Annotated in this window: 106 protein-coding genes, 2 tRNA genes and 3 pseudogenes (1 of these 111 only partly in view); 72 read left to right on the top strand and 39 right to left on the bottom strand. The window is 70.0% G+C overall.

All coding sequences use genetic code 11. The annotated features are described in order from the left end of the window. Positions 1-119 precede the first annotated feature (119 nt). From ACZ7OO_RS31160 to ACZ7OO_RS31205, 10 genes are all read left to right on the top strand, one after another. Positions 120-569 carry an ATP-binding protein gene (locus ACZ7OO_RS31160; RefSeq protein WP_471509852.1) on the top strand — a complete coding sequence of 150 codons (450 nt, stop codon included), beginning with the start codon at positions 120-122 and terminating at the stop codon, positions 567-569. Between the two features lie 118 nt (positions 570-687). Further along, positions 688-1,578: a hypothetical protein gene (locus tag ACZ7OO_RS31165; RefSeq protein WP_471509854.1), complete on the top strand. Its 891-nt coding sequence runs from the start codon at positions 688-690 to the stop codon at positions 1,576-1,578. A gap of 164 nt (positions 1,579-1,742) precedes the next feature. Further along, positions 1,743-3,134 carry a nitrate/nitrite transporter gene (locus ACZ7OO_RS31170; RefSeq protein WP_471509856.1) on the top strand — a complete coding sequence of 464 codons (1,392 nt, stop codon included), beginning with the start codon at positions 1,743-1,745 and terminating at the stop codon, positions 3,132-3,134. Positions 3,135-3,222: 88 nt separating this feature from the next. Next, a complete protein-coding gene (locus tag ACZ7OO_RS31175; protein ID WP_471509858.1) occupies positions 3,223-4,386 on the top strand; it encodes a uroporphyrinogen-III synthase in 1,164 nt (387 codons plus the stop codon). A gap of 344 nt (positions 4,387-4,730) precedes the next feature. Beyond that, positions 4,731-5,330 carry a CGNR zinc finger domain-containing protein gene (locus tag ACZ7OO_RS31180; protein ID WP_471509860.1) on the top strand — a complete coding sequence of 200 codons (600 nt, stop codon included), beginning with the start codon at positions 4,731-4,733 and terminating at the stop codon, positions 5,328-5,330. Between the two features lie 343 nt (positions 5,331-5,673). Further along, positions 5,674-6,195 (top strand): sigma-70 family RNA polymerase sigma factor, encoded by a 522-nt coding sequence (locus ACZ7OO_RS31185; RefSeq protein WP_010039908.1) that lies wholly within the window; start codon positions 5,674-5,676, stop codon positions 6,193-6,195. Beyond that, the gene (locus ACZ7OO_RS31190) at positions 6,195-7,019 is read left to right on the top strand and encodes an anti-sigma factor family protein (RefSeq protein WP_471509862.1); all 825 of its coding nucleotides are present in this window, start codon (positions 6,195-6,197) and stop codon (positions 7,017-7,019) included. Before ACZ7OO_RS31185 ends, ACZ7OO_RS31190 begins: the two co-directional genes overlap by 1 nt. A 60-nt stretch (positions 7,020-7,079) precedes the next feature. Then, complete coding sequence (locus ACZ7OO_RS31195) at positions 7,080-9,395, top strand: HelD family protein (RefSeq protein WP_471509864.1); 2,316 nt, start codon at positions 7,080-7,082, stop codon at positions 9,393-9,395. 390 nt (positions 9,396-9,785) lie between these two features. After that, a complete protein-coding gene (locus ACZ7OO_RS31200; RefSeq protein WP_471509866.1) occupies positions 9,786-11,189 on the top strand; it encodes an NAD-dependent malic enzyme in 1,404 nt (467 codons plus the stop codon). Between the two features lie 230 nt (positions 11,190-11,419). Continuing rightward, positions 11,420-11,701, top strand: coding sequence for an HU family DNA-binding protein (locus ACZ7OO_RS31205; protein WP_217784782.1), 282 nt, complete (start codon positions 11,420-11,422; stop codon positions 11,699-11,701). Positions 11,702-12,222: 521 nt separating this feature from the next. On the opposite strand, the gene murA is transcribed toward ACZ7OO_RS31205, so the two are convergent. After that, positions 12,223-13,563, bottom strand: a complete 1,341-nt coding sequence (gene murA / locus ACZ7OO_RS31210; RefSeq protein ID WP_352220881.1) for a UDP-N-acetylglucosamine 1-carboxyvinyltransferase — start codon at positions 13,561-13,563, stop codon at positions 12,223-12,225. A gap of 251 nt (positions 13,564-13,814) precedes the next feature. On the opposite strand from murA, the gene ACZ7OO_RS31215 reads away from it, so the two are divergent. The 11 genes from ACZ7OO_RS31215 (at position 13,815) to ACZ7OO_RS31265 (ending at position 26,940) form a co-directional block, all read left to right on the top strand. After that, positions 13,815-14,387 (top strand): YqgE/AlgH family protein, encoded by a 573-nt coding sequence (locus tag ACZ7OO_RS31215; protein ID WP_358922323.1) that lies wholly within the window; start codon positions 13,815-13,817, stop codon positions 14,385-14,387. A gap of 64 nt (positions 14,388-14,451) precedes the next feature. Then, complete coding sequence (locus tag ACZ7OO_RS31220; RefSeq protein WP_351746829.1) at positions 14,452-14,733, top strand: DUF3039 domain-containing protein; 282 nt, start codon at positions 14,452-14,454, stop codon at positions 14,731-14,733. Between the two features lie 245 nt (positions 14,734-14,978). Beyond that, a complete protein-coding gene (locus tag ACZ7OO_RS31225) occupies positions 14,979-16,268 on the top strand; it encodes an extracellular solute-binding protein (RefSeq protein ID WP_471509869.1) in 1,290 nt (429 codons plus the stop codon). A gap of 41 nt (positions 16,269-16,309) precedes the next feature. After that, the gene (locus ACZ7OO_RS31230; RefSeq protein ID WP_471510054.1) at positions 16,310-17,224 is read left to right on the top strand and encodes a carbohydrate ABC transporter permease; all 915 of its coding nucleotides are present in this window, start codon (positions 16,310-16,312) and stop codon (positions 17,222-17,224) included. Positions 17,225-17,229: 5 nt separating this feature from the next. Next, a complete protein-coding gene (locus ACZ7OO_RS31235) occupies positions 17,230-18,075 on the top strand; it encodes a carbohydrate ABC transporter permease (protein WP_471509871.1) in 846 nt (281 codons plus the stop codon). Between the two features lies 1 nt (position 18,076). Then, positions 18,077-19,696 (top strand): beta-N-acetylhexosaminidase, encoded by a 1,620-nt coding sequence (locus ACZ7OO_RS31240; protein ID WP_471509873.1) that lies wholly within the window; start codon positions 18,077-18,079, stop codon positions 19,694-19,696. A gap of 262 nt (positions 19,697-19,958) precedes the next feature. Continuing rightward, positions 19,959-20,852 (top strand): FAD binding domain-containing protein, encoded by an 894-nt coding sequence (locus ACZ7OO_RS31245; RefSeq protein ID WP_352220886.1) that lies wholly within the window; start codon positions 19,959-19,961, stop codon positions 20,850-20,852. Beyond that, positions 20,849-22,747 (top strand): (2Fe-2S)-binding protein, encoded by a 1,899-nt coding sequence (locus ACZ7OO_RS31250; protein ID WP_471509875.1) that lies wholly within the window; start codon positions 20,849-20,851, stop codon positions 22,745-22,747. Before ACZ7OO_RS31245 ends, ACZ7OO_RS31250 begins: the two co-directional genes overlap by 4 nt. Next, positions 22,744-25,056, top strand: a complete 2,313-nt coding sequence (locus ACZ7OO_RS31255; RefSeq protein WP_471509877.1) for a xanthine dehydrogenase family protein molybdopterin-binding subunit — start codon at positions 22,744-22,746, stop codon at positions 25,054-25,056. The genes ACZ7OO_RS31250 and ACZ7OO_RS31255 overlap by 4 nt, the downstream gene beginning before the upstream one ends. Positions 25,057-25,058: 2 nt before the next feature. Further along, a complete protein-coding gene (locus tag ACZ7OO_RS31260; protein WP_471510056.1) occupies positions 25,059-25,589 on the top strand; it encodes an AAA family ATPase in 531 nt (176 codons plus the stop codon). 172 nt (positions 25,590-25,761) lie between these two features. Then, the gene (locus ACZ7OO_RS31265) at positions 25,762-26,940 is read left to right on the top strand and encodes an SUKH-4 family immunity protein (protein ID WP_471509879.1); all 1,179 of its coding nucleotides are present in this window, start codon (positions 25,762-25,764) and stop codon (positions 26,938-26,940) included. Between the two features lie 48 nt (positions 26,941-26,988). Here the strand turns inward: ACZ7OO_RS31265 and ACZ7OO_RS31270 are convergent, their stop codons facing one another. The 4 genes from ACZ7OO_RS31270 to ACZ7OO_RS31285 form a co-directional block, all read right to left on the bottom strand. Beyond that, complete coding sequence (locus ACZ7OO_RS31270) at positions 26,989-27,663, bottom strand: response regulator (RefSeq protein ID WP_471509881.1); 675 nt, start codon at positions 27,661-27,663, stop codon at positions 26,989-26,991. Between the two features lie 23 nt (positions 27,664-27,686). Next, positions 27,687-28,862: a sensor histidine kinase gene (locus ACZ7OO_RS31275; RefSeq protein ID WP_471509883.1), complete on the bottom strand. Its 1,176-nt coding sequence runs from the start codon at positions 28,860-28,862 to the stop codon at positions 27,687-27,689. Further along, complete coding sequence (locus tag ACZ7OO_RS31280; RefSeq protein WP_471509885.1) at positions 28,859-29,695, bottom strand: lysostaphin resistance A-like protein; 837 nt, start codon at positions 29,693-29,695, stop codon at positions 28,859-28,861. Before ACZ7OO_RS31280 ends, ACZ7OO_RS31275 begins: the two co-directional genes overlap by 4 nt. 188 nt (positions 29,696-29,883) lie before the next feature. After that, entirely contained in the window at positions 29,884-31,224 is a 1,341-nt protein-coding gene (locus tag ACZ7OO_RS31285; protein ID WP_471509887.1) for an alpha/beta fold hydrolase, read from the bottom strand. Positions 31,225-31,292: 68 nt separating this feature from the next. Between ACZ7OO_RS31285 and ACZ7OO_RS31290 the strand changes: the two genes are divergently transcribed. Continuing rightward, complete coding sequence (locus ACZ7OO_RS31290) at positions 31,293-31,871, top strand: TetR/AcrR family transcriptional regulator (protein ID WP_471509889.1); 579 nt, start codon at positions 31,293-31,295, stop codon at positions 31,869-31,871. 42 nt (positions 31,872-31,913) lie between these two features. Here ACZ7OO_RS31290 and ACZ7OO_RS31295 read toward each other — a convergent pair. Beyond that, a tRNA-Cys gene (locus ACZ7OO_RS31295) sits at positions 31,914-31,985 on the bottom strand. 183 nt (positions 31,986-32,168) lie between these two features. Between ACZ7OO_RS31295 and ACZ7OO_RS31300 the strand changes: the two genes are divergently transcribed. The 4 genes from ACZ7OO_RS31300 to ACZ7OO_RS31315 all read left to right on the top strand — a co-directional run bounded on the left by ACZ7OO_RS31300 (position 32,169) and on the right by ACZ7OO_RS31315 (position 37,312). Beyond that, complete coding sequence (locus ACZ7OO_RS31300) at positions 32,169-33,602, top strand: MFS transporter (protein ID WP_471509891.1); 1,434 nt, start codon at positions 32,169-32,171, stop codon at positions 33,600-33,602. Positions 33,603-33,721: 119 nt separating this feature from the next. Beyond that, the gene (locus tag ACZ7OO_RS31305; RefSeq protein WP_352220894.1) at positions 33,722-35,524 is read left to right on the top strand and encodes a DEAD/DEAH box helicase; all 1,803 of its coding nucleotides are present in this window, start codon (positions 33,722-33,724) and stop codon (positions 35,522-35,524) included. A 310-nt stretch (positions 35,525-35,834) separates the two neighbouring features. Then, entirely contained in the window at positions 35,835-36,476 is a 642-nt protein-coding gene (locus ACZ7OO_RS31310) for an IclR family transcriptional regulator (RefSeq protein ID WP_471509893.1), read from the top strand. 47 nt (positions 36,477-36,523) lie between these two features. Continuing rightward, positions 36,524-37,312, top strand: coding sequence for a S16 family serine protease (locus tag ACZ7OO_RS31315; protein ID WP_471509895.1), 789 nt, complete (start codon positions 36,524-36,526; stop codon positions 37,310-37,312). A 115-nt stretch (positions 37,313-37,427) separates the two neighbouring features. On the opposite strand, the gene ACZ7OO_RS31320 is transcribed toward ACZ7OO_RS31315, so the two are convergent. From ACZ7OO_RS31320 to ACZ7OO_RS31330, 3 genes are read right to left on the bottom strand one after another with little or no spacing between them, the layout of a single operon-like run. Beyond that, positions 37,428-37,613 carry a hypothetical protein gene (locus ACZ7OO_RS31320; RefSeq protein WP_471509897.1) on the bottom strand — a complete coding sequence of 62 codons (186 nt, stop codon included), beginning with the start codon at positions 37,611-37,613 and terminating at the stop codon, positions 37,428-37,430. Positions 37,614-37,623: 10 nt separating this feature from the next. Continuing rightward, on the bottom strand, positions 37,624-37,968 hold the full coding sequence (locus ACZ7OO_RS31325; RefSeq protein WP_471509899.1) for a hypothetical protein: 345 nt from the start codon (positions 37,966-37,968) through the stop codon (positions 37,624-37,626). Positions 37,969-38,025: 57 nt separating this feature from the next. Further along, on the bottom strand, positions 38,026-38,508 hold the full coding sequence (locus tag ACZ7OO_RS31330) for an Lrp/AsnC family transcriptional regulator (protein ID WP_352220901.1): 483 nt from the start codon (positions 38,506-38,508) through the stop codon (positions 38,026-38,028). 121 nt (positions 38,509-38,629) lie between these two features. Between ACZ7OO_RS31330 and hppD the strand changes: the two genes are divergently transcribed. Further along, on the top strand, positions 38,630-39,778 hold the full coding sequence (gene hppD / locus ACZ7OO_RS31335; protein WP_471509901.1) for a 4-hydroxyphenylpyruvate dioxygenase: 1,149 nt from the start codon (positions 38,630-38,632) through the stop codon (positions 39,776-39,778). A gap of 578 nt (positions 39,779-40,356) precedes the next feature. Here the strand turns inward: hppD and ACZ7OO_RS31340 are convergent. Beyond that, positions 40,357-41,856: a tetratricopeptide repeat protein gene (locus ACZ7OO_RS31340; protein ID WP_471509903.1), complete on the bottom strand. Its 1,500-nt coding sequence runs from the start codon at positions 41,854-41,856 to the stop codon at positions 40,357-40,359. Positions 41,857-41,949: 93 nt separating this feature from the next. On the opposite strand from ACZ7OO_RS31340, the gene ACZ7OO_RS31345 reads away from it, so the two are divergent. Further along, positions 41,950-43,356: an FAD-binding oxidoreductase gene (locus ACZ7OO_RS31345; RefSeq protein ID WP_471510058.1), complete on the top strand. Its 1,407-nt coding sequence runs from the start codon at positions 41,950-41,952 to the stop codon at positions 43,354-43,356. Positions 43,357-43,436: 80 nt separating this feature from the next. On the opposite strand, the gene ACZ7OO_RS31350 is transcribed toward ACZ7OO_RS31345, so the two are convergent. Next, the gene (locus ACZ7OO_RS31350; RefSeq protein ID WP_471509905.1) at positions 43,437-43,850 is read right to left on the bottom strand and encodes an SsgA family sporulation/cell division regulator; all 414 of its coding nucleotides are present in this window, start codon (positions 43,848-43,850) and stop codon (positions 43,437-43,439) included. A 240-nt stretch (positions 43,851-44,090) separates the two neighbouring features. Between ACZ7OO_RS31350 and ACZ7OO_RS31355 the strand changes: the two genes are divergently transcribed. Further along, positions 44,091-45,656: an RDD family protein gene (locus ACZ7OO_RS31355; protein ID WP_471509907.1), complete on the top strand. Its 1,566-nt coding sequence runs from the start codon at positions 44,091-44,093 to the stop codon at positions 45,654-45,656. 89 nt (positions 45,657-45,745) lie between these two features. After that, complete coding sequence (locus tag ACZ7OO_RS31360; protein WP_471509909.1) at positions 45,746-46,456, top strand: RDD family protein; 711 nt, start codon at positions 45,746-45,748, stop codon at positions 46,454-46,456. A gap of 63 nt (positions 46,457-46,519) precedes the next feature. On the opposite strand, the gene ACZ7OO_RS31365 is transcribed toward ACZ7OO_RS31360, so the two are convergent. Beyond that, a complete protein-coding gene (locus ACZ7OO_RS31365) occupies positions 46,520-46,813 on the bottom strand; it encodes a hypothetical protein (protein ID WP_471509911.1) in 294 nt (97 codons plus the stop codon). 279 nt (positions 46,814-47,092) lie between these two features. Between ACZ7OO_RS31365 and ACZ7OO_RS31370 the strand changes: the two genes are divergently transcribed. The 3 genes and pseudogenes from ACZ7OO_RS31370 (at position 47,093) to ACZ7OO_RS31380 (ending at position 48,223) form a co-directional block, all read left to right on the top strand. Beyond that, positions 47,093-47,269 (top strand): immune inhibitor A domain-containing protein, encoded by a 177-nt coding sequence (locus ACZ7OO_RS31370; RefSeq protein WP_471510060.1) that lies wholly within the window; start codon positions 47,093-47,095, stop codon positions 47,267-47,269. Beyond that, positions 47,265-47,826: pseudogene (locus ACZ7OO_RS31375) on the top strand (hypothetical protein); the annotation flags it as partial. The gene ACZ7OO_RS31370 and the pseudogene ACZ7OO_RS31375, both read left to right, overlap by 5 nt. A 52-nt stretch (positions 47,827-47,878) precedes the next feature. Further along, positions 47,879-48,223, top strand: coding sequence for a hypothetical protein (locus tag ACZ7OO_RS31380; RefSeq protein ID WP_471509913.1), 345 nt, complete (start codon positions 47,879-47,881; stop codon positions 48,221-48,223). 113 nt (positions 48,224-48,336) lie between these two features. Here the strand turns inward: ACZ7OO_RS31380 and ACZ7OO_RS31385 are convergent, their stop codons facing one another. Together ACZ7OO_RS31385 and ACZ7OO_RS31390 are read right to left on the bottom strand one after the other, a co-directional pair. Further along, positions 48,337-48,921, bottom strand: coding sequence for an isochorismatase family protein (locus ACZ7OO_RS31385; RefSeq protein ID WP_471509915.1), 585 nt, complete (start codon positions 48,919-48,921; stop codon positions 48,337-48,339). Positions 48,922-49,069: 148 nt separating this feature from the next. Then, a complete protein-coding gene (locus ACZ7OO_RS31390) occupies positions 49,070-50,416 on the bottom strand; it encodes a nicotinate phosphoribosyltransferase (RefSeq protein WP_471509917.1) in 1,347 nt (448 codons plus the stop codon). Between the two features lie 56 nt (positions 50,417-50,472). Here ACZ7OO_RS31390 and clpS point away from each other — a divergent pair, with 56 nt between their 5' ends. The 9 genes from clpS to ACZ7OO_RS31435 all read left to right on the top strand — a co-directional run bounded on the left by clpS (position 50,473) and on the right by ACZ7OO_RS31435 (position 58,251). Continuing rightward, complete coding sequence (clpS, locus tag ACZ7OO_RS31395; protein ID WP_471510062.1) at positions 50,473-50,790, top strand: ATP-dependent Clp protease adapter ClpS; 318 nt, start codon at positions 50,473-50,475, stop codon at positions 50,788-50,790. Positions 50,791-50,883: 93 nt separating this feature from the next. Then, positions 50,884-51,489: a DUF2017 domain-containing protein gene (locus tag ACZ7OO_RS31400; RefSeq protein ID WP_471509919.1), complete on the top strand. Its 606-nt coding sequence runs from the start codon at positions 50,884-50,886 to the stop codon at positions 51,487-51,489. Positions 51,490-51,821: 332 nt separating this feature from the next. Further along, on the top strand, positions 51,822-53,261 hold the full coding sequence (locus tag ACZ7OO_RS31405) for an amino acid permease (protein ID WP_471509921.1): 1,440 nt from the start codon (positions 51,822-51,824) through the stop codon (positions 53,259-53,261). A gap of 134 nt (positions 53,262-53,395) precedes the next feature. Beyond that, the gene (locus tag ACZ7OO_RS31410; protein WP_471509923.1) at positions 53,396-53,818 is read left to right on the top strand and encodes a M67 family metallopeptidase; all 423 of its coding nucleotides are present in this window, start codon (positions 53,396-53,398) and stop codon (positions 53,816-53,818) included. A gap of 102 nt (positions 53,819-53,920) precedes the next feature. Then, positions 53,921-54,016 carry a putative leader peptide gene (locus tag ACZ7OO_RS31415; RefSeq protein ID WP_352220915.1) on the top strand — a complete coding sequence of 32 codons (96 nt, stop codon included), beginning with the start codon at positions 53,921-53,923 and terminating at the stop codon, positions 54,014-54,016. An 84-nt stretch (positions 54,017-54,100) separates the two neighbouring features. Further along, a complete protein-coding gene (locus ACZ7OO_RS31420) occupies positions 54,101-54,379 on the top strand; it encodes a MoaD/ThiS family protein (protein ID WP_352220916.1) in 279 nt (92 codons plus the stop codon). Between the two features lie 7 nt (positions 54,380-54,386). Then, positions 54,387-55,337, top strand: coding sequence for a PLP-dependent cysteine synthase family protein (locus ACZ7OO_RS31425; RefSeq protein WP_471509926.1), 951 nt, complete (start codon positions 54,387-54,389; stop codon positions 55,335-55,337). A 247-nt stretch (positions 55,338-55,584) separates the two neighbouring features. Then, a complete protein-coding gene (locus ACZ7OO_RS31430; protein WP_471509928.1) occupies positions 55,585-57,648 on the top strand; it encodes a putative Ig domain-containing protein in 2,064 nt (687 codons plus the stop codon). Positions 57,649-57,771: 123 nt separating this feature from the next. Further along, positions 57,772-58,251 (top strand): hypothetical protein, encoded by a 480-nt coding sequence (locus tag ACZ7OO_RS31435; RefSeq protein ID WP_471509930.1) that lies wholly within the window; start codon positions 57,772-57,774, stop codon positions 58,249-58,251. Positions 58,252-58,254: 3 nt separating this feature from the next. Here ACZ7OO_RS31435 and ACZ7OO_RS31440 read toward each other — a convergent pair whose 3' ends face one another. Continuing rightward, positions 58,255-58,713, bottom strand: a complete 459-nt coding sequence (locus ACZ7OO_RS31440; protein ID WP_471509932.1) for a type II toxin-antitoxin system PemK/MazF family toxin — start codon at positions 58,711-58,713, stop codon at positions 58,255-58,257. Between the two features lie 239 nt (positions 58,714-58,952). Here ACZ7OO_RS31440 and ACZ7OO_RS31445 point away from each other — a divergent pair, with 239 nt between their 5' ends. Beyond that, positions 58,953-59,705, top strand: coding sequence for an MBL fold metallo-hydrolase (locus ACZ7OO_RS31445; protein ID WP_471509934.1), 753 nt, complete (start codon positions 58,953-58,955; stop codon positions 59,703-59,705). A gap of 86 nt (positions 59,706-59,791) precedes the next feature. Here ACZ7OO_RS31445 and ACZ7OO_RS31450 read toward each other — a convergent pair whose 3' ends face one another. Beyond that, on the bottom strand, positions 59,792-61,099 hold the full coding sequence (locus tag ACZ7OO_RS31450; RefSeq protein WP_471509935.1) for a PTS transporter subunit EIIC: 1,308 nt from the start codon (positions 61,097-61,099) through the stop codon (positions 59,792-59,794). 135 nt (positions 61,100-61,234) lie between these two features. Further along, positions 61,235-62,533, bottom strand: a complete 1,299-nt coding sequence (locus ACZ7OO_RS31455) for a PTS transporter subunit EIIC (RefSeq protein WP_471509936.1) — start codon at positions 62,531-62,533, stop codon at positions 61,235-61,237. A 189-nt stretch (positions 62,534-62,722) separates the two neighbouring features. On the opposite strand from ACZ7OO_RS31455, the gene ACZ7OO_RS31460 reads away from it, so the two are divergent. The 4 genes from ACZ7OO_RS31460 (at position 62,723) to rdgB (ending at position 64,940) form a co-directional block, all read left to right on the top strand. Continuing rightward, positions 62,723-62,956, top strand: coding sequence for a PTS sugar transporter subunit IIB (locus ACZ7OO_RS31460; RefSeq protein ID WP_071372245.1), 234 nt, complete (start codon positions 62,723-62,725; stop codon positions 62,954-62,956). A gap of 76 nt (positions 62,957-63,032) precedes the next feature. After that, a complete protein-coding gene (rph, locus tag ACZ7OO_RS31465) occupies positions 63,033-63,770 on the top strand; it encodes a ribonuclease PH (RefSeq protein WP_471509938.1) in 738 nt (245 codons plus the stop codon). Between the two features lie 128 nt (positions 63,771-63,898). Then, positions 63,899-64,300 carry a prefoldin domain-containing protein gene (locus ACZ7OO_RS31470; RefSeq protein WP_471509939.1) on the top strand — a complete coding sequence of 134 codons (402 nt, stop codon included), beginning with the start codon at positions 63,899-63,901 and terminating at the stop codon, positions 64,298-64,300. A 34-nt stretch (positions 64,301-64,334) separates the two neighbouring features. Further along, positions 64,335-64,940, top strand: a complete 606-nt coding sequence (rdgB, locus tag ACZ7OO_RS31475) for an RdgB/HAM1 family non-canonical purine NTP pyrophosphatase (RefSeq protein WP_471509941.1) — start codon at positions 64,335-64,337, stop codon at positions 64,938-64,940. A gap of 55 nt (positions 64,941-64,995) precedes the next feature. Here the strand turns inward: rdgB and ACZ7OO_RS31480 are convergent. Together ACZ7OO_RS31480 and bcp are read right to left on the bottom strand one after the other, a co-directional pair. Continuing rightward, positions 64,996-65,070 (bottom strand) — tRNA-Leu (locus tag ACZ7OO_RS31480). Between the two features lie 131 nt (positions 65,071-65,201). Further along, positions 65,202-65,669, bottom strand: coding sequence for a thioredoxin-dependent thiol peroxidase (gene bcp / locus ACZ7OO_RS31485; protein WP_471509943.1), 468 nt, complete (start codon positions 65,667-65,669; stop codon positions 65,202-65,204). 96 nt (positions 65,670-65,765) lie between these two features. On the opposite strand from bcp, the gene ACZ7OO_RS31490 reads away from it, so the two are divergent. Both ACZ7OO_RS31490 and ACZ7OO_RS31495 read left to right on the top strand, forming a co-directional pair. Next, positions 65,766-66,095 (top strand): DUF3618 domain-containing protein, encoded by a 330-nt coding sequence (locus tag ACZ7OO_RS31490; protein ID WP_471509945.1) that lies wholly within the window; start codon positions 65,766-65,768, stop codon positions 66,093-66,095. Positions 66,096-66,166: 71 nt separating this feature from the next. Beyond that, the gene (locus ACZ7OO_RS31495) at positions 66,167-66,469 is read left to right on the top strand and encodes a GroES family chaperonin (RefSeq protein ID WP_382536575.1); all 303 of its coding nucleotides are present in this window, start codon (positions 66,167-66,169) and stop codon (positions 66,467-66,469) included. A gap of 86 nt (positions 66,470-66,555) precedes the next feature. On the opposite strand, the gene ACZ7OO_RS31500 is transcribed toward ACZ7OO_RS31495, so the two are convergent. Continuing rightward, positions 66,556-68,982 (bottom strand): transglycosylase domain-containing protein, encoded by a 2,427-nt coding sequence (locus ACZ7OO_RS31500; RefSeq protein WP_471509947.1) that lies wholly within the window; start codon positions 68,980-68,982, stop codon positions 66,556-66,558. 206 nt (positions 68,983-69,188) lie between these two features. Between ACZ7OO_RS31500 and ACZ7OO_RS31505 the strand changes: the two genes are divergently transcribed. The 6 genes from ACZ7OO_RS31505 (at position 69,189) to ACZ7OO_RS31530 (ending at position 75,807) form a co-directional block, all read left to right on the top strand. Continuing rightward, the gene (locus ACZ7OO_RS31505) at positions 69,189-69,989 is read left to right on the top strand and encodes an ABC transporter permease (protein ID WP_471509949.1); all 801 of its coding nucleotides are present in this window, start codon (positions 69,189-69,191) and stop codon (positions 69,987-69,989) included. 70 nt (positions 69,990-70,059) lie between these two features. Continuing rightward, positions 70,060-70,824, top strand: a complete 765-nt coding sequence (locus ACZ7OO_RS31510; RefSeq protein WP_471510064.1) for an ABC transporter permease — start codon at positions 70,060-70,062, stop codon at positions 70,822-70,824. Between the two features lie 15 nt (positions 70,825-70,839). Then, complete coding sequence (locus tag ACZ7OO_RS31515) at positions 70,840-71,907, top strand: ABC transporter ATP-binding protein (protein WP_471509951.1); 1,068 nt, start codon at positions 70,840-70,842, stop codon at positions 71,905-71,907. Between the two features lie 32 nt (positions 71,908-71,939). Then, entirely contained in the window at positions 71,940-72,725 is a 786-nt protein-coding gene (locus ACZ7OO_RS31520; RefSeq protein WP_471509953.1) for a DUF1707 SHOCT-like domain-containing protein, read from the top strand. Positions 72,726-72,965: 240 nt separating this feature from the next. Then, positions 72,966-74,228, top strand: coding sequence for a DUF445 domain-containing protein (locus tag ACZ7OO_RS31525; RefSeq protein WP_471510066.1), 1,263 nt, complete (start codon positions 72,966-72,968; stop codon positions 74,226-74,228). A 70-nt stretch (positions 74,229-74,298) separates the two neighbouring features. Then, a complete protein-coding gene (locus ACZ7OO_RS31530; RefSeq protein ID WP_471509955.1) occupies positions 74,299-75,807 on the top strand; it encodes an MFS transporter in 1,509 nt (502 codons plus the stop codon). Between the two features lie 89 nt (positions 75,808-75,896). On the opposite strand, the gene ACZ7OO_RS31535 is transcribed toward ACZ7OO_RS31530, so the two are convergent. The 4 genes from ACZ7OO_RS31535 to ACZ7OO_RS31550 form a co-directional block, all read right to left on the bottom strand. Next, the gene (locus ACZ7OO_RS31535; RefSeq protein ID WP_471509957.1) at positions 75,897-76,265 is read right to left on the bottom strand and encodes a cytochrome C oxidase subunit I; all 369 of its coding nucleotides are present in this window, start codon (positions 76,263-76,265) and stop codon (positions 75,897-75,899) included. Next, the gene (gene ctaD / locus ACZ7OO_RS31540) at positions 76,262-77,956 is read right to left on the bottom strand and encodes an aa3-type cytochrome oxidase subunit I (protein WP_471509959.1); all 1,695 of its coding nucleotides are present in this window, start codon (positions 77,954-77,956) and stop codon (positions 76,262-76,264) included. Before ctaD ends, ACZ7OO_RS31535 begins: the two co-directional genes overlap by 4 nt. Positions 77,957-78,130: 174 nt before the next feature. After that, positions 78,131-79,579 carry an alginate lyase family protein gene (locus tag ACZ7OO_RS31545; protein WP_471509961.1) on the bottom strand — a complete coding sequence of 483 codons (1,449 nt, stop codon included), beginning with the start codon at positions 79,577-79,579 and terminating at the stop codon, positions 78,131-78,133. Positions 79,580-79,631: 52 nt separating this feature from the next. Next, a complete protein-coding gene (locus ACZ7OO_RS31550; protein ID WP_471509963.1) occupies positions 79,632-80,084 on the bottom strand; it encodes a hypothetical protein in 453 nt (150 codons plus the stop codon). Positions 80,085-80,228: 144 nt separating this feature from the next. Between ACZ7OO_RS31550 and ACZ7OO_RS31555 the strand changes: the two genes are divergently transcribed. Further along, positions 80,229-81,185: a GlxA family transcriptional regulator gene (locus ACZ7OO_RS31555; RefSeq protein ID WP_471509965.1), complete on the top strand. Its 957-nt coding sequence runs from the start codon at positions 80,229-80,231 to the stop codon at positions 81,183-81,185. 42 nt (positions 81,186-81,227) lie between these two features. Here ACZ7OO_RS31555 and ACZ7OO_RS31560 read toward each other — a convergent pair whose 3' ends face one another. The 4 genes from ACZ7OO_RS31560 to ACZ7OO_RS31575 form a co-directional block, all read right to left on the bottom strand. Then, positions 81,228-81,530, bottom strand: coding sequence for a hypothetical protein (locus ACZ7OO_RS31560; RefSeq protein ID WP_471509967.1), 303 nt, complete (start codon positions 81,528-81,530; stop codon positions 81,228-81,230). A 159-nt stretch (positions 81,531-81,689) separates the two neighbouring features. Continuing rightward, the gene (locus ACZ7OO_RS31565) at positions 81,690-82,232 is read right to left on the bottom strand and encodes an MOSC domain-containing protein (protein WP_471509969.1); all 543 of its coding nucleotides are present in this window, start codon (positions 82,230-82,232) and stop codon (positions 81,690-81,692) included. A gap of 48 nt (positions 82,233-82,280) precedes the next feature. Further along, entirely contained in the window at positions 82,281-83,453 is a 1,173-nt protein-coding gene (locus ACZ7OO_RS31570) for a serine hydrolase domain-containing protein (RefSeq protein ID WP_471509971.1), read from the bottom strand. Positions 83,454-83,607: 154 nt separating this feature from the next. After that, a complete protein-coding gene (locus ACZ7OO_RS31575) occupies positions 83,608-84,333 on the bottom strand; it encodes an SDR family oxidoreductase (protein WP_471509973.1) in 726 nt (241 codons plus the stop codon). Between the two features lie 103 nt (positions 84,334-84,436). Here ACZ7OO_RS31575 and ACZ7OO_RS31580 point away from each other — a divergent pair, with 103 nt between their 5' ends. Then, on the top strand, positions 84,437-85,285 hold the full coding sequence (locus ACZ7OO_RS31580) for a LysR family transcriptional regulator (protein WP_471509975.1): 849 nt from the start codon (positions 84,437-84,439) through the stop codon (positions 85,283-85,285). A gap of 141 nt (positions 85,286-85,426) precedes the next feature. Here the strand turns inward: ACZ7OO_RS31580 and ACZ7OO_RS31585 are convergent. After that, positions 85,427-86,287, bottom strand: a pseudogene (locus tag ACZ7OO_RS31585) (N-acetylmuramoyl-L-alanine amidase); the annotation flags it as partial. A 23-nt stretch (positions 86,288-86,310) separates the two neighbouring features. Here ACZ7OO_RS31585 and ACZ7OO_RS31590 point away from each other — a divergent pair. Then, positions 86,311-87,174, top strand: coding sequence for a hypothetical protein (locus tag ACZ7OO_RS31590; protein ID WP_471509977.1), 864 nt, complete (start codon positions 86,311-86,313; stop codon positions 87,172-87,174). Positions 87,175-87,347: 173 nt separating this feature from the next. Here ACZ7OO_RS31590 and ACZ7OO_RS31595 read toward each other — a convergent pair whose 3' ends face one another. Together ACZ7OO_RS31595 and ACZ7OO_RS31600 are read right to left on the bottom strand one after the other, a co-directional pair. After that, positions 87,348-87,551, bottom strand: coding sequence for a DUF397 domain-containing protein (locus ACZ7OO_RS31595; RefSeq protein WP_471509979.1), 204 nt, complete (start codon positions 87,549-87,551; stop codon positions 87,348-87,350). Next, complete coding sequence (locus tag ACZ7OO_RS31600) at positions 87,548-88,396, bottom strand: helix-turn-helix domain-containing protein (protein ID WP_471509981.1); 849 nt, start codon at positions 88,394-88,396, stop codon at positions 87,548-87,550. The genes ACZ7OO_RS31595 and ACZ7OO_RS31600 overlap by 4 nt, the downstream gene beginning before the upstream one ends. 176 nt (positions 88,397-88,572) lie before the next feature. Here ACZ7OO_RS31600 and ACZ7OO_RS31605 point away from each other — a divergent pair, with 176 nt between their 5' ends. After that, the gene (locus tag ACZ7OO_RS31605) at positions 88,573-89,247 is read left to right on the top strand and encodes an ATP-binding protein (RefSeq protein ID WP_471509983.1); all 675 of its coding nucleotides are present in this window, start codon (positions 88,573-88,575) and stop codon (positions 89,245-89,247) included. A gap of 15 nt (positions 89,248-89,262) precedes the next feature. Here the strand turns inward: ACZ7OO_RS31605 and ACZ7OO_RS31610 are convergent, their stop codons facing one another. Both ACZ7OO_RS31610 and ACZ7OO_RS31615 read right to left on the bottom strand, forming a co-directional pair. Further along, positions 89,263-92,346, bottom strand: coding sequence for a DEAD/DEAH box helicase (locus ACZ7OO_RS31610; RefSeq protein ID WP_471510068.1), 3,084 nt, complete (start codon positions 92,344-92,346; stop codon positions 89,263-89,265). Between the two features lie 440 nt (positions 92,347-92,786). Then, entirely contained in the window at positions 92,787-93,797 is a 1,011-nt protein-coding gene (locus ACZ7OO_RS31615) for a hypothetical protein (RefSeq protein ID WP_471509985.1), read from the bottom strand. 77 nt (positions 93,798-93,874) lie between these two features. Between ACZ7OO_RS31615 and ACZ7OO_RS31620 the strand changes: the two genes are divergently transcribed. After that, positions 93,875-94,165: a DUF1905 domain-containing protein gene (locus ACZ7OO_RS31620; protein WP_471509987.1), complete on the top strand. Its 291-nt coding sequence runs from the start codon at positions 93,875-93,877 to the stop codon at positions 94,163-94,165. Positions 94,166-94,214: 49 nt separating this feature from the next. Here the strand turns inward: ACZ7OO_RS31620 and ACZ7OO_RS31625 are convergent, their stop codons facing one another. Next, positions 94,215-95,687, bottom strand: coding sequence for a glycoside hydrolase (locus tag ACZ7OO_RS31625; RefSeq protein ID WP_471509989.1), 1,473 nt, complete (start codon positions 95,685-95,687; stop codon positions 94,215-94,217). 267 nt (positions 95,688-95,954) lie between these two features. Between ACZ7OO_RS31625 and ACZ7OO_RS31630 the strand changes: the two genes are divergently transcribed. Further along, positions 95,955-96,740: a class E sortase gene (locus ACZ7OO_RS31630; protein WP_471509991.1), complete on the top strand. Its 786-nt coding sequence runs from the start codon at positions 95,955-95,957 to the stop codon at positions 96,738-96,740. Between the two features lie 246 nt (positions 96,741-96,986). Here ACZ7OO_RS31630 and ACZ7OO_RS31635 read toward each other — a convergent pair whose 3' ends face one another. Beyond that, positions 96,987-98,402: an MFS transporter gene (locus ACZ7OO_RS31635; protein WP_471509993.1), complete on the bottom strand. Its 1,416-nt coding sequence runs from the start codon at positions 98,400-98,402 to the stop codon at positions 96,987-96,989. Between the two features lie 66 nt (positions 98,403-98,468). On the opposite strand from ACZ7OO_RS31635, the gene ACZ7OO_RS31640 reads away from it, so the two are divergent. From ACZ7OO_RS31640 to ACZ7OO_RS31655, 4 genes are all read left to right on the top strand, one after another. Beyond that, positions 98,469-98,996: a winged helix-turn-helix transcriptional regulator gene (locus ACZ7OO_RS31640; protein WP_471509995.1), complete on the top strand. Its 528-nt coding sequence runs from the start codon at positions 98,469-98,471 to the stop codon at positions 98,994-98,996. A 26-nt stretch (positions 98,997-99,022) separates the two neighbouring features. Next, on the top strand, positions 99,023-99,343 hold the full coding sequence (locus ACZ7OO_RS31645; RefSeq protein WP_471509997.1) for a DUF6412 domain-containing protein: 321 nt from the start codon (positions 99,023-99,025) through the stop codon (positions 99,341-99,343). Positions 99,344-99,441: 98 nt separating this feature from the next. After that, a complete protein-coding gene (locus ACZ7OO_RS31650; protein WP_471509999.1) occupies positions 99,442-100,149 on the top strand; it encodes a YidC/Oxa1 family membrane protein insertase in 708 nt (235 codons plus the stop codon). Between the two features lie 132 nt (positions 100,150-100,281). Then, positions 100,282-101,139, top strand: coding sequence for a fumarylacetoacetate hydrolase family protein (locus tag ACZ7OO_RS31655; RefSeq protein WP_471510001.1), 858 nt, complete (start codon positions 100,282-100,284; stop codon positions 101,137-101,139). A gap of 121 nt (positions 101,140-101,260) precedes the next feature. Here the strand turns inward: ACZ7OO_RS31655 and ACZ7OO_RS31660 are convergent, their stop codons facing one another. Both ACZ7OO_RS31660 and ACZ7OO_RS31665 read right to left on the bottom strand, forming a co-directional pair. Continuing rightward, complete coding sequence (locus ACZ7OO_RS31660; RefSeq protein ID WP_471510003.1) at positions 101,261-101,761, bottom strand: heme-degrading domain-containing protein; 501 nt, start codon at positions 101,759-101,761, stop codon at positions 101,261-101,263. Then, on the bottom strand, positions 101,761-102,831 hold the full coding sequence (locus ACZ7OO_RS31665) for a Gfo/Idh/MocA family protein (protein ID WP_471510005.1): 1,071 nt from the start codon (positions 102,829-102,831) through the stop codon (positions 101,761-101,763). Before ACZ7OO_RS31665 ends, ACZ7OO_RS31660 begins: the two co-directional genes overlap by 1 nt. A 48-nt stretch (positions 102,832-102,879) precedes the next feature. Here ACZ7OO_RS31665 and ACZ7OO_RS31670 point away from each other — a divergent pair, with 48 nt between their 5' ends. The 7 genes and pseudogenes from ACZ7OO_RS31670 to ACZ7OO_RS31700 all read left to right on the top strand — a co-directional run bounded on the left by ACZ7OO_RS31670 (position 102,880) and on the right by ACZ7OO_RS31700 (position 108,861). Continuing rightward, complete coding sequence (locus ACZ7OO_RS31670) at positions 102,880-103,995, top strand: ROK family transcriptional regulator (RefSeq protein WP_471510007.1); 1,116 nt, start codon at positions 102,880-102,882, stop codon at positions 103,993-103,995. A 122-nt stretch (positions 103,996-104,117) separates the two neighbouring features. Next, complete coding sequence (locus tag ACZ7OO_RS31675; RefSeq protein WP_471510009.1) at positions 104,118-105,026, top strand: hypothetical protein; 909 nt, start codon at positions 104,118-104,120, stop codon at positions 105,024-105,026. A 55-nt stretch (positions 105,027-105,081) separates the two neighbouring features. Next, a pseudogene (locus tag ACZ7OO_RS31680) lies at positions 105,082-105,348 on the top strand (GntR family transcriptional regulator); the annotation flags it as partial. A gap of 199 nt (positions 105,349-105,547) precedes the next feature. Continuing rightward, a complete protein-coding gene (locus tag ACZ7OO_RS31685; protein ID WP_352220984.1) occupies positions 105,548-106,327 on the top strand; it encodes an HAD-IIA family hydrolase in 780 nt (259 codons plus the stop codon). A gap of 106 nt (positions 106,328-106,433) precedes the next feature. Continuing rightward, on the top strand, positions 106,434-106,994 hold the full coding sequence (locus tag ACZ7OO_RS31690; RefSeq protein WP_471510011.1) for a hypothetical protein: 561 nt from the start codon (positions 106,434-106,436) through the stop codon (positions 106,992-106,994). Between the two features lie 15 nt (positions 106,995-107,009). Beyond that, positions 107,010-107,678, top strand: coding sequence for a class F sortase (locus ACZ7OO_RS31695; RefSeq protein ID WP_471510013.1), 669 nt, complete (start codon positions 107,010-107,012; stop codon positions 107,676-107,678). A 154-nt stretch (positions 107,679-107,832) separates the two neighbouring features. Beyond that, the gene (locus ACZ7OO_RS31700; protein WP_471510015.1) at positions 107,833-108,861 is read left to right on the top strand and encodes a glycoside hydrolase family 6 protein; all 1,029 of its coding nucleotides are present in this window, start codon (positions 107,833-107,835) and stop codon (positions 108,859-108,861) included. Positions 108,862-108,965: 104 nt separating this feature from the next. Here the strand turns inward: ACZ7OO_RS31700 and glxA are convergent, their stop codons facing one another. Next, positions 108,966-110,903, bottom strand: a complete 1,938-nt coding sequence (glxA, locus tag ACZ7OO_RS31705; protein ID WP_471510017.1) for a radical copper oxidase GlxA — start codon at positions 110,901-110,903, stop codon at positions 108,966-108,968. Beyond that, positions 110,900-111,446 carry the end of a glycosyltransferase family 2 protein gene (locus tag ACZ7OO_RS31710; protein WP_471510019.1) on the bottom strand. 1,415 nt of this gene lie beyond the right edge of the window, so the window shows 547 of its 1,962 coding nt (coding positions 1,416-1,962); its start codon lies beyond the right edge, outside the window; its stop codon occupies positions 110,900-110,902. Before ACZ7OO_RS31710 ends, glxA begins: the two co-directional genes overlap by 4 nt.

The following is a 111,446-nucleotide window of genomic DNA, read 5'->3' on the forward strand; positions in this document are numbered from 1 at the left end:
TAGTGCCTGTACCGCTCAACTCCCCGCGCCCATAAGCCGGAAGCGCACCCCCATGGCAGAGCCACCGCCCGGCGCGGTCGTTGAGCGAACCCGAGTCCCGTCTCTCGTCGGAGGTCCTCGTGGACACCGTATCCCTGCCCGACACCTGGACGTACGCCCTTCGCCTGCCCCATGATCCCCGCGCGGCACGCGTCGCACGCATGACCGTACGGGCGGCACTCAGTGGCCATGGCAGACAAGAAGTCCGCGACACTGTCGAACTGTTGACGCCGGAGATGGTCACCAACGCCTTTCGGCACACGAACGGCCCCGCCTCCCTGCGGCTGACCGCCCTGCCCGGCGGACGGTTGCGGGTCGGTGTCTGGGACAGCCACCCACGCATCCCGGCCCCCTTCGGCGCACCACCCTGGGACCGGGTCCGCCGCACCCCGGCGGATGCCGAAGAGGGACGCGGGCTGCATCTCGTACAGGAGTACGCCGACACCTGGGGCGGCTGGCCGATCGGCGACGGTGGTCCGCTGGACCGTGGTGCCGGGAAGCTGTTGTGGTTCGAGGTCGGCGAATGCTGACGGCAGGTCAAGCTCCGGTCAATCCACCCGGTGGCCGTTCTCTCGGTGCATGCCACATGGAAGACTTCCTGGGTTGCAGAAGTGAAAAGAGTGGCTCGGTCGACGGGGAGCGGATGCGATGAGCGCGCGGCAGACAAGGAAGATGTTCCAGTTGATGGCCAGCGGCGAGCCCGTCGAGCTCTCCAACGCCTGGGCGTCCGTCAAGAAGCTCGCCCGACTCGCCTTCATCGCCCAGCAGTTCGGGTACGAGTACGCCGACGCACGCCACACCGGCTCCCGCAACAACGTCCTCAAGATGCTGATCGTGCCCGACCACAGCCCGCAGGGCCGGGCGCGAGCCGCGCAGAACTGGGCGCAGTATCCGAACGCCGCCGACGGGGTCTCCGTGCCGCCCCTCGTCCCCGACGCCGTCGAACTGCTCAAGGCCCGCATCCAGTTCGACCTCACCGGCAAGAACGCCGAGAAGCGGATGCTGCTCGGGGCCGGCGGCATCACCCTCGGGCTGGTGCTGGCCGCGGCGCGGGCCGGTGGGAGTGCCGGGGCCTTTGTCATCTCCGGTGTCGTATGGGTCATCCTCATGGCGGTCATGGGGCTCGGGTTCTTCGTCACCCGCGGCCGCAACGCCAAGTCCGCGCAGCGCCTCCAGGCCGCCGGGTTCATGCCGGTGACGGGTGAGGGCGGGCGGGTGCGGTATCTGCCGCCGGGCACGCCGGTGCCGGTGCCGGTGCCGATGCAGCCGGCCCCGGTCCAGCAGCCCCAGTGGCAGCAACCCCAACAGCAGCCTCCGTACCAGCAGCCGCAACCCCCGTACCAGCCCCCGCAGCAGGCCGGTCCCTACGGCCCGTACGGCACCCAGCCCCCGTACGGCACCCAGCCCGCCCCCGCCGGTTACGGTCAGCAGCCGCCCGCCCCCCACACCCCCGGTCCCTACGGCCCGCCCCCGCAGCAGCCCCCCGGTCCCTACGGGCCCTACACCCCGCCCCAGCAGTCTCCCTACTCCTCCCGCTGAGACCGGCCGCGCCCTCGACCTCTCACCCGCCCTCCCGTCAGGGTGAGAGCAACGTTCCCTTCCGGTCACCCACAGCCACAGCGTGGAAACGCCGCCTCCCTACCTTCGGGCTCAGTCACTCATCCGGAGTCGGAAGACCGAGCACACGGAGCCGTGGAGGCGTCATGACAGCCCCAGCCCCTGTCCCACCCCCTACCTCACCTCCCACCTCACGCAGCCGCTGGATCCAGCAGTGGGATCCCGAGGACGAGACCTTCTGGAAGGAGACGGGGGAGAAGGTCGCGCGGCGCAATCTGTACTTCTCCGTGTTCTCCGAGCACATCGGGTTCTCGATCTGGACCCTGTGGTCCGTGCTGGTGCTCTTCATGGGCCCGGAGTACGGGCTCACCCCGGCCGACAAGTTCCTGCTGACGTCGATGGTGACGCTGGTCGGCGCCGTCGTCCGCGTCCCCTACACCTTCGCCGTGGCGATCTTCGGTGGCCGTAACTGGACGATCATCTCGGCCGGCCTCCTCCTCATCCCGACCGTCGCCGCGTTCGCGGTGATGAAGCCGGGGACCTCGTTCGACACGTTCCTGTGGATCGGGCTCCTCGCGGGTATCGGCGGCGGCAACTTCGCCTCCTCCATGACCAACATCAACGCCTTCTTCCCGCTGAAGAAGAAGGGGTGGGCCCTCGGGCTGAACGCGGGCGGCGGCAACGTCGGTGTCGCCGCGATCCAGCTCGTCGCCCTCGCCGTCATCGGCGCGAACGGCGGGCCGCGTGTGCTGCTCGGGATCTACATTCCGCTGATCGTCGTCGCCGCCGGCTGCGCCGCGCTGTTCATGGACAACATCGAGAACGTCAAGAACGACACCGGGGCCGCCAAGGACGCCGCGAAGGACGTCCACACCTGGATCATGTCCTTCCTCTACATCGGGACGTTCGGGTCGTTCATCGGCTACAGCTTCGCCTTCGGGCAGGTGCTCACCAACCAGTTCGGCCGTACTCCGCTGCAGGCCACCTACCTCACCTTCATGGGCCCGCTGCTCGGCTCGCTGATCCGTCCCGTGGGCGGCTGGCTCGCCGACAAGTACGGCGGCTCGAAGATCACTCTGTACAACTACGTCGCCATGGCCGCCGCCACCGCCGTCCTGGTCGTGGCCAGCATGCAGAAGTCGCTGCCGCTGTTCGTCACAGCGTTCGTCGTCCTCTTCGCGCTCGCCGGCCTCGGCAACGGCTCCACGTTCAAGATGATCCCCGGCATCTTCCACACCAAGGCCCTCGTCAGGGGGCTGGAGGGCGAGGAAGCCGTCAAGTACGGGCGCCGGCTCTCCGGCGCCTCCATGGGGCTCATCGGCGCGGTCGGCGCGCTCGGCGGCGTGGGTATCAACCTCGCCTTCCGGCAGTCGTTCCTCTCCTACGGCTCCGGCACCGGCGCCTTCGTCGCCTTCCTGGTCTTCTACGGCCTGTGCTTCGCCGTGACCTGGGCCGTATACCTTCGCCGGCCGGCCGCGCAGGGCCGGTCCTCAGCCGCCACAGAGGCAAAGGCACAGCTCAGCTACGCCGAGGTGTGACGTAACACTGGTGACATGAACCCGAACCGAGCCTGTCACGCGCCGTTGACAGGCTCGGTCGGCATGCGGGTCAGCTAGGAGAGCAGCCATGGACGAGGAACAGCAGCAGCGACCGGAAGCCGGTCGGCACGGCCCTCTCGCGGGGTTCACCGTGGGGGTCACGGCCGCGCGCCGCGCCGACGAGCTCGGGGCACTGCTGCAGCGGCGTGGTGCCGCCGTGCTGCACGCCCCCGCCCTGCGCATCGTGCCGCTCGCCGACGACGGCGAACTCCTCGCCGCCACGAAGGAGATCATCGACCAGGCACCGGACGTGGCCGTGGCGACCACCGCGATCGGGTTCCGGGGGTGGATCGAGGCCGCGGACGGCTGGGGCTTCGGCGAGCAGCTGCTGGACCGGCTGCGCAACGTCGAGCTGCTGGCCCGCGGTCCCAAGGTCAAGGGCGCGGTCCGGGCCGCCGGGCTCACCGAGGAGTGGTCGCCGGCCTCCGAGTCCATGGCCGAGGTGCTCGACCGGCTCCTTGAGGAGGGCGTCGACGGCCGCCGGATCGCCGTACAGCTGCACGGGGAGCCGCTGCCGGGGTTCGTGGAGTCGCTGCGGGCCGCGGGTGCGGAGGTGCTGCCGGTGCCGGTGTACCGGTGGATGCCGCCGGAGGACCTCGGGCCGGTGGACCGGCTCCTGGACGCCGTCGTCTCCCGTTCGGTCGACGCGGTCACCTTCACCAGCGCGCCCGCCGCGGCCTCGCTGCTCTCCCGCGCCGAGACGCGGGGGTTGCAGGGCGATCTGCTCGCCGCCCTCCACCACGACGTCGTCCCGGCCTGCGTCGGCCCGGTCACCGCGCTCCCGCTCCAGGCCCTCGGCGTCGACACCATCCAGCCGGAACGTTTCCGGCTCGGCCCCCTCGTACAGTTGCTCTGCCAGGAACTCCCCTCGCGCGCACGTGCGTTGCCCATCGCCGGCCACCGGGTGGAGATCCGGGGCCACGCCGTCCTCGTCGACGACGCGCTGAAGCCGGTGCCGCCGGCCGGCATGGCCCTGCTGCGCGCACTGTCGCGGCGGCCGGGGTGGGTGGTGGCCCGCGCCGAACTCCTCCGGGCGCTTCCCGGCGCGGGGCGCGACGAACACGCGGTGGAGACGGCGATGGCCCGCCTGCGTACGGCCCTGGGTGCGCCGAAGCTGATCCAGACGGTGGTCAAGCGTGGGTACCGACTGGCGCTGGACCCGGCGGCGGACGCCAAGTACGCGGACGCGTGAACCGCCGACAGACCTCACCACGGCCCCGCACCCCCCGGCCACGACGACCCGGGTGCGCATCCTCATGAATGTGTTCCTTTCTGAACCGCCGTCCCTCACGGGTCCCTCTGGGGCGGCTCGCTGTGCGTTCGCAGGACAAAGGGTCACGGCCGGGGGCGGCCGCGGCGAGGCCTGCCGCGGTATCCGGACCGAACGGGGACGGCCCGCGCCGTGTGCGGCGGCGTCCCCGCCGGGTGCGGGTCCTACGGGAACCTCGTGGAACACCGGTACGAGGGGTTACGGCCGCCCGCCGGGCCGGGCACTGTGAGGGGACACGGTTCCCTGTCCTAGGCGGTGGCAGGCACATGGCACTGGGTACGGCGACGGCCCCGTACGAGCTGCGCTTCGACGCCGGGCGGATCTGCCTGGATCTGCTGGCGACCACGCATCCCGGCGAACGGCTCGACGCGCTCGAACCGTTGCGGGCCTGGATCACCGGTTCCGGACTCGTCCCACCGGGCACCCCGCTGACGCACGCCGACACCGGCTGGCTGGTCGCCTTCCGCGAACTAAGGGGACACGTAGGGCAGTTGGTGCGCGGGAACCGGAACCCCGCGATGACCCGCTCGTACGACCTCGCGCTCGCCGGCGTCAACGACCTGGCCCACGCCGCCGCACCCCCGGCCCCCCGTGCCGTACCCGGCGAGGACGGCTTCCTGGTGCGGGAGTTGGCCGGGCCGCCCGAGTGCGCCGCGCTGCTCGCGGCCGTCGCCCGGGATGTCGTGGAGCTGCTCACCGACCCCGTCGCGCGGGCGGCCGTCCGGGAGTGCGAGGGCGACAACTGCCCCATCGTCTACCTGGACACCTCCCGCGGGCGCAGGCGCCGCTGGTGCTCCAGCGAGGTCTGCGGGAACCGCGAGCGAGTGGCCCGGCACCGGCGCCGCGCGGCCCTCGCCCGCGCGTGACTCCCTTCGACAGCCGTCCATTTCACGGCATTTGCCGGACCTTCATCGAAGCTTCCCGGGAAGTGATTTCGACAACATTCAGTTTGTCGGTGGCAACCCCCGGGCAACGCTCGGGCGTTCGACGATGTGTCGGAAATGTAAAGATCACGCGGTGGGAATGTGTGGTCATGTCCCGCTCGTCATGTCACCTCGCAGAAAAATGTGGGGTCTTGTTGAACGCCTCGCGAGTCACTTCCGTACCGGTGGGGGAGCGACCGACTGGGGGAACCCCCGGACACCGGAGGTGGGCGTGCGCAAGGATGCGGCCGTGGCCAATGAACGTGGATCGAGGGCCCGACATCGCATGTCCCAGCCCTCGGAGCCCGATGAGGAGCTGATGCGTGCTCTGTATCGAGAGCACGCCGGACCTCTCCTTGCGTATGTCCTTCGGCTGGTCGCCGGTGATCGGCAACGCGCCGAGGACGTCGTCCAAGAGACACTCATCCGTGCCTGGAAGAACGCCGGTCAGCTCAATCGAGCGACCGGATCGGTACGCCCCTGGCTGGTGACGGTCGCGCGACGCATCGTCATCGACGGTCACCGCAGCCGGCAGGCCCGGCCGCAGGAGGTCGATCCGTCGCCGCTGGAGGTCATCCCCGCGGAGGACGAGATCGACAAGGCGCTGTGGCTGATGACGCTGTCTGACGCGCTCGACGACCTGACCCCGGCCCACCGGGAGGTGCTCGTAGAGACCTATTTCAAGGGACGTACTGTCAACGAGGCGGCCGAAACGCTGGGTATACCCAGCGGCACCGTGCGCTCACGGGTGTTCTACGCCCTGCGGTCGATGAAGCTGGCACTGGAGGAGCGGGGGGTGACGGCGTGATGAGTGTGTATGGGGGGCACGGCGGATTCGGCACAGGTGGGTCGGGTATGTCTGGTGCCATGCAGGAATCTCCGGTGCCCAATGAGCACGAGACTGTCGGCGCGTATGCGCTCGGGATTCTCGACGATGCCGAGGCAACCGCTTTCGAGGCCCATCTGGCCGGGTGCGAATGGTGCGCCCAGCAGCTCGACGAGCTGGCCGGAATGGAGCCCATGCTGGCGGCCCTGGCGGATCTGCCGGGATCCGGAAGCACACCGTCCATCGGCGAGTCGCTGTCGGCCAAACCCAGCCCGCGGATGGTCGAGAAGCTGGTCGTCGAGGTCTCCGAGAAGCGCAAGGTCCGCAGCCGGCGCGCCCTCTTCGCCCTGGCGGCCTCGGCCGCGCTGATCGTCGGCGGCCCGCTGGCCGTCCTCGCGGCGAGCGGCGGCTCGGGCAACGACAACGGCGGCGACATGGCCATGGGGCCCGCCCAGACGGCCTTCCAGACGATGTCCGACAAGAAGACGGCCACGGACCCGACCACCCATGTCACCGCGACCGTCGCAGTCGAGAAGAAGGACTGGGGCACCCACGCGGTCCTCCAGCTCAAGAACGTCAGCGGCCCGAAGAAGTGCTCGCTCATCGCCGTCGGCAAGAACGGCGAGCGCGAGACGGTGACCTCCTGGTCGGTCCCGACCTGGGGATACGGCATCACGGACGCCAAGTCGGAGAAGGCCAAGGAGCCCCTCTACGTACACGGCGGCGCCGCCTTCACCCCCAACCAGATCGACCACTTCGAAGTCATGACGTTCGACGGAAAGAAGCTGGTCTCGGTGAGCGCGTAGCTTCAGCGGGCCCCCTTCGCGTACGGTTGACGGCTGCCCAGCACGTCAGAAGGGGGCCCGGTGGCCGCTCAGGCTCAACAATCCGCGGTCGGCCCTCACGGCTCGGAACAGGACTCCGCTCAGGACTCCGTTCGGGACCGTGAGATCAGCGTCGAACAGGAACACCTCGACCGGGTGTACCAGCGCCTTGAGGAGAAGATCCACGAGGCGGAATTCCTCATGAACGACGCGGCCAAGCGCGGCCAGGTGGGCACGCCCGGCGCCCTCGCCGAGCGGGACGCGCAGGTGTTCCGGGCGGGCGTCCACCTCAACCGGCTCAACAACGAGTTCGAGGACTTCCTCTTCGGCCGGATCGACCTGCTCCTCGGCAAGGACGGGAAGAAGGGGCCCGACGGCGCCTACACCGCCGTGGAGCCCGCCGAGGGCGCGGTCCGCGCGGACAACACCGCCGACATCGCCGAGACCCTGCACATCGGCCGGATCGGCGTCCTCGACCAGGACTACGCCCCGCTGGTGATCGACTGGCGGGCACCGGCCGCCGCGCCGTTCTACAGGTCCACTCCGGTGGATCCCGGGCGTGTCGTACGACGCCGGGTGATCCGCTCCAAGGGCCGCCGGGTCCTCGGGGTCGAGGACGACCTGATGCGCCCGGAGCTGACCGCCTTCCTCGACGGCGGCGCCCTGCCCGTCATCGGCGACGGCGCCCTGATGGCCGCCCTCGGTCAGGCCCGCACCCACTCCATGCGGGACATCGTCGCCTCCATCCAGGCCGAGCAGGACCTGGTCATCCGTGCCCCCGCCGCCTCCGTCACCTATGTCGAGGGCGGCCCGGGGACGGGCAAGACGGCCGTGGCGCTGCACCGCGCCGCCTATCTGCTGTACCAGGACCGGCGCCGGTACGCGGGCGGCATCCTGATCGTCTCCCCGACCCCGCTCCTGGTCGCCTACACCGAGGGCGTGCTGCCCTCGCTCGGCGAGGAGGGCCAGGTCGCCATCCGCGCCATCGGCTCCCTCGTCGACGGCGCCGAGGCGACCCTGTACGACACGCCGGCCACCGCCCGCGCCAAGGGCTCCTCCCGGATGCTCCGGGTGCTGCGCAGGGCCGCCCGCGGAGCCCTGGAAGTCAACGGTTCACCGGCCCGGCTCAGAGTCGTCGCCTTCGGCCGCCGGCTGGAACTGGAAGCCGAGGAACTCGACCGCATCAGACACAACGCGCTCGGCGGCACGGCCCCGGTCAACCTGCTGCGGCCCCGGGCCCGCAAGCTCCTCCTGGACGCCCTGTGGAACCGCTCCGGCGCGGCCGGCCGCCACACCGATCCGGAGCTCGCCGCGGAACTGCGCTCCTCCTTCGACGAGGACATCCTCACCGAGGACCCCTTCATCGAGTTCCTCGACGCCTGGTGGCCCGAGCTGACCCCGCGGGCCGTGCTCACCGCGATGGCCGACGAGCGCCGCCTCGGCCGCTGGGCCCGCCGCATCCTCAACCCCGGCGAGATCCGCAGGGTCGCCCGCTCCCTGCGGCGGGACGGCCACTCCGTGCACGACATCGCCATGCTCGACGAACTCCAGGCCATCCTCGGCAGCCCGGCCCGCCCGCGGAAGAAGCGCGAGGTGGACCCGCTGGACCAGTTCACCGGCCTGGAGGAGCTGATGCCGACGCGCGAGGAGTCCCAGCGCGAGCGCGCCGAACGGCTCGCCCAGGAGCGCGTCGAGTACGCCCACGTCATCGTCGACGAGGCGCAGGACCTCACCCCCATGCAGTGGCGGATGGTCGGGCGCCGTGGTCGGCACGCCACCTGGACGGTGGTCGGCGACCCCGCCCAGTCCTCCTGGTCCGACCCGGACGAGGCGGCCGAGGCGCGGGACGAGGCCCTCGGCAGCCGCCCGCGCCGCCGCTTCGAGCTGACCGTGAACTACCGCAACCCGGCGGAGATCGCCGAGCTCGCGGCCAGGGTGCTGGCCCTCGCCATGCCCGGCTCCAAGTCCCCCTCGGCCGTCCGCTCCACCGGCGTCGAGCCCCGCTTCGCCGTCGTACGCGACTCGCTCGAGAAGACCGTGCGGGCGGAGGCCGAGCGGCTTCTCGACCTGGTCGACGGCACGGTCGGCGTGGTCGTCGCCATGGACCGGCGCGCGGAGGCCGCCCGCTGGCTCGCCGGGCTCGGTGACCGGGTGGTGGCCCTGGGCAGTCTGGAGGCCAAGGGCCTGGAGTACGACGCGACGGTCGTCGTGTCGCCCGCGGAGATCGCCGACGAGTCCCCGGCCGGGCTGCGGGTGCTGTACGTGGCCCTCACCCGGGCGACCCAGCAGCTGACGGTGGTCTCCGGGGAGCGGGACGAGCCGGACGCGGCCGGGGTGCCGGACCTGCTCAGGGAGTGAGCGCGGGGCCGTTCGGCTGGAGGTTTCCTGTGAAGTCCGCGGACGGGAATGGCCTTGGGGGATCTGTTTGTTAGCCTTGTCGTGACACCGGCTCGATCCAAGCCCCCGGGCCCAACCTTCGTCGCTACGAGCGACCACTTGCCGCGAGGCGAGCATGGCGGGTCGGTGTCATGAACGTCGGAGAGGCCCACATCACACTGTGATGTGGGCCTCTTCTGCTGCGCCTTCTACTGGCCGATCAAATCTCGTGTGGTGGAATTTGTTTTCCGAAAAAGTCGGCCGGTCATGAACAAAACGTCCGCAACCCAGGGCGGCTACCAAGTACTCAGGGGTAGGTGCGACGATCGGACGGCACTGACTCGCGACACGGTGAAACGAAGGAAGTCGGCCATGGCAACGGCGCCCAGCGTCTCCTACTCGATGACCATCCGGCTGGAGGTGCCAGCGAGCGGAACCGCCGTCTCGCAGCTCACCACCGCCGTGGAGTCCTCCGGAGGCTCGGTGACCGGCCTCGACGTCACCGCGTCCGGCCACGAGAAGCTGCGGATCGACGTCACCATCGCGGCCACCTCCACCGCGCACGCCGACCAGATCGTCCAGCAGTTGCGCGGCATCGAGGGCGTCACCCTCGGCAAGGTCTCCGACCGTACGTTCCTCATGCACCTCGGCGGCAAGATCGAGATGCAGTCCAAGCATCCCATCCGCAACCGTGACGACCTCTCCATGATCTACACCCCGGGCGTGGCCCGCGTGTGCATGGCGATCGCGGAGAACCCCGAGGACGCGCGCCGCCTCACCATCAAGCGCAACTCCGTTGCGGTCGTGACGGACGGCTCGGCGGTCCTGGGCCTCGGCAACATCGGCCCGAAGGCCGCGCTGCCCGTCATGGAGGGCAAGGCGGCCCTCTTCAAGCGGTTCGCCGGCATCGACGCCTGGCCGCTGTGCCTGGACACCCAGGACACCGACGCGATCGTCGAGATCGTCAAGGCGATCGCCCCCGGGTTCGCCGGCATCAACCTCGAGGACATCTCGGCCCCCCGCTGCTTCGAGATCGAGGCCCGCCTCCGTGAGGCCCTCGACATCCCCGTCTTCCACGACGACCAGCACGGCACCGCGATCGTCGTCCTCGCCGCCCTCACCAACGCACTTCGCTGCACCGGCAAGGCGATCGAGAACATCCGGGTCGTCATGTCCGGCGCCGGCGCGGCCGGTACGGCCATCCTCAAGCTGCTCCTCGCGGCCGGTGTGAAGAACGCCGTCGTCGCCGACATCCGCGGTGTCGTGCACTCGGCCCGCGAGGACCTGGTGGAGGCCCCGGCCGACTCGCCGCTGCGCTGGATCGCCGACAACACCAACCACGAGGGTCTGACGGGAACGCTGAAGGAGGCCGTGCGGGGCGCCGACGTCTTCATCGGCGTGTCGGCTCCGAACCTCCTCGACGGCGACGACGTGGCCGCCATGGCCGACGACGCGATCGTGTTCGCACTCGCGAACCCCGACCCCGAGGTGGACCCGGCGATCGCCCGCCAGACGGCCGCCGTGGTGGCCACCGGCCGCTCCGACTTCCCCAACCAGATCAACAACGTGCTGGTCTTCCCGGGTGTCTTCCGTGGCCTCCTGGACGCCCAGTCCCGTACGGTGAACACGGACATGATGCTCGCGGCCGCGAAGGCCCTCGCCGACGTGGTCACGGAGGACGAGCTGAACCCGAACTACATCATTCCGAGCGTCTTCAACGAGAAGGTCGCCGGAGCGGTGGCAGGCGCGGTACGCGAGGCAGCGAAGGGCGCCTGAGACGCTCCGGTCAAGGCGTGGCGGCCCGCAGCTTCCAGGCAAACAGCTGTGAAACTTGCCACGCCACACAATCGGCGCGTCGTGAAACACCCCCTTCGGCCCGCCCGTAGGGTATGGGCGGCAACGGATTGGCGTTCCCGCCGCAGGTGGGGGCAGGATGCGTCCCGGCCCAACATGCGGCTCAGCCGCGTGGCACGCCTCAATGGCAAGAAGAACACGGGAGTAACAACATGAACCGCAGTGAGCTGGTGGCCGCGCTGGCCGACCGTGCCGAGGTGACTCGCAAGGACGCCGACGCCGTGCTGGCCGCGTTTGCCGACGTCGTCGGCGACATCGTCTCCAAGGGCGACGAGAAGGTCACCATCCCCGGCTTCCTGACCTTCGAGCGCACCCACCGTGCCGCTCGCACCGCGCGCAACCCGCAGACCGGCGAGCCGATCAACATCCCCGCCGGCTTCAGCGTGAAGGTCTCCGCGGGCTCGAAGCTGAAGGAAGCCGCGAAGGGCAAGTGACCTTGCCGTCCGTAGGCCACGGGACGGCGTACGGCATGTAACAAGACGATGGGGCGGCCCCTCCACCAGGGGCCGCCCCATCGTCGTACAGCGAAACTCTCCGAGAACTACCGGACCGTTTCCCCGGCAGCTCCACCTTCGCGCCCAGCTCACTCCACGTGCGTCTCCGCGCTGTGTCTACCCGGGGGCTGGTCCCTGGCTTCCCCGCCGGGGGGCGCTGCCGTCGGCGGGGGTCTGGAGTTCGTGGTCGGCCGAGTGCTTTCCCGGCGGCTCCACTGTTGCGCCGGGTTCCACGGGTGTCTGCATGCGGTGTCTGCCTGGGGGCTGGCCCCTGGTTCCCCCGGCCGGGGGCGCTGTCCTTGGCCGGGGTCGGGGGTTCGTGGTGAGCCGAGCGCTTTTCCCGGCGGCTTCGCTTTTGCGCCCGGTTTCGCGGGCGTCTGCATGCGGTGTCTGCCTGGGGGCTGGCCCCTGGTTCCCCCGGCCGGGGGGTGCTGTCCTTGGCCGGGGTCGGGGGTTCGTGGTCAGCCGAGGGCTTTCCCCGGCAGCTCTACCTTCGCGCCCAGTTCCACGAGCTTCTCCATGAAGTTCTCGTAGCCGCGGTTGATGAGGTCGATGCCGTGGACCCTGGACGTGCCCTGGGCCGCCAGGGCGGCGATCAGGTACGAGAAGCCGCCGCGCAGGTCGGGGATGACCAGGTCGGCGCCCTGGAGCTTGGTCGGCCCGGAGACGACCGCGGAGTGCAGGAAGTTGCGCTGGCCGAAGCGGCAGGCCGAGCCGCCCAGGCACTCGCGGTAGAGCTGGATGTGCGCACCCATCTGGTTCAGCGCGGAGGTGAAGCCGAGCCGCGACTCGTACACCGTCTCGTGCACAATCGACAGACCTGTGGCCTGGGTGAGGGCCACGACGAGCGGCTGCTGCCAGTCGGTCTGGAAGCCGGGGTGCACGTCCGTCTCCAGCGCGATCGACTTCAGCTGGCCGCCCGGGTGCCAGAAGCGGATGCCCTGGTCGTCGATCTCGAAGGCGCCGCCCACCTTGCGGTAGGTGTTCAGGAACGTCATCATCGAGCGCTGCTGGGCGCCCCGGACGTAGATGTCGCCCTCGGTCGCCAGCGCGGCCGACGCCCAGGACGCGGCCTCCAGACGGTCCGGGAGGGCCGCGTGGGTGTAGCCGCCGAGCTGGTCCACGCCGGTGATGCGGATGGTCCGGTCGGTGTCCATCGCGATGATCGCGCCCATCTTCTGCAGCACGCAGATGAGGTCCTCGATCTCCGGCTCGACGGCCGCGTTGGACAACTCCGTGACGCCCTCGGCGAGTACGGCCGTCAGCAGCACCTGCTCGGTCGCGCCGACCGACGGGTACGGCAGCCGGATCTTCGTACCGCGCAGCCCCTTCGGCGCCTCCAGGTACTGGCCGTCCGCGCGCTTCTCGATGCTCGCGCCGAACTGCCGCAGCACGTCGAAGTGGAAGTCGATGGGGCGGCCGCCGATGTCACAGCCGCCCAGGCCCGGGATGAAGGCGTGCCCGAGCCGGTGCAGCAGCGGACCGCAGAACAGGATCGGGATACGGCTGGAGCCCGCGTGGGCATCGATGTCAGCGACGTTCGCGCTCTCCACGTACGTCGGATCCAGCACCAGCTCGCCGGGCTCCTCACCCGGACGGACCGTCACCCCGTGCAGCTGGAGCAGGCCGCGTACGACACGCACGTCACGGATGTCCGGAACGTTGCGCAGCCGACTCGGCGCACTGCCCAGCAGGGCGGCGACCATGGCCTTCGGTACGAGGTTCTTCGCACCGCGGACACGGATCTCGCCCTCCAGCGGGGTGCCGCCGTGGACAAGCAGGACATCGTCGTTGACGGTCATGAATCTCGCGTTCCGTGGAGTGGGGCAGGGCCGGGAAGACAGAGTAATCGCCTATCGGCTCCCCGCCGTAAGCCCAAGTACCGCCCAGCTGTGTCATAGCTGTGTCACAACACGAACGGTTCCTCGTCCGGCACATGGGGTCACCGCCCGTCACCGTGCGCCGGGGTCGCTCCCTTCCGCCCTGAGCTGCATTCACTCACACACCCTGATTGGCTCCCCACGCGAAGGGAAGATGCGGGATCATGTCAGGCATGACCGAGGTGTCCTCGCTCACAGGGCGGCTGCTCGTGGCCACGCCCGCCCTGGCGGACCCGAACTTCGACCGCGCGGTGGTGCTCCTTCTCGACCACGACGAGGAGGGCTCCCTCGGTGTCGTCCTCAACCGTCCCACCCCGGTGGACGTCCGGGACATCCTGGAGGGCTGGGCCTCTCTCGCCGGCGAGCCCGGGGTCGTCTTCCAGGGCGGGCCGGTGTCGCTGGACTCCGCGCTCGGCGTCGCGGTCATCCCGGGCGGTGCCAACGGCGACCGGGCCCCGCTCGGCTGGCGCCGGGTGCACGGCGCGATCGGCCTGGTCGACCTGGAGGCCCCGCCGGAGCTGCTCGCCTCGGCCCTCGGCTCCCTGCGGATCTTCGCCGGTTACGCCGGCTGGGGCCCCGGCCAACTGGAGGACGAACTGGTCGAGGGCGCCTGGTACGTCGTCGAGTCAGAGCCCGGCGACGTCTCCTCACCGTCCCCCGAGAGACTCTGGCGCGAGGTGCTCCGCCGCCAGCGCAACGAGCTGGCCATGGTGGCCACCTACCCGGACGATCCCTCGCTCAACTGACGGTGGCAGCGACGGTGGCCCTTCTCCCCACCGTTGTCCGGGCGCTTCAGTACCCTTGGGCCTTATGAGCACTCTTGAGCCCGAGCGCGGGACTGGTACGGGGACCCTCGTAGAGCCGACGCCACAGGTGTCCCACGGCGACGGCGACCACGAGCGCTTCGCCCACTACGTCCAGAAGGACAAGATCATGGCGAGCGCCCTCGACGGGACCCCCGTCGTGGCGCTGTGCGGCAAGGTGTGGGTGCCGGGCCGTGACCCGAAGAAGTACCCCGTGTGTCCCATGTGCAAGGAGATCTACGAGTCCATGGGCAGCGGCGGCGACGGCGAGGGCGGCAAGGACAAGTAACACCCCCAGGTCTTGCCGGGCCCCGGGCACGCTTTGGCGTGCTCCGGGGCCTTTGTCGTATCCGTGCGTTGCACGGGGTGCGTCCCCCGGTCACAGAGTGGTCGAGACCTCTTGTCGGCATGTTCATGTTTTCCCTACCCTCTGGTGTTGTGCAGAGCGAAACCGCCGTTGCACATGTTGCAACGGATGCGGTGTTTGCAGTGTCTCGAACGCTTACGCTTCAGCGCGCTCCGGAGGGTCACTCCATGAAGCTCCCCGTCCCCGCATTCCTCGTCGTCGCCCTGTTCCTGGCCGCCTGCGCCCCGCAGACCTCCTCCAACTCCGCCTCCGACAAGGACGACAAGAGCGGCACCCTGCGGGTGTGGCTCTTCCAGGAGGTCGGCAACGACCCCAAGCAGAAGGTCGTCGACTCGGTCGTCGCCGACTTCGAGAAGGCGCACACCGGCACCAAGGTCGACGTGGAGTACATCCCGGTCGACACGCGCGCGCAGCGGGTCAAGGCCGCGTTCAACGACCCGGATTCGGCTCCTGACGTGATGGAGTACGGCAACACCGACACCGCCGGTTACGTACGGGACGGCGGGCTGCTCGACGTCACCAGGGACTTCGGCGCGTGGCCCGCGGCCAAGGACACCGACCCGACCGCACGCCAGTCGGTCACCGTCGGCGGCAAGGTCTACGGCGCCCCCTTCTACGTCGGTGTCCGCGCCCTCTACTACCGCACGGACGTCTTCAAGGACCTCGGCCTCAAGCCGCCGGCGACGCTGGCGGAGCTGGCGTCCACGGCCCGCGCCGTCCGCAAGGCCGAGCCCGGCCTGTACGGCCTGGTCGTCGGCGGCGCCTACACCTATGGCGCGATGCCCTTCATCTGGGCCAACGGCGGCGAACTCGCCACCGCCAAGGGCGGCTCGTACACCTCCGCGATCGGCGGCGCGGCCGCCCAGAAGGGCATCAAGGAGTACACGTCACTCTTCGGCGACGACAACTGCCCGGCCGCCAAGTGCGCGGGCTTCGGCGGCAACGACACGGTCACCGCGTTCGCCGCGGGCAAGGCGGGCATGGCGATCGGGGGTGACTTCAGCCATGCGGCGGTGGAGGCGGGCGCGGTCAAGGGCAAGTACGCGGTGGTGCCGCTGCCGGGGGTCACGGCCGGATCCGTCGCGCCGGCCTTCGCCGGCGGGAACAACATCGGGGTGCTGAAGAGCACGACCCATCGCACCCTGGCCGTCGAGCTGATGGAGGAGCTGACCTCCAAGAAGACTCAGGCCGCGATGTTCGACGCGATGGGGTTCCTGCCGACGTTCACGGACGTCCGTGACCAGGCGGCCGCGAAGGAGCCGTTCGTGAAGCCGTTCGTGGCCACCCTGGCGGCCGGGACGAAGTTCGTGCCGGCGTCGGCGGGGTGGTCGCAGATCGACTCGTCGCTGGTGCTGCCGACGATGTTCCAGGAGGTCATCAGCGGTAAGAAGAGCGTGGCGGCGGCTTCGGGGGAGGCGGCGAAGAAGATGGACGCGGCGTTCGGGGCTGCGGGGTGACGCCCGATGGGTCGGGGGTTGCGGTGCGTGCGCGGGGGCGGGTGCGTGGGGGCCGTTCGCGCAGTTCCAGGGGCCCCCTGCGGGGCGCTGGGTGGAGCCCTTGGCTGTATCTCGCGCCTGCTCTTGTGATCCTCGGAGGGTTGCTTCTCTACCCCATCTGGCAACTCGGGCTGATCTCCGTCTTCCGCTACACCCAGGCCCAGGTCAGCGGCGGCGAACCGACCGCCTTCGTGGGCCTTGGGAACTACGCGGATGTGTTCGGCGACAACCAGTTCTGGACCGTCCTCCTCGCCACCGTCCTCTTCGCCGCCGCCTGTGTCGTGTCGACGCTCGCCGTCGGATGTGCGCTCGCCGTGTTGCTCACGCGGGTGCGTGCGGTGCCGCGGACGGCGTTGATGCTGGCCGCGCTCGGGGCCTGGGCGACCCCGGCCGTCACCGGGTCGACCGTCTGGCTGTTCCTCTTCGACCCGGACTTCGGGCCCGTCAACCGTGTCCTGGGGCTCGGTGACCACTCCTGGACGTACGGGCGTTACAGCGCCTTCCTCCTCGTCCTGCTCGAAGTGGTCTGGTGCTCCTTCCCGTTCGTCATGGTCACCGTGTACGCAGGGATCCGCGCCGTACCGTCCGAGGTGCTGGAGGCCGCCGCGCTGGACGGGGCCTCGCAGTGGCGGATCTGGCGGTCCGTGCTGGCGCCGATGCTGCGGCCGGTCCTGACGGTCGTCACCATCCAGTCGGTGATCTGGGACTTCAAGGTCTTCACGCAGATCTACGTGATGACCGGCGGGGGCGGGATCGCCGGACAGAACCTGGTGCTCAACGTGTACGCCTACCAGCAGGCCTTCGCCTCCTCGCAGTACGGGCTCGGCGCCGCCGTCGGTGTCGTCACCCTGCTGATCCTGCTCGCCGTGACCCTCGGCTATCTGCGGCTGCTGCGCCGGCAGGGGGAGGAGCTGTGACCGTCGTGAATCTTGTGCGCAAGTCGGTCCTGCGGCCGGGGCGGCCGACTGCCGAGGCGGCGGCGCTGGCGATCGCCGCCGTGGTCGCCTTTCCGCTGTACTGGATGGTGCTCGGCGCCTTCAAACCGGCCGGTGAGATCGAGTCCGACCGGCCCAGGCCATGGACTCTGTCGCCCTCTACGGACTCCTTCCGACGGGTCTTCGGGCAACAGGAATTCGGCCGTTACTTCGTCAACAGTCTTGTCGTCGCGGGCAGTGTGGTCATCGTCTCGGCGCTGATCGCCTTTCTCGCCGCGACCGCCGTGACACGATTCCGCTTCCGCTTCCGGACCACCCTGTTGATCATGTTTCTGGTGGCTCAGATGGTGCCCGTGGAGGCCCTCACCATCCCCTTGTTCTTCCAGATGCGGGACCTCGGTCTGCTGAACACGCTGGGCTCGCTGATCCTGCCCCACATCGCCTTCTCGCTGCCCTTCGCGATCTGGATGCTTCGGGGGTTCGTGAAAGGGGTGCCGGAGGCGCTGGAGGAGGCCGCCTACATCGACGGGGCGAGCCGCACGCGCTTTCTCTGGCAGATCCTTTTCCCGCTCGTCCTGCCGGGTCTGGTGGCCACGAGCGTGTTTTCCTTCATCTCCGCCTGGAACGACTTCCTCTTCGCCAAGTCCTTCATCATCAGCGACACTTCGCAGTCCACGCTGCCGATGGCGCTCCTGGTGTTCTTCAAGCCGGACGACCCGGACTGGGGCGGGGTCATGGCGGCGTCCACGGTGATGACGATTCCGGTGCTGGTGTTCTTCGTACTCGTACAGCGACGGCTGGTCTCCGGACTGGGCGGAGCGGTTAAGGACTGACGTGACCGAACTGATTCCCGAGCCCCGCAGCGTGGTCGCCGGTTCCGGCGAGGTGCGGCTGACCGCTCACTCCCGGCTCTACTCCGGCCCTGGGACGGAGGGCGTCGGCACCTGGCTGCGCACCGTCCTCCAACAGGCCACCGGGCTGCCGTTGCACGAGGGACGGGAGCCCGACGACACCGACGGCGACGGCGTCGGGCTCTTGCTCGACCCCCACCTGGCGCCCGAGGAGTACCGCCTCGTCAGCGGTCCGACCGGCGTCCTCGTGGAGGGCGGCGGCGCGGCCGGTGTCTTCTGGGGCGCCCAGACACTGCGCCAACTCCTGGGCCCCGACGTGTTCCGCCGGGCCCCGCTCGACCGCGCCTGGGCCGTGCCGCACCTCGTGATCGAGGACGCCCCCCGATTCCGCTGGCGCGGCCTCATGCTCGACGTCGCCCGGCACTTCATGCCCAAGGAAGGCGTCCTGCGCTACCTGGATCTCATGGCGGCGCACAAACTCAACGTCTTCCACTTCCATCTGACGGACGACCAGGGCTGGCGCATCCAGATCGAGCGGTACCCCCGGCTCACCGAGGTCGGCTCCTGGCGGCCCCGCACGAAATTCGGCCACCGGGCCTCACCGCTGTGGGAGGAGAAGCCGCACGGCGGCTACTACACCCAGGACGACATCCGGGAGATCGTCGCCTACGCGGCCGCGCGGCATATCACGGTCGTCCCCGAAATCGACGTGCCCGGCCACTCGCAGGCCGCCATCGCCGCGTATCCGGAACTCGGCAACACCGACGCCATCGACACCACGCTCCTGTCCGTCCGGGACTCCTGGGGGATCTCTCCGAACGTACTCGCCCCCTCTGACAACACCCTGCGCTTCTACGAGGGGGTGTTCGAGGAAGTGCTGGAGCTGTTCCCGTCGGAGTTCATTCACGTCGGCGGCGACGAATGCCCCAAGGACCAGTGGCGGGCCTCGCCGGCCGCGCAGACGCGGATGAGGGAACTCGGGCTCGCCGACGAGGACGCGTTGCAGTCGTGGTTCATCGGCCACTTCGCCAAGTGGCTTTCCGTGCGCGGGCGCAGGCTGATCGGCTGGGACGAGATCCTGGAGGGCGGGCTCGCCGAGGGCGCGGCCGTGTCGTCGTGGCGCGGCTACGGCGGCGGGATCGCGGCCGCGCGGGCCGGGCACGACGTCGTCATGTGCCCCGAGCAGCACGTGTACCTGGACCACCGGCAGTCCGCCGGCGTCGACGAGCCCGTGCCGATCGGGTTCGTCCGCACCCTGGAGGACGTGTACCGGTTCGAGCCCGTTCCAACGGGCCTTGACGCGTCCGCGGCGTCCCATGTGCTGGGCACCCAGGCCAACGTCTGGACCGAGGTGATGGAGGACCACGCGCGCGTGGACTACCAGACCTTCCCCCGGCTCGCCGCCTTCGCGGAGGTCGCCTGGAGCGCTCTGCCGGCCCCGGTGGAACGGGACTTCGCCGACTTCGAGCGCCGTATGGCCGTCCATTACCGGCGACTGGACGCCCTGGGCGTGGCCTACCGGCCGCCTGGCGGCCCGCTGCCGTGGCAGCGGCGCCCGGGGGTGCCGGGCCGCCCGATCGACGGCCCGCCCCCGAACCGCTAGCCCTCCCCGGTATCCCTCTCGCTCCGAACGCAGAATGGAAAAAGACCCCAAGAGTCACCGAAGAGTGTCAATCGGCACGCACTGGTGACGGCGTACGAAAACGGATCAAGTCACCGGTGAGGTGGGCGAATGCCTCCTAGCGGACCCGTGCGTTCGAGGCTTGCGAAGATGTGCCAGAGTTGCCACGTCCGCCCTGTGAGCACGTACCGTACGGGCCACACAGGTGGGACCAGGTGGGGGCAGCGGGAAGGGGCAGCCGGTTTTGACCACGCACGCACCGCAGGCGGCGCAGTCCGTCACGCTGCCCACGACGCTGAACGAAGCCGTGGCGGCACTGACCGCCATGCCCGCCGCGGTCCCCGTGGCGGGCGGTACCGACCTGATGGCCGCCGTCAACTCCGGGCAGCTCCGGCCCGCCGCCCTGGTCGGCCTCGGCCGGATCAGCGAGATCCGCGGCTGGCAGTACCAGGACGGCAACGCACTGCTCGGCGCCGGACTCACGCACGCGCGCATGGGCCGACCCGACTTCGCGGCCCTGATCCCGGCGCTCGCCGCCGCCGCGCGGGCCGCCGGTCCGCCGCACATCCGCAACGCGGGCACCCTGGGCGGCAACATCGCCACGGCCGCGCCCACCGGCGACGCGCTGCCGGTGCTCGCCGCCCTGGAGGCGACGCTGATCATCGCGGGGCCGGGCGGATCCCGCCGGGAGATCCCGGTGTCGCACCTGCTGGCCGGCGTGGAGATGCTGCGCGGGGGCGAGCTGATCGGCTTCGTGCGCGTGCCCCTGCTGCACGCCCCGCAGGTCTTCCTGAAGGCCACGGGCCGCACCGGACCCGGCCGCTCGGTGGCCTCCGTGGCGCTCGTCCTCGACCCCGCCCGGCGCGGAGTCAGGTGCGCCGTCGGAGCCATAGCGCCGATGCCGCTGCGGCCGCTGGAGGCCGAGCAGTGGGTGGCCCGCCTGATCGACTGGGACAACGACCGGGCGCTCGTTCCGGAGGCGCTGCACGCCTTCGGCGAGTACGTCGCGGCCGCCTGCATCCCCGATCCGGCACCCGAGCCGGACGGCTCGGTGCCCCAGCTTCCGCCTGCCGTACTGCACCTGCGGCGCACCGTCGCCGCGCTGGCCCGACGAGCACTGGGGAGGGCGCTGTCATGACCGACGAACAGCACGGAGAGGGCGCGCCCTCGGGTGGCGGCGGCCGCTGGGACCCGCTGCCCCAGGGCGACTACGACGACGGCGCGACCGCCTTCGTGAAACTCCCCGAGGGCGGCATCGACGCCCTGCTGTCCGGCGACAGCCCCCTGGCCGCGCCCGGGCACGGTTATGTGCCGCCGCAGATAGCGGTCGCCCCCGGCACCGAGACCTGGGGCGCGCCGGCCGGCGGCGCCCAGTGGCCCGACCCGAACGCGGTCCCCCAGGAGCGGCCGGTCGACGACCGGTTCACGTACAACCCCGCCACGACCCAGCAGTGGACGTACGAGGAGCCGCCGCCCGCGCCCGGTCACGATGTGACGGGGCAGTGGTCCATCCCGGTCGCGAGCGGTGATGTTCCGGACGAATCGGGCGAGTTCACCACATCCGCGCTCATGGAGCAGTGGGGCGGCACGCCGCCGACGACCCTGCCGGGCGGCGCATCCGCACCCTGGGCGACCCAGGTCCATGCCTGGGAACACCCCACGGAGGCCCCTGGGGCCCCCACAGGCGCCCCGGCGGGCCGTGGCGACACTCCGGCCCCCGGCCTCACCGCCGAGGCCGCCGGCGCGGCACCTGGCGTCGGCGCGATCGCCGCGGGCGAAGCGGGCGAACCGGGCGATGCGGGTGAACTGCGCGCGCTCGGCGAGTCGCCTGACGCCGCCGCACGCCGCGCAGTCGGCGAGTCGCCCGACACCGGCGCATGGCACGCAGTCGGCGAGTCGCCTGAGACTGGCGCACGGCGAGCACTCGGCCGGACGCGCGCGGCCGACCAGCCGTCCGAAACCGACCAGTCGGCGGTCGTCGCCGGTCCGGCCGCCGTCGGGAACGAGGCCGCAGTCGGAAATGCGGCCCTGGCGGGCGACGCCGCCGCGGCCGTCGGCAGCCCGGCTGAAGTCGGCGAAGCCCACGAACCGCATGGCGCGCCCACTCACCACCCCGACGGCCGCTTCGACCCGCACTCCGCCCCTGACCCGCAGGCCGCCGACGGCGATGCGCTCCCGCAGGGGCCGCCCGCACCCGACGACGAAGGCCGCACGGACGGTGCGGGTGCGGACGATGCGGACGATGCGGACGGTGCGGACGGCCAAGAACACGCCGAAGGCGAAGCCGAGGCGATCGACGACCACCCCCTCGCCTCCTACGTCCTCCGCGTCAACGGCACCGACCGCCCCGTCACCGACGCCTGGATCGGCGAGTCCCTCCTCTACGTCCTCCGCGAGCGCCTGGGCCTCGCCGGCGCCAAGGACGGCTGCTCCCAGGGCGAATGCGGCGCCTGCAACGTCCAGGTCGACGGCCGCCTCGTCGCCTCCTGCCTGGTCCCCGCGGTCACCGCGGCCGGCAGCGAGGTCCGCACGGTCGAGGGCCTCGCCCAGGACGGCCGCCCCTCCGACGTCCAACGCGCGCTCGCCCTCAGCGGAGCGGTCCAGTGCGGCTTCTGCGTCCCGGGCATGGCCATGACCGTCCACGACCTGCTGGAAGGCAACCCGGCCCCGACCGAGATGGAGACCCGCCAGGCCCTGTGCGGCAACCTCTGCCGCTGCTCGGGCTACCGGGGCGTCCTGGACGCCGTCCAGGAGGTCGTCGCCGAACGCGAGGCACACGCCGCCGCCGACGCTGAGACGGACAGCGACGAGGCCCGTATTCCGCATCAGGCGGGACCGGGTGCCGGCGGCGTCAACGCGTCGGCGTTCGACTCCCCGGGCACCTTCGCGTCCCCCGCCCAGCGCGAGCAGTCGGCGTACGACGCCCAGCGCGAGCAGTCGTACGACCAGGCGTACGGCGGTGACCAGACGTTCGGCGACCAGACTCAGAGCTACGGCGACCAGCCCTACGGCTCGGACGGAGGCCAGGCGTGACCAACGAGACCGTCACCACGACCACCGCCGCGGAGACCGCCGTTTCCGCCCCCGAGCCGCTGCCGCACGGTCTCGGCGTGTCGCTGCCGGCGGCCGACGCGGGCGCGAAGACCGAGGGCACTTTCCCGTACGCGGCCGACCTGTGGGCCGAAGGCCTCCTCTGGGCGGCCGTACTGCGCTCCCCGCACCCGCACGCGCGCATCGTGTCGATCGACACCAGCCACGCGCGCGAGATGCCCGGCGTACGGGCCGTCGTCACCCACGAGGACGTGCCCGGCACCCCGCGCCACGGCCGGGGCACCCCGGACCGGCCGGTGTTCGCCTCGGAGGTCGTACGGCACCACGGCGAGCCCATCGCCGCCGTAGCCGCCGACCATCCCGACACGGCCCGCATGGCCGCCGCCGCAGTCATCGTCGAGTACGAGGTGCTCGACCCGGTCATCGACCCCGAGCAGGCCTTCGAGGCCGAGCCGCTGCACCCCGACGGCAACCTGATCCGGCACATCCCGCTGCACCACGGCGACCCGGACGCGGCCGGCGAGATCGTCGTCGAGGGCCAGTACCGCATCGGCCGCGCCGACCCGGCCCCCATCGGCGCCGAGGCCGGACTCGCCGTGCCCCGCCCCGACGGCGGGGTCGAGCTGTACCTGGCCTCCACCGACCCGCACACCGACCGCAACACGGCCGCCGCCTGCTACGGCCTGTCGCTCGAACAGGTGAAGATCGTCGTCACCGGCGTGCCGGGCGCGACCGCCGACCGCGAGGACCAGGGCTTCCAGCTGCCGCTCGGCCTGCTCGCCCTGAAGACCGGCTGCCCGGTCAAACTCACCGCCACGCGCGAGGAGTCCTTCCTCGGGCACGCCCACCGCCACCCCACCCTGCTCCGCTACCGGCACCACGCCGACGCCGACGGCAAGCTGGTCAAGGTCGAGGCGCAGGTCCTGCTCGACGCGGGCGCCTACGCCGACACCTCCGCCGAGTCCCTGGCCGCGGCGGTCTCCTTCGCCTGCGGCCCGTACGTCGTCCCGAACGCCTTCATCGAGGGCTGGGCCGTCCGCACCAACAACCCGCCCTCCGGCCATGTGCGCGGCGAGGGCGCCATGCAGGTGTGCGCCGCCTACGAGGCGCAGATGGACAAGCTGGCGAAGAAACTCGGCCTCGACCCCGCCGAGATCCGCCTGCGCAACGCCCTCGCGACCGGCGACGTCCTGCCCATCGGCCAGACGGTGACCTGCCCGGCCCCCGTCGCCGAGCTGCTCCAGGCGGTACGGGACTTCCCGCTTCCCGCGCTCCCCAAGGACACCCCCGAGGAGGAGTGGCTGCTGCCCGGCGGCCCCGAGGGCGCGGGCGAGCCGGGTGCGGTGCGCCGGGGTGTCGGCTACGGCCTCGGCATGGTCCACATGCTCGGCGCCGAGGGCGCCGACGAGGTCTCGACGGCCACCGTCAAGGTCCATGACGGCATCGCCACCGTGCTCTGCGCGGCCGTCGAGACCGGCCAGGGCTTCACCACGCTGGCCCGCCAGATCGTCCAGGACACGCTCGGCATCGACGAGGTCCACGTGGCGCCCGTCGACACCGACCAGCCGCCGGCCGGCCCCGGCTGCCGCGGCCGCCACACCTGGGTCTCCGGCGGAGCCGTCGAACGCGCGGCCAAGATGGTCCGCACGCAGCTCCTCCAGCCCCTCGCCCACAAGTTCGGCATGTCCACCGAGCTGCTCCAGATCACCGACGGCAAGATCACGTCGTACGACGGCGTCCTGTCGACCACCGTCACCGAGGCGATGGACGGCAAGGAGCTGTGGGCCACCGCCCAGTGCCGCCCGCACCCGACCGAGCCGCTGAACGCGGAAGGCCAGGGCGACGCCTTCGTCGGCCTCGCCTTCTGCGCGATCCGCGCGGTGGTGGACGTCGACATCGAACTCGGCTCGGTACGGGTCGTGGAGCTGGCCGTCGCCCAGGACGTGGGCCGGATCCTCAACCCGGCGCAGCTCAACGCGCGTATCGAGGCCGGTGTCACTCAGGGCCTCGGCATCGCGCTCACGGAGAACCTGCGCACCCCGCGCGGGCTGATCCGCCATCCCGACCTCACCGGCTACGCCCTCCCGACCGCCCTCGACGCACCGGACATCCGGATCGTCAAGCTCGTCGAGGAACGGGACGTGGTCGCGCCCTTCGGCGCCAAGTCGGTCAGTGCGGTACCCGTCGTGACGTCCCCGGCGGCCATCGCCTCCGCCGTCCGCGCGGCGACCGGCCGCCCGGTCAACCGGCTCCCGATCCGTCCGCAGGCGGCCGTGGTCACCGGTCAGTGAGCCTGTCCGGGGTCGTCGTGATCGCCGGGGTGATGGCCTCGGGCAAGTCGACGGTCGCCCAGGCGCTCGCCGAGCGGCTGCCGCGGGCGGCGCACGTCCGCGGCGACGTCTTCCGCCGGATGATCGTCTCCGGCCGGGAGGAGTACACCCCCGGGGCCTCCGCCGAGGCGACGGCCCAACTCCACCTCCGCTACCACCTGTCGGCGGCGACGGCGGACGCCTATGCGGCGGCCGGCTTCACGGCGATCGTGCAGGACGTGCTGCTGGGCCCGGAGTTGACGTCGTACGTCCAGCGGATCCGCACCCGCCCGCTCTACGTCGTCGTCCTCGCCCCCGGCCCCGAGGCGGTGGCGGAGCGGGAGGCAGGGCGGTCGAAGACCGGGTACGGACCCGCGTGGACGATCGCCGACCTTGACGCGGAACTACGGCTGCGCACCGAGACGTTGGGTCTGTGGCTGGACACCTCGGCGTTGACCGTGGAACAGACGGTGGCGGCGATTCTCACCGGGACGGAACGGGCGAGGGTCGCCTGACGTCTCTTATCCACGGGGCGTTGTCAGTGGCTCGGCGTAGTGTTCTGGGCAGTGGGGACGGCCGTTTCGGAGGGGAAGCCCGGACGGCAGACCATGCCCTGCTCAGGACGACCTTCGACAGACCACTCCGACCTCCTTGCATTTCCTGAATTCATTGATCGCGGGGGCAGCGATGAGCACGACCAGCACGACCGGCAGCGATGCGGCGGCGATCACGCTGACCGAGGCAGAACTGGACCGTTACATCACGCACGAACCGACCCGCATGTGGCTCAGCGGCCCCGGACTCCCCCACACCGGCGGCCTGTTGACGTTCGAGCCGCTGCGCACGACCGGCCTGCGCACGCTCGCGGACGTCGCGGACATAACGGCCGGCCCGTCCCGGCTCGCGGAGGAGCTCCGGGACCGGCTGGTGATAGGGGAGCTGCTCGCCCCGGCCGGCCTGGACACGGAGTCGATCCTCCTCGACGGCGGCACCGGCGAGGTCACCACGGCCTACCTGGTCGATCCGACCGACCCGCGCCCGTTGGCGCCCTCGCTGGAGACGCTGCTGCGCTTCGCCGCGGTCACCGAGGAACTGACGGGCCTGCGCGGCCGCTTCGCCTCCCTCGCCGGGACCTACGGCACCAAGGCGGCGACCGAGGCCTCCCGCAAGCTCCTGGAGCTCTTCGAGGAGGGCACGGCCGGCCGGGTCCCGCCGTACTGGAAGGCGACGGCGCTGATCCGCCCCCTCAGCCTGATAGCGGGCCCCGGCACGGACTCCGGGCTCGCCGTCGATCTGCCGGCCCGGCTCCTGGACCAGGAGTTCGGACAGGGCCGGGTGGCCCGCTTCGAGGAGGTCGACTTCCCGCCGACGCTCACCCACCAGCCGACCCGCCGCTTCCTGCGCGAGACGGGCCTGCCGGAGGACGCGGTGCTGTTCCACCTCGACCCGGACGCCCCGCTGCCCACCCTCAAGGAGTACTTCACCGACATACAGCCGGGCGGCTTTCCCCTGGACTCCCTCCCGTCCCACGCCGACCACCTGATACGCCTCGGCTACCTGGCCGAGGAGAACAGCCTGGTCGTGGACGGCACCACCGGCGCGATCCTCAACTTCTCCCAGCCCGAGGCGACCCTCTACCCCCTCAACACGGACATCTCCACCCTCGCCTTCACCCTGTGGCTCCTCCACCACGAGCGCACCATCGACGAGCACCTGGGCCACGAACTCACCACGGAGGCCTACGACCAGCTCGCCGCGACCATGCTCCACACCCTCGCGACGATCGACCCCACACCCGCGACCACGGACGCCGACTGGCACTACTGGACGGAACTGTTCCAGGACGAGGCGGGCGGGGTGCTCTGAGCGAGGGGCCCGGGGAAGACGGGGGGAGACAGGGGGAGACAGGGGAGGTCAGGTCACCAGGCCCTGGCGGTAGGCGTAGACGACCGCCTGGACCCGGTCGCGCAGGCCGAGCTTGGTGAGGATGCGGGAGACGAAGGTCTTGACGGTCTCCGGGCTGATCAGAAGGGTCGCGGCGATCTCGCTGTTGGAGAGTCCGTCCGCGATCAGGCGCAGGACCTCCAGTTCGCGCGGGGTCAGCGGGATGTCGTCAGGGGTGCCGCCGTCGGCGGGGCGGATCCGGGCGGCGTACCGGCCGACCAGTTGGCGGGTCACCTCGGGGTCCAGCAGAGCCGCACCCGTGGCCACGGTCCGTATGCCGTGCAGCAGTCGGTCCGGCGGTGCGTCCTTGAGCAGAAAGCCGCTCGCGCCCGCGCGCAGCGCCTCGTAGACGTACTCGTCCAGGTTGAACGTCGTCACCACGAGCACCTTCACCGGATGCGGCACCCCGGCTCCGGCGAGCAGACGGGTGGCCTCGATGCCGTCGAGCACCGGCATCCGGACGTCCATGACGACGACGTCCGGGCGCAGCCGGCCGGCGAGGTCGACCGCGGCCTGCCCGTCCCCGCACTCACCGGCCACCTCCAGATCGGGCTGGGCGTCGATGATCGTCGCCAGGCCGGTGCGGATCAGCACCTGGTCGTCACAGACCAGGACCCGGATCGGCGCCCCGCCCACGGCGCTCACGCCGGATTCCCCGCCAGCCGCGGTCACGACGGGTTCCCCGCGGGTATCCGCGCCCGTACGACGAAGCCGCCGTCGGCCGCGTGCTCCGCGCTGAACTCGCCGCCCAGGACGTCCACACGTTCCCGGAGGCCGACGAGTCCTCGTCCGCTCCCGCCGGGGGACGCGGCGGCGGAGCCGGACCCGTCCGTGCCGACCTCCACGGTGATCTCCTTCTCACCATGGCGCACCCGCACCGAAGTGCGGCTGCCGTGGGCGTACTTGAGGGCGTTCGTCAGGGCTTCCTGCACCACCCGGTAGGCCACCAGGTCGGCGCTGCCGGCCGACTGGGTCGGCGTGCCCTCCTCGGTGAACTCCACCGGCTGCCCGGCCCGGCGCGTCTGCTCCACCAGCGTGAGCAGCCGGCCGGCGGGCGGCGTCCTGACGTCGGTGTCGGTGCCGGTGCCGGTGCCGTGGTCGGGGTTGAGCAGGTCGAGCAGATGGCGCAGGTCGGCGATGGCCCGCCGCCCGGTGTCGCTGACGGCGGTCAGGGTCTGGTCGAGCCGCTCGGGCGCGGCGGTCAGATACCGTGCCGCCTCGGCCTGCACGACCATCGCCGTCACATGGTGGGTCACCACGTCGTGCAACTCGCGGGCGATCCGGGTGCGCTCGCTGGTGCGGGTGTCCTCGGCGACCCGCCGACGGCGTTCGTCCTCCGCGGTCCGGGTGGCGCGCAGCCACGCCCCGGTGCCCCAGGCGAGGGCCAGCGCCAGATAGAACGTCACGAACTCGCTCGCCGTCTCGCCCCCCGACCCCAGCCGGTGCAGCACGACCGCCAGCGGCACATAGGCCGCGGAGAACAGGACCGCGCCGGCCCGCCGATGCCGTGCCAGATGGGCACCGGTGCTCAGCAGCGCGAGGGGCAGTGCGACGCCCGCGACCGAGTGGTAGGCGCGGATCTGGTCGACGGCGAAGCCGAGCGACACCAGGGCGAGAGAGACGGCCGGCCACCGCCGGCGCAGGGCGAGCGGCAGACACTCCAGGCCGAGCGCCACCCCGGCCAGCGCGTCGAAGGGGCGCGTGGGCAGGTCTCCGACCTGGGTCCCGTTGCCGTGCAGCGTCGGCAGGAAGGAGCCGGCCAGGAGCAGCAGCCCGAGCGGCAGGTCCCGGACCGTCACATCGAGCCGGTGCCACCAGCCGGGCACCTGCCGGGGACTGATCACCGGGGCAGTGTAGCGACGGAGCCGGCCGGGGTGCCCCGACGGCGGCGGGGCACCAGGTGACCGCGCCGGTGCGCCAGCCGCAGGAACGCGACCGTCACCAGGACCCCGAGCAGCACCGAGTACACGCTGGCCTCCGGCCCGAACTCGCCGCCGGTGATCAGCTGCGACCCCGAGGTGGTGGCGTCCAGCAGCCCCTGCTGCGCCCCGCTGCCGGAGACCTCGGTGCCGAAGACGGCGGACTCGGCGAAGTTCCAGCCGAAGTGCAGGCCGATCGGCAGCCAGAGGGTGCGGGTGGCGGCGTACGCGGCGCCGAGCATGCCGCCGGCCTCTATCGTGATGGCGAGGGCGCCCCACACCGTCGCGTCCTTGTTGAGCAGATGCATCATCCCGAACAGGGCGCCGGTCGACGTCAGCGCGATCCAGGTCCCGGTGCGTTCCTCGACGATCCGGAACAGAACGCCCCGGAACAGCAGTTCCTCGGTCACCGCGGCGCCGGCCATGGACCCGACCAGCCCCACCGCGACCGTCACCGACCCCAGGCCGTGCACGGTGTAGTCACCGAGAAAGGCGATGTTCGCGATCACACACGCGAACGTCACCACCCCTATCAGCGCACCGCGCACAAACGCCGCCCGGGCACCGTCCCGCCCCACCTCGGTGCTCGGCCGGCGCTCGGTCCGCCGTACCACCCACCCGTAGACGAACAGCGAGGCCACGGCCGTCAGCAGACCGAGAACCAGGGTGAGAAACCAGTTCCCCTCCACCGCGGCGACCGCCTGCCCACCGACGAAGGCGACCACCGCAACCGCCAACAACTGCCAAACCAGCCTCATGACGACTCCTCCACAGAACCCGCAGCCGACCGCCGCGGAACTGGCCCGAACACTACGGATCGCCGCCCCCGGAATCGTCACCACGCAGTGGACACCTGCACGTAGCTCGCACGGGGGACAGGAAGGGGACTTGACGGACGGGGACCGCCGCGGGTCAGCGGCACTTCCGCACAGGCCGCAGGTTCTGGTCACTTGTGGTCGCGGAGAAAGGCGGGGATGTCGCTGCGGGTCGGGTAGTTCGGCAGTGGCGCCGGTTTGTCCTGGAGGAACGCGGTGACGACGGCGACGGCCCGTTGGTTGTTGTCGTCGAGGCCGTTCCACATGTGGTGTCCGACTCCGGGCATCTCCTGCGTGCGTTGGACGGCGGGGTCGCCGGCGAGGACGGCCGTCTCCCACTGCCGGACCTGGGAGGAGCACTCGGCGATCATCAGCATCGCGGGCGTCCGGGAGCGCCTCAACTGCACGGCGATGGGGGGTGAGTCCTTGACCGTCTGCTGGACGCGGAGGCTGGCGGCGGGACTGAAGGAGAAGTTCCGCCCGGTGTCCTCCACGGGAATGCGGTGCGCGTCCCGCGCGCAGTAGTCGGATGCGGTGTCGCTGCCGAGATCGGCGGCGGTGAACGCGTTGTCACCTTCGGCCTGTCCCACCAGGCCGCTGTCGGGGCTGAGGAGCCCGAGCCGCATGAGGCCGAACGCGACGGCATAGCGTGGCACGCGCATCGAGCGCGGTCCGGTCACGGCCGGTGCGATGCCGCGCGCGGACGGCCGGCCCTTGTGTCCGGTGATCCGCGTGGTAGGGCCGTCCATCGGGCCGGGCTCGGCGATGATCGCCCGGTGAACACGTGCGGCGACGCGCGGGGCCGCCAGGGCCCGGGTGAGCACGACCGCGCCCGAGGAGAATCCGAGGACGTCGACCCTGCCCTTGCCCAGCCGGTCCACGAAGGCGCCGAAGTCGCGGACCGACCTGGAGATCGTGTACTGGTCCATGGACAGCAGATCGCTCCGTCCGCCGCCGGCCTGCTCGTAGGCGTAGACGTCGTAACCCTGCCGGGCAAGGAGCTGCAGGAACCGGTGGTCGAGCACCGAGATGCCGCGCACCGGCCCTCCGTTGAGGTACACGAGCGGAACGGGGCGCCGGGTACCGGCGTTCCCGGGCGGGTAGTGGTACACCGCTACCCGGCTGCCCGTGGCCAGGCTCCAGTGCTGCGTGGCCACGAACGGCAGGGCGGATGGATACCGTCGCGCCGTGGGCTCTGTCGGGATGCAGACCGACGCCGTCAACGCGGCCGCGACGATCACGGGCAGGAACGGCACGAGTCGCCCCCGCCAGGCCCGGTGCCGCCCTCGCCCCAGTGCGGCGACGATCGCGATCCCGAGGGTCGCCGCCCACGCGGCGAGCCCCGAACCCGCCCCGTCCGTGAGGACGATCAGCGCCAGAAAGACGACGACCAGTCCCACGACGGCGGCTCCGGCCGAGAGCAGGCGAACGGCGAAGCGGACGACCGGACGTAAGACAACAAGCGATGGCATGGCAGTCTCCCGACAGTTTCAGAACGTCGTTTCAAAACGACGTTATCAGAACCGGTAGGCTGCTCTTCGTGGGTAGGCCGAGAACGAACGACGCCGCCGTCAAAGAGCGGCTTGTGGCATGCGCGACCGAGATGTTCGCCACACATCCGCAGGAGTCGGTCACCGTCCGCGCCCTGGCCGCTGCCGCCGGGACATCCACGGCGGCGGTGTACACGCTGTTCGACGGCAAGGACGCGCTGGTCGGCGAGGTGCGCGACAGAGCGGTCGCCGGCCTGTTCGAGAGTCTGTCGGCGGTTCCGGCCACCGACGACGCCCTCGCAGACCTTTACGCACTGGCCACCGCGTACCGGCGATGGGGGCGCGAACACCGCCACCTCTACACCGTGTTGTTCGGTGGCGTGCAGTCCTTCGACCCGTCGGGCGTGGTCGGCCCCCGCGACCCTGTCCGGCCGCTCCTCGCCGCGATTGAACGCGCCGTCGCGGACTCCGTCCTCGCAGGCGAGGCGACGCTGATCGCCGTCTCGCTGTGGGTGACCCTGCACGGGCTGGTCACCCTCGAACTGGCCGGAGCTCTTGACGCCGCCGCGTCCGAGACCGCGTTCCCTTCGACCATCAACGCCACGCTGCGCGGCTGGACGCCCCACTGACTCCAGCTGACCTACAAAAGTGCAGGTCAGACCTACTGGTAGAGGCCGTGGCGGGAATCGAACCCACGTAACTCGCTTTGCAGGCGAGCCCCTGAACCACTCGGGCACACGGCCGTGTCGGTGAGTCGAAGGTACGGGGGTGCGGGGGAGGGGCTCAAGGGGATCGGCGGGGCTGCAACGGGACTGCCATACGGCGTTCACGAACCGGAGGCAACGGCGGGTCTACGACCAAGGTCCGAGGTGGGGTGGGGCTCGCGACAGGGGCCAAAGTGGGGGTTGGGGCTTACCTTGGTCGGTATGACCGCCCTTGAGCCCAGCGACGCCGTTGTCGCAGATGAGACAGCTGACAGAGCCTACGGCGAGGGTGTGCTGGGGCGGTCCTATCGGGCACTGAGCGTCGGCATCGTGTCCGTCGTGCTGCTGATCGCCTTCGAGGCGACCGCCGTCGGGACGGCGATGCCCGTTGCCGCGCGGGAGCTGGACGGGGTGTCGCTGTACGCGTTCGCCTTCTCCGGGTACTTCACGACCAGTCTCTTCGGCATGGTGCTGGCCGGGCAGTGGTCGGACCGTCGGGGGCCGCTCGGGGCGCTGACCACGGGGATCGGGGCCTTCGCCGTCGGGCTTGTGGTCGCCGGGACCGCTCAGGTCATGTGGGTGTTCATCCTGGGGCGGGCCGTGCAGGGGTTCGGGGGCGGGCTGGTCATCGTCGCGCTGTACGTGGTCGTGGGGCGGGCCTATCCGGAGCGGTTGCGGCCCTCGATCATGGCCGCCTTCGCCGCCGGCTGGGTGGTGCCGTCCATCGTCGGGCCGCTGGCCGCCGGAGCGGTGACCGAGCATCTCGGGTGGCGGTGGGTGTTCCTCGGCATCCCGGCGCTCGTGGTCTTCCCGGTGGCGCTCGCCCTTCCCCAGATACGGCGGCGGGCCGGCGGGCCGGTCGCGGAGCGGGCCGGGGAGGCCTTCGAACGGCGGCGGATCCGGCTCGCGTTCGGTATCTCTCTCGGCGCGGGGCTGCTGCAGTACGCGGCTCAGGACCTGCGGTGGGTGTCCCTGCTGCCGGGGATCGCCGGGGGTGCGTTGCTCGTCCCCGCCGTACTCGGGCTGCTGCCGCGCGGGACCTACCGTGCGACGCGCGGGCTGCCGTCGGTCGTGCTGCTGCGCGGGATCGCGGCCGGCGCGTTCGTCTCCGCCGAGTCCTTCGTGCCGCTGATGCTCGTCACCCAGCGGGGGTTGTCGCCGACGCTCGCCGGGTTCTCGCTGGCGGCGGGCGGGGTGACCTGGGCGGTGGGTTCGTGGGTGCAGGCGCGGCCGCGCGTGGCGCCGTACCGGGAGCGGCTGATGACTCTCGGGATGGTGCTGGTCGCCGCGGCGATCGCCACCGCGCCCAGTGTGCTCGTGCACGGCGTGCCGGTGTGGATCGTCGCCGTCGCCTGGGGCTTCGGCTGCTTCGGGATGGGCCTGGTGATCGCCTCGTCCAGCGTGCTGATGCTCCGGCTCTCCGCCCCGCAGGAGGCCGGCGCCAACTCGGCCGCCCTGCAGATCTCCGACGCCCTGTCGAACGTCGTCCTGCTCGCCGTGACCGGTGCCGCCTTCGCCTCCCTCGGCGGCGGAAGCATGACGGGGGTGAGTGGTTCCGGTTCTCATCCGGCCGCCTTCGCCGTCGTGTTCCTGCCGATGGCGGTCGTGGCGCTCGTCGGGGCCTGGGTGACGACCCGGCTTCGTGATGATCTGTGACGTGGGTCCCACCCCAGGGGAAGGCGGGCTTGTCCGCGCGTTGACAGCGGTGGGACGCCGGTAGGGTGGCCCGGTTGTCATACGCATACGTAGCCGCCCGACCCCTTACTACGGAGACCGTGACTACCACCGCCGCCAGCGCCTCCTCGTCCTCCCACCACCTTTCGCCCGCCTTCCCCGGCCGGGCGCCCTGGGGTACCGCCAGCAAGCTGCGTGCCTGGCAGCAGGGGGCCATGGAGAAGTACGTCCAGGAGCAGCCGCGTGACTTTCTCGCCGTCGCCACACCCGGCGCCGGCAAGACGACGTTCGCGCTGACCCTCGCGTCCTGGCTGCTGCACCACCATGTCGTGCAGCAGGTCACCGTCGTCGCGCCCACCGAGCATCTGAAGAAGCAGTGGGCGGAGGCCGCGGCAAGGATAGGGATCAAGCTCGACCCCGAGTACAGCGCCGGACCGCTCAGCAGGGAGTACGACGGGGTCGCCGTCACCTATGCCGGTGTCGGGGTGCGGCCCATGTTGCACCGCAACCGGGTCGAGCAGCGCAAGACGCTGGTCATCCTCGACGAGATCCATCACGCCGGTGACTCCAAGTCCTGGGGCGAGGCCTGCCTGGAGGCGTTCGAGCCGGCGACCCGGCGGCTGGCGCTGACCGGTACGCCCTTCCGGTCCGACACCAACCCCATCCCCTTCGTGACGTACGAGGAGGGGCAGGACGGGATCCGGCGGTCCGCCGCCGACTACACCTACGGGTACGGCAACGCGCTCGCCGACCACGTCGTCCGCCCGGTCATCTTCCTCTCCTACAGCGGCAACATGCGCTGGCGGACCAAGGCGGGGGACGAAATCGCCGCTCGGCTCGGCGAGCCGATGACCAAGGACGCCGTCAGCCAGGCCTGGCGTACGGCGCTCGATCCGCGCGGTGAGTGGATGCCGGCCGTGCTGCGCGCCGCCGACCAGCGGCTGACCGAGGTGCGCAAGGCCATCCCCGACGCGGGGGCTCTGGTGATCGCCTCCGACCAGGAGTCGGCGCGTGCCTACGCCAAGCTCATCCGCGAGATCACGGGCAACAAGGCGACCCTCGTCCTCTCCGACGACACCGGTGCGTCCAAGCGCATCGACGCCTTCAGCGCGAGCGACGACCGGTGGATGGTCGCGGTGCGGATGGTGTCCGAGGGTGTCGACGTCCCCCGGCTCGCCGTCGGGGTGTACGCCACCACCATTTCGACCCCCCTCTTCTTCGCCCAGGCCGTCGGCCGTTTCGTGCGCTCCCGGCGGCGCGGCGAGACCGCGTCCGTGTTCCTGCCGACCGTCCCCGACCTGCTGACCTTCGCCAACGAGATGGAGGTCGAGCGCGACCACGCCCTCGACAAGCCCAAGAAGGATGGCGAGGAGGACCCGTACGCCGAGTCCGAGAAGGAGATGGAGGAGGCGAACAAGGAGCAGGACGAGGACACCGGCGAGCAGGAGCAGTTCGCCTTCGAGGCGCTGGAGTCCGAGGCCGTCTTCGACCGGGTCCTGTACGACGGCGCCGAGTTCGGTATGCAGGCGCACCCGGGGAGCGAGGAGGAGCAGGACTATCTCGGCATCCCGGGACTGCTGGAGCCCGACCAGGTGCAGCTGCTGCTGCAGAAACGGCAGGCCCGGCAGATCGCGCACAGCCGCAAGAAGCCGGACGACGAGGCCGACCTGCTGGAACTGCCCGCGGAACGGCGGCCCGTCGTCTCCCACAAGGAGATGATGGAGCTGCGGAAGCAGCTGAACACGATGGTGAGCGCGTATGTGCACCAGAGCGGCAAGCCGCACGGGGTGATTCACACCGAGCTGCGCCGGGTGTGCGGGGGGCCGCCCAGTGCGGAGGCCACCGCGGGACAGCTCCGGCAGCGGATCGCCAAGGTGCAGGAGTGGGCCACCCGCATGCGGTGACACCGGGGTGAACCCGGGGTGGTCCCAGGAGTGCGCAGCGTATATACCGCCACATACGGAAGCAGTCCGTACCGGAGCATGACCGGATTCTGGACGGAGGCTTCCGCTCAGCGAACCCCCTTCGCTACTGTCCCGCTACGCACACGCCCCGTGGCAGCGCAGCCGCGGAGCGCAGCCGTGAAGCGACTGGGCCCGGAGCCGCCGGGCCGTCCTGCCGATCGGCGGCCTCTGAAGCGCGTCGCTGACGGGACTCGGCGACGCATCCGCCGCGTCGGAGGCTGCCGGCCTCACCACTTAAGGAGTGGGCGTCGTGACCGCGGAGACCTCTCAGACGCTCGACCGGGGACTGCGGGTCCTCAAACTGCTGGCCGACACGGACCACGGGCTGACCGTCACCGAGCTTTCCAACAAACTGGGCGTGAACCGGACCGTGGTCTATCGGTTGCTCGCCACGCTTGAGCAGCATGCGCTGGTACGGCGTGACCTGGGCGGGCGAGCCCGGGTCGGCCTTGGAGTACTGCGCCTTGGGCGGCAGGTGCACCCGCTGGTACGGGAAGCCGCCCTGCCGGCCCTGCGGTCGCTCGCCGAGGACATCGGGGCGACGGCACATCTGACGCTGGTCGACGGGACCGAGGCGCTCGCCGTCGCGGTCGTCGAACCGAGCTGGACCGAATACCACGTGGCGTACCGGGCCGGGTTCCGCCACCCGCTGGACCGGGGGGCCGCCGGGAAGGCGATCCTGTCCGCGCGGCACTCGCCGAAGGACGACCCCGGGTACACGCTGACCCACGGCGAACTGGAGGCCGGAGCGAGCGGTGCGGCCGCCCCGCTGCTCGGGGTCACCGGGGTCGAGGGGAGCGTCGGGGTCGTGATGCTGGCCGACTCGGTGCCGGAGCGGGTGGGAGCGCGGGTCATGGACGCGGCGCGGGAGGTCGCGGAGGCGTTGCGCTGAGGGGCCGGGGCGATGGCCTGAAGTGGTTGCCACGTTAGATTGACTCCGTGCTCTCACGTCTCACGCGTCTCCAGGCCATCGCCGTCTGTGCGGTTCCCGTCGTGGCTCTGATCGGTACGGCCGTCTTCGCGCCGTTGCCGTTCTCGGTGGCCCAGCCCGGGCTGACGGCGAACGTGCTCGGCGACAACCAGGGCACCCCGGTGATCACCATCTCCGGGGCGCCCACCCGGACGACCAGCGGGCAGCTGCGGATGACGACGATCGAGGCGACCGGGCCGGACGCCCGGGTGTCGCTGGGTGACGTCATCGGCGACTGGTTCCGGACGGACCGGGCGGTGATGCCGCGCGACTCGGTGTATCCGAGCGGTGGCAACGTCAAGGAGATCGAACAGCACAACACCGAGCAGATGGAGCAGTCGCAGGACGCGGCGACCCAGGCCGCGCTGAAGTACCTCGGGCTCAGCGCGAGCAAGGTCAAGGTGACCTTGAAACTGGCGGATGTGGGTGGGCCCAGTGCGGGGTTGCTGTTCTCGCTCGGGATCGTCGACAAGCTGGACGGGAACGGGAGCGGGGGAGACCTCAGCGGGGGGAAGAACATCGCCGGTACGGGGACCATCAGCGCGGACGGGACTGTGGGGGCCGTGGGCGGGGTCGCGCTGAAGACGCAGGCCGCGCGGCGGGACGGGGCGACCGTTTTCCTTGTGCCGAAGGATGAGTGCGCGGACGCCAAGGCGGAGTTGCCGAAGGGCTTGCGGTTGGTGCCGGTGACGACGCTGAAGGGGGCGGTCAGCGATTTGGTGGCGTTGGAGAAGGGGGCGAAGGTCCCTGCCTGTTGAGTTTCGGGTGTGGGTGCGGGTGCGGGTGCGGGTGCGGGTGCGGGTGCGGGTGCGGGTGTGTGGGGGCTGGTCGCGCCCACGCGGCGGAGCCGCATATTGACACGGCCCCGTCCCCTTAAGCAGTCGCCGGGGCCGGAGAAGCCAGGCGCAGGCCTACTTCCACCAAGGTCCAGCCGAGTCGCGTACGGAGTTCGCGCCTCGGAGCCTTGGCCGCTGTCGCCAGGCGACAGGCGTCCGCCTGCGCGTGCAGTTCCGTCGTCCGGTGCTGGGCGAGCTGGGCGAGCTGGGCTTGCGTGTGCATGTCGTGCCTCTCAGTCCGTCTCGATGGGGAACAGGTGCGTGTGGATGCGTACTTGCTCGGCGTCGGGGGTGTCCGCTTCGGGGACGCGGTCCCGGTAGCCGTCGATCACGGCGTGCAGTTCGGAGACGAGTGCGCGGGCCAGGTCCGGGGTGAGCCGGAGCGTCGCGCTGCTCATGTTCCAGGCGGGCTTCCACTCCTCGGGCCAGCTCGCGCGGTTGCCCAGCCAGCTGGACAGGTTCTGGATCTGGGCACCGGCCACTTCGTGGAGGTACATGTCCGCGGCCCCTCGCACGGCCGGATCGGCGTCCGTGAGCAGGGTCTGGTGCCGGTTGCCCAGGTACTCCCAGAAGCTCACGCGCACTCACCCCGAACTCCGACTCCGAACTCCGACTCCGAACTCCGAACGAACCGGTCAGGTCGTCCCTTCGCTGTCCGCCGCGGCCTGTTCCACCAGCGGGATGATCCGCAGCGGAACGGGGTTCTCCATGACGATCGCCGTGGAGGCCCGGACAATGCCATCAAAACCGACGACCCGGTCGATCACCCGCTGGAGATCGGCGTTGGAGCGGGCCACCAGCCGGCACAGCATGTCCCCGGTGCCGGTGGTGGTGTGCAGCTCCAGCACCTCCGGCACGGTCGCCAAGTGCGCCCGCACGTCCGGGCCTTGGCCCTGCCGGATCTGCAGCGTGGCGAACGCGGTGACCGGGTAGCCGAGGGCAGCCGCGTCCACCTGCGGGCCGAATCCCTGGATCACTCCATTCGACTGAAGCCGGTCGAGCCGCGCCTGCACGGTCCCGCGCGCCACCCCCAGCCGACGGGACATCTCCAGCACGCCGATCCGCGGTTCCCGGGCCAGCAGCACCAGGATCCGCCCGTCCAGATGATCGATCGCCATGCCCGCCTCCGGATGGTCATCCTGCACAGAAAGTCTGCCATTGCGGCCGTACCGCTGAACATATTGCCCAACGGAAACGGGAACTATTGCGCACCTTGTGCGCCAGGGCCACGCTTCGACCATGACGCAGACCACACAGCACACTCCCGACGCGACCGCCCGGCAGGACGATCCCTTCCCGGTCAAGGGAATGGACGCGGTCGTCTTCGCCGTCGGCAACGCCAAGCAGGCGGCGCACTACTACTCCAGCGCCTTCGGCATGCGGCTGGTCGCGTACTCCGGACCGGAGAACGGCAGCCGCGAGACCGCGAGCTACGTCCTGGAGAACGGCTCGGCCCGGTTCGTCCTCACCTCCGTCGTCAGGCCGGAGACCGAGTGGGGCACCTTCCTGTGCCGGCATGTTGCCGAGCACGGCGACGGTGTCGTCGACCTGGCCATCGAGGTCCCGGACGCCCGCGCCGCGTACGCGTACGCCGTCGAGCACGGAGCCCGCCCGGTGGCCGAGCCGTACGAGCTGAAGGACGAGCACGGCACGGTGGTCCTCGCCGCGATCGCCACGTACGGCGAGACCCGCCACACCCTCGTCGAGCGCACCGGCTACGACGGCCCGTACCTGCCGGGGTTCGTCGCCGCGTCCCCGATCGTCGAACCCCCTGCCCGCCGCACCTTCCAGGCCGTCGACCACTGCGTCGGCAACGTCGAACTCGGCCGCATGAACGAGTGGGTCGGCTTCTACAACAAGGTCATGGGCTTCACGAACATGAAGGAGTTCGTGGGCGACGACATCGCCACCGAGTACAGCGCGCTGATGTCCAAGGTCGTCGCCGACGGCACCCTCAAGGTCAAGTTCCCGATCAACGAGCCCGCCGTCGCCAAGAAGAAGTCCCAGATCGACGAGTACCTGGAGTTCTACGGCGGTGCGGGCGTCCAGCACATCGCGCTGAACAGCAACGACATCGTGGAGACCGTCCGCACCATGCGCGCGGCCGGCGTCGAGTTCCTCAGCACCCCCGACTCCTACTACGACACCCTCGGCGAGTGGGTCGGTGACACCCGGGTGCCGGTCGACACCCTGCGCGAGCTGAAGATCCTCGCCGACCGGGACGAGGACGGCTACCTTCTGCAGATCTTCACCAAGCCGGTCCAGGACCGCCCGACGGTCTTCTTCGAGATCATCGAACGCCACGGCTCCATGGGCTTCGGCAAGGGCAACTTCAAGGCCCTGTTCGAGGCGATCGAACGGGAGCAGGAGCGCCGCGGCAACCTGTGAGCCGGAATTTCGGCGTCCCGACGACCTCGGGGGCCTGGTAATCCGGTGGGCTCAGATGCGCCCGGTGCGCCCGGCGGCCTCGGTGGCCTCGGTAGGCCCGATGGCCCCGGTAGGCCCGATGCCTCCGATGGCCTCGGTGGCCCCGGCAGGCCCGGTGGGCCCGGTGGCCGTGGGCGCGGGCGCGGGGGCGGTGGGCCAGGTGGCCCCGGGCCCCGGTGGCCCGGTGGCCGTGGGCCCGGTGCGTGCGGTGGCCCTGGGCCCGGGGGGCGGTGGGCCCGGTGAGTCCGGTGAGTCGCTGGGCGAGCCACCATGGCCGAGGTCGGTCCGGCACCCCCGGGTGCCGCTGTCGTGGTCGTGCGCCGTTGCGGCGGAGAGAAACGACGTCGGTCAGTTCTCTCCGCCGCGACGGCGATATCGGCGGTGCCCGGCTGCCGCTGTCGTGGCCGGGCACCGTTGCGACGGAAAGGAATTGACCTCGGTCGTCATCGCTCCCTGCCGCTCCCCGCTGCCCTCTTCCTTCCGCTGCGGCGGCGATCAGCCGCGACGGCGGCGCCCGGCGGCGCCCGGCTGCCGGTGCCTCACTGCGGGGCCTCCTCGTTCGGTGGCTGGTCGCCCAGGGTGGCCAGGGTGGCTCGGGCCACCGGGCCCTGGAGCGGGGAGAAGTACGGGTTGATGCGCAGGGCGTCCTGGAGGTGGCGGCGGGCCTGGGCGTCCAGGTCCAGATCGCGTTCGATCATGCCCCGGTGGAAGGCGTACGGCGCGCTGCGGACCCCCCCGCCCTTCGTCGAGTCCGTCGCGATAGAGGCGTAGTGCAGCGCCTCCGTGTCGTCGCCGGCCCGGTGCAGCGCCCAGCCGAGCGCGTCCGCGACCTCGATGCCCGGCTGCCGCTCCCACTCGTCCGTCAGCCGCTGCACCGCCTCCTCGACATCCCCGTGGTCCGCCTCGTACTGCCCGATCAGCAGCTCGTCGTCGACCCCGGCGTCCAGCTCCCGCCGCACCTGCGTCCGCAGCAGGGCGTACTGCGTTTCCGCCCGCCGCCCCATCCCCAGCGACTCGTACAACTCGGCCAGCTCCAGGGCGACCTGCGGGGTCGGCCGGTGCGCGAGGGCCCCCTGGTACGCGGTCAGCGCCTCCTGCGTGCGGCCCAGCGCGGCGAGCGCCCGCCCCTGTCCGGCCCGCGCCGCCGACTGGTCGGGGTCAAGGCGTACGGCCGCCTTGAAGTGCTGTAGCGCGTCGTCCCGTTCGCCCCGCTCCCAGGCCAGCTGTCCGGCCTGGGTCAGATACGCGGCCTGCTCGGCGGGGGACCCGGCGGCCGCCGCCGCATCCGTCACCTGCGCCACCGCGTCCTCGCGCCAGCCCCGGTCCCGGTACACGGCCGAGGCCCGTGCCTTGACGGCCGGCTTCACGGCCGCCCCGACCTTCAGCGCCATCAGCTTGTCGAGCGCGGACCGGGCCGCCTTGTAGTCGCCGAGCCCGTTGTAGGCGTCGATCAGCGCCGGATACGTCGACCACCGCTTCGGCGCCGCCTTCAGCGCCTCCTCACCGAACCGCTTGGCCGTGGGGAAGTCCCGGCGGGCGTTCGCCAGTGCGGCGAGACCGGCCAGCGCGTCGGTGTTGCCCTTGCCTGCCACCTGGAGGGAGGTCCGCAGGGCACGCTCGGCCCGGGGATAGTCGGCCGTGTCGGCGGTCCGGTGCGCCCGCTCGACGTACGCGGCCCCGAGCACCGCCCAGGCCCGCGCGTCCTTCGGCTGTGCCCGCACCCGGCTCTCGCGTGCGCCGATGAGCGTGGTGAGGTCGGGCAGCGCGGCGGGCAGGCCGTTGACGACGGCCGTCTGCGTCGCCGCCTGTGCCGCGGCCCGGGCCTTCGCCTGGGCCCCGGGCCCGGCCGCCGGGGGCGGTGCGGCGCGGTGCGGCTCCGGCTTGTGCGGCCACAGCATCAGCGCCCCGCCGGCCACCGCCCCGCCCGCCAGCGCGACGACCAGCAGCCGCCGCAGCACCCTGCCCCGACGACGTGGCGGCCCCGGCTCCGTGAGCAACGAGGTGGTAGGCCCTGACTGTCGGTTATCGAGCGCGCACATGCCGCATACTGTGCGTCAATACGACGACAGCGTCCGGGCGGCCCAAGGAGGGCACCTGTGGGGTTCACACCGATGGCCCCGGGGTGCGACGCTGTGATCGTGAGCCGTATCGAAGCGCCTCGGGACGAGACCACCGGCAACCTCACCGACCGGCTCCTCACGGGCCTGCCGGCCGACGCGGTGCTCGTGGATCCCGATGTGACCACCTCCTACGCCAACGACATGGCGAGCTTCTGCCCGGCCGGCGCCCCGGCCGTCGTCGTACTGCCGCGCACGGTCGAACAGGTGCAGCACGTCCTGCGCACCGCCACCGAGCTGCGCGTCCCGGTCGTCCCGCAGGGCGCCCGCACCGGCCTGTCCGGCGCCGCCAACGCCACCGACGGCTGCATCGTGCTGTCCCTGACCAAGATGGACCGCATCCTGGAGATCTCGCCGGTCGACCGCATCGCCGTGGTCGAACCCGGCGTCATCAACGCCACCCTCTCCCGCGCGGTCGAGGAACACGGCCTCTACTACCCGCCGGACCCCTCCAGCTGGGAGATGTGCACGATCGGCGGCAACATCGGCACGGCGTCGGGCGGGCTGTGCTGTGTGAAATACGGGGTGACCGCCGAATACGTCCTGGGTCTGGACGTCGTCCTCGCCGACGGGCGGCTGATGTCCACCGGCCGGCGCACGGCGAAGGGTGTCGCCGGGTACGACCTCACCCGGCTGTTCGTCGGCTCCGAGGGCTCGCTCGGCGTCGTCGTACGGGCCGTCCTGGCCCTGAAGCCCAAGCCGCCGCAGCAGCTGGTGCTGGCCGCCGAGTTCGGCTCCGCCACCGCCGCCTGCGACGCGGTGTGCCGGATCATGGCGGGCGGGCACGCACCGTCCCTCCTCGAACTGATGGACCGTACGACCGTGAAAGCGGTCAACGAACTCACCCACATGGGCCTGCCGGAGACGACCGAGGCGCTGCTCCTGGCTGCCTTCGACACCCCGGCCCCGGCCGTCGACCTCGCCGCCCTCGGCGCGCTGTGCGAGGAAGCGGGCGCCACCCAGGTGGTCCCGGCCGACGACGCCGCCGAGTCCGAACTCCTCCTCCAGGCCCGCCGGACCTCGCTCGTCGCCCTGGAGGCCGTCAAGGGCACCACGATGATCGACGACGTGTGCGTGCCCCGCTCGCGGCTCGGCGACATGATCGAAGGGGTCGAGCGCATCGCGGAGAAGCACCGGCTGACCATCGGGGTCGTCGCCCACGCGGGCGACGGCAACACGCACCCCACGGTCTGCTTCGACGCGCAGGACCCCGACGAGTGCCGCCGCGCCCGCGAGTCCTTCGACGAGATCATGGCCCTCGGACTGGAGCTCGGCGGCACCATCACCGGCGAACACGGCGTCGGCGTACTGAAGAAGGAGTGGCTGGCCCGGGAGATCGGGCCGGTGGGCGTGGAGATGCAGCGGGCCGTGAAGGACGCCTTCGACCCGCTGGGCATCCTCAACCCCGGCAAGCTGTTCTGACCCATGCGGCCCATGCGGCCCATGCGGCCCATGCGGCCCATGCGGCCCATGCGTTCCATACATCCTGTCCGTCCGGGACCTCACTGGGCGAGCAGCTGGTCGAGCGCGTCGTCGATCCCCAGCCGGCCGCCCTCAGTCCCCGGGGGCACCACCCGCAGCGTCCGCTCCAGCCAGGCGGACACCTGGGCGGTCGGCGCCTCCAGGAGGGCGTCTCCGTCGGGTGAACTCAGCGCCATCAGCACGACGCTGCGGCCCTCCACCTTGGTCGGCCACACCCGCACGTCCCCGTGCCCGCACGCCCGGAACACCCCCTCCACCAGGAGGTCGCGGGCGAAGGTCCAGTGGACCGGGGACTCCGAGTTGATGTGGAAGCCGACATGGACGGCGTACGGGTCGTCGGAGCGGTAGGCGAGCCGGGCCGGGACCGGGATGCTCCGCTCGGGGGACAGGATGAGCCGCAACTCCAGTTCGCGCTCCACCACGGTGTGATGCATGACGTTCGTTTCCTCTCGGTCGGTCGTACGGGCGCCTGTGGACGGGCCCGTACGAGTGGAGAGGGGTGGGGGCCGCGAGCATTACGCGGGTTCCGGGAAATCTTTCCCCGGTGCGGTGAAGGGGGTGCACAGGGGTGCCCGGAAAGGGGCGGGTCCTGCGGGACTGGCGGTGGTGGGCACGCGCGTCTGATAGATGTGGAGCCTCCCACACGACCCCCGAGCAGATACGGGATGACGGACATGACCGCCCCTACCCCGGCACCCGGTGACGAACGGCCCCGCGAGGGCTACTACCCGGACCCGTCCATCCCCGGCTACGTCCGTTACTGGAACGGCGCCGCGTGGGTGCCGGGCACCAGCCGCCCGGCCCCGTCCGACGGCGAACCGCTCGCCCCGCCGCCCGGCTCCCGCCCCGCGAGCCCCAGGGTCGAGGAGACCGGCCCGCACTTCTTCGACGAGGACCCGCGACCGGGTGCCTCCGGCTGGACGGCCGAGGGGGGCGCCTGGGGCACCGACCCCCGGGCGGCGGGCTCCCCGCCCCAGCCGGACGGCCGGTCGTCCCGCACGGACGGCACGGCGACGATCCCGCCGGCGGACCAGGGGGACGTCGACTCCGGCGGCACGTTCATCTTCCGCAGGCCGACGGTGGGCCCCGCGGGCACCCCGCCGGCCGCCCGACCGCCCATGGACGACGGCACGATGACCTTCCGCCCGATCCGCGCCGAGGGCACCCCGAACTCGGGTGCCGCGGGGGCCGGTACGGGTCCCGGCGGGGCCGGATCCGGCGGCCCGGGTGCGGGTGGCCAAGGCGCCGGTGCCGGTGGGTTCGGTGGCCGAGGCGCTGGTGCCGGGGCCGGGGCCGGTGGGCAGGGTTCCGGTCCGGCGGGCGCGGGTTCGGGTGGGTTCGGCGCGCCGGGCTCTGGTGGCCCGGGTGCGGCAGGTGCGGCAGGGCCGGGAGGCTACGGCGCTCAGGGCCCCGTCGGCGCGTCCGGTGCGGGCGGTGCGGGCGGGTTCGGCGCGCAGGGGCCGGTCGGTGCCCCCGGTGGCGGCCGCCCCGGCTTCGGCGCCGGAAAGGCCGCCGCGGAACGCGCCGCCGCGCCCCCGGCTCCCGCCGCTCCCCAGGCCGTCGCCCCCGCCGTACCCCCGCAGTCCGCCGGGCCCCTGCCCGCGCCAGCCGTGCCTGCCGCTCCCATGACCTCCGGGCCCGGTGGTGGGCAGTCCTCCTGGGCGCAGCAGGTGCATCAGCTCGCGCGCGATCAGCAGGCCGCGCCCTGGAAGCCGCCGTTGGAGGACGTCTTCCAGGCGGCCGCCCGGCGGCAGGCGTCGGCCCGGCCCGCCGGGCTCGGCAAGCGGTTCGCCGCGCGGCTCGTCGACAGCCTGGTCGTCGGCGCGGTGACCGCCCTGGCCGCCGTACCGTTCGGCAGCCAGGCGGCCGGCCACGTGCAGGACAAGATCGACGCGGCCAAGCTCTCCGGCCGTACCGAGACCGTCTGGCTGCTCGACGGTACGACCGGCCTCTACCTCGGGATCGTGCTCGCCGTCCTGCTCCTCGTCGGCGTCCTCTACGAGGTGCTGCCCACCGCCAAGTGGGGTCGCACGCTCGGCAAGAAGCTGCTCGGCCTGGAGGTACGGGACATCGAGGGCCACGAGCCCCCGGCCTTCGGCGCCTCGCTGCGCCGCTGGCTGGTGTACACCGTGCCCGGACTGCTCGGCATCGGGATCGTCGGCGTCGCCTGGTGCCTGTTCGACCGGCCCTGGCACCAGTGCTGGCACGACAAGGTGGCGCACACCTTCGTCGCCGGCTGACGGGGCGTCGTACCCCGTACGGCCGCTCACCGGCCCCGTACGGCCGCTCACCGGATGCGGACTCGGCCGCTTCGCGGTCCACTCGGGCCATGAGCACCGAACCGCCCCGGGGCTCCGGACAGCCGCCGGAGGACGACCCGTTCAAGAAGCAGCCCCCGTCCGGCCCGCCGGACGAGGGCAAGGGGCCGGGCTCGCCGTACGACACCCCGTACGGCGGCGCACAGCCCCCGCCGCCCTCCTACGGCGGCGGCCCCTACGGAGCGGGCGGCGGTGGCCCCTACGGCGGTGGAGGCGGCCCCTACGGGGAAGGAGACGGAGCCGGTGGCTATCCCGCCGATCCGCTCGCCGGGATGCCGCCGCTCGCCGACAGCGGCAAGCGCACCCTGGCCAGGATCGTCGACATGGTCCTGGTGCTCATCGTGGTCTGGTTGCTCACCTGGGCCTTCGGGGTGCGGGAGTACCAGGTGAACGGCGACAAGATGGAGGTCGGCAAGTCCTTCGCGCAGTCGCTGGTCGCCGCCGTCCTGTTCGTCGCCTACGACACCCTGCTCACCGCCAAGTCCGGGCAGACCCTCGGCAAGAAGTGGCTCGGTCTGCGGGTCGCCAACCTGGACAACGGCTCCACGCCCTCCGCGCAGACCTCGCTGGTGCGCGCCCTGGTGCTGTGGGTGCCGTTCGCCTTCTGCTGTGCCTGTGTGTGGACGATCATCTGCGGCGGCTGGAGCTACTTCGACAAACCGTACAAACAGGGACTGCACGACAAGGCGGCGAAGACGGTCGTGGTCAGCACGAAGAACTGATGGCCAAGCAGTCGGCGGGTCCGTCAGTCCCACGGACCCGCCGACTTCTCGTGTGTGCGTACGTCAGGGCGCGGTGGGCTCCCGGACGGGCTCGGCCGTGGCGGCGGCCACGGTCTCCCGGTGTACGGGGACCCGCGTCCGGGGCGATGCGGTCGGGGCGGGCTCGGAGTACGCGATCGTGCGCGGCCGGGGGAGCGGGACCGTCATGGCGACCAGCAGTCCCAGGCCGAGCGCGGCGAGCGCGATGACCGCGATCCCGATGCCCGAACTCGTCTGTGACAGCAGCAGCATGGCGAGCGTCGAGCAGATCACGGTGCACGAACCGTAGACGAGCTGTGCCGGGGTCGGACGAGGCATGGCAATCGTGTCCTCGGAAGATGTGGGGGTGAGACGGGGGGCCGGCCTTGCTTTTCTCCGGCTTCCGGACGTTCCACCGTTCGACTCTATTCGCGTGCATGCCCGAGCGGAACGGCCGGTAAGCGTGACCTAACCCACGGTACCGGTGCACAGGGGGCGCACGGTCGCATGGCATAGGCAACCGGCGGCATATGCGCGCCGGTTGAGCGAGTCCCGACAGCGGTCCGCTTACAGCGCGGTGTCCGTAAGGCGAACCCGCGCTCCGCACAGTGCAGTTGAATAGTCCAAGTCCGCTACGACCACGACGGCGACGGGAACTTCAACGAGCCCGACGGCTACGTCGACCACACCATGCGGCGGAAGAACGGCGGACTCGGCGTCCACGCCTACGAGTACGGCCACGACCTCTGCCTGCCCGACGAGTACGACACGGTGAACGGCGAGGCCATCCCGTGACGGCAGCGACAAGCCGGCGCTCGCCGGTTCGGTCGACGCGTACACCAAGCTGTCGTACCCGCTGGACGCCTACGCGGCGCGGCCGACGGGGTCACGGTGACGGCCGACGGTTCGGCCTCTTCTCCGCCAACGTCGATTCGGCGGACGCCGCTTGGACCGCGTCCGGCTTCTGCCGCCCCGCGCGTCCTTCGCACCGGCCCGTACAACTTCGGCTTCCCGACGACCCGTCCGGACCGGGTGGAGCACCACCCCTACCAGAACGGCCTGTTGATCTGGACGTGGCTCCCCCGGCCTACGACTCTCCGTTCGGCCTCTCCGCGGGCGACGGGATCACGCTCCACAAGGCGGCCCCGGCGACCAAGATCAGGCAGTCGTCCGCGCCCGGCCGGTGGTGTCAAGATCACTGACACCAACACCAAGATCACGTCGTCGCGGAGGCCCTTGACGGCTCGACGATCTCCCTCCGGATCGGCCCCGCAGGGAAGTGGCTCGCGTTTTCGCAGGTCAGAGACGTATCGGCGGTGACCCCCTGGCGGGTCGCCGCCGATCGTGTTTAGGTGCGTCCTGTGGCTTTCTTATTGACACCTACTCGTACGGGGGTATGACCGCATGGCCGCAGGAGGGTTCTGCAAGCTGCCGAACGGCAGCGTGGTGGTGGCACTGAACCTGCCCAGTCCCGCCCTTGCCGAGGGCTCCGCCGGGGTGCGGGTACTGGTCGTGGCCCAGAACCGCGCCCGCGCCCTGACCAGGCTCCGCAACCTGGGGATGCGAGCGGTCTACCTGCGGGGCAACGCCGCCCCGCCGACCCCGGACGAGATCACGGCCGTCCTCCACCACCCCGACGGCCTGATATGGCGAACGGCACCTGACAACGGTGTCACGGTGACCGAGCTGTGGAGACCGATCAGGTCGCTGCTGCGCAGACCGGCGGTGGTACAGCCGGCCGGCAAGTGACCGGCGCCGGGCCGGGCGGCCGGCCCGGGGCACGGGGCTGTATCGATATGCGGCTCCGAAGGCGCGAGCGACTCTCGGGGCACGAGTGGTCCCCTCGAAGGCGCGTGCGACCCTCAAACCACCGGCTTGCCGGTCAGCTCCACGCCCGCCTCGCGCATCTCCTCCAGGGCCCGTTCCGTCGTCCTCTCCGCCACGCCTGCCGTGAGGTCCAGGAGGACCTGGGTGCGGAAGCCCTCCGTCACGGCGTCCAGGGCGGTGGCCCGCACGCAGTGGTCCGTCGCGATCCCCACCACGTCCACCTCGTCGATCTCGCGGGCGCGCAGCCAGTCCGCCAGCTTGACGCCGTTCTCGTCGACGCCCTCGAAACCGCTGTAGGCAGCCGAGTAGGCACCCTTGCTGAACACCGCGTCCACCGCGCCGGAGGCGACCGCCGGGGCGAAGTTCGGATGGAAGCCGACGCCCTCCGTGCCGGCGACACAGTGCGCCGGCCAGCTGTGCACGTAGTCGGGGTTGTCCGCGAAGTGGCCGCCCGGCGCGATGTGGTGGTCGCGGGTCGCCACCACATGGCGGTAGCCGGCGGGCGCCTGCCCGATCAGCTCCGTGACCGCGGCGGCCACATCGGCACCTCCCGCCACCGCGAGGCTGCCCCCCTCGCAGAAGTCGTTCTGCACATCAACGACGATCAAGGCGCGGCGCATGGTCGGTGTCCTTCGCATTCGGTATCGGGTCTGTCGAGGGGGGAGACGCAGAAAGAAGCGGTGCGGGCCCGGCCTGAACCTCAGAGCGTAGAGACTTACGGGGGCGTAGGGGAGGGGGCCTTACGGGGCGCGTACGCGGGCACCCGCTCTAGCTACCCGAGCGCCCCTGGACGTACTCCGTCGGAATGACCGGTTCCCCACGGGAGAGTTGGGTCGCGGAGAGGGGCAGACCGGCCCTGGCCGCCGCATGGCGTGCGCGGGGCGCGTCCAGGGGCTCGCGGGCCACCACCTCGCCGGACTTGACCAGTTCGATCAGGAGCTGATGGTCGACCAGGTCGGCCGGCACCTCCCCGGTGCCGACGACCTCGGCCTCCGCCACCCCGTTGGCGTCCAGTCGCCGCGCGGCCCACTTGCGGCCGCCGACCGACGTCTTGCCGCTGGACGACTTCTTGGCGACCGGCAGCAGCGGAGCCTTGGGGTCGGCGGACTCGGCCCGGGCGACCAGCTTGTAGACCATGGAGCAGGTGGGGTGCCCTGAGCCGGTGACCAGCTGGGTGCCGACGCCGTACGCGTCCACGGGGGCGGCGGCCAGGGAGGCGATGGCGTACTCGTCGAGGTCGGAGGTCACGATGATCTTCGTGTTGACCGCCCCCAGCTCGTCCAGCTGCTGGCGCACCCGATGGGCCACCAGCAGCAGGTCGCCGGAGTCGATACGGACGGCGCCCAGCTCGGGGCCTGCCACCTCGACGGCCGTACGGACCGCCTCGGCGACGTCGTAGGTGTCGACCAGCAGGGTGGTACCCCGGCCGAGTGAGATGACCTGGGCCTCGAAGGCGTCGCGCTCGTGGTCGTGGAGCAGGGTGAAGGCGTGGGCGGAGGTGCCCACCGTCGGGATGCCGTAGCGGAAGCCGGCCGCCAGGTCGGAGGTGGTCGCGAAACCGCCGACGTAGGCGGCGCGGGCGGCGGCCACGGCGGCCAGCTCGTGGGTGCGGCGGGCGCCCATCTCGATCAGCGGGCGGTCGCCCGCGGCCGAGGACATCCGGGAGGCGGCGGCCGCGATCGCCGAGTCGTGGTTGAGGATGGAGAGGATCACGGTCTCCAGGAGCACGCACTCGGCGAAGGAGCCCTCCACCCGCATGATCGGAGAGCCGGGGAAATAGACCTCGCCCTCGGGGTAGCCCCAGATGTCGCCGCCGAAGCGGTAGCCGGCGAGCCAGCGCAGGGTGGGCTCGTCGACGATCTTCTGCTCCGCCAGGAAGCCGAGGACGTCCGGGTCGAACCGGAAGTTCTCCACCGCGTCCAGGACGCGTCCGGTGCCCGCCACGACACCGTAGCGGCGCCCCTCCGGCAGCCGCCGGGTGAAGACCTCGAAGACACTCCGCCGTTCGGCCGTACCCGCCTTCAGGGCGGCCTGCAGCATCGTCAGTTCGTACTGGTCCGTGAAGAGCGCCGTCGAGGGAACGTCCACCGGCAGCCCAAGGTCCGCTGTGTTCATGGCAAGCATGCTACCCCCATCTCGTCAGTGTGACGATTTGTGGGGTGCGTGGCAGCATGGGCCTTGTGACGTCACCCGCTCCCGTAGAGATCGAACGCACCGAGTCGGCAGAGGAGGCCTTCGCCGTACCCGAGCCCGACGTCCCGTGGGTGACGATCGTGCACAACGACCCCGTCAACCTCATGAGCTATGTGACGTACGTCTTCCAGACGTACTTCGGCTATCCCAAGGACAAGGCCACCAAGCTCATGCTGGACGTGCACCACAAAGGCCGGGCGGTCGTCTCCAGCGGCAGCCGCGAGGAGATGGAGCGCGACGTGCAGGCGATGCACGGCTACGGCCTGTGGGCCACCCTCCAGCAGGACCGGAAATGACCGCCCGCCGGCAGGACCGGAGATGATCCCCCGCCCGCAGGACCGGAAGTAGCCACACTCCTCGACCAGGACCGGAAGCAGCGAACCCCCTCCATGCCAGGAATCTTCGAACCGCTCCCCGGCGGCGGCGCGGCCGTCGCGCTCGACGACGTCGAGATCTCCATCATCCGGACGCTGGCCGTCCAGCTTCTGGAGCTCATCGGCCCCGGTCCCGCGGAGGACGCCCCCGACGACCCGCTCGCCGAGCTGTTCGCCGAGGGGCCGAGTGAGGCGCCCACCGACCCGGTGCTGCGCCGGCTCTTCCCGGACGCCTACAGCGACCCGGAGCGGCTGCCCGACTCCGCGCAGCAGGCAGAGGAGCGGCAGGCCCACTCGGCCGAGTTCCGCCGCTACACCGAGAACGACCTCAGGGCCGGCAAGCGGGAGAGCGCCCTCGCGGTGATCCGCTCCCTGGACGCGCTGGCCCCGGTGGGGGAGGGCGGCGCGGTCCTCAAGCTGGCGCCCGAGGAGTCCCGGCAGTGGCTCGGCGCCCTCAACGACCTGCGCCTCGCCATCGGCTCCCGCCTCGACATCACCGACGAGGACGACACGGACCTGCTCTACCGGCTCCCGGACGAGGACCCGCGCAAGCCGATGGTGATGGCCTATCTGTGGCTCGGTGGCCTCCAGGAGACCCTGGTGGCCACCCTTATGCCGTAACTCGTCCCGATTTCGCGTTCGCTCAGAGGACGCTCAAATCCGGATAACGATCCAGTCACCGTTGCGGCCGGGTATGACCTTTTCGGCCGCACTTTGTCTGCTTCTTCCAGTGGTGTGCGCCACAATCCCTCTCGGCGGAACCCGGTGATCAGTATTGCGGCCGTGATAAATCTTCACGACCGCCCGGCGAACACCACCCATGTGTACGTCCGGGTGCGCCACCGAACCGGCAACCGCCGGGCAGGCACCACTCCAGCAATCCGGGGGGATCGAAACCCGATCCGCGGCCGACCAGAGGCCCGGGTCGGCATGGAGAAAGGCGCACACCACACATGACCTCCGCTCAGGTCGACACGTCGGAGCAGTCCTCCGAAGCCTCGGAAGAGGGGTACGAGCGCGGACTCGGCAGCCGTCAGGTCCAGATGATCGCCATCGGCGGCGCCATCGGCGTCGGCCTCTTCCTGGGTGCCGGGGCGAACATCGCCAAGGCCGGGCCCAGCCTCATCCTCATGTACGCCCTCGCCGGCGGCATCATCTTCTTCATCATGCGGGCGCTCGGCGAGCTGCTCATGTACCGCCCGGTCTCCGGCTCCTTCGCCGAGTACTCCCGGGAGTTCCTCGGCCCGTTCTTCGGCTACTTCACCGGCTGGACGTACTGGCTGATGTGGGTCGTCACCGGCATGGCCGAACTGACGGCCGCCGCGATCTACGTCAACTACTGGTTCCCGTCCGTCCCCCAGTGGGTGACGGCCCTGGTCTTCCTGGTGATCCTCTTCGGGGTCAACCTGATCTCCGTGAAGGTCTTCGGAGAGCTGGAGTTCTGGTTCTCCATGGTCAAGGTCACCGCCCTGATCGGCATGATCGTGATCGGCCTCGGCGTCCTCACCTTCGGCTTCAGCAGTGCCGGTGACACGGCGTCGGTCGCGAACCTCTACCAGTTCGACGGCTTCTTCCCCAAGGGCGTCGGCTCCTCCCTGATGACCCTCCAGGGCGTCATGTTCGCCTACCTCGCCGTCGAGCTGGTCGGCGTCACGGCCGGCGAGTCCGAGAACCCGGAGAAGACCCTCCCCAAGGCGATCAACACGCTTCCCTGGCGGATCGCGCTGTTCTACGTCGGCGCGCTCACCGTCATCCTGTGTGTCGTCAAGTGGACGGAGTTCGCCCCGGGCGTCTCGCCCTTCGTCGCGGCCTTCGCGAAGATCGGCATCCCGGCCGGCGCCGGCATCGTCAACTTCGTCGTCCTCACCGCGGCGCTGTCCTCCTGCAACTCCGGCATGTACTCCACGGGCCGCATGCTGCGCAACCTCGCCGACAGCCGCGAGGCACCGGCCGTCTTCAGCAAGCTGTCGGCTTCGAAGACCCCGGCGCTCGGCATCACCGTCTCGGTGCTCTTCATGGGCATCGGCGTGGTCCTCAACTACATCGTCCCGGAGAAGGCGTTCGGGTACGTCACCTCCGTCGCCACCGCGGCCGGCATCTGGACCTGGCTGATGATCCTGATCAGCCATGTCCTCTACCGCCGCGCGGTCGACGCCGGCCGGCTGCCCGCGTCCTCCTTCCCGGCGCCGGGCGGGGCGGTGTGCAGCTGGATCGCCATCGCGTTCCTGCTCTTCGTGACCTGCCTGATCGCCTACGACGGCGACTCCCGGGTCTGCCTGTACGTGATGGCCGGCTGGGCCGCCGCGCTCGGCGTCGGCTGGCTGTTCCTGAAGTCCCGCAACCCGGAGATCACCGAGCGGCGCGAGCAGTCGCCGCTGGAGAAGGCGAGCTGACCAACCCCCTCCGGACGTCCCGCCGCAGGGAGCACTCGTGGCGCCCCCTGCGGCAGCCGCTCAGGACGTCCGGCATGTGGGCCGTCCCGTACCAGCCTTCGGTACGGGGCGGCCCTCTGCTTATCCTGGCGCACATGCTGACCATCACCCAGGCCCTCGTCGACCAGATCGTCGCCCACGCGCGCAAGGACCATCCCGACGAGGCGTGCGGCGTCATCGCGGGTGCGGCGGGTTCCAACCGCCCCGAGCGGTTCATCCCGATGCTGAACGCGGCGATGTCGCCGACGTTCTACGAGTTCGACTCCGCCGACCTCCTCAGGCTGTACCGCGAGATGGACGACCGCGACGAGGAGCCGGTGGTCGTCTACCACTCCCACACGGCGACGGAGGCGTACCCGTCCCGGACGGACATCAGCTACGCGAACGAGCCCGGCGCCCACTACGTCCTGGTCTCGACAGCCGACACCGACGGCGGCGGCGACTTCCAGTTCCGCTCCTTCCGGATCGTGGAGGGCGAGGTGACGGAGGAGGAGGTCAGGATCGTCGAGGCGTACTGAGTTCCCTGCGGCGCTGGAGGGCGTCTCAACCCTCGGCCGTAAACCGTCCGGGATGTGGGATCACACTCCGGAATCCGCACCGGGAATCGATACGATGACCCCATGGTTTCCTACGACGTGAGCGACAAGGCGGCGGGCAGCATGCTCGTGGCGCGGCTGCACGTCGACCTGTGCAGGCTGAACAGCGCCATCTGTTGACGTCCCCTGCCACCGTACGGCCGTGAGCCGCGGCGTGCCGCTGCGCGCCCACCCACCCAGACTTTCCGACAGGAGCCCTGAGCCATGGCCATCGAGGTCCGCATCCCGACCATCCTCCGCCAGTACACCGACGGTCAGAAGGCGGTGGACGGCAGTGGTGGCACCCTCGCCGAGCTGCTCACCGACCTCGAGACCCGGCACCCGGGCATCCATGCCCGCATCGTGGACGACGGCAAGCTGCGCCGCTTCGTCAACGTGTACCTGAACGACGAGGACGTCCGTTTCGTCGACGGCATCGAGACCAAGCTGACCGACGGCGACACGGTCACGATCCTGCCGGCCGTCGCCGGCGGTATGGCCTGAGATCGGCATGCGCTACGACTCCCCGTTGGCCGCGGTCGGCAACACCCCCCTGGTGCGCCTGCCGCGGCTCTCGCCGTCCGCCGACGTCCGGATCTGGGCCAAGCTGGAGGACCGCAACCCGACCGGCTCGGTCAAGGACCGTCCCGCCCTGCACATGATCGAGCAGGCCGAGAAGGACGGCCGGCTCACCCCGGGCTGCACCATCCTGGAGCCGACCTCCGGCAACACGGGCATCTCCCTCGCCATGGCCGCCAAGCTCAAGGGCTACCGCATGGTGTGCGTGATGCCCGAGAACACCTCACAGGAGCGCCGGGACCTGCTGGGCATGTGGGGCGCCGAGATCATTTCGAGTCCGGCCGCCGGCGGTTCCAACACCGCGGTGCGGGTGGCCAAGGAGATCGCCGCCGAGCATCCGGACTGGGTGATGCTCTACCAGTACGGCAACCCGGACAACGCGGGGGCGCACTACGCGACGACCGGTCCGGAGATCCTCGCCGACCTTCCCTCCGTCACGCACTTCGTCGCCGGGCTCGGGACCACCGGCACCCTCATGGGCGTCGGCCGGTATCTGCGTGAGCAGAAGCCGGACGTCAGGATCGTCGCCGCCGAACCGCGGTACGACGACCTCGTGTACGGGCTCAGGAACCTCGACGAGGGCTTCGTACCCGAGCTGTACGACGCCTCCGTGCTCACCACCCGCTACTCGGTGGGCTCGGCGGACGCCGTGACCCGGACCCGGGAACTCCTCCAGCAGGAGGGCATCTTCGCGGGCATCTCCACCGGCGCCGCGCTGCACGCCGCGATCGGCGTCGGCAAGAAGGCCGTACAGGCCGGCGAGAGCGCCGACATCGTGTTCGTCGTCGCCGACGGCGGCTGGAAGTACCTGTCGACCGGGGTCTACACGGCCGCCACGACCGAGGAAGCCATCGAGACCCTCCAGGGTCAGCTCTGGGCATAGCCTTCATCATGTACGCGCCAACCCCCTCCTATGAGGGGGCTAAGCGCTGTCCATGCCAGAGCAAAGATCTTCTTCCGGGGGACCGGGCTTCACCGAATCCGACTAGCTTCTCCTCCGTCCTGTTAATGCCACGCACCTCGGCATCGCAGGGTGTTCGGAATGTCATGCTCATGACTGCGCGCACTCTGCCGCCGCTACGCGCGTCACGGGCCTGCCTTGTAACCCCACCGATGGAGGCAGTACCCCCATGCGTGATTCACGACGGAGCCTGCGAAGACTCCTGGCCGTCGCCTTCCCTGCCCTGGCCCTCGCCGTCTCCGGATTCATCGCGGCACCCACCGCCGGGGCCGCCCAGCCCACGGCCGTGGCACCCCACGCCACCACCAAGGTCACCCAGAACGCCAAGGCCCTCACCGACCCCGCCCGCCAGGCCGTGCACAGCACCGGCAAGGCCGGCCAGAAGGTGCCCACCGAGCACCTCTGCGCCACCGCCACCAAGGCCGGCCAGGTCTCCTGCTTCGCGCAGCGCCGCACCGACATCAAGCAGCGGCTGTCCGCCGCTCTCGCCGCCGCCCCCTCCGGCCTGAGCCCGGCCAACCTGCACAGCGCCTACAACCTGCCCTCAACGGGCGGCTCAGGCCTGACCGTTGCCGTGGTCGACGCCTACAACGACCCCAACGCCGCCTCGGACCTGGCCACTTACCGCTCCACGTACGGCCTGTCCGCGTGCACCGTCGCCAACGGCTGCTTCAAGCAGGTCAGCCAGACCGGTTCGACGACCTCGCTGCCGACGAACGACACAGGCTGGGCCGGCGAGGAAGCGCTCGACATCGACATGGTCAGCGCGGTCTGCCCGAACTGCAAGATCATCCTCGTCGAGGCCAACTCAGCCACCGACGCCGACCTCGGCACCGCCGAGAACGAGGCCGTCGCGCTCGGCGCCAAGTTCGTCTCCAACAGCTGGGGCGGCTCCGAGTCCTCCTCCCAGACCAGCGAGGACACCTCGTACTTCAAGCACCCGGGCGTCGCGATCACCGTCTCCTCCGGTGACAGCGCCTACGGCGCCGAGTACCCGGCGACCTCCCAGTACGTGACCGCCGTCGGCGGCACCGCGCTGTCCACCTCCTCCAGCACACGCGGCTGGACCGAGTCCGTGTGGAAGACCAGCTCCACCGAGGGCACCGGCTCCGGCTGCTCCTCCTACGACCCGAAGCCGAGCTGGCAGACCGACACCGGCTGCAGCAAGCGCATGGAGGCCGACGTCTCCGCGGTCGCCGACCCGGCCACCGGTGTGGCCGTCTACGACACCTACGGCGGCTCCGGCTGGGCGGTCTACGGCGGCACCAGCGCCTCGTCCCCGATCATCGCCGGCGTCTACGCCCTCGCGGGCACCCCGGGATCGAGTGACTACCCCGCGAAGTACCCGTACTCCCACACCAGCAACCTGTACGACGTGACCAGCGGCAACAACGGCTCCTGCTCGCCGTCGTACTTCTGCACCGCCGGCACCGGCTACGACGGCCCGACCGGCTGGGGCACCCCCAACGGCACCGCTGCCTTCACCTCCGGCACCAGCACGGGCAACACGGTGACCGTCACCAACCCCGGCAGCCAGTCCACCGCCACCGGCAGCTCGGTCAGCCTGCAGATCTCGGCCTCCGACAGCGCGGGCGCGGCCCTCACCTACAGCGCGAGCGGCCTGCCCACCGGCCTGTCCATCTCCAGCTCCACCGGCCTGATCTCCGGTACGGCGTCCACCGCGGGCACCTACAGCGTCACCGTCACCGCGACCGACTCCACCGGCGCCTCCGGCTCGGCCTCCTTCACCTGGACCGTCAGCACCAGCGGCGGCGGCACCTGCACCTCGGCCCAGCTGCTCGGCAACCCGGGCTTCGAGTCGGGCAACACCACCTGGACCGCCAGCAGCGGGGTCATCTCCAACGGCACCGGCGAGGCGGCCCACGCCGGCTCCTACAAGGCCTGGCTCGACGGCTACGGCTCCACCCACACCGACACGCTCTCCCAGTCGGTGACCGTCCCGTCCGGCTGCAAGGCGACCTTCACCTTCTACCTGCACATCGACACCGCCGAGACCACCACCAGCAGCCAGTACGACAAGCTGACGGTCACCGCCGGTTCGACCACCCTGGCGACGTACTCGAACCTCAACGCCGCCACCGGCTACACCCAGAAGTCCTTCGACCTGTCGTCGTACGCGGGCTCGACCGTCACCCTGAAGTTCAGCGGTGTCGAGGACTCCTCCCTCCAGACCAGCTTCGTCGTCGACGACACCGCCGTCACGACCAGCTGACCCCGCCCGTGCAGTGACCGGATCCCGTCCCCGGAAGCCGTCCGGGGGCGGGATCCGTATGTACGGGGGATACGTCACATCGGCACCAAGGGCTCCGTTCCCCGACGGAAAGGCGGACACCCCATGAGCCGTACGACGGTCCACCGCGCAGCGCTCACCGCGGCGACCCTCCTCCTGCTGGCGGGCTGCGGCTCCCAGAGCGGGAGCACCGACAAGGGCAGCGGCACGGTGTCCCCCTCGCCGTCCCCCTCCAGCCCCAGTGCGAGCGGCTCCCCGGGCAGTTGCACACCCCTGACCTCCGAGCTCACCGCCGCCGACAACCGCCGTACGGTCTGCATGGCGGTCGGCGGACAGCTCCGGCTCACCCTCGACGGCACCCGGCAGCGCCCCTGGAAGGCGGTCGAGGCGAGCGGCTCCGCGCTGCGGGCCGCCAACGCCGGCATCGTGCTCAGGCCCGGGGACGCCTCCGCCGTCTACCGGGCGGTCGCCGCCGGCACCGTCACCCTCAGCTCGTCCCGCCCGCTGTGCGCCGAGCCCACCGCGCCCGGCGAGGTCTCCTGCAATGGCATCCAGGAGTGGCAGGTCACCGTAAGGGTGAAGTGACCCTCAGGGGGCCAGGTGCCGCACCTGGTCCCACAGCACCGGGTCGACCACGCCCACCCGGCGCCGGAACTCCCACACCGAGATCTCGCGCAGCTCGTCCGTCTGCAGGAAGCTCGGCCTGCCCTGGGCGTCCCCGACCGAGCCCGGCGGCAGCGGGATCACCCCGGCCCGCTCGTCGTGGTACTTGCTGGTGATCTTGGCGACGGTCGCGTGGTTGCCGCGCACCGCCAGCACCAGACAGGGCCGGTCCTTGGTGCCCGGGGCGTTTTCGTAGGGCACGTTGGCCCACCAGATGTCCCCCGGATGGGGGCGGCCGGTCTGTATGCGTGTGCCGCGCGGATGCCCCGGTGGGCGGGTGAGGTGCCCGCGTTGGCGGTGCCCCCGGCCCCATCCGTCGACGAGCGTGGCGACCAGCGCCAGCAGGACGACTGCCGCGAGCGCGAGCCACCATGACGTGTCCATACGATGACGTTACCGGCGCGAGAGAATCGATGCGCGCCCTTGCGCGATCCTCACACGCCCCCGGTCCAGCCGAACCGGTGACACCACAGGTGAGTTCCCCCACAACGGCCTCTGGCGGAGGAGCGACCCGCCCTTTTGCGCCTTACGCTCGACAAACCGCACGACCCCCGCGCACCTCTATTTCTCCGACTTCAGTTCCCGGTTCTTCCGGGTGTTCCGCCAACGGAGGTTTCTGCTTCATGAAGCTCACCGTCGTCGGCTGCTCGGGGTCGTTTCCGTCCGCGGAATCGGCCTGTTCGAGCTACCTCGTCGAGGCCGACGGCTTCCGGCTGCTCCTGGACATGGGCAACGGCGCCCTTGGCGAGTTGCAGCGCCACTGCGGTCTCTACGACCTCGACGCGATCTTCCTGAGTCATCTGCACGCCGACCACTGCATCGACATGTGCGCCTACTTCGTGGCGCGCTATTACCGTCACGACGGCGGCCCCTGCGACCCCATCCCGGTCTACGGCCCGGAGGGCACCGAGCACCGCCTCACCACGGCCTACGCCGACACCCCCACCGCCTCGTCGATGAGTGAGGTCTTCGACTTCCACACGGTCAAGCCGTCCACGTTCGACCTCGGCCCCTTCACGGTCCACACCGAGCGGGTCCGCCACCCCGTGGAGGCGTACGCCATCCGCATCGAACACGCCGGGACGTCCCTGACGTACTCGGGCGACACCGGCGTCACGCAGGCGCTGGAGGAGCTGGCCCGGGACACCGACCTGTTCCTGTGCGAGGCGGCCTTCACGCACGGCAAGGAGAACATCCCGGACCTGCACCTCAACGGCCGCGAGGCCGGCGAGACCGCCGCCCGCGCCGGCGCCCGCCGGCTGGTCCTCACCCACATCCCGCCGTGGACCGACCCCGCCGTCAACCTCGCCGACGCCCGCGAGGTCTTCGACGGCCCGGTGGACCTCGCGGCGCCCAGGGTGACGTACGTGATCTGACCGTCGTACCACCGGGTTCAGGCCCGTAGTGCGAAGGCCCCGCAGCCGTCTTCGGCTGCGGGGCCTTCGTCACACCGTGGTGGGACTCACGCCTTCGTGAGGTCCTCGACCTCCTCCTCGGGCTCGCGGCCCGGGGTGGGGAGGTTGAACCTGATGATGGCGAAGCGGAAGACGAAGTAGTAGATCGCTCCGAACACCAGGCCGACGGGGAGCAGCAGCCAGGGCTTGGTGGAGATGCCCCAGTTGATGAAGACGTCTGTCAGGCCGGCCGAGAAGCTGAAGCCCATGTGCATGCCCAGGGCCCAGGTCACCGCCATCGACAGAGCGGTGAGCACCGCGTGGATCGCGTACAGCAGGGGGGCGATGAACATGAACGAGAACTCGATGGGCTCGGTCACACCCGTGATGAACGAGGTCAGCGCCAGCGAGATCATCATGCCCATCACGGCCTGGCGGCGCTCGGGCCGGGCGGTGTGCGCGATGGCCAGGGCGGCGGCGGGCAGGCCGAACATCATGATCGGGAAGAAGCCGGTCATGAACATACCGGCGCTCGGGTCACCGGCGAAGAAGCGCGGCAGGTCGCCGTGGAAGACGGTGCCGGCGGAGTTGGTGTAGTCGCCGATCTGGAACCAGGCCACGGAGTTGACGAACTGGTGCATGCCGATCGGGATCAGCGCGCGGTTGATCAGACCGAACAGCGCCGCGCCGAAGGCGCCGAGACCCGTCATCCACTTGCCGAAGTCGGTGATCACATTACCGATGGGCTGCCAGCCGAGGACCACCAGAACGCCGAGGACGACACCGACGCCGGCCGTGATGATCGGCACCAGGCGGCGGCCGTTGAAGAAGCCGAGCCAGGCCACCAGCTGCTTGCGGTGGTAGCGCTGCCACAGCACCGCGGTCAGCAGACCGAGGATGATGCCGCCGAGCACGCCCGGGTTCTGGAAGGTCGCGGCCGTCGCGGCCTCGTGGCCCTTCTGCCAGAAGCCGCCGAAAGGCGCGACGGGCGTATAGGTGGCACCCTCGTGCCCGTCCTTGATCGGGAACTGGTGGACCACCGCGTAGTAGGTCAGGAAGCTGACCACCGCGGCGAGCGCCGTGGAGCCGTCGGCCTTCTTCGCGAAGCCGATGGCCACGCCTATGCAGAACAGCAACGGCAGCCCGAACGAGCTGTCGAACAGAACACCGCCGGCCCCGGCGAAGACCTTCGCCACGTCGTCCGGTAGATGCAGCTTGGCCTGGACATCGGGCTGGCCCAGGCGCATCAGGATCCCCGCCGCCGGCAGCACGGCGATCGGGAGCTGAAGGCTGCGGCCTACCTTCTGCAGGCCTTGGAACAGCCCGGATCCCCGCTTCTTCGCGGGGGCCGCCGCGGGCACGGTGGCGGTGCTCATAGACTTCCTCCATCGGGTGGTGGTCTACACCACTCAGTGGTGTAGACCTGTTGTACACGATGGTGGCGTTATAAGGAACCCGTCAATTCCGCAACCGGAGAACTACGCTTTGTGCGCCCTGCGTGGACCATCCGCTCAAGCCTTGGTGACGTCCTCCACTTCCTCCTCCGGCTCCCTTCCCGGGGTCTTCAGATCGAACCTCGTGATGGCGAACCGGAAGACCACGTAGTAGACGGCCGCGAAGCACAGGCCGATCGGGACGATCGCCCAAGGCCTGGTCGCCAGGTTCCAGTTGATGACGTAGTCGATGAGTCCCGCCGAGAAGCTGAACCCGTCGTGCACACCGAGACCCCACGTCACCGCCATCGACACCCCCGTCAGCACCGCGTGCACCGCGTACAGCAGCGGCGCGATGAAGAGGAACGAGTACTCGATCGGCTCGGTGATCCCCGTGACGAACGACGTCAGCGCCACCGACAGCATCAGACCGCCGATCTCCTTGCGCCGGTGCGGCTTCGCGCAGTGCGTGATGGCGAGCGCGGCCGCCGGCAGCGCGAACATCATGATCGGGAAGAACCCCGAGGTGAACTGACCCGCGCTCGGATCACCCGCCAGGAACATGTTGATGTCGCCGTGCACCGTCTGGCCGTCGGGCGTGGTGTAACTGCCGAACTGGAACCAGATGGGCACGTTCAGGAACTGGTGCAGACCGATGACGAGCAACGCCCGGTTCGCGACCCCGAACACCCCCGCACCCCACGCACCCGCGTCCCGCAGCCAGTGGCTGAAGCTCTCCAGCCCGCCGCCGATCGGCGGCCACACCCACAGGCACAGCACCGCGAAGACGATCGCGACGAACGACTTGATGATCGGCACCAGCCGACGCCCGTTGAAGAAGCCCAGCCAGTCCACCAGTCTCGTGCGGTGGAAACGGGCCCAGAAGTAGGCCGCCAGCAGCCCCATCGCAATCCCGCCGAAGACACCGGGGTTCTGGAACGTGAACGTCGACACCGAGCCGTCGCTCACCTGACAGCCGATCCCCGGCAGAGTCCTGGAGCCGCCCGGGCAGTCCTCCGGGAACTGGTGCAGCACCCCGTAATAGACGAGGAACCCCGCCACCGCCGCCAGCGCCGTCGAACCGTCCGCCTTCCTCGCCATCCCGATCGCCACCCCGACGCAGAACAACAGCGGAAGCCCCACCGACCCGTCGAGCAGCGCGCCGCCCGCGCCCTTCATCACCTTGGAGACATCCGTCCAGCCAAGGCCCTGCTCGCCGAACACATCGGGCTGCCCCAGCCGGTTGAGGATCCCCGCCGCCGGCAGCACCGCGATCGGCAGCTGCAGGCTCCGGCCCATCTTCTGCAACCCCTGGAAAAGAGCGTTCCACCGCTCCCGCGCGGGGCTGACCGTGCTGTCGGCGCTCTCGGCACTCATGGACGCGTCCTCCGGGCCGCTCGGCTCCACGGCAGTGGTTTGGTGACCGCCCATCTGCTGGTGTAGACCAGTTGCCGACGGTTCCGCCGCAGTGCTCGCCATCATTCGGCAAGCGCGGCACGACCGCTCGCAAAGATGGGCCAACTGTGGGTTACTGCGACAAAGCGGTTCGGATCAGGGAGAAGGAACATGGCCAGCAAGGCTGAGAAGATCGTCGCCGGCCTCGGCGGAATCGACAACATCGACGAGATCGAGGGCTGCATCACCCGGCTGCGCACCGAGGTGCACGACGCCTCGAAGGTCGACGACGCCGCCCTGAAGGCCGCCGGCGCCCACGGCGTCGTCAAGATGGGCACTGCCATCCAGGTCGTCATCGGCACCGACGCCGACCCGATCGCCGCGGAGATCGAAGACATGATGTGAGCCTCCGGGCTCACCTCGAAGGGGCTCCTCCCTCCTGGGACGGGCCCCTTCTGCCGCTCCGGATAGGCTCATGGCCATGTCTCGAATCGACGGCCGCACCCCCGAACAACTCCGCCCGGTCACCATCGAACGCGGCTGGAGCAAGCACGCCGAGGGCTCCGTCCTCGTCTCCTTCGGCGACACCAAGGTCTTCTGCACCGCCTCCGTCACCGAAGGCGTCCCCCGCTGGCGCAAGGGCAGCGGCGAGGGCTGGGTCACCGCGGAGTACGCCATGCTGCCCCGCGCCACCAACACCCGCGGCGACCGCGAGTCCGTCAAGGGCAGGATCGGCGGCCGCACCCACGAGATCTCCCGCCTCATCGGCCGCTCCCTGCGCGCGGTCATCGACTACAAGGCCCTCGGCGAGAACACGATCGTCCTCGACTGCGACGTCCTCCAGGCCGACGGCGGCACGCGTACGGCCGCGATCACCGGCGCGTACGTGGCGCTGGCCGACGCCATCGCCTGGGCCCAGGCCCGCAAGCTCATCAGGGCCGGCCGCCAGCCCCTGACGGGCACGGTCTCGGCCGTCTCCGTCGGCATCGTCGGCGGAGTCCCCTTGCTGGACCTCTGCTACGAGGAGGACGTGAAGGCCGAGACCGACATGAACGTGGTCTGCACCGGCGACGGCCGCTTCGTCGAGGTCCAGGGCACCGCCGAGGCCGAACCCTTCGCCCGCGACGAACTCAACGCCCTCCTCGACCTCGCCGTCGCCGGCTGCACCGAACTCGCCGCGTTCCAGCGGGCGGCGCTCGAAGCGACCCTCACGAAGTAAAGGGAAAGGAAAAAGCCGAGGTGCGAAGGGGCAACCCGGGCGACCGCCCCCGCGTCCCCCTAGGTACGGGCGCACGGCAGGAACCACCGTGCGCCCGGCCAGCCGACCCACGGGAGGGGAACACCGTCATGGCCGCCAGCCGACGCCGAGGCCGTCGTATCACCGCCATCGCCGCCGTGGCCGCGACCGCCGCACTCACCATCGGCCTCACCGGCTGCGACGCCGTGAACAAGGCCCTCGACTGCGTCCAGACCGCCGACTCCATCGCCGACGACGTCACCGACCTCCAGCAGGCCGTGGAGAACGCGGCGAACGACCCCACCCAGACCGACGCCTCCCTCGACTCGATCCAGCAGAACCTGAAGAAGATCGGCGACAGGACGGACGACACCGACGTCAACAAGGCGGTCGACGACCTCGACAAGGCCGTGGACAACGTCCGCACGGCCATCAGGAACGGCGACTCGACCCCCGACGTCACCCCGGTCACCGACGCGGCCGGCGAACTGACCAAGGTCTGCACGCCGTAACCCCGCGGGCCGGGCCCTTGCGATACTGCGTGTCATGACGACCCGCCTGATCCTAGCCACCCGCAACGCCGGAAAGATCACCGAACTCCGCGCCATCCTCGCCGAGGCGGGGCTGCCCCACGAGCTGGTGGGCGCCGACGCGTACCCCGACATCCCCGACGTCAAGGAAACAGGCGTCACCTTCGCCGAGAACGCCCTCCTCAAGGCCCATGCCCTGGCCCGAGCGACGGGCCTCCCGGCAGTGGCCGACGACTCGGGCCTCTGCGTCGACGTCCTCAACGGCGCCCCCGGCATCTTCTCCGCCCGCTGGGCCGGCCGCCACGGCGACGACAAGGCCAACCTGGACCTCCTCCTGGCCCAGCTCTCGGACATCGCCGAGGAGCACCGGGGGGCGCACTTCGCGTGCGCGGCGGCGCTGGCGTTGCCGGACGGCACGGAGCGGGTGGTCGAGGGTCAGTTGCGGGGGGTTCTCCGCCACGCCCCGTCCGGCACGAACGGCTTCGGCTACGACCCGATCCTCCAGCCGGATGGCGACACCCGAACATGCGCGGAGCTGAGCCCCGAGGAGAAGAACGCGATCAGCCACCGGGGGAAGGCGTTCCGGGGTCTGGTGCCGGTGGTGCGGGAGTTGCTGGGCTGACGCGACGAAAAGACCCCGCACCTTTGAATCTAAGGTGCGGGGCCTTGTTTTCCTGTGGGCCCGGTGGGACTCGAACCCACGACACACCGGACCTAAACCGGCGCCCTCTTGCCAGCTGGGGTACGGGCCCTCAGTCCCGCCTACTCTACTGGGCGATACGAGGGGTTCGCCGCCCTCCCCGACACCATGTGCTGGTGATCGCATGGCGGTTCGGACACAGCGGTCGCCTGGAAGGTCCCGCGTCAGCGGCGGATGAGGGTGTCAGATGCCCAGGTCCTTGATGATCTTGGCTACGTGGCCGGTGGCGCGGACGTTGTAGAGGGCCCGTTCCACCTTGCCCTGCTCGTCGACGATGATCGTGGAGCGGATGACGCCCATGTATGTCTTGCCGTAGTTCATCTTCTCGCCGTACGCGCCGTACGCGTCCAGGACCTTCTTGTCGGGGTCGGCGAGGAGGGTGACCCTGAGGTTTTCCTTCTCGCGGAACTTGCCGAGTTTCTCCGGCTGGTCGGGGGAGACGCCGATGACGTCGTAGCCCGCGCCGGCCAGCAGGTCGAGGTTGTCCGTGAAGTCGCAGGCCTGCTTCGTGCAGCCTGGCGTCAGCGCGGCCGGGTAGAAGTAGACGATGACCTTGCGGCCCTTGTGGGCGGAGAGGGACACCTCGTTGCCGTCGGCGTCGGGGAGGGTGAAGTCGGGGGCTACGTCCCCGGGCTGGAGTCGCTCGCTCATCGGTCCAGCGTAACGGGGGGTCCTGACAGCGCAGGGGCGGCGAGAACTGACAGACTGTCCAGGACAGCGAGCACGGGAGACTTCGGAGGGCCCACGGTGGCGGACACGTCGGACACCAGAACCCCGGCGCAGATCGAGGCGGACATCAAGCGACGCCGCGATGTGCTGGCCGAGACGCTGGACGAGATCGGGGTGCGGGTGCATCCCAAGACCATCGTCGGCGATGCGAAGGCCAAGGTCGCGGCCAACGTCGATCACACGCTCGGGCGAGCCTACGTCCAGGTCAACCGGGTCGTGAGCGATGTGAAGGCCCAGTTCGTGGACGAGGAGGGTGCGCCGCGCCTGGAGCGCGTCGTGCCGGTCGCGCTCGTCGCCGTGGGCGTGGTCGGGCTGCTCGTGTTCAGTACCCGACGGCGTAAGAGCTGAGCAGAAGCAGGTAGGTTCAAGGCGTGAGCGCCAACAGAAACGACACCCATCACGACAAGCTGCCCATCCGTATGCTGCACGACCGGGTCCTGGTCAAGCAGGAGACCGGCGAGGGTGAGCGGCGGTCGGGCGGTGGGATTCTCATTCCCGCCACGGCGGCCGTCGGGCGCAGGCTGGCCTGGGCCGAGGTGGTCGCGGTCGGGCAGAACGTGCGGACGGTGGAGCCCGGTGACCGGGTGTTGTACGACCCGGAGGACCGTGCCGAGGTCGAGGTGCGCGGTGTGGCCTATGTGCTGATGCGAGAGCGCGATCTGCACGCGGTCGCCGCCGACCGGTTCGAGGGCTCGGAGGACTCGACCGGCCTGTACCTGTGAGTCGACGGCAGAGACGGTAGAGACGGTAGAAAAGGGCTGGTGACTGCGGTCACCAGCCCTTTTCGTCGTTTCTGTGCCAACGGCGACTACTGGAATCCGAAGCCGCCGCCGTTGTCGCCCGCTGTCGTCCCGGTCGTGGTGCCGGCGTCCGTGGTTCCGGTCGTCGTACCCGTAGTGGTGCCGTCGGTGGTGGTGCCGGTCGAGGTGCCGGAGTCGGTGCCCGATGTCGTCGTACCGGAGTCGGTGCCGGGGGTCGTCGTGCCGGACGTGGTCGAGCCGCCGGTGGTGGAGCCGTCCGTGGTGCCGCCGGCGGTGGTGCCCGCCGTGGTGGAGCCGCCCGTCGTGCCGCCGTTGTCCTGGGCGCCGCCGGTGGTGACGCCGTTGCCCTGGTTCCCGCCGGTCGTGCCGCCGTTGTCCTGGCCGCCGGTGCCCGGGGTGGCCGGGTTCTGGCTGGGCGGGGCCACGGTCTCGGCGCCGGGCTGGAGGTCGAGGTCGAAGGAGGAGGCCGTGGTGCCCTCCAGGGCGTCCTTGGTGTACTGCGACCAGATCTCGGTCGGGGCCCCGCCGCCGTTGATGCGGGCGAGGCCGAGCGCGCCGTAGAGCGACTTGTGGGCGGCCGTGACCGGGTCCTGGCCCATCACGGAGACGACGGTGGCGAGGTCGGGTGTGTAGCCCGCGAACCAGGCGGCGGTGTCCTCCTCGGCGGTGCCGGTCTTGCCGGCCGCCGGGCGGCCCGCGGCCTGGGCGGCGGTGGCGGTGCCGTTGTCGACCACGCTCTGCAGGATCGAGGTCGTGGTGTCGGCGGCCTGCCGGCTCACGGCCTGCTTGGTCGGCGACTGGGGCAGTTTGATGTCCTCGGTGCCGTCCCTGGTGACCTTCTGGACCATCGTGTACGTGCCGTGCTTGCCGTGGTTGGCGAGCGTGGCGTACGCCTCCGCCATGTCCAGGACACTGGCGGTGGCGGTGCCGAGGGCGATCGACGGGTACGGCTGGAGGTCCTTGGTGTCGGAGGGGATGCCCAGGTCGACGGCGGTCTGCTTGACCTTGGACGGGCCGACGTCGACGGCCATCTGCGCGTACACCGCGTTCACCGACAGGTCGGTGGCCCTGCGGACGGTGATCTCGCCGTACGACTTCCCGTCCTCGTTCTCCGGCGCGTAGCTGCCGCCGGGCCAGCCCTGGACGGCGCGCTTGTTGGTGCCGTCGTAGTAGGTGTTCGGGGTGATGGTCTGGCCGGACTGGGTGGTGGAGCCGTTGTCGACGGCGGAGGCGAACACGAACGGCTTGAAGGTGGAGCCGACCTGGAAGTCACCGCGGGTCGCGCCGTTGGTGTACTGCTTCACGTAGTCGATGCCGCCGTACATGGCGACGACGTTGCCGGTCTTCGGGTCGACCGAGGCGCCGCCGGCCCGCACATAGTTGTCGGCCTTGTTGTTCTTCTTGTCCAGCTTGGACATCAGCTTGTCGTCGACCGCCTTGACGAAGGCGTTCTGCTTGTCCTTCTGGATGGTGGTGGTGATGCGGTAGCCGCCGGCCTCAAGGGAGTCGGCGTCTACGATCTTGTTCTTGACGAGGTAGCTCTTGACCGCCTCGACGAGGTAGCCGCGCTGCCCGGACATGCCGGTGGAGGTGGTCTGCTCCTTGGGCATCGGGAACTTCATGCCGGCCCGCTTGGACTGGCTGAGCCAGCCCTTCTTGACCATGCCGTCCAGGACGTAGTTCCAGCGGGCGACGGCCGCCGCCTTGTTCTCGGGGTGGGCGACGACGTCGTACTCGCTGGGCGCGTTGACGAGCGCGGCGAGGTAGGCGGCGCGGGCCGGGTCGAGGTCGGTGGCGTCCTTGCCGTAGTAGGCCTGGGCGGCGGCCTGGATGCCGTAGGCGTTGCGGCCGAAGTAGCTGGTGTTGAGGTAGCCCTCCAGGATGTCGGCCTTGGACTCGGAGCGGTCCAGCTTGATCGAGATGAAGAACTCCTTCACCTTGCGGGTGACGGTCTGCTCCTGCGCCAGGTAGTAGTTCTTCACGTACTGCTGGGTGATCGTCGAGCCGGACTGGGTGCCCTTGCCGGTCGCGGTGTTCCAGGCGGCACGCAGCATCGCCTTGGGGTCGACGGCGGACTCGGTGTAGAAGTCGCGGTCCTCGGCGGCGAGCACGGCGTGCTGGGCGTCCGCGGAGACCTGGGCGAGCGTCACGTTCTCCCGGTTGACCTCGCCGTCCCGGGCGAGCTGGGAGCCGTCGGCGTACAGGAACACGTTGCTCTGCTTGGTGGCGAACGCGTTGGCCGCCGGGATCTTCACCATCGAGTAGCCGAGGAAGAACAGGCCGATCAGAAGGAGTATCCCGATCACGAAGGTGCCGAGCACCGTGCGCCAGGTCGGGATGATCCGCCGCCATCCGGTGCGCCCGGGACGCTTCATCTTCTTCTCGCCCCCCTTCGTCTCCTCGGCCGCCCCCGGCGGTTCTGCCGGGCCTCCGCCGCTCTGGTTCGGCTGCTGCGGCTGCGGCTCGTCGCTCATCTCGTGCACGGACTCCTGTTTCGCGTCGTACGTTCGTTCCCGTACGACCTCGTACGCTTCTGCGCCCCCTGTTGAAGACTCTCGCACCATGCGTTCCGTTCCCGGATTCCGGCACGCTTCGGTCACGGAAAATGCGTGGCCTGCGATGTCGTCGGCGCAGTAGGCTCCTGCGCTTCGGTGTCGGGCGGTCCGGGAGGTCGGTTGGCGTGGGAGCGGGACGGTTGTATTCGGCCGTCGCGGCGGGGGGTTTCCGACGGTACGCGACATACCGGGCGGCGACCGCCGCCGGGGTGTTCACCAACACGGTCTTCGGGATCATCCTCGTGTACACATACCTGGCCCTGTGGGACGAGAAGCCGCACCTCGGAGGCTATGACCAGGCGCAGGCGGTCACCTATGTGTGGCTCGGGCAGTGCCTGTACGCGACGCTCGCCATCCAGGGCGGGGGCGTGGAAAAAGACCTGATGGAGCGTATCCGCACGGGTGAGATCGCGATCGACCTGTACCGTCCGGCCGATCTCCAACTGTGGTGGCTGGCGACGGATTTGGGCCGGTCGCTGTTCCAGATGCTGGGACGCGGGGTGGTCCCCTTCCTCTTCGGTGCGCTGTTCTTCCCGATGGCGCTGCCGACGGACGTGGCGACCTGGGCGGCCTTCGCCGTTTCCCTGCTGCTCGCGATGGTCGTCAGCTTCGGCATCCGCTATCTGGCCGCGCTGAGCGTGTTCTGGCTGATGGACGGCATGGGCGTCAACCAGGCGCTGATGGTGCTGGGGATCTTCTGCTCGGGCATGACCCTGCCGTTGAACGTCTTCCCGGGCGCCCTCGGCGACGTCGTGCGGGCCCTGCCGTGGGCGGCGCAGCTCCAGGTGCCGGCGGACGTCCTGCTGGGGGAGACCGGCCCGCCGGGCGCGTACGCCTTCCAGGCGGCGTGGGCGGTGGCGCTGCTGGCGGCGGGGCGGCTGGTGCAGAGGGCGGCGACGCGACGGGTGGTGGTGCAGGGTGGGTGAGCGGGCCCTGGACGGGGTGCGGGCGTACCGGCCGGCGGAGGGCCTGCGGGCGTACCGGCTGATCGCGGGGATGTGGATCAGGTCGACGATGACCTACCGCACGTCCTTCGTCCTCACGATGCTCGGCAACCTGACGGTGACCGGCCTGGACTTCGCCACGATCCTGCTGATGTTCACGCAGGTCGACCGGCTCGGTGGCTGGACCATGCCCGAGGTGGCCTTCCTGTACGGCCTGTCCGTGACCGCGTTCGGCTTCGCCGACCTGGCGTTCGGCTCGATGGACGTGCTGGGCACCCGGATCCGCGACGGCTCCTTCGACATCCTGCTGGTCCGGCCGGCTCCGGTGCTCGCCCAGCTCGGAGCGGACCGCTTCGCGCTGCGCCGCCTCGGCCGGATCGTCCAGGGCGGGCTGGTCCTCGGGTACGCGCTGACCGCCGTGGACGTCGACTGGACGGCGGCGAAGGTGCTGCTGGTGCCGGTGACCGTGGTCAGCGGCGCGGTGATCTTCTGCGCGCTGTTCCTGGCGGGCGCGACCTTCCAGTTCCTGGCGCAGGACGCGGCCGAGGTGCAGAACGCGTTCACCTACGGCGGTACGACGCTGCTCCAGTACCCGCCGACGGTGTTCGGGAGGGACTTCGTACGCGGGGTGACGTTCCTGCTGCCGCTGGCCTTCGTCAACTGGGTGCCGGCCGCGTACGTGCTGGGGCGGCCGTATCCGCTGCGGCTCCCGGAGTGGACGGCGTGGTCGTCGCCGCTGGTGGCGGTGGTGTGCTGCGCGCTGGCGGGCCTGGCGTGGCGGGCGGGGCTCAGGTCGTATCGGAGCACCGGGAGTTGACCGGATCACGAGGAGTTGACGGTGTTCATTGAAGTGGACCGGGTGGAGAAGGTCTTCGAGGTCCGGCGCAAGACCGGCTTCCTGAGACGGGAGCGCCGGCAGGTACGGGCTGTGGACGAGCTCTCCTTCACGGTGGAGCGCGGCGAGATGGTGGGCTACATCGGCCCGAACGGCGCCGGGAAGTCGACGACGATCAAGATGCTGACGGGGATCCTGACCCCGAGCGGCGGCCGGCTGCGGGTGGCGGGCATCGACCCGTCGCGCGAGCGCACCCGGCTGGCACACCGCATCGGCGTGGTCTTCGGCCAGCGCACCACGCTGTGGTGGGACCTCCCGCTCATCGACTCCTACCGCCTGATGCACCGCATGTACCGCATCCCGGACGCGCGTTACGCCGAGAACCTGGACCGCCTGGTCGAACTCCTCTCCCTGGAGAGTCTGCTGGACGTCCCGGTACGGCAGCTCTCGCTCGGCCAGCGGATGCGCGGCGACATCGTGGCGGCGCTGCTGCACGACCCCGAGGTGCTCTACCTCGACGAGCCGACGATCGGCCTGGACGTCATCTCCAAGGCCAAGGTCCGTGACTTCCTCCGGGAGCTCAACACCGAGCGCGGCACCACGGTCCTGCTGACCACCCATGACCTCCAGGACATCGAGCAGTTGTGCTCGCGCGTGATGGTCATCGACCACGGGCGGCTGATGTACGACGGTCCGCTCGCGGGCCTGCACGAGGTGGGGGAGAGCGAACGGACCCTGGTGGTGGACCTGGAGCGGGAGCTGCCGCCGGTCGAGGTGGGCGGCTCGGCGCGGGTGGTGAAGGTGGAGGGACCCCGGCAGTGGCTGGCGTTCCCGGCGTCGGAGTCGGCGGCGCCGCTGGTGGCGCGGATCGCGGCGGCGTATCCCTTGGTGGACCTCTCCGTCCGGGAGCCGGACATCGAGACGGTGATCGCGAAGATGCTGCGTTCCTTGGAGACATCGGGGACAACGGCGACACCGTGGGCCCCGGGAACCCCGGGAACCCCGGGAACCCCGGGAACCCCGGGGGACGCCCCTCCACCCCCCTCGGAGCGCACGACGGCGTAGTGCCCGGCGACCGGAACTCGTAGTCTGCACTCATGACCGACGATGCCCCGGAGTTGCGTGCCTCCGACGCCGATCGCGAACGAGTCGCCGAGGTCCTCAGGGACGCCCTCGCGGAGGGGCGCCTGGACATGGAGGAGTTCGAGGAGCGGCTGGAGGCGACGTACAAGGCCCGTACGTACGGTGAGCTGACGCCGATCACCAGGGATCTGCCCGCGGCGGCCGGCTCGCCCGCGGTGTCGCCATCGGTATCGCTGAACAAGTCCCCGGCGGACAGCGGCAGTTGGGGGAGCCGGATAGTCGGCGGCGAGGGCTCGTCCTCCTGGGCGGTGGCCGTGATGTCCGGCTTCCAGCGCAGGGGCCGCTGGACCGCGCCAAAACGCTTCAACTGCCTCGCGTTCTGGGGCGGCGGCGAGATCGACCTGCGCGAGGCGAACTTCGCGGACCGGGAGATCGAGATCAACTGCGTCGCGATCATGGGCGGCCTCAGCGTGCTCGTGCCGCCGGGCGTGGAAGTGGTGATGCGGGGCATCGGCGTCATGGGCGGCTTCGACCACCGCGAGGAGGGCACACCGCCGGACCCGGCCGCGCCGAGGGTGATCGTGACGGGCTTCGCCTTCTGGGGCGGCGTCGAGGTGGAGCACAAGGTCACCAAGGCGGAACGCCAACGCCTCAGGGAGGAACGCCGCCAGGAGAAGCTGGACCGCAGGTCGGCCCGGCACGAACTGCACGCGGCCCGCCACGAGTGGCGCCAGGAGCGCAGGGAACAACGCGACGAACTCCGCGAGGAACGCACCGGCCGAAGGCACGGCGACTACTGAGCACCGGGGGGCTGCGCGATCAGCCCCCACCGTGCCGCGGGGGACCACCGCCCGTTGAATTTCCCGAACAGACAGACGACGGGAACTCTTGTTCCGTTCCGGGAGTAGGTCAGGAAGGGACAATATGTGCGGGATCACCATGGGGGTGAGACCAGCTGCGAACGGGTGGAGCAGATGGAGGAACGTACGGAAACGCCGGACACCGACGGTCGCGCGGGGAGCGCTCCGTCCTACAAGTCCATGAACGCCTTCACGCCCGCCGACGAGGAGCGCCAGCGCGGTGTGCGGCACATGAAGCGCACGGCGACCGGCCTGCTGCTGCTCGTCGCCCTGGTGTACGTGCTGGCCAAGTGGGCGTCCGGTGAGGGCGCGGGCTCGTGGGCGGACTATGTGGCCGCGGCCGCCGAGGCGGGCATGGTCGGCGCGCTCGCCGACTGGTTCGCGGTGACCGCCCTCTTCCGGCACCCGCTCGGCCTGCCGATCCCGCACACCGCGATCATCCCGACGAAGAAGGACCAGCTGGGGATCTCGCTGGGCGAGTTCGTCGGCGAGAACTTCCTCTCCCAGGACGTCGTACGACAGCGGTTGCGTGCCGTCGGCATCGGCAGCCGGCTCGGCGCGTGGCTGGCGGAGCCGAAGAACGCCGACCGGGTGATGGCGGAGCTGGCGACCGCGCTGCGCGGCGCCCTGACCGTGCTGCGGGACTCCGACGTCCAGGCTGTGGTCGGGGAGGCGATCACCCGGCGGGCCGACGCCCAGGAGATCGCCCCCGGCATCGGCAAGATGCTGGAACGGGTCGTCGCCGACGGCGGTCACAAGCGGGTCGTGGACCTGGTCGTCACCAAGGCGCACGACTGGCTGGTGCTGCACGGGGACTCCGTGATGGACGCCGTCCAGGGTGGGGCGCCCGGGTGGACGCCCCGGTTCGTCGACCGGCGCGTCGGCGAGCGCGTCTACAAGGAGCTGCTGCGCTTCTGCGCCGAGATGCGGGACATGCCGTCCCACCCGGCACGCGGCGCCCTCGACCGCTTCCTCACGGACTTCGCGAACGACCTCCAGTCCGACACCGACACCCGGGCCCGGGTCGAGCGGCTCAAGGGCGACGTCCTGGGCCGTGGCGAGGTGCAGGACCTGATCGCGTCCGCCTGGACGGCCGTACGATCCATGATCGTCTCGGCGGCCGAGGACGAACGCAGCGAGCTGCGGCTGCGCGTCCGGGCCTCCCTGATCTCCCTGGGCACTCGGATGGCCGAGGAACCAAAGGTCCAGGACAAGGTCGACAGCTGGGTCGAGGGCGCGGCCGTGCACGTGGTGTCGACGTACCGCAAGGAGATCACCTCCCTGATCACCGACACCGTGGCGGGCTGGGACGCGGAGCACACCACCCGGAAGATCGAAGCGCACATCGGGCGTGATCTGCAGTTCATCCGGATCAATGGCACGGTGGTGGGGTCGCTGGCCGGCGTGCTGATCTTCACGGTGTCGCGGGCGCTGGGCGCGTAGGGCGCTTCGAACGCCGGGCATGGGGCACCCGCCTGACGATTGTGTTCTCTCGCCGGCAGAGGAGGCGCGGATGGCTACGGGTGCGGATGTGGGCGTGGACGGGGCGGGCGGCGGCCACGGCGGCGGCCGGACGATCACCACTCGTATCCCGGCCCGCCTGGACCGCCTCCCCTGGTCCCGCTGGCACTGGACGGTCGTCATCGGCCTCGGCACGGTCTGGATCCTGGACGGCCTCGAGGTCACGGTCGTGGGCAACATCGCGAGCCGTCTGTCGGAACCGGGCAGCGGCCTCGCGATCTCGTCCTCCCAGGTCACCGGCGTGGCGGCCGCGCTGTACGTGGCGGGCGCCTGCACCGGCGCCCTCTTCTGGGGCCGCCTGACCGACCGCTACGGCCGCAAGAACCTCTTCATGATCACCCTGGCGGTCTATCTGGCCGCCACGGCCCTGACGTCGATCTCCTTCGCTCCCTGGTGGTTCTTCACCTTCCGTTTCCTGACCGGCTTCGGTATCGGCGGCGAGTACGCGGCGATCAACTCCGCGATCGACGAACTGATCCCCGCGTACTACCGCGGCCGCGTGGACCTGGTCATCAACGGCAGCTTCTGGGTGGGCGCGGTCGGCGGTTCGCTGCTCTCGATCGTCGCCCTGAACACGGACTTCCTGGCGAAGGACGTGGGCTGGCGCCTGACCTTCGCGCTGGGGGTCGTCCTGGGCCTGGTCATCCTGCTGGTACGACGGAACGTCCCGGAGAGCCCGCGCTGGCTGCTCATCCACGGCCGGGAACGGGAGGCGGAGGAGATCGTCTCCTCGATCGAGCAGCAGGTGGAGGAGGAGAAGGGCGAGCCGCTCCCCGAACCGGCGGGCGAGCTGGTGATCCACCAGCGGGCCGGCGTCACCTTCCGCGAGATCGCCCGCACGGTCTTCCACGACTACCGGCGTCGTGCCGTCCTCGGCTTCGCCCTCTTCATGGGCCAGGCGTTCCTCTACAACGCGATCACCTTCGGCTTCGGCGCGATCCTCACGAAGTTCTTCGACGTGCCGACGGGCGACACGGGCTACTACTTCGTGGTCATCGCGGTCGGCAACTTCCTGGGCCCCCTGCTGCTGGGCAAGCTGTTCGACACGGTGGGGAGGAGGGTGATGATCTCGTCGACGTACATCCTCTCCGGGCTGCTGCTGTTCCTCACGGCGTGGCTGTTCGACCAGGGTGTGCTGACGGCGGGGACGCTGACGGCATGCTGGTGCGTGGTGCTGTTCTTCGCGTCGGCGGGAGCGTCCAGCGCGTATCTCACGGTGTCCGAGATCTTCCCGATGGAGACGAGGGCGATGTCGATCGCGTTCTTCTACGCGCTGGGCACGGCGGCGGGCGGCATCAGCGGCCCGCTCCTCTTCGCCGACCTGACGGGAACGGGGAAGGTGTCCGACACCGTGCTGGCGTTCCAGATCGGCGCGGGGCTGATGTGCGCGGCGGGGCTGGTGGCGGCGGTGTGCGCGGTGAACGCGGAGCGGCGGTCGCTGGAGGACATCGCCACACCACTGACGGCGGCACCGGGCGGGGCGGCGAAGGCGGGGGCGTAGGGGCGGCGCGAGCGCGGGAGCGGGGGAGCCGGGGGACAGCGACCGTCGGTGGCCCGGTGACCCGGCCGCGGAAGGGCCCTCAGCGGCCGTCAGCGGCCCAGTGAGACGGCCGCCGCCAGGAAGGTGACGCCCGCGCACACGGCCAGTGACCACCCCGCACAGCGTGCCCGCAGCCGGCGGTACCGGCGCTCGTACTCGCCCCGCAGGGACACACACCGGGCGGCGACCCGTTCGAGGTCCTGCCGGGCGTTCCGGAGGCTGTCGTCGACGTATTGGCGTTCGATCTCGTCACGTTGGGACGTGGTCAGCCAGTCCATGCACCGGGTGAACTCCCGTGCCCGCTGTTCGGCCTCAGCGATCCGGGCCTGCCACAGCAGGTAACCCTCCACCTCGTTGCCGAGGTCTTCGCCGGCCCCGCCCTGCGGTCTTCCGCCCACTTGGTGTCCGGCGTCGGTCATGAGTGGGCGCGGTAGGCCTCGGCCTCAGCCAGGGCGATGTCGGGGTGGTGCAGGTCGAACGCCGGGGATTCGCTGCGGATCCGCGGCAGGGTGACGAAGTTGTGCCGCGGCGGCGGGCAGGAGGTCGCCCACTCCAGTGAACGGCCGAAGCCCCACGGGTCGTCGACGCCGACCGGCTTGCCGTACCTGGCCGTCCTCCACACGTTGTAGAGGAACGGCAGCATCGACAGGCCGAGCAGGAAGGAGCTGATCGACGAGATCGTGTTCAGCGCGGTGAAGCCGTCGGCCGCCAGGTAGTCGGCGTAGCGACGCGGCATGCCCTCGGCACCCAGCCAGTGCTGGACCAGGAAGGTGCCGTGGAAGCCGACGAACAGCGTCCAGAAGGTGATCTTGCCGAGGCGCTCGTCGAGCATCTTGCCCGTCATCTTCGGCCACCAGAAGTGGAAGCCGGAGAACATCGCGAAGACGACCGTACCGAAGACCACGTAGTGGAAGTGCGCCACCACGAAGTACGAGTCGGAGACGTGGAAGTCCAACGGGGGTGAGGCCAGGATGACACCGGTCAGACCACCGAACAGGAACGTCACGAGGAAGCCCGTCGCCCACAGCATCGGTGTCTCGAACGACACCGCGCCCTTCCACATCGTGCCGATCCAGTTGAAGAACTTCACCCCGGTCGGGACCGCGATCATGAAGGTCATGAAGGAGAAGAACGGCAGCAGCACACTGCCGGTGACGTACATGTGGTGCGCCCAGACGGTGATGGACAGACCGGCGATCGAGATGGTCGCAGCGACCAGGCCCATGTAGCCGAAGACCGGCTTGCGGGAGAAGACCGGGATGACCTCGGTCACGATGCCGAAGAACGGCAGCGCGATGATGTACACCTCCGGGTGGCCGAAGAACCAGAAGAGGTGCTGCCAGAGCAGTGCTCCGCCATTGGCCGCGTCGAAGACGTGTGCGCCGAACTTGCGGTCCGCCTCCAGCGCGAACAGCGCGGCCGCCAGGACCGGGAAGGCGAACAGCACCAGGGTCGCGGTCAGCAGCACGTTCCACGTGAAGATCGGCATGCGGAACATGGTCATGCCGGGGGCACGCATGCAGATGATCGTGGTGATGAAGTTGACCGCGCCGAGGATGGTGCCGAAGCCGGAGAAGGCCAGACCCATGACCCACATGTCGGCGCCGAGGCCCGGGGTGCGGACCGCATCGGACAGCGGGGTGTAGGCGAACCAGCCGAAGTCGGCCGCACCCTGCGGGGTGAGGAACCCGCCGACCGCGATCGTCGAGCCGAACAGGTAGAGCCAGTAGGCGAACATGTTCAGCCGTGGGAAGGCGACGTCCGGCGCGCCGATCTGCAGCGGCATGATCCAGTTCGTGAAGCCGGCGAACAGCGGCGTCGCGAACATCAGCAGCATCACCGTGCCGTGCATCGTGAACGCCTGGTTGAACTGCTCCTTCGAGAGGATCTGCAGGCCCGGCCGGGCGAGCTCGGCGCGCATGAGCAGCGCCATCACGCCGCCGATCAGGAAGAACGCGAACGACGTGGTCAGATACAGCGTGCCGATCGTCTTGTGGTCGGTGGTCGTCAGCCACGTCACCACGACACTGCCGGGCCGCCGGCCTCGCAGCGGCACCTCACTTTCGTAATGGGGGACGGCCGAGGGCTCGGGGTCGTTGACAACGGTCACCGGTGTGTGTCTCCAGACGCTCGCGCTTCGCCCGCACCATGGCGTGGTCCTCCGGCCATCCTGGCGGCTCGGGGCGGCGAGAGAAGCCCCCGAGCCGCCCGCATACGGCCGAACGGGTGGCCACGACCCACGGTTGGAGCAAGCCCGGCGCCCGCCCGCCCCCGCACCCGGTGCCTACTCGGCCCGGCGCCCCCGCCTGCGCAGCAACAGCAGCCCACCCGCCAGCGCGGTGATCCCCGTGGCCGCGGTCCACCCGACGACATCACCGGACCCGGTGGCGGCGAGGTCGTCGCCCTTGCCCATGGCCGACGGGGAGGACGACGCCGAAGCGGACGCGGACGTAGATCCCGATGCCGGTTCCGTCGGATTCGGGGAAGACGTCGCAGCCCCTGCCGCCTGCGCCCGATCCCGCGTGAACGTCAGAGTCCCGAAGCCCAGTTGGTCGTACCCCCCGCTGTTCGGCCCGTAGTCCCCGCCGCCGCCCTCGGGCGCGGCCTTCGCCGCGATCTGCGTGACGTACGTCGCCGGCATCCCCCGCCGCTTCGTGTAGTGGTTGGCGATCATCGCCCAGACGGGACGGGTCATCGCCGGGTCCACCCCTGCCGCCGCGGTCGCCGTCTCGGTGCCCGACCAGCCTCCGACCGCCCCCTTCTCACGGGTGTTCGCGGTGTACGACACGTTCCCGCCCATGCTCCACTTGGCCACGTACTGCGCACCCTTGAGGAACCGGCTGTCGTCGTACCCGTACAGGTCGATCCCCTGGTTCCAGGCCATCTCGCAGAACGTGCCCATCAGGCCCACCCCGAGGAGTGCGTGCCCCTGGTCGCGCCCGGCTTCCAGCCACTCGGCGAGTCCGTCGTCGTACACGACGGGAATCGCGTTCTTGATCGAGCCGAGCCCGGCGCCGTGCTTGAAGTAGTCGACCGCGCGGGTGACCTGGGCGCGGTCGTCGCAGAAGATGCCGGTGGCGAGGACGCAGACCATGGCGGCGAGGTCCCAGTTGGTCCAGTAGTTGGAGATGACGGCGCCGTTGTGCCGGACGAGGAAGTCGTCGCTGACCGCGCCGAAGAGCTTGGTCAGCATCTCCTGGAACCGGGCGAGCTCGAAGTCCCCGTGGTCGCGGACGAGTTCGGCGGCGTTGGCGAACTGGTAGCCGTACAGCCCGGCGGCCAGGAACCGGTCGGCGGAACCGTCGACCGCGGTGAGGGTGGCGGACCACGCGTTGAGGACGGCGACCGCGGTGTCGGCGTACTTGCTCTCGCCGGTGACGTGGTAGCGCAGGGCGTTCTGGTACGCGGCGTGGATGTCGTTGTAGAGGAGCGCGTAGTTCTCCGGGGTGCCCGAGCCCCGGTACACCACGGCCTGCGGACGCGCCTGCCAGCCGCTCTGCGCGTGCGGGTTGGCGGTGAGCCGGGCGAACCCGGCCGCGTAGGGCGCGGCGCCCGCCTTCACCTTGGCGGCCATGCGGTCGAGATCGGTACGGGTGTGCAGCAGGCCGGGATGCGCGAAGGCCCCGGCGGCGGAGGCGGGCCGGCCCGCCGCGGCGATCCCAGCGGCGGCCCCCACCGCCGCTCCCGAGGCCTTCAGCAGGCTCCGGCGGCTGATCTGTCGAGTCAGGTGCATGCCCTGGGAGACGAACCGGCAGGGCCCGGATAACAGAAACCGGGGGAGTTGGTCAGGCGCCGGTCGTCGACCCCGGCCGCACGATCATCAGCACCGTCACGGCGGCCCAGAGGAGATTGAACACCCCCGTGAACATGGCGAGTTGGACGGTGGCCTCCCGCGTGTCGGCACCGCCCTCCACCAGCGCGCTCTGCCGGGGCAGCACCAGCGCGGCGAGGACGAGCGCCGCGAGCGCGGTGAGCGCTATCGACGTGATCAGCCAGGCGCTGCCCAGCACATGCATGTTGCTCGCCGTGGCGAACCCGAACACGGGGACGGCGACACCGACGACGGCGTACACCCGGCAGATCCGGTACAGCAGCTGGAGGGTCTCGGCGGCACGGAGGTCGTCCGGCGACTCGATGGCGCGCTGGGCGGCCGGCGGGAACATGCTGGCGGCGACGGTGACGGGACCGATCGCGACGATCGCCGCGAGCACATGGACGGCGAGGAGGAACTTGGTCACGGCCTCGACCGTAGGCGGCCGGAAGATCTTGCAGAAGCGGCGATACTGCCACCACTCAACGGATTCTCGCCAGCCACACGTGTCAACCGCCTGGGACAGCCACCCGGGATTGGCGGTAACCCGTCGAACCGCTACGTTCCTGCCATGCATACCGTCGCCGTACTCGTCCTGGACCAGGTCATCCCGTCCGACTTCACCGTGCCGATCGACACCTTCGGCTGGGCCCGGCTGCCCGACGGCCGGGACGCCTACCGGGTCCGGGTGTGCGGGCCGGCGGACGAGGTGACCGCGGCGGGCGGCGCGTTCACGGTCAAGGCGCCGTACGGGCTGGACGCGCTGGCCGAGGCGGACACGATCGTCGTGCCGGGCGTCGCGGATCCCACGTTCGAGCTCCCGCCCGAGGTCGCCGAAGCCCTGTGCGCGGCGGCGGCGAACGGCACCCGGATCGCGTCGGTGTGCGTCGGGGCGTTCGTCCTCGCGGCCACCGGCCTCCTCGACGGCCTGCGCGCCACCACGCACTGGGCCGCGGCCGACACCCTCGCCGCGCTGCACCCGGACATCGACGTCGATCCGAACGTCCTGTACGTCGACAACGGCCAGTTCCTGACCTCGGCGGGCGCGGCCGCGGCCATGGACCTGTGCCTGCACATGGTCCGCATGGACTACGGTTCGGCGGTCGCCGCGCACACGGCCCGGATGTCGGTCATGCCACTGGAACGGGAGGGCGGCCAGGCCCAGTTCATCGTCCACGACCAGCCACCGGCCCCCGCCGGGGCCACCCTGGAGCCGCTCCTGGCCTGGCTGGAGGACAACTGCGACCGTGACCTGACCCTGGAGGAGGTCGCGGCCCGGGCCGGTATGAGCACCCGTACCCTCAACCGCCGCTTCCGCGACCAGACCGGCACGACGCCCTTGCAGTGGCTGCACCGGGCGCGGGTGCGCAGGGCGCAGCACCTGCTGGAGACCACCGCGCACCCCGTCGAACGCATCGCGACGCAGTCGGGCTTCGGCTCCCCGACGGCCTTCCGGGAACGCTTCCGCAGGGTGGTCGGCACCAGCCCACAGGCGTACCGCCGGGCGTTCCGCAGTTCAGACGGCTAGGGTCCGGCGGTAGCCGAGTCGACTGGGCCCGTGCTCGCTCGGCTAGGCGCGCCGGTCGGCGACCGCCCAGGACGCCAGTGCCACCGCACCGGCCACGCCGAAGACGGACGGCCAGGCGCCCACCTTCTTGGCCAGCGGATGCGACCCGGCGAACGCGGCGACATACGCGACGGACAGCGCCCCGGCCGCCTTCCCACCCGCCCGCTGCCGCCACTGCTGCGCGGCGACGCCCCCGGCGACGGCCAGCACGGCCCCGCCCAGCGGCCGCTTCCTCGTCCACCGGGCCACGCCGTACCCTCCGACAAGCCCGCTCGCGGCGATCACCGAACTGGGAACCCTGGCCATGCCTGTCTCCTTCTGCCGCCTTCTGTCTGGATTTCCCGAGGCTAACCCGCAGGCGACCACGCTGACGGAACATGAGCCGACCCCTGTCAACCCCGCTTCTCCGAGGAGACGACCGCGGCCTTCATGACCGCCTCGGACCGTAGGGGTGTCGGCTGCGCCTCAGACGCGTTCCAGCGGCCGTTGAACCCCTTCGGGCAACTCCACCAGAATCTCATCCCCCGGCCGCACCACACCCCCCACCTTCACCACACTCATCACCCCGGCCCTGCGGACGACCCGGCCACTGCCGTCCCGCCCGACGACCTGCTTCAGCAGCCCTTCCTGAAAGCCGTCGATCTGCAGGCACGGATTCCGCAGCCCGGTCACCTCGACGACGGCCTGCTCCCCGATCCGCAGCAACGCCCCGACCGGCAGCCCCAGCAGATCCAGGCCACGGGTGGTGATGTTCTCCCCGAGTTCGCCGGCCCCCACCCGGAACCCGGCGCTTGCCAGCTCCGCGAACAACTCCTCGTGAATGAGGTGCACTTGCCGCAGATTGGGCTGACTCGGATCCTGAGCGACCCTGGACCGGTGCTTCACGGTCACCCCGGCGTGCACATCACCCTCCACCCCGAGCCCGGCGAGCAGGGTGATGCTCTCCCGGTTCGGCTTGGTGAAGGAGTACACCTCATTGCGGCTGACAGCCGTCACAACCCCGTTCATAGGGCCAACCCTAACCTGGCGCCCACCTGCGCGAAAGGCCGTTGCCGACTAGGCCAACGACTCCCGCACCGCGTCCACGAGCGCGGTCGCACGGGTGTCCTCCGCCCCTTCCACGATGCTGTTCATGACGTAACCGAAGGCGATGCCGTGCTCGGGATCAGCGAAGCCAAGCGATCCGCCGCGGCCCGGGTGGCCGAAGGCACGGGGACCGGTCAAGGGGTTCGTCTCCACCGGCAGCATGTACCCGGAGGCGAAGCGGATCGGGGACATGATGACCCTGTCCACCCCGGCGGCCTGCTCCTCGGTCGCCGACGCGAGGGTCTCGGGGCTGAACAGCCGCACCCCGTCCACCTCGCCGATCAACGCGGCGTACATCCGCGCCAGCGCCCGCGCCGTACCGATCCCGTTGGACGCGGGCAGCTCCGCGGCCTGCACCACGGCCGAGTTGAAGTCGATCTCGGCGGGATCGGTGACCGCGAACGCCCGGTTGCTCAACGACTCCGGATCCTGCAACGCGGCGACGAACTCCCGCGCCTCCGGCGGCACGAGATCCAGCGGTACGGTGCTCAGATCGAACTCCGGCTTCGGATACACCATCCGGCTCACCCGACCGCGCTCGGCCGCCGGCAGCCCGATGAAGAAGTCGAGCCCGAGCGGCCCGGCGACCTCCTCGGCGAAGAACCGCCCCGGCGTACGCCCGGACACCCGCCGGATCACCTCCCCGACCAGCCACCCGAAGGTCCGCCCGTGGTACCCGTGCGCGGTCCCCGGCTCCCAGGCGGGCCGCTGAACGGCCAAGGCGTCCACCATCGCCTCCCACCCCAACGCCGCCTCCAACGGCACCGGCGGATCAACGGTCACCACCCCGGCCCGATGCGACAACAACCACCGCACCGGAATCTCCGCCTTGCCGTTCACCCCGAACTCGGGCCAGTAGGCGGCCACCGGCGCATCGAGATCCAACTCCCCACGCTGGGCCAGCAGATGTGCGACGGTGGCCGTGGCCCCCTTGGTCGCGGAGTACACGAGCTGCAGGGTGTCCCGCTCCCAGCCCCGCCCGGTCTCCGGATCGGCGACCCCACCCCACAGATCCACCACGGGCCGGCCGTCCCGGTACACGCACACGGCGGCCCCGACATCCCCCCGCTGCTCGAAGTTGGCGCGGAACGCCTCCCGCACACCCTCGAAACCGTCGGCCACTTCCCCATGGATCAACGTCATGACTTCCATCCTGGCACCGAGGCGGTCCGGCTGGATGGCCTCGGGACGCACTGGGCCCGAACGTTGCGGTCCGTGCCCGGGGCGCCCGACCCGGTCGTCACGGCTGTACGACCGGGCCGGGCGACTTCCGCTGAGGCAGCGGCCCTCCTTCAGGTCACCAGGGCACCTCCCCCGCGTCGTCGAAGAAGCTCCCGGTCGGGCCGTCGTCGGGCAGGGTCGCGAGCCGGATCGCGATCGCCGCGCCCTGTTCCGGGGTGCGGACACCGCGGAAGCCGTTGAGGTCGGTCGCGCAGTAGCCCGGGCAGCCGGCGTTGATCAGGATGTTCGTGTCGCTCAGTTCCCTGGCGTACTGGACGGTGACGCCGTTGAGGAACGTCTTCGACGGCGAGTAGGCCACGGCGATCGGGCCCGTTTCGGCGCCGGGGGTGGTCTGCAGGGTGAGGGAGCCCACGCTGCTGGACATGTTCACGATCCGGGGCGACGCCGAGCGGCGCAGCAGCGGCAGCATCGCGTTGGTCACGCGGATGACGCCGATCACGTTGGTCTCCACGGCAGCCCGTACCGTCGCGACGTCGACGGTGGTGGGCATCTGCGGTGCACTGCCGGTGATCCCGGCGTTGTTGACGAGCACGTCGAGGCGTCCGGCGCGGTCCTCGACCAGCCTGGCGGCAGCGGTCACGCTCGCGTCGTCGGTCACGTCCAGCGGTACGCCGAACGCGTCGACGCCCGCGGCCCGCAACTTCGCCACGGCACTCTCGCGACGCTCCTCGTCCCGCGCGCCGACCCCGACCCGCCAGCCGAGTGCGCCCAGGCCCGCGGCGATCTCGTATCCGATGCCCTTGTTCGCGCCGGTCACCAGCGCGATGGTCTGTTCACTCATACCGTCGATCCTGTCCGGGCCCGGACAGGATCGGCCAACACCGATCGGGTGGACATCGATACCGCCCGGGTATCGATCCCGGTCGGCGCAGTAGCATGGCGGTGTGGAGACGCGGGAATTGCGGTACTTCGTGGCCGTAGCCGAGGAACTGCACTTCGGGAAGGCCGCCCGGCGGCTCGGGATCGCGCAGCCCCCGCTGTCGCGGGCGATCGGCCTGCTCGAACGGCGCCTCGGCGCCCCCCTGCTGGAACGCACCAGCCGCGCGGTCACCCTGACCGAAGCCGGCTCGGTGCTCCTGCGCGAGGCCCGGGCGGCACTGGACGCCGTCGAGGCCGCCGAGCGCCGCACCCGCCGCGCCGCCCTCGCCGCGACCGGCCGGCCCGGCGTGGTCCTCGCCACGAAGGCCGGTGCCTCCGGCGAACTGCTGGCGAAACTCCTCGACGCCTACGCCGCCGAACCCGACGCGGTCACCGTCGACCTGCTCCTGTGCGGGATCGGCGAACAGGAGGGCATGCTGCGCGACGGCCGGGCCGACGTGGCTCTGCTGCATCTGCCGTTCGACTCGACGGTCGGCTTCGACACGGAGGAACTCCGTACGGAGAAGCAGGTCGTGATCCTCCCGGCCGGACACCCCCTCACCACCCGGACCGAGGTGCGGCAGGCGGAGGTCACCGAACTGCCCGAGCTGCCGCTGCCGCGCTGGCCCGGCCCGGACGGCAGATACCCTGACGGCCCCGGCCCCCAGGCCCGCGACCACGCACAGCTGCTCCAGCTGATCGCCCTCGGCCGTGCCTGCTGGATCGCGCCGGAGTCCTGCCGGACCCAACTGAGCGACGGTCTGACCGCCGTACCCGTGCAGGACGCGCCCTCGGTCACGACCGTGATCGCCTGGCCGCCCCACAGCCGGTCCCGAGCCGTCGCCGGCCTCGTCCGGGCCGCGACAGATCTCTGACCACGACGCCGTCCACCGAGCCTCGCCACGCGCTCGGTCGTACTGCCCGGTCCGTCAGCCGGACGGGGGCATGCAGGTGGGTGCCCAGGAGGCCGGGACCCCTGGACACCACCTCCCCGTCGGCGTGCTGTCAGAGGACCGTCATGCGTCCGTGGCCGTGACGTCCGAGGCGTACACGAGGGCGACCCGGTGGTTGTACTGGATGGTGTACATCGCCTTGGCGCCGGTGACGACCGTGCCGCTGGACGGGAAGAAGTCGTCCGTGAGGGACGGCGCCACGGTGGCCACGTAGGCCTGACCGGCCGGGACGGAGTACATGCTCAGCGGGGCCTGCGTCGAGGGCGACAGGCCCGCGGGGTACTCGGCGGCGTCCGGGTAGCTGGAGCCGTACACCGCCACCGGGGAGCCGCCGGCCGCCGTGATCACCTTCACCCCGTGGGCCGGCGCGGTGTTGCAGCCGTGCGGGTTGTGGAACCACACCTTCGCGCCGCTGTACCAGACGGCGGTCCAGTCGCCGTCCTGCCCGGCGACCACGAACTGCTGTCCCGCCGCCGCCGTGCTGCCCCAGTCGTTGATCCGGTCGGTGCCGGCCGCGCCGGGGTGCACCGCCTGGTCCCCGAAGAGGGGAGCGGTGTCGCTGGGCTCGGTGTGCAGGTAGACGAAGTCCGACGGCTGCTGCGTCTCGGTGCACGCGGTGGTGGCGCCGGTCGGGTCGTCGGAGGGGCAGATCTGGACGGTCTGCAGGTTGTCGTCGAAGCGGGGCGCGATGGTGACCACCGAGCCGACGGGGCCGACGCCGTGCCGCCCGGTGTGCACACCGAGCAGGCTCATGAAGCGGTTCCAGTCCCAGGACGGGCCCGGGTCCCAGTGCATGCCCGAGACGAGGGACGACTTCGGACCGGCGACGTTGTCGTGGCCGATGATGTGCTGCCGGTCCAGCGGTATGTCGAAGCGCGCGGCCAGGTACTTCACCAGCTCGGCCGTGGCCTCGTACTGCGCCTCACAGCCTTCTTCAAACTGTCTCCTTGCTGGAGCGCGGAACGGCGCAGCGTGCGGATGTGCTTAATAAGCTGTCTGCTAGGGATGTAAATAAGCATTGGGATTCGGCTGTGGCGGGCATGTCTGACTCGCTCGACTATCTGAAAAGTCAGTGCGGCGCAGTATCCAGCGCCTGGCTTCCGTACAGTATGATTCTCGTCCCCATGGCCGCTGTTTTTTCGAAAATTGCAGATATGCGCTCGAAGGCGCGAACTGAAGCCTTGGAGAAGGTCGGGCAATTCTACTGGTGTTCCGTTTTCTCTGAAAACTACGATCAAGGTGCCAACAGTCAGGCGGGAGCTGACTATCGTGCACTTCAATCGTGGATTTTCGGGGAAGAGCCCAAGCGCATCCCTGAGGCTGTCGAGAGCTTCAACTTGGTGGATGCAGATCTTTTGCTGGCTCGGGCAAACAGGAAGGCTCTATTTCGTGGAGTCATGAGCCTGCTGATTCGCGCGGGCGCAAAGGATTTCGAGTACGCTCAAGCTATTTCCAGCATTCAGGTGACTTCCCTTGATCATACCCGAGTTTTCCCGAGGAAATTCATTCAAGGGTCGACCTCTGAGGACGGAGAGTTGCGGGATCCGGATCTCGTTCTGAATCGAATGCTGGTAAGTAAAGACTCGAAACGGGTAATTCGAGATCGCCACATAGCAGAATGTATCGAGAGCGAAGAACTGGCGTCACAGAAAAAGCTATCAGAGGTGCTTGAGTCGCACCTGATCGAGGCTAGTGAGGGGAGCGGGTTGATGGAGAGGAAATATGAGTCATTCCTGCGGGCGCGTCTTAGTCTTCTCGTTGACCTGATCGAAGACGTAACAGGGCAATCTCTGCTTTACGAGTCTGAGTAATCACAGAGGCTGGAAGGTAATCCAGAGGACCTCGTAATTCGCTGAAGATTGAATAGGGAGTCGTCTCGGCTCCTGTGTCAATCGCCGGCTTCGCCGCCGGGTCTGAAACACTCGCGGGGGTGTTCCAGTCGCTTGTGACCGGATAGCAGAACTATGAGTTATCGGGCCTATAGCTAGCGGTTTCGTGACTGTATGGGGGGTAGGGTCTGTATAAAGCCCTGCCACGCGGCATTGCTCAATGTTAGCTGCGGTCCCAAGGCAACCTTGGAGTCGCGTACTGCGATTGCTTCGGAGAGTGCCGCTACTTCGAGGCACTCGCCCCCCATGCCGTTGCTATAGCTACTTCTGTGCCACTGGATGTTGGACGACGACATCATCGGGAATGTTCCTCCAAGATTCTTTTGATCAGTAGGGCCGAGCGTTGGGGGCTGAGTGCCAAGGCCCTGAGGTGATCAAACGCCTTCGCGTAAAGGGTCACATCCTTGGGTTCTTCGAGGTAGACGGAATCGGTGAGCCCCTCTCGGTAGACCAAGTCGGGGTCCTCCTGTTCTGGGAAGCCGAGGATCGTGTACGACCCTGTGGTGGGGTAGGCGCCCGCATCGAACGGCAGGATCTGGACGGTCACGTTCTTCAACTTACCGATGGCCAGGATACGTTCGAGTTGATGGGCCATGACCTGGCGACTGCCGATTACGTGCGCCAGTGCACTCTGGTGGATGACAGCCCATAGGTCGGGCGCGCCCTCCCTGGCGAGCAGCTCCTGGCGTCGCATCCGGACCTCGACCATCCGCTGAACGTCCTCTGAGGTGTGGTCGACCCACGCACGGCACTGCTCAGCTGCGTACTCACTGGTTTGCAACAGGCCAGGGATGAACTCCCCTTGATAGCTGCGCAAGTTGGAGACCGCCTGCTCCAGGCCGACATACACAGAGAACCAGGCAGGGATCGCATCGCCTTGAGCGTGCCACCACCCCTTTGTCTTGGACTCCCTGGCCAGCGACTTCAGGAGATCGCGTAGCTCTTCAGTGGTCGCGTAGAAGCGACAGAGCGCATCGACGTCCGAGGCTTGTACACGCCCCTGACCCGTCTCCATGCGGCTCACCTTGGAACTGCTCCAGTCCAGCTCCATGCCTACTTGGTTACAGGTGAGGCCACTCTCCTCACGGAGCCGCTTGAGCTCGATCGCAAGTCGGCGCCGGCGAGCAGTGGGGGATCCGGCCATGTCAACTCCTCGTGGGTAGCGGAACATCCATCCCATCGGAAGAGGCGCGAAAGACCAATCACCCTAACGAGGGAATCCCTTCGTGCACGTTGCAGGAAGGGATTCCCCGCTGCGAATCTGTCACTGGGAGTCATCGAGAAGTATCAGTGCGCAACGGTGCGTGTGGAGGGTGAGCAATGGCGATCTACGTAAGCGGGCGTTCCGCACGAGAGCCCTGGCGGCACGAGTTCACTGCCCATCCCAAGGAAGTCACCGGGTTGAGGCAGATGGTGAGACTCCGACTCCTCCTGTGGGGGCTGCGCGATCACGTGGACATGGCGCAGATTTGCGTATCGGAGCTGGCGACCAACGTCATTCAGCATGTCGGCGAGGGCACACCCGCGACGCTGCGCATGGAGCTCAGCGGGCCGCATCTACGTCTGGAGGTTGAGGATCCCGATCCGCGGGCGTTGCCCACCCTGCTCGCTGCCAGCGATGTCCTGGAGTCGGGGCGGGGAATGGCGCTGGTCGACGCAGTGACCGACCACCGGTGGGGTGTGGTCCTTCGTGGCGAAACGAAGGTGGTGTGGTGTGAGCTCACGGTGGGAGCCTCCGCCGTCTGTCGGCCGACAAACGGTCCTCGCATCATGCGGGCTGCGGCGATCCTCGAACTGTATGGATCTCGGCCGCTCCCGAGCGGTGGAGACATGGCCGGAGGCATCGGCCTGTTGAGTCTGGCCGTGGCAGAAGAAGCCGCCATTGCGGTCATGACCGACGTGATGCATTGGTTGCGTGCACACGGCCATGACCCCGACGACGTACTCGACCGGGCCCAGAATCACTTTGAGGCCGAGATCGGTGAACCCTTGTGAAGGGCGTTGATCCTGCTAACCGGCGGCGATGGCCGAGGACGACCACACATCCGCAGGCAACTCGTGGTGCAACTGCCAAGTGATGGCCATGGGTTTGCTGCCCTCGTGTCGGACATACGTTGCAGGTCCTAGCAGCATCCACGGCTGGGCTTTGCCGATGTCGGTGTCCTTGTAGCGCCGCATGAACAGCAGCACATGGCTTCCGCGCTGGACGTGCTGCTGGTAACGCAGTCCAGTGGGTGAGGTGTCCGCGGTCGTGCTCTGGGACTCCCAGTGGAAGAGGGCAGGGCTCAATGCATAGTCCTTGTAGCGGACGGTGGGGGAGAAGTCCTTCTCGTTCTTTTCGAGAGTGATCAGCAGAGCGTCCGTCTGGTTGGGTTCGTCCCACAGGACACCCTGGGCGAAAGTCCCAGGCATCTGCCCGCCGAGGCGAGCGACGCCAAGCGCGGCCAGGATCTCGGAGCGGTTGTACGCACTGTGGATCTTCAGCGGGATGTGCGCGTGCGGGCCCTCCAGTGGGATGGGGAAATGGTCGGCCTGGCCCATCACGTGGTCGAGTACCTGGCGCAGTTCGCTACGGAGGGCTTGCTGCTCGCGCAGTGAGTCAAGGCCCTCAGCGTAGGAGGTGAAACCACCAGCCTTGTCCCAGAGGTTAAAGAAGAGCATGCGCGCGTATGCTGCGTCCCTCGGATTCAGAGCCTCGTACGATGGGGCGTCATCGCTCAGTAGACGGGTATACGCCTCGGCCCGCGCAAGGTCGTCGACGTGCAGGAATGCCTGCACGCGCTTCAACAGATCTTCCTCGCCGGCCTGTTCAGGTAGATCGGCCAAGCCGGCGCGGCGCAAGACGGACGTCCACGAGTTGCTCGACTTGTACAGCTCCTTGATCTCGCGGCGACTCTCCCTGAGGTAGTCAGCAAGGAACGGTGTGTTGAAGGCCCTGACCTCCTTGGCAAGGGTCTGGACGGTCGCCTTGATCCGCGTACGGATGTTCTCCAGTACGAGGTCCTTGGACTTGCCCTCAAGGATGATCTGGCAACCGGACGGCAGCAGAGGAAAGTCATGCTCAGCGTGCTCAAGAAGCCGGTTGCGCGACAGGTTCGTCATCGCACGGAACTGCTCCTCAAAGCGGAACTCGGCGCGATGCTGGCCGATGAAGTCAAGCACGGTGAGCACGGGCTTGTCGGGCGTGCGGCGCAGGCCTCGGCCGAGTTGCTGAAGGAAGACCGTGGCGCTGTTCGTGGGACGCAGGAGCAGCAGCGTATCGACGTCGGGGATGTCCAAGCCCTCGTTGAACAGGTCTACGGAGAAGATGACCTGGATCTCTCCAGCCTTGAGCTCGGACAGGATCCGGTCACGGACCTCGGGCTTCGACTCGCTGTCCAAGGCCGCAGCCTTGAACCCTGCCTCCTGGAAGCACTTCGCCATGAAATGTGCGTGCTTCCTGGTGACGCAAAAGCCGAGCGCTTTCATCTGCGACGGGTCAGATACCTTGTCCCGCACCTGCTTGATGACGATACGGGCCCGGAAATGGTCGGCCGAGAACAGGTCGCCGAGCTGGCTCTGGTCGTACGTCCCCGAACGCCAGTTGAGGCGGGTGAGGTCCGTACCGTCGGGCACACCGAAGTAGTGGAACGGGCAGAGAAGGTCGTTGTCGAGTGCCTCCCACAGCCGCATCTCGGCGGCGATCCGGCCTTCGAAGAACTCATCCTGCACGTTCAGCCCGTCGGCGCGCTCAGGAGTGGCGGTCAGGCCAAGAAGTTGCTTCGGCTTGAAGTGGTTGAGAACGCGGCGATATGTCGTAGCCGTGGCATGATGGAACTCGTCGACGACGATGATGTCGAAGTGTTCCGGGTCGAACTGCTCCAGTCGCTGGTCGGTAAGGGACTGGACGCTCGCAAAGACATGTTCCCAGTCGCGTGGCAGCTCACCGCTGAAGAACGGTTCGCCGAATGACGCATCGTTGAGTACTTCACGGTACTTGCGGAGTGACTGATTCAGGATCTCTTTGCGGTGTGCCACGAAGAGTAGCCGCGGGTAACGCTTGCCGCCCCACTCCTTATGTAGAGAGCGGTAGTCAAGCGCGGCCATGACCGTCTTGCCCGTCCCGGTCGCGGCGACCAGCAGGTTCTGGTGGTGACCGCGGACCTCACGCTCGACGTGCAGCCGTTCCAACATGTCGGCCTGGTGTGGGTACGGCCGAACCTCAAGGCCCGAGAGGCTGATCTTGGAGTCTTGGCTGGACATCGGGTTACCCGCGACACCCAGAGCTTCGTCCAATTTACGGGCATCGCGATTAGGGTCGTAGGCCTCAAAGGCGATGTCATGCCAGTAGGAGTCGAAGCTGGCCTCGAACTTGGTCAACACAGCGGGTGTAGCGACGGACGACAGGCGGACGTTCCACTCCAAGCCGTCGAGAAGTGCGGCCTTGGAGAGGTTGGAACTGCCGACGTACGCAGTGTCGAAGCCGCTGTTGCGTCGAAACAGCCAGGCCTTGGCGTGCAGGCGCGTTGAGCGGGTCTCATAGTTGACCTTCACTTCCGCACCGAAGTCTCGGACGAGACGGTCGAGGGCATGCCGATCGGTGGCGCCCATGTACGTTGTGGTGATGACGCGAATAGGCACGCCGCGCTGGGCCGCTTCGCGGAGCGGGACCTCCAGAACGCGGATGCCATACCACTTCACAAAGGCGCAGAGCAGATCAATGCGGTCCGCCGTGGCCAGCTCAGCACGCAGTTCGCTGCCGAGACTTGGGTCCTCAGCGGAGTTGGTGATGAGCGCGGCCTCAGACAATGGTGTAAGTGGTCGGATCGCGTAGACGCCGGGCGCTTCCATCTCGGCGAGGGCCAGGAGCTGGCGGGGGCCATCGGCGATTAGGTCGACAGCATCGCTGCTTTCGAGGTCGGCAGAGCTGGAAGCGAGTGATTCGATGATTTGGTTGGCTACGGCGACGCGCTTCTCCTGCGGCAACTGGCTGAGCTGCTGCCTTACAGCACGGCTGATGTGCCGAGCTAGGACATGCGGTGACGATTCGTCGCTGACCTCGTCATCGATGGCCTTCCAACCAGCAGTACGCAGCTGCTTCATCTGCTCCTGCATGCGCTGGGTGACGAGTTCTTCGTAAACACCCGCGACAGGCTGTGATAGATCCCCCGGCTGAGCCACGCTGATTCCCCAATCCCTCAAGCACAGCGACGGCTCTGTTGTAGCAGGTGACGCTGACAGTCCCCACGGAGGTCCTCAGCTTCTATGGAGTTGCCGTAGGGCCGCCCGCTTCTTCGCCAGTCTCGTGCCTCCGCGCCCCGCCTCAAGGGCGCTCCCGCTCCGCTGCGCTTCGCGTCCGCGTCGGCTGCGCCGATGGCCCTGCGGGCCACCCTTGACCCGGGCCGCTCCGGCACGGGGTAGAAGCGGGCGGGCGCCCCGGGGAAAGTGGGCGGCTTGCCGGGGTGTGCCGTGGGGTCGGCTGCGTTCCGAGGCGGGGTCGTGGCGCATTGGCTGCGAGGGGGCACGCCGGGTGGTTCGGCGGGTACGGGCGCGGTTTACGAGCCGTGGCACGCGTCGTACGGCTGGGGCTGGCCGCACCAGCAGTCCGAGGTCCGCTGCGGCGGCCAAGCCACCGCCCGCCCCCGGGCCGCCAGGGTCGTTGCGTACTGGGGGAGCAGGGTGGTGTCCGACGGGGACGAGCCCTCCGAGGCTGCGAAGGCCTCGTAGGAGGGGACCGTGCCTGTGACGATGCCCAGGTTCCCGGTGCCGGAGACGGACAACTCGCGCAGTGAGGACTCTATGGTCGCGAGGTGCTCGGAGTGGGACGGGTACTCGGTGGCCAGGTCCGGGTACGCCGAAAGGAGTTCCGTCAGCTCGCCCGCCGGCCAGTGCAGGACCGCTACCGGGAACGGGCGGGACAACGCCTCCCTGTAGGTGCCCAGTTCCGCTCGCAGGCGGGAGATCTCCGCTTCCAGCTCCGCCGGGTTGTCCGAGCCCAGGGACCACACGCGCTTCGGGTCGTGGAGTTCGTCGAGGGAGACTGGGGAGGAGTTGAGGGTGTCGGCGCGGGCGTCCCAGTCGTCGTGGGGGAGGCCGAGCATGCGGCGGACGCGGTGGCGGCCGAAGAGCACCGGATGCGTGGCGTAGGGGGGTTCCGCGACGTCAGTGAGGAGGAGGGTGGCCGCCTCCGTGAACGTGTCGTGTGCCGCTTCCAGTTCGTCATGGGCTTCCAGGGACTCGGCGATGATCACCCAAGGGGCCGGGTCGCGGGGGGTGGTGGTGCGGATGCCCTCGATGATTGCGCGTGCCTCTGCCTCGTGGTCGTACTCCCACAGGTTCGAGGCCTTGAGGGCTCGGACCAGCGGTGCGTTCTCCAGGGTGTCCGGGGTGGAGAGCAGGCGGTCGTAGAGCGCGGTGGCGGCGGGGCGGTCGTCGGCCAGTTCCAGGTGGGCGGCGGCCTGGAGGAGGAGGGCCTCGGCGTCCTCGGGGTAGCGGTCGGCGGTCCGCTCCAGGCGTGCCGCTTCGGCGGAGTGGTCGACGTTCTCGGCAGGCGTGTCGGGGCGCATGAACGACACGGTACTGCCCGGCGGTGACAAAGAAGAGATACGGATGGGGGGCAGTCGGTTGCGAGGGGAGGCGTTCCGTGGAGTTCGCGTTCGGTGGGCGTGTTGTCGAGTGGCGGGGGCCTGCTCCCTATTACTTCGTGCCCGTGCCCGAGGAGGAGTCCGAGGAGATTCGCGGGGTCGCCGCCATGGCCTCGTACGGGTGGGGAGTCATTCCCGTCGAGGCGACCGTGGGCGGGGTGGTCTTCGAGACCTCCCTGTTTCCGAAGGACGGCGGGTATCTGCTGCCGCTCAAGAGCGCGGTGCGCAAGCCGGAGGGGTTGGCGGCGGGGGACGAGGTGAGTGTGGAGATGCGCGTTCGGTTGCAGTAGCGATGCCGGGGGCACAGTGGGTGGGCCGCGCCCCCGGCGCCGGGCACTCCTAGATCGTCACGCCGTCGATCTGCAGGGTCTGGACCGCCTTCGCCGGGACCGACACCGCCACCGTCTTTCCTGAGACGTACGTGTCCGAGTACGCCTTGTACGCGTCGCCGCCCGTCGTCACCGTGTTCCAGCGGGGGACCAGGCCGCCCGTGCCGCCGGCCACCGTGGTGAAGCCGGAGAGGTTGAAGGTGAAGGTCTGGGCGGAGGTGGCGGTGTTCAACGCCACGATCACCAGGCGCTTCGCCGACGCGTCGTAGGCCGCTACCGCGTTGCTGACGCCCGTGTCCAGGATCTTCATCCCGGGGCGGATGTGGCGGCTGAACTGGGCCATGACGTAGTACTTGGTGGTGACTGCCCCTGCCGCCAGGGTGTTCGCGTCGTACGCGATCATCGCCCAGTTCGTGGACGGGTCCATGACCTGCCAGTAGACCCAGGCCGTGGGGTGCAGCCAGCGGAAGTCGTAGAGGAGGTTGAAGGCGAGGGTGTAGCCGGTGCCGTCGTTGTCGCCGGTCTCGGAGTTCCAGAGGGCCTTGTGGGCCGTCGTCACGACGTCCGTGTAGAGGAGGTCGCGGCGGCCGCCCGAGCCCTGGTAGCCGTGGACGTTCACGCGGTCCACGTAGCCCTTGGTGGTGGCGGAGAAGGAGTTCCAGGTGGTGCGGGCCAGGTCGTAGCTCGTCTCGTCCGATGCCGAGATCTTCGTGCCGGTCAGGCCCCGGGTGTTCAACTCGCTGCGGAGATAGGGGAGTACGGCTGCCTGGACCGTCGAGTCGATGTGGCAGCCCTCCTGCGTGCCGGTCGCCGTCCACCAGGAGGACGAGGGCTCGTTGAAGGCCTCGACCGTCGCGAAGTTCACGCCCCAGTTGTTCTTGGCGTACAACGCCACCGCGGCCAGGTGGGAGGCGTGCTGGCGGTAGTTCCAGGACTGGAGGTTGTTGCCGCCGTCGGCGGCGCCGGACGGGTTGTGGTTGTAACACATCCACCACATGGGGGAGTTGGCGAATAGTTCGGCCGTCGCGCCGCGGTTCACCGCCTTCACGAGCATCGCGCGCTGGGTGGCGTCCGCGGTCCAGTCCCAGGCCGAGGAGGTGGGGTCCTCGTTGTTCCAGTCCTGCCAGTAGCCCTCGATCTGCTTGAACGCGGGGATGTTGGCGGAGGCCACCATGCTCGCGCCGCTCACGCTGTTCCAGCTGCTCGCGCCCAGGTTGTAGCGGGCGATGTTCAGGCCGAGGCCGGGAAGCGAAGTGCTGTTGTACGTCGTCGACTTGGTGGTGAAGAAGATGTCGGCGAAGTCGTCGCGGGCGCCGAAGACGTTCGCCCACCAGGCCAGTGAGGTGCCCCAGCCCTCCCAGGTGCCGTACGAGGTGGACGGGCTGACGGCGATCGTGGCGTCGGCGCGGGCCGTGCCGGTGGCCAGGGCGCTGCCCAGGAGGCCGCCTCCCGCGGCGGCCAGGAGTGTTCTGCGTCGGATCATGGCTGTCTCTCAACCTCTCCGTGCGGCTCAAGCACCGGTTCGCCCGGTTCGCTCTGTCCCGGGCCGGCGTTGACTCGTCCCCCCGCATGCCAACAGGAAGCATCAGGTGTGGTGTGTGAGGTTGTCGAGGGTTGCGACAGTGGTTTCTAAAACCAGTGGAGAAAGTGATCGTGGGAAGGAGATGGGGCAGGAAGCCCTACGGCTCTGGTGACTTGGCCGTGGTCGTCCTATCGTGCGGGCCCAACCGGGGGCGGCGGGAGGTGTGCGGTGCGGCGGGTCGTGGGGCACGGTGACCGGCGGTGGCGGGCCCGGCGACGGCGGGTGCTGTGGAGCGGGGGTGAACTCCTCGTCACCGTGGGCGTGGTGCTCATGCTCCTCGTCGTACATCAGCTGTGGTGGACCAACCGGGAGGCGAAGCAGGGGGCCGAGCGGAAGGTGGCGGCGCTGGAGCGGGAGTGGGGGGACTCCGGCGGGTCCGGGGGCTTGAGCGGCGAAGCGAAGGGTGATGCCGGTACGACAGGGCCGTCGCCGTCGGCCCGTTCCGGCTCCGGCTCCGGTTCCGGCAGGCAGCAGTCGTCGTACCCCACCCGTGTCGTCGCCTCCCAGGCGTACGCCATCCTCGTCATCCCGCGGCTCGGCCTCCGCGTCCCGGTCGCCGAGGGCGTCAGCAAGTCGAACGTGCTCAATCACGGGTACGTCGGCCACTATCCCGGCACCCAACAGCCGGGCCAGGCAGGCAACTTCGCCGTCGCCGGGCACCGGAACACGCACGGGGAGCCGTTCCGGTATCTCCCCCGGCTCCGGCGCAAGGACACCGTCGAGGTCGAGACCAAGGCGGCGACCTACACGTACACCGTGGACCAGATCCTGCCGCAGACCTCGTCCCGTGACTCGGGGGTGATCCGGGCCGTACCGCGGTCGATCGTGAAGCCGTCGTACGGGTACCAGGAGCCCGGCTACTACATCACCCTCACCACGTGCACGCCCGAGTTCACCTCGCGGTACCGGATGGTGGTGTGGGGGGAGTTGGTGTCGATGCGGCCGCGGGCCTAGCGCCGGGCCCCCGCGGCTGCGCGGGGTGGGGCATCGCGCGGCGAAGTCGTTGTGGCGGTTCGGAGCCCGGTCTCGTGGCCTGGTAACACCGGGGAGCACCCGCAAAGCCTGGCCGGCCGCGGTGAGCGTGGCATGAGGGGAATCCGACCGTGCCCCAGCCCTTCGATCGCACCAAGTCCCTGAGTAACTGGACGGCGAACGCTGGGGCGAACCGTCGGCGGACGCGACGTCACTGGTCAGGACCGGTCAGCTTCGTTCCCGCAGCCCCAGCACCCCCCCCGCCGCCAGCAGCGCCAGCCCCGCCGACACCGCGAGGGCGGTGTTCGCGCCGTGGCCCGGGCCGCCGCTCGACGAGGTCACGATGGCGATCGTCAGGGCGACGCCCGCGCAGGAGCCGATGTAGCGGAAGGTCTGCTGGGCGCCGGAGCCCATGGCGGCACGGGCGGCCGGGACCGATTCGACCGAGAGCAGGGGCAGCGCGGCGTTCAGGAGGCCGCTGCCGATGCCGCCCAGGGCCAGGCCCGGCAGCAGGCGTTGCCAGGAGCCCGAGTCGATGGCGCCGAGCATGGTCAGGACGCCGGCCGCGTGGAGGGTGAAGCCGACCGCCAGCTGCTGGCGGGGTGGGACGCGGCCCGCCAGGCGCTTGGCCTGGAGCGCCACCGCGAAGGACAGGCCCGACCAGAGCAGGAACAGCCACGCCGTGTCCAGCGGGGTCAGGCCGAGCACCTGCTGGAACAGGACCGGCAGGAAGCTGAAGAGGCCGATCACCGCGAAGCCCGTGAACAGGCCGCCGGCGGAGGAGGCCAGGAAGCCCGGGCGGCGCAGCAGGCTCAGGTCGATCATGGGGGTCGTGGTGCGGCGCTCCACCAGGACGAAGACGGCTATGAGGACCACCGCGGCCAGGAACAGCAGGCCCACCTCGGGCCGCAGCCAGCCGTCACGGCCCAGGGTGAGCGCGGCCACCAGGGAGACCAGCGCCAGGCCGAAGGTGAGGGCGCCCAGGATGTCGGGGCGGCCGCCTCTCGGGGAGCGGGATTCGGTGAGCGCCCGTGGTGACAGGGCCGCCACCAGCAGCGTCGCCGCGGCCAGGACGGCATAGGCCACCCGCCAGTTGGGCAGCACGGCCGCCAGCAGCGGGCCCGTCGCGATACCGCCGCTGACGAAGGCGCCCCACACTCCCGTCGCGTGCAGCCGGCCGCGTGGGCTCGGGAAGGCGTGCACCAGCAGGCCGAGGCTGCTCGCCAGGATCGCCGCACTGGCCGCGCCCTGGGCGACACGGGACAGCGTGAACAGCCAGGTGGAGTCGGTCAACGCGCCGAGGGCGGTGGTGATGCCCAGCGTCAGCGTGCCGAGCAGGAAGATCCGGCGGCGGCCGAAGTCGTCGGCGAGGCTGCCGGCCACCAGGAGGAGGGCGGCCAGGCCGAGCGGGGTGCCGTTGATCAGCCAGGCCTGGGCGGAGAGCGGGGTGTGCAGGTCGGCCGCGGTGTCGCGGAGGGTGACCACGGGCGCGGTGTACGTCATCAGGCTCACGGCGGTGGCCGCGCTGGTCAGGGCCAGGGTGGCGCGGGCCTGGGGCGTCGGGTCGGGGTGGGGTGCCGCGGGCCTGTGCCGGGCACTCGGCGCTTCCGTCCCCACGAGGGTTCGTTCATTGAACTCAGGCATGGTGGTACCGTAGCACGGTAGGTTCGATGAATGAACCTATGGCAGGGGGCTGACTAAGGTGGTGCCATGGCACTGGGCAAGGACTACGTGACGCAGGAGTGCTCGATCGCCCGCGCGCTGGAGGTCGTCGGCGAGCGCTGGACCCTGCTCGTCATCCGCGACGCGCTCTACGGCGTCCGGCGGTACAACGACTTCCTCGTCCACCTCGGGATCCCGCGCGCCGTCCTGTCGGCCCGTCTGAAGACGCTCACCGAGGAGGGGGTCCTGGAGAAGCGCCGGTACCAGGAGTCGCCGCCCCGGGACGAGTACGTCATCACCGAACGCGGCACCGAGCTCTGGCCCGTCCTGCGCACCCTCGCCGTCTGGGGGCGCGAGCACCTCATGGGCAGCCGGCTGCGCTACTTCCGGCACGTGGCGTGCGGGACCGAACTCGGGCCGTACGGCGAATGCCCCGCCTGCGGAACCGTCGTCCCCGTCGCGGACGTCGTCATCATGCCGGGCCCGGGACTCGACCCCGACCCGGCGGACCCGGTCAGCCGGGCGCTCCTCAAGCCCAAGAGGCTCCTGGAGCCGCTGGAGACGGATCATGCGTAAGCGGTAGCGAGAGGGAGGGGGCGGGCATGCGCGGGAACGGCCGGTGGGTCCTGCCCTCGCGTTCCGCCGCCGTACTGCTGCTCCTCCTGCTCGATCTCCTGCTGCTCGACTCCGGCAGCCTCTTCACCACCGTCGCGCTCGCCGCGACCGCCGCCGTCGGCTCGGCCCTCGCGGTCTCCTCGGTCCTCGCCGCCCGCTCCGCGCCCGCCGTGCCGCCCACCCGGGTTCGCACTGCGATCCGCGACCGGGCCCGGCGTACCGCCTTCCTGCCGCAACGCGACCCGGACGCCAAGGGTCGTAGCCGCCCCCGAGCTCCCGGACACGCCCTCCCGGCGACCACCGCGTAAGGCGCCCGAGAACGCGTTCCGGGTGACCCCGCGCGGGTCGTCATGCCGTCCCACCTCTTCACCCACGGCACGACGAGACCCCCGGAGGGCTCCCACACATGTCCGTTTTCGCTGCCCTGGTCGAGCAACTCGCCGACCTGCTCCAGCCGTTCTTCCATGCTTCCGCGGCCGCCGCCGCGATCGTCGTGTTCACCGCGCTGGTACGACTGCTCGTGCATCCCCTGTCCCGTGCCGCCGCCCGTGGCCAGCGTGCCCGGGCCGCGCTCCAGCCGAGAATCGCCGAGCTGAGGAAGAAGCACGGGAAGGACCAGCCGGCGCTGCAGAAGGCCGTGCTGGAGCTGCACGCGGAGGAGAAGGTGTCGCCGCTGTCCGGCTGTCTGCCAGGGCTGCTGCAACTGCCCGCGTTCTTCCTCCTCTACCACCTCTTCTCCAACTCCACGATCGGCGGCCATGACAACGGCCTGCTGCACCACTCGTTGCTGGGCGCCCCGCTCGGCGGGCGGGGAGTCGACGTGCTCGGCAACGGGTTCGGGGGTGCCGGGCCGGTCTATCTGGGGCTGTTCGTCCTGGTCGCCGCCGTCGCCACCTTCACCTTCCTTCGGACCAGGCGGACGGCGGCGGGGGCGGTCGTGAGCGGCGGGGAAGGCGAGCAGCAGGTGCCGGGGCTGGGCGCGGTCACCAAGGTCACGCCGTACCTGTCGTACCTCACGCTGCTCACCGTGGCCGTGGTGCCGCTGGCCGCCGCGCTGTACGTGGTGACCAGTACGACGTGGAGTGCCGTCGAGCGTGCTGTGCTGTATCGATGAGGTGCCGGTACCTACGGTCCAGTACGTGAACAGGGTATTGCCCGCTGCATCCCCATCTTGGAGGATCGACCAGTCCTCCGATGGCTGCACCCATCGGCCGGGCAACTGCTGTCAAGGGAGATGGTGACGACCATGAAGCTGCTGCGAGTCGGTACGGCGGGAGCGGAGCGACCCGCTCTGCTCGACGCCGAGGGGGTCCTGCGGGACCTGTCGGGGATCGTCGACGACATCGACGGAGCCCTGCTCGCCGACGGGGCCGCCCTCGGGCGGGTCCGGGCCGCGGCCGACGCCGGCGACCTGCCCGCGCTCGACGCGAACGGGCTGCGGATCGGGCCGCCGCTGGGGCGTATCGGCAAGATCGTGTGCATCGGGCTCAACTACCACGACCATGCCCGCGAGACCGGGGCCGAGCCGCCGGCCGAGCCGGTGATCTTCTTCAAGGCCGCGGACACGGTCGTGGGGCCGAATGACACGGTGCTGATCCCCCGCGGGTCCGTGAAGACCGACTGGGAGGTCGAACTCGCCGTCGTCATCGGGCGTACGGCCCGTTATCTGACCGACGACGAGGACCCGCTGGCGTATGTCGCCGGGTACGCCGTCGCGCACGACGTGTCCGAGCGGGAGTTCCAGATCGAGCGGGGCGGGACCTGGGACAAGGGGAAGAACTGCGAGACGTTCAACCCGTTCGGGCCGTGGCTGGTCACGGCGGACGAGGTCGGGGATCCGCAGGGGCTGTCGCTGAAGCTCTGGGTCAACGGCGAGCTGAAGCAGGACGGGACCACCGCCGAGCAGATCTTCTCGGTCGCCGAAGTCGTGCGGTACGTCAGCCGGTTCATGGTCCTCTACCCAGGGGACGTCATCAACACGGGGACTCCGGCGGGGGTTGCGCTGGGGGCGCCCGAGCCGAAACCGTTCCTGCGGGGCGGCGACGTGGTGGAGTTGGAGATCGCGGGGCTCGGTCGTCAGCGCCAGGAGTTCAAGGACGCGTAGGCGCTTCGCTGGGAGGGCCGGGGAACTGCGCCGGATGGCGGCTGCGGGCCGGATGTGGCTGGGTCGCGCCCACGCGGCGGTAGCCGCATATCAGACGCAGCCCCACGCCCCTTCTTGTCGGCTACGCCTCCAAAAATCGCTCCAGTGCCTCCACCACAAAGCGGTGGTCCTGGAGTTGGGGCAGGCCGGAGACGGTCACCGACCCGATCACGCCGACGTTCTCCACCGTGATCGGGAAGGAGCCGCCGTGGGCCGCGTACGCGTCGGGGTCCAGGCGGGAGGACTCCTCGAACGTCGTGCCCTTTGCCCGGAAGCGGGCTCCCACCAGGTAGGACGCGGCGCCGTAGCGCTCCACCACCCGGCGCTTGCGGGTGATCCAGGCGTCGTTGTCGGGGGTCGAGCCGGGCAGGGCCGCGTGGAAGAGCTGCTGGCTGCCGCGGTGGATGTCGATGGCAACCGGGGCCTGGCGCTCCCGTGCCATCTCCACCAGCAGGGAGCCGAGGGCCCACGCGTCGTCGTGGGTGAACTGGCGGAAGACCAGGAGGCGTTCCTGCTTCTCCAACTCCTCCACCGACGGGGTGAGTTCAGGGGTGGACCGGGGGGTGATCTTCGGGTGGTGCATCAGAGGGTCACCGTCACCTTGTCTCGCGCCGAGCGGCGGGCTGCTTCCAGTACGTCCAGGGCGGCGGCCGCTTCCGGTGCGGTCACCGGGTTGGGGCCTTCGCCCCGCAGGGCCTCGGCCACGGCCGCGTAGTAGGCGGGGTAGTCGCCGGGGAGGGTGGGGACGGCACGGCCGCCGCCGGTGACCGGGGACTCGCCGGCGCCGATCCGGCCGTAGAGGGACTCCGGCTCGACGCCCCACCCGGGGCCCGGGCGCCTGCCCTCGCGCAGCGCCGCCTCCTGCGGGTCCAGGCCGTACTTGACGTAACCCGCCTTCGAGCCCAGCACCCGGAAACGCGGGCCGAGCTGGGCCGCCGTCGCCGAGGCGTAGAGGTGGGAGCGGACGCCGCTCGCGTGGGTGACGGCGATGAAGGTGTCGTCGTCGGTCTCGGCGCCGGCCCGGCGGATCACCGACTCGGCGTACACCTCGGTGGCCGGGCCGAAGAGGACCAGTGCCTGGTCGACGAGATGGCTGCCGAGGTCGTAGAGGAGACCTCCGATCTCTGCCGGGTCGCCGGACTCGCGCCAGCCGCCCTTGGGCTGGGGCCGCCAGCGTTCGAAGCGGGACTCGAACCGCCAGGCGTCGCCGAGTTCACCCTCCTCAAGGAGCTTGCGGAGGGTGCGGAAGTCGTTGTCCCAGCGGCGGTTCTGGAAGACCGAGAGCAGCAGACCGCGCTCCTCGGCGAGGGCGGCCAGCTCGCGCGCCTCGGCCGCGGTGCCGGCCACCGGCTTGTCGACCACGACCGGCAGGCCCGCCTTGAGCGCGGTCGTCGCCAGCGGGACATGCGTCTTGTTCGGGGAGGCGATGACGACCAGGTCCAGGCCGTCGGCCCGGTCGAACAGCTCGTCGGGGGCGGCGACGGTCCGGACCTCGGGGAACTCGGCCTTCGCCTGCGCCTGCCGCTCGGGGTTCGAGGTGACCACCGTGTCCAGGGCGAGGCCCTCGGTGGCGGCGATCAGGGGGGCGTGGAAGACGGATCCGGCGAGGCCGTAGCCGATGAGGCCGACGCGGAGGGGAGTGGCAGCTGTCATGCCTCCCACTTTCGCAACGCTGTTGCCAAAGTGCAAGTGGGAGGGAGAATGGGTGGCGTGAACAGGACGAAGAGCGGACCGGGCGCGGCCGGCGCCAATCTGCTCGCCGTGCGCAGTCACAACACCGCGCTGGTGCTGGATCTGCTGCGCACGGCGGGGGCGGACGGCATCAGCCGGCTCGAACTGGCCGACCGGACCGGGCTCACCCCGCAGGCGGTCAGCAAGATCACCGCCCGGCTGCGCGAGGAGGGCCTCGCGGCGGAGGCCGGGCGGCGAGCGTCCACCGGGGGCAAGCCGGCCACCGTACTGCGGCTGGTGCCGGAGGCCGGGCACGCGGTGGGGCTGCAGCTCGACCGGGACGAGCTGCGTGCCGTGCTGGTCGATCTCGACGGCACGGTCGTCGGCGAACGGCACGGCGAGCTGGACCTGGGGGCAGGGGCGGTGGCCGTGCTGGGCGCGGCCGCCGAGCTGGTCGGCGAGCTGCGCGAGGAGGTGCCCGAGGAGGTCCTCGGGGTCGGGGTCGCGGCGCCCGGGCCGCTCGACCACATCCACGGTGTGCTGCACCGGGTCACCGGGTTCCCCGAGTGGGACGGCTTTCCGCTGCGGGACGCGCTCGCGGAGCGGCTCGGGGTGCCGGTCGTCGTCGACAAGGACAGCAACGCGGCCGCCCTCGGACTCGCCGTCGGCGGCGAGAGCGGCTCCTTCGCCTATCTGCACCTCGGTACCGGGCTCGGCGCCGGACTGGTGATCGGCGACAGCGTGCACCGGGGGGCGCGGACCGGGGCGGGGGAGTTCGGGCACCAGGTCATCCAGCTGGACGGGCCCCCGTGCCACTGCGGCAACCGGGGCTGCATCGAGGCGCTGTGCCTGGCGGCAGTGGGCCGCGCGGACCCGGGTGAGGCGGCGCGGGTCCTGGGCGCCGGGGCCGCGAACCTGGCCGCGCTGCTCGACATCGACCTCGTGCTGCTCGGCGGCCGTACGATCGCGGCCGCCCCGGATACCTTCGTCCGCGGGGTCGCTGCCGTCCTCGACGCCCGTGCCCGGCGGGAGGGCAGCCTCGGTACGACCGTCCCGGTCCGGCTCGCCCCCGGCAGTGACCGGCGGGTCGCGGAGGGCGCGGCCCAACTGCTGCTCGCCCCGCTGTTCGGCCGCGCGGACGGCTGACGGGAGGGGCGGGCGGCTGGCGGCGTTCGGCTGGCGGGAGGGGGCTGATCGAGCGGTGTTGGTGCGCTCTCGCGGAGTGGCACCGGTGCGGTCCCGGCAATGCCCGGCATGATCACATGATCATGCGACTGAGCACGTCCCTGTCCCTCTGCGTGGCCGCAGCCGCCGTTCTCGCCCCTGTGCCGTCGGCGACCGCCGCCCTCGCCGCTCCCGCCGTCGCCGACGCGTCCTGCGCGGGCGCCGACGAGCAGGGCTTCCCCCTCAGCACCCGAATCCACGACGGCCCCTCGTCCTATGAGGCCGGTGGCGGTTACGGCACCTGGTACCTCGACCTCACCAACACCACCGGCCGCACCTGCACCGACATCCACCCGGTCGTCGTCCTCGTCGACGACAAACGGGTCCTCAAGCCGTCCCAGACCGAGCTGGAGTTCTACGACGGCCCGCGCACCCGCCCGGTCAAGCTGACGGAGACCGACGAGTCCGAGCTGGTCGGCGTGTTCGACGCGGACGGCTTCCCGGGGCTCACCGTGGCGCCCGGGGCGACCGTCTCGGTCAAGGTCAGACTCGCCGTCGCCTCCGACGCCGTACCGAACGCGGTCACGGCCAACGCGGCCGCCGTACAGCGGCAGGGCGACGACGGAGACTGGGTGGGAGAGTCGAACGACTACCGCTTCGGCATCGGCGGCGAACCGCCGCCCGCGAGCGTGGCTCCCGCCGTGCCCTCCATCGGCACGGAGGTAGGTCCGCAGACCTCCCCGGACAGCAGCCCGGACGCCAGCCCCGGCATCAGCCCGGACGCCAGCCCCGGCATCAGCCCCGACGCAAGTCCGGGGGCCACCCCTGAGGGCACCCCCAGCGCATCCCCGAGCGGTGCCCTGACCTTCGCCGAGGAGGCCGAGGAGGCAGGGGAACGCGCCCGTGAACTGGCCGGCACCGGCCTCGGCCTGGCCCACGGGCTGCTCGCGGTCACCGTCGCCCTGCTCGCCGTGGGAGGAAGCGTGTTCCTGCTGGCCCGCAGGCGACGCTGAGCATGTCCGAAGACCCGTTTCGGAAGAGGAAAGCGCCGTCTGCCACCATCCCTTGGTGGACTACCCGAACGACCAGGCCCCCGGCGCCCCCGTCCGCTCCGGCATCCCGGAGCACGGCCGCATCCCGAAGTACTACGCGGTGAAGGCGCAGATCGATCATCTCGTCGGCGATCTGGGGGAGGGCAGCGTCATGACCACCGAACGCGATCTCTCGGAGGAGTACGGGGTCGCCCGCGAGACCGTCCGGCAGGCGCTGCGCGAGCTGGTGCTCGAGGGCAAGCTGCGCCGGCAGGGGCGTGGCACGGTCGTCGCCGGGCCCAAGCCGGACTGGAACGACATCGACAAGAACCTCACGTCGTACGTCGACGACTGGAAGTCCGCCACCGGCAGCTGACCTGCATCGGCGGGGTCGCGTTCACGCAGTCCTGACTAGGCTGGGGGCGTCGGTACGCCGTGGTTCCGGCGCCCCCAGCTCACGTATGACCGCATGTACGCCATCCGCACGCCAGGAGACGCACCACATGGCAGACCGCAAGCCCATTGAGTCATGGCTCACCGACATGGACGGCGTCCTCATCCACGAGGGCGTCCCGATCCCCGGAGCGGACGCCTTCATGAAGAAGCTGCGGGACTCCGAGAAGCCTTTCCTGGTCCTCACCAACAACTCCATCTACACCGCCCGTGACCTGCACGCGCGGCTGCGCCGGATGGGTCTGGACGTGCCGGTGGACAACATCTGGACCTCCGCCCTGGCCACCGCCCAGTTCCTTGACGACCAGCGGCCCGGCGGCAGCGCCTACGTCATCGGCGAGGCCGGCCTGACCACCGCGCTGCACGACATCGGGTACATCCTCACCGACCACGAACCCGACTTCGTGATCCTCGGCGAGACCCGCACCTACTCGTTCGAGGCGCTCACCAAGGCCGTGCGCCTGATCAACAACGGCGCCCGGTTCATCGCCACCAACCCCGACAACGTCGGCCCGTCCGCCGAGGGCGACCTGCCCGCCACCGGCTCGGTCGCCGCGCTGATCACCGCAGCGACCGGGAAGGAGCCGTACTTCGTCGGCAAGCCCAACCCGCTGATGATGCGGGCGGGGCTCAACGCGATCGGCGCCCACTCGGAGACCTCCGCGATGATCGGCGACCGGATGGACACCGACGTCCTCGCGGGCCTGGAGGCCGGGATGCGCACCTTCCTGGTGCTGTCCGGCGTCACCCAGCCGGACGACGTCGACCGCTATCCGTTCCGTCCTTCCGAGGTCGTGAACTCGATCGCGGACCTCGTCGACCGGGTCTGACCGGACGGCACCAAACCTGTCCTCACCCATACGGAGCAATACGGCGCCCCCCGAGGATGCGGGGGCGCCCGGTGCGGGGGAGCCTCCAGATATCTGGAGGTTCACGATGGGCTCTCTTCGCCTCACTCTCTGTACCGGATTCCTGGCCTGTGCCGCCGGTCTCTCCCCGGCGGTCGCCCATGCGGCGGACGGCCAGGGAGTCACCGTGACCCCGGCCTCCCCGGCCCCGGGCTCCGTCGTGGCGCTGCGGGCGAGCGGCTGTTCCGGTACGACCGGCGCCGCCTCCTCGGCGGCCTTCGTCTCGGACGCACGCCTCAGCGGCTACGACGGCACCCTGACCGGCGAGAGCCAGGTCCGCTCCACGATCGGCCCCGGCACCTACGCGGTGAAGGTCACCTGCGCCGGCGCTGTCGTCAGCGGCAGCGTCACCGTCGTAGGACAGTCGTCCCAGGCGCAGGCCGGGCAGTCGGACGGATCCGCCGTCCTGCCGGCCACGCCGATGGCGCCTGTGCACGCGGGCGGCGGCGGTACCGCTCCGTTCGCCTCCGTGGAGCCCCGTTCGACCGGCCCCGACACCGCGCAGGCGGTCACCGGTCTCGTTCTCGCCGGGTTCGCCGCGGCCGCCGTCGGGCTGTTGGGCGCCCGACGGAGCCGGGGCTCACGCTGAGGAGACGGCACGACAATGTCCGACGACACCGAACGATCCGCCGGCACCGGACGGCTGCTGACCGGCGTGGCCTGGGCGATCCTGCTGCTAGGGCTGTGGCTGTGGGGCCGCGGGGTGACCGAGGTACCCGACGGCGTATCCGGCCCCACCACGGGCGACGTGGCCGCCGTCGGCCGCCCGGCGGGCGCCGAACTGCCGCCCGCCGCCAAGCCGTTGGGCTCGGCCACGCCCGAGCGCATCGACATCCCGGAGCTGGGTGTGCAGGCCCCCGTGGTCGCCCGCGGCCTGGACGGGCAGGGCGGGATCGACCCACCGCCCTTCGACCAGCCCGGTGTGGTCGGCTGGTACGGCTCCGGGACCCGGCCCGGGGCGGCCGGCACCGCGCTCCTGGTCGGGCACGTCGACACCGAGACCCGACCCGCGGTCTTCTACAAGATCAGCGCCCTGCGCCCCGGCGAGACGATCCGCGTGGTCCGCTCCGACGGCACGGTCGCCGAGTTCACCATCGACGACGTACGGGTCCTGCCCCGCGACCACTTCGACGCCCAAGCGGCCTACGGCACCCGCGAGTCGGGCCGCGCCGAACTCCGGCTGATCACCTGCGGCGGCACCTTCGACCGGACGACCCACAGCTACACGGCGAACGTGGTCGTCTCCGCGTACCTCACCGGAACCGCCGTATAGAGCCGTGACGGAGCCCCGCCGGGCTCGCCGAGCCTGCCGTCCGCCCGTCAACTCCGGCTGTAACAGCTCACCGACAAGGCTGGGCGATCTCGTGACGAGTGCGGCGGGTATGTCACGATTGGACCTTGGCCAAGTGCACCCAGGGGGGAATTGGATGTACGACAGCAGGGGGGCCCGGCCGCCGGCCTGGGCGTGGGCACTGGGAGCGGCGCTGCTGCTCGCCGGCTGCTCCTCGGGCGGAGGCGGCGACGACCGGCCGGACACCGCGGATCCGGGTGCGACGATCACCCAACAGCCCAAGGAGGCGGACCCGTTCTGGGTGAACCCCGACTCCAACGCGGCCCGCCAGGTGAAGGCCTACGCGAAGGCAGGCAAGGACACCGACGCCGAACAGATCCGCAAGATAGCGGAACAGCCGACCGGGGAGTGGATCGGCCCGGAGAACCCGGAGCAGGAGGCGCGCGGCTTCACCGAGGCCGCGCAGAAGTCCGACCGCACGGCCCTGTTGGTCCTCTACAACATCCCGCACCGCGACTGCGGCCAGTACAGCCAGGGCGGCGCGGCCGACGGCGACGCGTACCGGGCGTGGATCGACGGTGTCGCCCGGGGCATCCAGGACCGCTCCGCCACGGTGATCCTGGAACCGGACGCCGTACTGCACCTCGTCGACGGCTGCACCCAGGCCCGGTTCGCCGAGGAACGCTACGACCTGCTGCGCGACGCGATCACCAAGTTCAAGTCCCTGAAGAACACCAAGGTCTACCTGGACGCCGGGAACGCCGGCTGGGGCCACCCCGACCAGATCTACCAGCCCCTCGAACAGGCGGGCATCACCGAGGCGGACGGTTTCGCGGTCAACGTCTCCAACTTCTACTCCACCCAGGACTCCATCACCTACGGCAAGCAGCTCTCGCAGAAGGTCGGCGACAAACACTTCGTCATCGACACGAGCAGGAACGGCAACGGCCCCTACGCGGGAGGCAACCCGAACGAACGGTGGTGCAACCCACCGGGCCGGGCTTTGGGAGAAACCCCGACAACAAAGACGGCGGACCCCCTGGCGGACGCCTACCTGTGGGTAAAACGCCCAGGAGAATCAGACGGCACGTGCAAGGGCGGCCCCCAGGCAGGCAACTGGTGGCCGACCTACGCCTTGAAACTGGCCCAAAGGTCGGAGACTTAGGGGCGCGGGGCGCTGTCAACATGCGGCTCCGCCGCGTGGGCGCGACAAGCCACAACGCTCCCGCACGCAAAAGATCACGTGCGGGAGCGCCACGGCAGAAGAACCTACGGCACCTTCACCCACTGCGCTTCACTGGGCGTCCCCTGATCGTCGTCCACGAACACCATGTACCACCCCGACGGCACCAGGTTCCGATTCCTCGGCACGGTCACCGTGATCCGGTTCCCCGACGTCCTGAAATCCAGCGCGATGCTCCGTTGATCGACATCCGTCACATGCGTGGTGGCACTCGGCCGGATCAACCGCACCTTCTTGATGGTCGAAGCATGCTGGGACGTGAACGTTCCCGACCCACCCCGGGCGATGGTCTGCGGCCCGCCGCTCAACGACGGCCGTGAGTCCCGGTAGAGATACGGCGGTGTGTAGATCTCGATCCGCTGCTCGAAATTCCCCGGCTTGGTGTTCGCCTTGTCCCCGTACAACGGGTTGGAGCCGAAGAACATCACGCGTCCGTCGGGCAGCAGCATGGACCCGGAGTGGTAGTTCCGCCCCACCTCCGGGTCGGCCACCCTCTTGAACGCGTTGGCGGAAGGGTTGTAGATCCGCGCCTGCTTGATGTCGGAGTCGCCGCGCCCCCGGTAGTCCTCGGAGCCGCCCGACACCAGCACGGAGTCGTCCGGCAGCACCGAGATCTGCGGATATCGCGTGCCCTTCTCCAGCGAGGGACCGTCCACGAACTCGGGGTCGGCGTCCTTCAGGTCGATCAGCCGTGTCCTGTTCGTGGACACGTTGGACTCCCCGACCCCACCGCCCCCGACCACCATGTACTTCTCGTCCTGCGCCGGAGGCAGCAGCACGGTCCCGGACGTCTCCAGCATGTTCGGATCGCTGAGCCCGGAGAGTTCGGTGAACTCGTTGGTGTCCACGTCCCAGATCCCGGGGTCGCGCCCGACGTCGTCCGGTCCGTAACCGGCGTTGGAGCCCGAGTAGAAGAGCTTGCCGTTCTGCAGCAGGAACAGCGCGGGATAGGTCGGGAACTGGCGCTTGTACTTGGTGTACGTCCACTTCTTCGTGGCCGGGTCGAAGACCTCGTTCTTGCCCGGCACCAGCTGCCCGATGTCGTCGAGCCCGGAGACACCGAGGACCTTCCCGTCCGACAGGGTGGTGAGCGTCGGATACCAGCGGGCCTCGTTCATCGGGTCGACCTTGATGTACTTCTCGGCGACCGGATCGAATTCGTAGGCGTTCTTGATGCCTTCGAAGTCCCGCTTGTCCATGCCGAGTTTGTTGGCGATGCCGTAGGTGTTACGTGCGTCGGCGCCGGTCAGTCCCTCGATGCCGTAGTTGTCCTGGGTGCCGGTCTCGTACCGGGTGCCCTCTTTCGGTGCCTCGACGACGACCCGCGCGTAACCGGGGTTGTTCCGCAGGAACCTGCCGGTCCTCTTGTCGAAGACCTTCGTCGCGCGCGGGATCAGCACCGAGTCGTCGGACAGGAACGTCTTGCCGTTCCGTTTGCCGGTGAACCTGGTGCCCTTGGGCAGGGTCATCGGTTTGTCGGGGTTCTCGTTGTAGAGGATCATGACGCCGCCGGCTTTCTTGACGTCGCCCTTGAGTTTCTCGTACTGCTTGGTGCCGCCGGCGATGAGGATGTCGCCGTTGGCGAGCTGGGTGTGCCCGGTGCAGAACAGGTCGGCCGGGGTGGGCACCTTCTTGATCGTGCCCTTGACCGGGTCCCAGATCCGGCTGTCGTAGATCTTCGCGTCGAAGTTGTCCTGGTTGTTTCCGGAGCCCGCGACCAGCAGCACCTTCCCGGTGTGCAGGAGTACCGCGTGGATGGTGTCCTGGCGGTACTCCTTCGGGAACTCGATGACGTCCCAGTGGCCGTTCGCGGCCTTGTACTCCGGTCTGTTGATCTTGTACTGGTGGTATTCCTCGGTCCCGAAGCGGTACACCCACGGCCCGTTCATCCCGGCCAGGGCGAGAACCACCGCCGTGCCGATCGCGAGACGACGAGCCCGGCGGCGGCCGGCACTGTCGTTCATTCCTTAGGTCCCCCCAGCCCGCCGAGCGCGATCCGCATGGTCTCCTCCGTGTTCCCGCCGCTGCCCGCGGGCGCCCAGTTGGGCCGCTGCTGCGGGGCGTGCGCCGCGCGGGTGTAGCCGGGCGGCACGGCGTCCTCCGGCTCGGCGGCGACCGCGGGTGTCCTCTTCTCCTTGCGCAGCGTGTACTGCCAGGCGAAGATCGGGGCCGCTGTGATGAGCAGCGCCAGCGTCGCCCAGGTGAGCATCGCCGGGTGCGAGTGGCCGCCGACGAAGCCGGCGGCGAGCGAGCCGCCGAAGACCAGGATGAAGAACCAGTGGATCCGGAACGTCCCGAACAGCGTGTCCGGGCTGGCCGACTCGCCCTTGGGCGTGACCACGAACCTGCTCTTGCGGCGCAGCACGGCGTCCATCAGCGAGCGGGCGTAGACCGGCGCGGACAGCGCCGACATCACCATGCCGGCCACACCGCCGGAGCCCTCCGGTTCGTGCGGGGAGACGTTGTGCCGCCGGTTCCATATGTACAGGCCGATCTGGAGCGCGGAG

Source organism: Streptomyces sp. NPDC111744, from assembly GCF_055634995.1.

Excerpts from the sequence above, each read along its gene's own strand:
- ACZ7OO_RS31405 (WP_471509921.1), top strand. The coding sequence starts at position 51,822 with ATGACCTCCGCTCAGGTCGACACGTCGGAGCAGTCCTCCGAAGCCTCG.
- ACZ7OO_RS31420 (WP_352220916.1), top strand. The coding sequence starts at position 54,101 with ATGGCCATCGAGGTCCGCATCCCGACCATCCTCCGCCAGTACACCGAC.
- glxA (WP_471510017.1), bottom strand. The coding sequence starts at position 110,903 with ATGAACGACAGTGCCGGCCGCCGCCGGGCTCGTCGTCTCGCGATCGGC.
- ACZ7OO_RS31655 (WP_471510001.1), top strand. The coding sequence starts at position 100,282 with ATGAAGCTGCTGCGAGTCGGTACGGCGGGAGCGGAGCGACCCGCTCTG.
- ACZ7OO_RS31430 (WP_471509928.1), top strand. The coding sequence starts at position 55,585 with ATGCGTGATTCACGACGGAGCCTGCGAAGACTCCTGGCCGTCGCCTTC.
- ACZ7OO_RS31640 (WP_471509995.1), top strand. The coding sequence starts at position 98,469 with ATGGCACTGGGCAAGGACTACGTGACGCAGGAGTGCTCGATCGCCCGC.
- ACZ7OO_RS31625 (WP_471509989.1), bottom strand. The coding sequence starts at position 95,687 with ATGATCCGACGCAGAACACTCCTGGCCGCCGCGGGAGGCGGCCTCCTG.
- ACZ7OO_RS31700 (WP_471510015.1), top strand. The coding sequence starts at position 107,833 with ATGTACGACAGCAGGGGGGCCCGGCCGCCGGCCTGGGCGTGGGCACTG.
- ACZ7OO_RS31180 (WP_471509860.1), top strand. The coding sequence starts at position 4,731 with ATGGCACTGGGTACGGCGACGGCCCCGTACGAGCTGCGCTTCGACGCC.
- ACZ7OO_RS31225 (WP_471509869.1), top strand. The coding sequence starts at position 14,979 with ATGAAGCTCCCCGTCCCCGCATTCCTCGTCGTCGCCCTGTTCCTGGCC.
- ACZ7OO_RS31320 (WP_471509897.1), bottom strand. The coding sequence starts at position 37,613 with ATGCACACGCAAGCCCAGCTCGCCCAGCTCGCCCAGCACCGGACGACG.
- ACZ7OO_RS31565 (WP_471509969.1), bottom strand. The coding sequence starts at position 82,232 with ATGAACGGGGTTGTGACGGCTGTCAGCCGCAATGAGGTGTACTCCTTC.
- ACZ7OO_RS31300 (WP_471509891.1), top strand. The coding sequence starts at position 32,169 with ATGACCGCCCTTGAGCCCAGCGACGCCGTTGTCGCAGATGAGACAGCT.
- ACZ7OO_RS31530 (WP_471509955.1), top strand. The coding sequence starts at position 74,299 with ATGGCTACGGGTGCGGATGTGGGCGTGGACGGGGCGGGCGGCGGCCAC.
- ACZ7OO_RS31435 (WP_471509930.1), top strand. The coding sequence starts at position 57,772 with ATGAGCCGTACGACGGTCCACCGCGCAGCGCTCACCGCGGCGACCCTC.
- ACZ7OO_RS31220 (WP_351746829.1), top strand. The coding sequence starts at position 14,452 with ATGAGCACTCTTGAGCCCGAGCGCGGGACTGGTACGGGGACCCTCGTA.
- ACZ7OO_RS31400 (WP_471509919.1), top strand. The coding sequence starts at position 50,884 with ATGCCAGGAATCTTCGAACCGCTCCCCGGCGGCGGCGCGGCCGTCGCG.
- ACZ7OO_RS31460 (WP_071372245.1), top strand. The coding sequence starts at position 62,723 with ATGGCCAGCAAGGCTGAGAAGATCGTCGCCGGCCTCGGCGGAATCGAC.
- ACZ7OO_RS31280 (WP_471509885.1), bottom strand. The coding sequence starts at position 29,695 with ATGAGGCTGGTTTGGCAGTTGTTGGCGGTTGCGGTGGTCGCCTTCGTC.
- ACZ7OO_RS31330 (WP_352220901.1), bottom strand. The coding sequence starts at position 38,508 with ATGGCGATCGATCATCTGGACGGGCGGATCCTGGTGCTGCTGGCCCGG.
- ACZ7OO_RS31190 (WP_471509862.1), top strand. The coding sequence starts at position 6,195 with ATGAGTGTGTATGGGGGGCACGGCGGATTCGGCACAGGTGGGTCGGGT.
- ACZ7OO_RS31545 (WP_471509961.1), bottom strand. The coding sequence starts at position 79,579 with ATGCACCTGACTCGACAGATCAGCCGCCGGAGCCTGCTGAAGGCCTCG.
- ACZ7OO_RS31610 (WP_471510068.1), bottom strand. The coding sequence starts at position 92,346 with ATGCAGGAGCAGATGAAGCAGCTGCGTACTGCTGGTTGGAAGGCCATC.
- ACZ7OO_RS31660 (WP_471510003.1), bottom strand. The coding sequence starts at position 101,761 with ATGCACCACCCGAAGATCACCCCCCGGTCCACCCCTGAACTCACCCCG.
- ACZ7OO_RS31510 (WP_471510064.1), top strand. The coding sequence starts at position 70,060 with ATGTGGATCAGGTCGACGATGACCTACCGCACGTCCTTCGTCCTCACG.
- hppD (WP_471509901.1), top strand. The coding sequence starts at position 38,630 with ATGACGCAGACCACACAGCACACTCCCGACGCGACCGCCCGGCAGGAC.
- ACZ7OO_RS31215 (WP_358922323.1), top strand. The coding sequence starts at position 13,815 with ATGACCGAGGTGTCCTCGCTCACAGGGCGGCTGCTCGTGGCCACGCCC.
- ACZ7OO_RS31450 (WP_471509935.1), bottom strand. The coding sequence starts at position 61,099 with ATGAGCACCGCCACCGTGCCCGCGGCGGCCCCCGCGAAGAAGCGGGGA.
- ACZ7OO_RS31250 (WP_471509875.1), top strand. The coding sequence starts at position 20,849 with ATGACCGACGAACAGCACGGAGAGGGCGCGCCCTCGGGTGGCGGCGGC.
- ACZ7OO_RS31685 (WP_352220984.1), top strand. The coding sequence starts at position 105,548 with ATGGCAGACCGCAAGCCCATTGAGTCATGGCTCACCGACATGGACGGC.
- ACZ7OO_RS31595 (WP_471509979.1), bottom strand. The coding sequence starts at position 87,551 with ATGATGTCGTCGTCCAACATCCAGTGGCACAGAAGTAGCTATAGCAAC.
- rph (WP_471509938.1), top strand. The coding sequence starts at position 63,033 with ATGTCTCGAATCGACGGCCGCACCCCCGAACAACTCCGCCCGGTCACC.
- ACZ7OO_RS31360 (WP_471509909.1), top strand. The coding sequence starts at position 45,746 with ATGAGCACCGAACCGCCCCGGGGCTCCGGACAGCCGCCGGAGGACGAC.
- ACZ7OO_RS31410 (WP_471509923.1), top strand. The coding sequence starts at position 53,396 with ATGCTGACCATCACCCAGGCCCTCGTCGACCAGATCGTCGCCCACGCG.
- ACZ7OO_RS31285 (WP_471509887.1), bottom strand. The coding sequence starts at position 31,224 with ATGCCATCGCTTGTTGTCTTACGTCCGGTCGTCCGCTTCGCCGTTCGC.
- ACZ7OO_RS31350 (WP_471509905.1), bottom strand. The coding sequence starts at position 43,850 with ATGCATCACACCGTGGTGGAGCGCGAACTGGAGTTGCGGCTCATCCTG.
- ACZ7OO_RS31675 (WP_471510009.1), top strand. The coding sequence starts at position 104,118 with ATGCGACTGAGCACGTCCCTGTCCCTCTGCGTGGCCGCAGCCGCCGTT.
- ACZ7OO_RS31165 (WP_471509854.1), top strand. The coding sequence starts at position 688 with ATGAGCGCGCGGCAGACAAGGAAGATGTTCCAGTTGATGGCCAGCGGC.
- ACZ7OO_RS31495 (WP_382536575.1), top strand. The coding sequence starts at position 66,167 with ATGCTGCACGACCGGGTCCTGGTCAAGCAGGAGACCGGCGAGGGTGAG.
- rdgB (WP_471509941.1), top strand. The coding sequence starts at position 64,335 with ATGACGACCCGCCTGATCCTAGCCACCCGCAACGCCGGAAAGATCACC.
- ACZ7OO_RS31645 (WP_471509997.1), top strand. The coding sequence starts at position 99,023 with ATGCGCGGGAACGGCCGGTGGGTCCTGCCCTCGCGTTCCGCCGCCGTA.
- ACZ7OO_RS31455 (WP_471509936.1), bottom strand. The coding sequence starts at position 62,533 with ATGAGTGCCGAGAGCGCCGACAGCACGGTCAGCCCCGCGCGGGAGCGG.
- ACZ7OO_RS31520 (WP_471509953.1), top strand. The coding sequence starts at position 71,940 with ATGACCGACGATGCCCCGGAGTTGCGTGCCTCCGACGCCGATCGCGAA.
- ACZ7OO_RS31340 (WP_471509903.1), bottom strand. The coding sequence starts at position 41,856 with ATGTGCGCGCTCGATAACCGACAGTCAGGGCCTACCACCTCGTTGCTC.
- ACZ7OO_RS31570 (WP_471509971.1), bottom strand. The coding sequence starts at position 83,453 with ATGACGTTGATCCATGGGGAAGTGGCCGACGGTTTCGAGGGTGTGCGG.
- ACZ7OO_RS31205 (WP_217784782.1), top strand. The coding sequence starts at position 11,420 with ATGAACCGCAGTGAGCTGGTGGCCGCGCTGGCCGACCGTGCCGAGGTG.
- ACZ7OO_RS31425 (WP_471509926.1), top strand. The coding sequence starts at position 54,387 with ATGCGCTACGACTCCCCGTTGGCCGCGGTCGGCAACACCCCCCTGGTG.
- ACZ7OO_RS31500 (WP_471509947.1), bottom strand. The coding sequence starts at position 68,982 with ATGAGCGACGAGCCGCAGCCGCAGCAGCCGAACCAGAGCGGCGGAGGC.
- ACZ7OO_RS31650 (WP_471509999.1), top strand. The coding sequence starts at position 99,442 with ATGTCCGTTTTCGCTGCCCTGGTCGAGCAACTCGCCGACCTGCTCCAG.
- ACZ7OO_RS31605 (WP_471509983.1), top strand. The coding sequence starts at position 88,573 with ATGGCGATCTACGTAAGCGGGCGTTCCGCACGAGAGCCCTGGCGGCAC.
- ACZ7OO_RS31365 (WP_471509911.1), bottom strand. The coding sequence starts at position 46,813 with ATGCCTCGTCCGACCCCGGCACAGCTCGTCTACGGTTCGTGCACCGTG.
- clpS (WP_471510062.1), top strand. The coding sequence starts at position 50,473 with ATGGGCCTTGTGACGTCACCCGCTCCCGTAGAGATCGAACGCACCGAG.
- ACZ7OO_RS31415 (WP_352220915.1), top strand. The coding sequence starts at position 53,921 with ATGGTTTCCTACGACGTGAGCGACAAGGCGGCGGGCAGCATGCTCGTG.
- ACZ7OO_RS31695 (WP_471510013.1), top strand. The coding sequence starts at position 107,010 with ATGTCCGACGACACCGAACGATCCGCCGGCACCGGACGGCTGCTGACC.
- ACZ7OO_RS31175 (WP_471509858.1), top strand. The coding sequence starts at position 3,223 with ATGGACGAGGAACAGCAGCAGCGACCGGAAGCCGGTCGGCACGGCCCT.
- ACZ7OO_RS31690 (WP_471510011.1), top strand. The coding sequence starts at position 106,434 with ATGGGCTCTCTTCGCCTCACTCTCTGTACCGGATTCCTGGCCTGTGCC.
- ACZ7OO_RS31200 (WP_471509866.1), top strand. The coding sequence starts at position 9,786 with ATGGCAACGGCGCCCAGCGTCTCCTACTCGATGACCATCCGGCTGGAG.
- ACZ7OO_RS31185 (WP_010039908.1), top strand. The coding sequence starts at position 5,674 with ATGTCCCAGCCCTCGGAGCCCGATGAGGAGCTGATGCGTGCTCTGTAT.
- ACZ7OO_RS31380 (WP_471509913.1), top strand. The coding sequence starts at position 47,879 with ATGGCCGCAGGAGGGTTCTGCAAGCTGCCGAACGGCAGCGTGGTGGTG.
- ACZ7OO_RS31635 (WP_471509993.1), bottom strand. The coding sequence starts at position 98,402 with ATGCCTGAGTTCAATGAACGAACCCTCGTGGGGACGGAAGCGCCGAGT.
- ACZ7OO_RS31390 (WP_471509917.1), bottom strand. The coding sequence starts at position 50,416 with ATGAACACAGCGGACCTTGGGCTGCCGGTGGACGTTCCCTCGACGGCG.
- ACZ7OO_RS31170 (WP_471509856.1), top strand. The coding sequence starts at position 1,743 with ATGACAGCCCCAGCCCCTGTCCCACCCCCTACCTCACCTCCCACCTCA.
- ACZ7OO_RS31665 (WP_471510005.1), bottom strand. The coding sequence starts at position 102,831 with ATGACAGCTGCCACTCCCCTCCGCGTCGGCCTCATCGGCTACGGCCTC.
- ACZ7OO_RS31670 (WP_471510007.1), top strand. The coding sequence starts at position 102,880 with ATGGGTGGCGTGAACAGGACGAAGAGCGGACCGGGCGCGGCCGGCGCC.
- ACZ7OO_RS31600 (WP_471509981.1), bottom strand. The coding sequence starts at position 88,396 with ATGGCCGGATCCCCCACTGCTCGCCGGCGCCGACTTGCGATCGAGCTC.
- murA (WP_352220881.1), bottom strand. The coding sequence starts at position 13,563 with ATGACCGTCAACGACGATGTCCTGCTTGTCCACGGCGGCACCCCGCTG.
- bcp (WP_471509943.1), bottom strand. The coding sequence starts at position 65,669 with ATGAGCGAGCGACTCCAGCCCGGGGACGTAGCCCCCGACTTCACCCTC.
- ACZ7OO_RS31385 (WP_471509915.1), bottom strand. The coding sequence starts at position 48,921 with ATGCGCCGCGCCTTGATCGTCGTTGATGTGCAGAACGACTTCTGCGAG.
- ACZ7OO_RS31575 (WP_471509973.1), bottom strand. The coding sequence starts at position 84,333 with ATGAGTGAACAGACCATCGCGCTGGTGACCGGCGCGAACAAGGGCATC.
- ACZ7OO_RS31440 (WP_471509932.1), bottom strand. The coding sequence starts at position 58,713 with ATGGACACGTCATGGTGGCTCGCGCTCGCGGCAGTCGTCCTGCTGGCG.
- ACZ7OO_RS31265 (WP_471509879.1), top strand. The coding sequence starts at position 25,762 with ATGAGCACGACCAGCACGACCGGCAGCGATGCGGCGGCGATCACGCTG.
- ACZ7OO_RS31535 (WP_471509957.1), bottom strand. The coding sequence starts at position 76,265 with ATGACCGACGCCGGACACCAAGTGGGCGGAAGACCGCAGGGCGGGGCC.
- ACZ7OO_RS31560 (WP_471509967.1), bottom strand. The coding sequence starts at position 81,530 with ATGGCCAGGGTTCCCAGTTCGGTGATCGCCGCGAGCGGGCTTGTCGGA.
- ACZ7OO_RS31355 (WP_471509907.1), top strand. The coding sequence starts at position 44,091 with ATGACCGCCCCTACCCCGGCACCCGGTGACGAACGGCCCCGCGAGGGC.
- ACZ7OO_RS31615 (WP_471509985.1), bottom strand. The coding sequence starts at position 93,797 with ATGCGCCCCGACACGCCTGCCGAGAACGTCGACCACTCCGCCGAAGCG.
- ACZ7OO_RS31525 (WP_471510066.1), top strand. The coding sequence starts at position 72,966 with ATGAACGCCTTCACGCCCGCCGACGAGGAGCGCCAGCGCGGTGTGCGG.
- ACZ7OO_RS31445 (WP_471509934.1), top strand. The coding sequence starts at position 58,953 with ATGAAGCTCACCGTCGTCGGCTGCTCGGGGTCGTTTCCGTCCGCGGAA.
- ACZ7OO_RS31555 (WP_471509965.1), top strand. The coding sequence starts at position 80,229 with ATGCATACCGTCGCCGTACTCGTCCTGGACCAGGTCATCCCGTCCGAC.
- ACZ7OO_RS31470 (WP_471509939.1), top strand. The coding sequence starts at position 63,899 with ATGGCCGCCAGCCGACGCCGAGGCCGTCGTATCACCGCCATCGCCGCC.